Raw genomic sequence first — 112,698 nt, forward strand, 5'->3', positions numbered from 1 at the left:
CACCGCCGGCAGCTTCAGTTCGACCGTCTGCAGGCCGCCGTCGACCTCGCGGGTGACGTTGACCTTGCCGTCGCCGATCTCGACCTTGGAGGCGAAGGTGCCCTGAGCCCAGCCCAAGAGCGCCGACAGCATCTGGCCGGTCTGGTTGGAATCGTCGTCGATCGCCTGCTTGCCGACGATGATCAGCCCCGGCTGTTCGGCTTCGGCGACACCCTTGACGATCTTGGCGACGGCGAGCGGCTCGACCTGGTCCTCGGTTTCGACGAGGATCGCCCGGTCGGCGCCCATGGCGAGCGCGGTCCTCAGCGTCTCTTCGGCCTTGGCCGGGCCGATCGATACGACCACCACTTCCGACGCCTTGCCGGCTTCCTTGAGCCGCAGCGCCTCTTCGACCGAGATCTCGTCGAACGGGTTCATCGACATCTTGACGTTGGCAAGCTCGACGCCCGAACCGTCCGCCTTCACCCGGATCTTGACGTTGAAGTCGACGACCCGCTTAACTGTGACCAAGATCTTCATGCTGGTTTTCCTAGTTCCTTGAGATGTTCTAGCTGAGGACACGCTAAGCCGGCCCGTTCGCCAGCAGCACCCAGAAGGCAAAGAGCGGTGTGCCGACCGAGCGCATGGCGTGCCTGGTTCCCGGCTGGTTGTAGAAGGAGCCGCCGACGCCAGGCGAGAACCAGGCGCCCTGCCCCTGTCGGAATTCTCCCTCCGACAGGACGAGATAGACCTCTTCCGGCGGGTGATCGTGGTCGGGATAGCGGACGTCGGGCGCCATGAGAGTGACGCCGAACCATAGGTCCCGCCGCTCCTCGAGACCGCCGGGGCCGATGATCATCGCATTGGCGTGGCCCTCGAAGAAATTCTCGCTCTCCGAGCCGTCATAATTTGTCCGGCGCCGCCATTCGAGCAGCGGTTCGATCGTCTTGAACCGATCGACCAAGCGGCGGAGCGCGTCGTGTTGTGTCTCGACGGCAAGCGCCGTGTCCAGATGGACGCAGACCGGCAGCCGGCTTCCGGGGCCGGGTCTTTGCACGCCCGGCACTTCAAGCGCGGAGAATATCTGCGCGATCGACCCGCGCGATTCCGTCGCCTGCGCGAACTGGTCGAAAGCCGCGGAGGCGGCGTCGACGAAAGACTGAAGGGCTTCGCTTCGAGCTGTCATTGCGTATCCCTCGTGCGGCCGGCAGGCCGCTCCCGGCGACCCAGCCCCGGCGTCAGATGTCCTTGAGAAGGCGAAGCGCGTCATAGATCGCCGCGTGGGTGTTGCGCGCCGAGACCGCGTCGCCGATTCGGAAGAGCTGGAACTTGCCGTCGGCGTTGCGCCAAACGGTTTGCGGCCTGCCGGCGATCAGCTGGTCGTGGGAAATCTCACCGAGATTGCTCGAGGCGGGCTTCAGCTCGAAATAGAGCTCGTCGAGCGGAATGGTGCCGTGGTTGATGACGACCTGATCGAAGGTCCGTTGTTTATTGACGCCGCCATAGTCGCTGCCGACATGGGCGACGAGTTCATTGCCGCTCTTCTCGACCGCTTCCAGCCGGTAGGTGACGGTGAAGGTCACGTCGAGCTTCTGCAGAGAGCGCATGTAGGGGACGAGGTTCATCGCCATGACTTCCGGCGCAAAGGAGCGATCGGGAGTCATGATCTCGACCTTGCCCCCTGCCTTGGCAATGAACTCGGCGGCCTGCAGGCCGGCATGGTCGCCGGCGTCGTCGAAGATCAGAGCGTTGGTGCCGGGCTTGACGTCGCCCGAGATGATGTCCCAGGCGGAAACGACCAGCTCGTTGCCCTTCGACAGAATGTCCGTGTGGGGCATGCCGCCGGTCGCAATGATGACGACGTCCGGGTTTTCCGCCTGAACCGTGTCCGCTTCCGCCCAGGTGTTGAAGTGGAAGGTCACGCCGTGCTTCTCGCACTGGCTCATGCGCCAGTCGATAATGCTTATCATTTCCCGTCGGCGTTCGCTCTGCGCCGTCAGCCGGATCTGGCCGCCCGGATCGTTGGCCGCCTCGAAGACGACGACCTCATGGCCGCGCTCGCCTGCCACGCGGGCCGCCTCCAGACCGGCCGGCCCGGCGCCGACGATCACAACCTTCTTGCGACGGTCCGCCTTGGCGATCGTGTGCGGCATCGTCAGCTCGCGTCCGGTCGCGGCGTTGTGGATGCAATAGGCGGCGCCGCCCTGATAGATGCGGTCGAGACAGTAGTTCGCCCCGACGCAGGGGCGAATGTCTTCCTCGCGTTTCCCGATGATCTTCCGGACGATATGCGGATCGGTCATGTGAGCGCGGGTCATCCCGACCAGGTCGACCTTGCCGGAGGCGATCGCATGGCGGGCGGTCGCGACGTCCGGGATTTTGGCGGCATGGAAGGTCGGGAAGTTGGTCGCGGCGCGAATCTCGCCGGCGAAATCAAGATGCGGCGAATTGGCCATGCCCTGGATCGGGATCACGTCGGTGAGGCCGGCGTCGGTATCGATATGGCCGCGGATGACGTTCAGGTAATCGATAAGCCCGCTTTCCTTGAGGCGCTTCGATATTTCCAGGCCATCCTCCCTTCCCGTTCCGCCGGGAAGACATTCGTCTGCCGTGTAGCGCACGCCAAGGATGAAATCCTCTCCGACGCGCGTTCGGATCGCCCTCAGGACGTCGAAACAGAAGCGCATGCGGTTGTCGAGCGAGCCGCCGTAAGGGCCGTCGAGTTCGTTCGTCAACGGCGAGGCGAACTGGTCGATGAGGTGCCCGTAGGCTTCGAGCTCGACCCCGTCCATGCCGCCCGCCTTCATCCGCTCGGCCGCATCGGCGAAATCCTTGATGATCCTTTCGATGTCCCAGTCTTCGATCTTCTTCGGAAAGGCACGGTGCGACGCCTCGCGGTGATGGGACGGCGCCACGACGGGCAGCCACTCACCCTTGTCCCAACGCGTGCGTCGGCCGAGATGGGTGAGCTGGATCATGATCGCCGCACCCTCCTCGTGCACGGCGTCGGTCATCTCCTTTATCCAAGGGACAATCTCGTCCTTGTAGGCGAGCAGATTGTTGAACACCGGCGGGCTGTCTTTCGAGACGGCCGCTGATCCGGCGGTCATCGTCATCGCCACGCCCCCCTTTGCCCGTTCCACGGTGTAGGCGCGATAGCGCTCCTTCGGCATGCCGTCTTCCGGATAGGCCGGCTCGTGCGCGGTCACGATGATGCGGTTGCGCAGCGTCAGGTGCTTGAGCTGATAGGGCTGAAGGAGGGGGTCGTTCGACATCTGCCGGGCTCCGGTCTAGAAAATTCACCCCGAACGCTACGCGGGAATGTACATTGGTGTCAATATAGAAAACAATAAAGTCATTAACGTTGACACGCATGTACATTTTTCTTGTACATCCTCTCACAATTTGCTAGGAGATAACCATGGAGCAGGTCTCAAACGACAGCGGCTGGCGCGGATCGCAGGAGGGTTGGCTGGAAGCGGCCTACGAATCCCTGCTGGAAGCAGGCGTGGATTCGGTAAAGATCCTGCCGCTGGCAAAGAGGCTCAATCTCTCGAGAACAAGCTTCTACTGGTTCTTCAAGGATCGGGAAGAACTGCTCGCTGCACTCATCGGTCGGTGGCGGGACAAGAACACCGGCAATATCGTCAAACAGTCGGAGGCTTATGCGGAATCTCTCGCCGAAGCGATGCTCAACGTCTTCGATTGCTGGCTGAACAAGGAGCTGTTCGACTCCAAGTTCGAGTTTGCCGTGCGCAGCTGGGCACTCCAGTCGGACGACATCCTGGCCGAGGTCCAGAAGGCCGACCAGGTCCGGCTGGAAGCCCTCAAACGGATGTTTATGCGTTTCGGTCATTCGGAGATAACCGCCGACGTCCGCGCCCGCACGACCTACCTGGTTCAGATCGGTTACATCTCGATGCAGACCCAGGAAGATGTCGCACTCCGTATGAAGCGCATCCCCGAATATATCGCGATCTACACGGGTCAGGTGCCGGAACAACGGGAGCTCGACCGCTTCTATTCCCGGCACGGCTACAAGCCCGACTAAGAGGTTAATGGAGACATGAGTGGCTCACTAAGAATTGGCATCATCGGAGGCGGCGGTTGGCTCGGCGGCGCCATTGCCACTTCGATCCTCGATGCTGGTCTGGTGCAGCCGCGCGATCTTTCCCTTTCCTATCGGCGCGAGCAACCGCACCGCTTTGCCGGTTCCTTCTGGACCACCGACAATCAGCGGCTGGCCGATCGCTCGGACGTTATCATTGTTTCGGTCCGACCCGCTGACTGGCCGCCGCTCAAGGTCGATGCCTATGGCAAGCTCGTGATCTCCGTCATGGCCGGTATTCGCTTGAGCCAATTGGCCGAACACCACAATACGGACCGGGTCGTCCGCAGCTTGCCCAACGCGGCGGCTGAGGTCGGCAAGTCCTATACCCCGTGGATCGGCTCCGGAGGCGTGAACGATCGAGATCGCGCCATCGTGTGCGCAATCTTCGATGCTTGCGGCACGCAGGACGAGGTCGCGAGCGAAAACGGCATCGACTACCTGACCGGCCTTTCCGGGTCCGGGCCAGCCTTCCCGGCTCTTCTGGCCGACGCCATGATGCGCGATGCCGTGGCACGCGGCATCAAACCGGATGTTGCGCGACGGGCCGTTACCGCCGTTCTGGTCGGATCCGGGCGACTCTTCGAGAAGAGCGGCGAATGTCCCGCCGATACGATGGAAGCCTTTGTCGGCTACCGCGGGACGACTGCTGCTGCAATCGAGGCGATGCGCGCCGCCGGCTTCGACGCTGCCGTCCGAAACGGGCTCGATGCCGCTTTTCAGAAATCGGTGACTATGGGAGAGCACTCCTGAGCCGATCGGATCTGGCGACCGCGGCAGGCCAGCTCCGTTAACAAACGCCGCCAAACAAAGGGAACGACAGTGAAAAAGCTCCTTGCATCAACCTGCCTTGCGCTTGGCGTCCTGGGAGGCGCGTCCGTCGCGAGCGCCGCGGAATGCGGATCTCTGACCATCGCGAGCATGAACTGGCAGAGCGCGGAAGTGCTCTCCAATCTCGACAGGTTCATCCTGAACGAGGGTTATGGATGCGACGCTGAAATCACCATCGGCGACACCGTCCCGACGATCACTTCGATGGCGGAAAAGGGCGAGCCCGATATCGCGCCGGAGGCGTGGATCGACCTGTTGCCCGATGTCGTGAAGAAGGGAACGGAAGAGGGCCGGATCGTGCAGGTCGGTTCGCCGCTGCCCGACGGCGGCGTACAGGGCTGGTGGATTCCGAAGTATCTGGCGGATGCCCATCCGGACATCAAAACAATTCCCGACATGTTGAAGCACCCGGAACTCTTCCCCGATCCGGAAGACCCGAGCAAGGGCGCGATCTTCAATGGCCCTCAGGGCTGGGGCGGCACGGTCGTCACCTCGCAGCTCTATAGGGCGTTCGAGGCCGAGAAGGCCGGCTTCAAGCTCGTCGACACCGGCTCCGCCGCCGGTTTGGACGGCTCCATCGCGAAGGCATACGAGTCCAAGCAAGCCTGGGTTGGTTACTATTGGGCGCCGACAGCGCTGCTTGGCAAATATCCGATGGTCAAGCTGGAGCCGGGCGTTGCGGAAGACGCAGCCGAGTGGAAGCGGTGCATCACCGTGGCCGATTGCCCTGACCCGAAGCCGAGCGCCTGGCCGGTCGACACCATCGTCACGCTGGTGGCCAAGCCCTTCTCCGAGAGGGCCGGCCCCGAGATCATGGAATACCTGAACAAACGCTCCTGGAGCAACGACACCGTCAGCAAGCTGATGGCCTGGATGACGGACAATCAGGCGAGCGGCGAAGAAGGTGCCAAGCACTTCCTCGAAGAAAACGAGGACGTCTGGACGAAGTGGGTGACGCCCGAAGCCGCCGAGAAGATCAAGGCGGCGCTCTAAGCCACTGACGCGTGGGCGCGCCTTGGCGCGCCCCATTCCACAGCCGAAAAAATAAAAAAGCATGCGCGGCTTCTTTGAACCGGGGAACCGAATGGACTGGTTTTTTAAATTTCCGAGCATGAACGACGACTCGCTCCGAGAGCTGAAAAAGCTCATCGACGAGGGATTCCGGGCGTTCACGCGCGCCTATGGTGATGGGATCGAGGTCTTCTTCTCGCCCTTGCAGCATTTCCTGATCGCCGCCGAGCGCTTCATGACCAAGACGCCCTGGCCGATCATCATGCTAATCATCCTTGTGATTGCCTGGGGTGCGAGCCGGAGCTGGAAGGTGGTGCTCGGCTGTCTCGTTACGCTGCTCGCCATCGGCTATTTCGACATGTGGGACGACACGATGCGGACGGTCTCGATGATCTTCGTCTGCACCGTTCTGTCGATCGCCGTCGGCATCCCGATGGGCATTCTGATGTCCCGTTCCGACCGCATGCAGCGGGTCGTGAACCCGGTGCTCGACGTGATGCAGACGATGCCGAGTTTCGTTTATCTGATCCCGGTCGTCATGCTGCTCGGCATCGGCAAGGTTCCCGGCCTGATCGCCGTCGTCATCTACGCCATTCCGCCGATGATCCGGTTGACCAATCTCGGCATCCGGCTGGTCGACAAGGACGTCCTGGAAGCGGCCGACGCCTTCGGCTCGTCGAGCTGGCAGAAGCTCAAGAACGTGCAGATGCCTCTGGCGCTGCCGACCATCATGGCCGGCATCAACCAGACGATCATGATGGCGCTCGCCATGGTCGTCATCGCCTCGATGATCGGCGTACAGGGCCTCGGCCAGCCGGTGCTGAAGGCGATCGCCAACCAGTACTTCACCCTCGGCATTTTCAACGGCCTCGCCATCGTCGGCATCGCCATCATCTTCGACCGCGTCAGCCAGGCCTATGGCAAGCGGCTGCAGAAGCACAGGGAGGTCGTCCATGGCTGATCATCGCTTCGACGGCATCAAGATCCGCAACCTCTACAAGATCTTCGGCCCGAACGCCGCAAGGCATGTCGAGGCCGTGCGCAACGGTCTCTCGAAAACCGAGTTGAATGCGAAATTCGGCCATGTGCTCGGCCTCAAGGACATCAACATCGAGATGCCCTCCGGCTGCATCCAGGTCATCATGGGGCTGTCCGGTTCGGGGAAATCCACCCTGATCCGCCACATCAACCGTCTGATCGATCCGACCGCCGGCGAAGTGCTGGTGAACGGCGTCGATGTGGTCAAGATGAACGAGATGGAACTGCGCGAGTTTCGCCGGCACCAGACGGCGATGGTGTTTCAGAAGTTCGCGCTTCTTCCGCATCGCAATGTTCTCGACAACACCCTCTACGGGCTCGAGGTCCAGGGTGTCGAACGCGCTAAGGCGGTCGAGATCGCCATGCGCTGGATCGAGCGGGTCGGGCTGAAGGGCTTCGAGAGCAAGTACCCAAACCAGCTCTCCGGCGGCATGCAGCAGCGCGTCGGCCTCGCCCGGGCGCTTTCCAACGACGCGCCGGTGCTGTTGATGGACGAGGCCTATTCGGCGCTCGATCCGCTGATCCGCATGGACATGCAGACGGTGCTTCTCGACCTGCAGAAGGAGATCAGGAAGACCATCGTGTTCATCACCCACGACCTCGACGAGGCGCTGAGGCTGGGCGACCAGATCGCCATCTTGCGCGACGGCGAAGTGATCCAGCAGGGCACCAGCCAGGACATCGTCCTCAGGCCGGCCGACGACTACGTGGCGAGCTTCGTCAAGGAGGTGAACCGCGGCCGCGTCATCCATGTGGACGCCGTCATGGCTCCGGTTGCGCCGGGCCATCCGGTCAACGGTGCGACTCTCTTGGCAGGAAGTTCGATCGAAGACGCGATCAAGGTCCTCGCCCATGGTGACGCCAAGGATCTGACCATTGTGAACGCCGCTGGCATGCCTCTGGGGAGCGTTGACCTCAAGACATTGGCTTCGGCCGCCGTCACGAGCAACTGACCGGCTCCGGGAGACCATCATCACGGCGCACGACCCTCCACGCATCGGATCTGAACATCCGATGCGGAAGAAGGCGCACGCGCGGCGCTCGACGACGAATTCCCCGGCTGACCGGTTGATGCCGGGGCCGTTTGACCGGGAATTCCAACGCGCCGGATCGGCGACTGCGCGGCACCGCGGCCGGCCCCATATGCCTTCTACGAAGGACGAAAACAGAACTGGAGATTGAGAATGTCAGATGAGGTTTCACTCGGCTTGGCGGAAGCAGAGGAACTGGCGAAACGCGCTTGCCTGGCGGCAGGCGCCACGGAAGCCACCGCCCGCTCGCTCGTCGACGCAACCTTGTCGGCCGCACTCTACGGCCCTCCCGTGCTTGGATTTCCCCACCTGGTGGATTATCTGAACAGCTTCCGCGAGGGGCGTATCAACTGCGATCCGGCACCGACCCTGCAACGCCCGTTTCCGGCGTGTTTCGTTTCCGATGCCGACCGGGGTATCGCACAGCTCGGCTTCGATCGCGCCTTCGAGGTTTTGGTTGGGACGGTGCGCCAATTCGGGGTGGCTGTCTTCACCCAGACGAACAGCTACACCGCCGGTGAACTGGGCTACTTCGTGCGAAGGCTCGCGGCGGAGGGAATTGTCGGGATCGCGGCGACGAACGCCAATGCAATGGTGGTCGCAAAGCCGGGCGGACCCGCCGTCTACAGCACGAATCCCATGGCATTCGGCTTTCCGCTCGGAGAAGGTTCGTTGCCGTTGATTATCGATCAGGCGTCGAGCGCCACGGCCTATGTCAACATCGTCGCAGCCGCTGCCGAAGGCCGCTCCATCCCCGAGGGCTGGGCCGTCGACGAAAATGGTGCGGACACCCAGGATGCCACGAAAGCACTCGCCGGTGCGCTCCTTCCCTTCGGCGGGCGCAAGGGAGCGAACGTGGCATTGATGGTCGAAATGCTATCGGCGGGGCTCTCCGGCGGGCCGTGGTCGCTGGACACGGCCGATTTCATGTCGGGCACGACGTCTCCAGCGGCGGGCTTGACGGTGGTCGCAATGATGCCGGGGCCCGCCGGCGCTGATCGTGTCGGACGAGTGCGCCAACAAGCAGCCCGGCTCCAGTGCCACGGCGTGTTCGTGCCCGGGGTCAGCGGCATCGAATATCCGCGGCCGCCGTCAGAGGGCCTTCGAATGCCGCGAAGTGTGTATGAAAACATCGTTAAAATCGCGGGCGCATGATCCCCCGGTTTAGCGGTCGGGCTGAAGAGACCTTCGAAAAGGCCCTCGCCTACTGCGACGCCTTCGCTAAGGAGACCGACGTCGCTCGATGGTCGGAACTAAATTGGCGGTTCCACAGCTGTCTCTACGAGGACGCTCAGCGGCCGTTCCTCGTCAACACGATCCGCTCCGTGAACGATCGGCTGGAACGATACCTGAGAGTTCAACTGACGCTGTCGAAAGGCCAGCAGACAGCTGACCGGGAACATCGGCAAATTCTCAATGCCTGCAGGGACATGGACGAGGAAAAAGCAGCGGACCTGCTGTATGCCCATATTATGAACGCCTGCAAATCCCTCCTGAAGCATCTTCCTGCAAAGAAGACCGCTGACAGGTAGCCGCCCCTTTCTTGTTGTTCTCTTTCGGCGCCGGCGGACGCCTGGCTACGCTTCCACGGTCACGTGGCCCAGGGGTTTGGAGCAACAGGCGAGGATATAGCCCTCCTCGATATCCTCCTCCGTGATGCCGCCATTGTGCACCATGTGGACCCGGCCTTCCGTCTTGCGCACCTTGCAGGTGCCGCAGATTCCCATCGAACAGCCCGAGGGGATCACCAGTCCCGCCGCCTTTGCGGCCACCAGGATCGTGTCCGTCTCGTTGCACCGGGCGCTGATGCCGGAGAGGGAGAAGGCGATCTCGGCCTGGTTCTGCTGATCGGGGACCACATCCTCGGGAACATCTTCGGCGTGCTCGGGCTCTGCCGTGAAGCTCTCCTGATGGTAGCGGCTCATCTCGTAGCCGAGACCGGCAAGCGCCTCGCGCACGGCCCGCATGAAAGGTTCGGGGCCGCAGCAGAACACCTCGCGGTCGAGATAGTCCTGGGCCATCAGGCCCAGCATGATCTGGTTGAACATTCCCCGATAGCCGGTCCAGGGCCGGAAGGGATCGGGTTCCTCGACCACCCATTTCAGGTCGATGCCGACGATGCGCGAGGCCATGAGTTCCATCCTGTCGCGCAGGATGATCTCGGAGGGACGGCGCGCGCAGTTGATGAAGACGATATCCGGCTCGCGCCCGGAATCGTAAAGCCAGGTGGTCATCGCCACCATCGGCGTGATGCCGGAACCGGCGGAGATGAAGAGGTATTTCTCGGCCGGGTGATGCACGATCGAGAATTTTCCCGCCGGGCCGATGGCCCTGATGCGCATGCCCTTGTGCAGCTTGTCGAGCATCCAACGCGTGCCGATGGACCGATCCTGCGCCTTGACGGTGATCGTCAGCGCCGTCGGCCGCGATGGTGAGGAAGAGATCGTATAGGTGCGGTAGAGCGGCCCGCCGGGAGCGGGCAGTTCCAGCGTGACGAACTGCCCCGGATCATGGTTGAACAGCGCCCCGGAGGGACTTTGAAAGCTGAAGGTCACCACGTTTGGCGCTTCCGGCGTGCGGGTGACGCATTCGAGCGGTTCGGCATCGCCCCAGAAGCTGAGTGTCTTGAACTGGCTCATCCGCTCACTCCGCCGCCACCCGAAGCGGCGCAACGGCGCGCTCGAGCCAGGCCGCATACCAGTCGACGAACTGCGTCACCCCGCTTTCCTGGCCCGGCGAATAGGGACCGGGAACATAGGCCGGAGAGAAGATCCCCTGCTGGTTGGTCTCGACGATCTCGCGATCTTCGTCATTGGTGGCGATCCAGACTTCCGTCAGGCGCTTGAGGTCGTAGTCGACACCTTCGACGGCATCCTTGTGCACGAGCCAGGTGGTCGTGACCTCGGTTTCCGTCGGGCTGATCGGCACGACCCTGAAGGTCAGCGAATGATCCGGCAGGAAGTGATTCCATGTCGACGGATAATGGAACATCAGGAGCGTGCCGGCGTCGGGCGGGGCAACCCGGCCAAGGTTTCTGGCGACGGCGGCCTTGCCGTCCATCGTATAGCTCAATGCCTTTTCCTGGAGCGGCATGCGTGCCAAACGGTATTGACCGTCACCAGCAAGGACGAATTGCGCCGGCGCGCCGGCGGCCGCGCAACGGTCGAAATGCACCTGCAGCCTCGGTGACACCCCGCCATCGGCCTGGACGCCGGCAACTTCCGGGTCGAGCGGGAAAGAGCGGCAGAGCGCCGGATGGTTGCTGCTGCAGTGATAGCACTCGCGGTTGTTCTCCCAAACCAGCTTCCAGTTGCCCTTCTCGACGATGGTCGAGGTGAAGGCGACCTTGGCATCCTTGAGTTCGTGGACCTCCAGATACGGGCGCGCCAGTTTGGCGAAGGGTTCGAAGTCCGGTGGCGTGTCGGACAGGCAGATATAGATCAGGCCTTCGAGATTGCGCAGGTTGACCGGCTTCAGCCCGAATTGCGACGCGTCGAACCCAGGTCCCATGTCGTTTGCCCAGATCAGTTTGCCGTCAAGGTCGTAGGTCCACTGATGATAGGGACAGACGAGCTTCGCCACCTGGCCTTCGCGCGCCTTGCAAACCAGCGACCCGCGATGACGACAGGAATTGTGGAAGGCGCGGATCTCGCCGTCACGGCCACGCACGATGATCACTTCATAGGCGCCGACGCGCAATGTGACGTAGCTGCCCGCCTTGGCGAGTTGGCAGGCCGGAACGGCATAAAGCCACTCCTTGTAGAAGATGTGCTTGAGGTCGAGTTCATAGATCTCGCGCGAGGTATAGAAGGGCTGCTCCAGGCTGAAGCCCGCGACGCGGCGGGCAAGCAGTTCATGGACGGATGGCGAATTGGCTGTCATGGGCTGATTCCAGGTGCGGTAGCTTCAAACTGAGCTGAATTATTCTTGCCCATGAACCCGTTTGACAACGGCATAAAATTTCATCTTGAATTAGGTGAGCTAACCTCAAGCGTCTGCACACCGACAGGAACGATTCATCAGAGGTCCGGATGCCAAGCCCCTATGACTTCTCCTCCATGACCGCGCTTATCTGCTTCGAGGCGGCGGCGCGAAATGCGAGTTTCAAGAAGGCCGCGCAGGAAATGAATGTGACGCCGGCTGCCGTCAGCCACCAGATCAAGGCGCTGGAGATGGACCTCGGATGCAGCCTGTTCCTCCGCCACCACCGCGGCGTCGAACTCACGGAGAAAGGAGCGCTTCTGTTCATCGCGATCCAGCGGGGGTTCGAGACGATTTCCGAAGCCGTCACCCAGATGCGCGAGCGCCCGGAAACGGTCGACGTCACGGTCGGGACCACCACGGCTATCAGTTCGCTGTGGCTCACACCGAAGATCTCGGCCTTCTGGAAGATCCATCCCACCGTTACCGTCTCGCAACTCGTCAGCGACGTGCCGGGAATGACCGGCCGCTGCGATCTGAGCATCCATTACGGCAATCCGCAGGGGACCGGAGTTGAATACCGCGCTCTCTTTCAGGACCACATCGTGGCTATGGGAACATCCCGTTTCGCCGCCGAGCATGGCATTACCAGGCTTGAGGATCTGGTTAAGGCACCGTTGATTCACTCGAGCAGCAAGGAAACAGGCTGGACAAGCTGGGACGACTGGTTTGCCGCGCTTGGATACCCGGAGCCCAAGGGCCGCAGTTTCTATGTCAACAACTACATGATCGCGCTTCAGGCTGCGCAGGACGACGTCGGGGCGGTGCTGGGCTGGGACGGGCTGGTCGGAAGCCTGATCGAGGAAGGACGGCTGGTGAAACTTGTTCCGGAGAGCATCCCCTCACCCGTGGGCTTTTACCTGAAGATCCACCCGCGCGCTTCGTCGAAGGCGCGGCTTTTCGCGGACTGGCTTGTTGCAAGCGCTTGAGGTCCCGCCGAGGTGCCGAATGAACGGCCCGCTTGCTGGGAATTCGCGTCGCTGATTTCGAAGGGGAAATGGTACGGTTGGGTGGTCTCGAACCACCGACCTCAGGTGCCACAAACCTGCGCTCTAACCAACTGAGCTACAACCGCACTCGGGGCGCGCGATCCAAATCGCTTGGGCCGTCGCGTTGGCGGCTCACATACGGTCACTTCAGCCGATTTGCAAGCCTTAACTTCAGATTATCAAGCAAAAAGACCGGATGGCAAGCACCCGGTCCTTTAAGAAAATTTGAACGGGCGTACAGCGCCGCGCATCTCACCAGACGCGCAAAAGGTCGCTGTAGCACTTTGAATTGCTGCATGTCTTTGTCCTTAAATCGAGGTCGATTTAAGGAGACATGCAGTAGGGACCGATCAGGCCTTCTTGAAGGTGGAAACGACCTTTTCGGCGGCTTCCTTGCCGGGCTTGGCAACGTTCTCGGCGACCTTGCGGGTGGCTTCCTGCATCGTCTTGGCCTGCTCGACGGCGACTTCGGCCTGCTTGCGGATGAAGGCGGTCTGCAGTTCGACCAGTTCGGAAAGCGACTTCACGCCAAGCAGCGCTTCCATGTGCGAGAGCGAGTTCTCGGCATTGGTGCGCAGCGCGTTGATCGCCTTTAGGCCGAGCTCGACGGAGCCGGACTGGGCGCTTTCGAGCGTCGCTTCGACGGTCTTCGTTGCCTCTTCGGCGGCGGTCTTCATCTTGGCATAGGCGTCCTTCGACTGCGCGGCGCCCTTTTCGGCAAACTCGCGGAAGCTGTCGGCGAACTTGGTCGGGTCAAAGGAAAGGGAAAATGCGTCTTCGGTCTTCTTGGTAGCCATTGGTATGCGCTCCTTCGTGTGGCCCTCTTAAGAGGCGCCTTGGTGAGTGATGCCGCTCTTATAATCGATCTCGTTGTGCATTGCAACAAAATTGTGCATTGCACAAAAGCCGCCGCTATTAACCTTGCGGGGCGAAAGGCGGGCGGAGAGCAGGACCGTCGCTGGACCCTCGCAGATGCGGCAGGTATTAATAGAGTGTTAACACGCAAGAGCCCCGTCAATAGGCCTGCCCATGCCCGCGAGACAGTATCCATTCATCGACATTGCCGTGCATGCACGGGTGCGGGAGCATTTTGCCCGCGGCGATGCGTCGGTTCTCTTCTCGAAGGATCTGGCGCGCGTCCTGTGGGCAAACGACCAAGGCGCCAAGCTGTTCGGCATCGCGTCGGTCTACGACTTCATCGATAGTCCGCTCAACCCGAACGACCTGTCGCTGCGCCAGTTGCGCGCCGCCGCGGCGCAGCTTGCCGCCGTCGACGACCGGCGCCAGTTGTTGATCCGGATCGCGGCCGGCTTCCGCCGGCTGCCGCTCAACGCGACCGTCGAGATGATCCGCATCCGGCCCGGCGAGGACGCCGTTCTCTTCACCGCGCCGCACAACGGCAAGGCGCTTTCCCCGGAAGACCGCGCCGCCGCGATGATCGCCGGGCTGGACGGACCCGACACGCACATGGCCGTGCTAGACGACGACGGCAGCGTCATCGCCCAATCGCCCGGATTCGAGCATCTGGGCCTGTCGGACGACATCCGGCGGACGCTCGTCTCGGCGGTGGCGCGTGAGAAAGACCGGCTGATCAAGCGCCTCGTCGCGACCGAGAAGGGGCAATTGCCTGCTGCAATCGGCAGGATTTCCGATCACCCGGCCCTCCATCTTCTCTTCGCCGTCGAGGCCACGCTGGAGGCGCCGGATAGCGGAGAAACCACCGCCACGGACGGGCCAGACGCAATCGCCGTGGCTGCGGCAGAGGTCGAGACCGGCCAAGACGCCGCTTCGCCGGCCGCGCCGGACGAGCCTGCCGAATCTCCGGTGCAGGAAGATGCTTCGGAGACCGTATCGATAACCGAGCTCGGCGCAACCGAAGAGCAGCCGGCCGATACGACGCCGGTCGAGGAAGAACAGAGCGAACCGGCGCTTCAGTCCGGCGACGAGACTTCAGAGCCGATAGCGAGCGCAGGGACTCCCGAGTCCGGGCCGCAAGTGGCGACGTCGCACGCCGCCAGCGGCACGACTGCGGAGTCGGACTTCACCTTCACGCCGGGCAGCCGCGCCGTCCGCTTCGTCTGGAAAATCGATGCGGAGGGGCGCTTTAGCGAGATCTCTGAGGAATTCGCAGCCGCCGTCGGCCCGAGATCGGCCGGAGTGGTGGGCCTGACCTTCGCCGAGCTTGCGGACCGCTACGATCTCGATCCCGACCACAAGATCAACGCGCTTCTGCATCGCCGCGACACCTGGTCCGGCAAGACTATCCTGTGGCCGGTCGAGGGGACGAGCCTCAAGGTGCCGGTCGACCTCGCCGCCCTGCCGACCTATTCCCGTTCGCGCGAGTTCGACGGTTTCCGCGGCTTCGGCATCGTGCGGCTCGCTGACGCGGTCGAGGACGAAAGGGCGAGCGGCTTGGCGCTCGCCCTTGCCCCCCGCCAAGAGGAAATGACGGGCGAAGCTCCGGCCGAGGGCGTTTCCGACGCCGCTGGAGATCCGACGGAAGCGGAGTTGCAGGCGTCCGATGCGGCCGATGCCCCGCCGGGCGAACCTGAGGAGGGCGCGGCGGGAGACACGCCGGCGGCGGAAGACCCGTTTGCCGGCGAACGGCCCGCCCTTCGCATCGTCGATGCTCCGGTGCGCGCACCCTCCGACAAGGTCATCGATCTCGATGAGCATCGGCCGGCGGGCTCCGGGGCGCTGACACGCGGCGAGCAGGCGGCCTTCCGTGAAATCGCGCGGCAGCTCGGCGCGCATTTCGTTGAGCCGACGCCGCCGCCGAGTGCGGTGCGCAGCGATGATGCGCGCTCGGCGAGCAACCTGACTTCGGCAGAAGACACCACCACCGAAAGCACGTCGGCGGATGACGCGACCGCCGCCCGGCTGGAGGAGACGGCTCCGACGACCGGCGGCGAGGCACCCCCTGCCCCGCGCGGCGGCGTCGGCATGAGCAGCGAAATCCTTGACCGCCTGCCGGTCGCGCTCCTCATTCATCACGGCGACGCGCTGCTCCACGCCAATCCAGAATTTCTGCGGCTGACCGGCTACCCGACGCTCGGCGCCTTCGAGCAGGAGGGAGGCCTGGAAGCCCTCTTCGCCTATGGCAGCGAATCCGGAGAGCGCGAGCCGGACGGGACGATGACCCTGGTGCGCACCAATGGTCAGCTCGCTCCGGTCAGCGCCCATCTCCACTCGATCCAGTGGGAGGGGAGAAGCGCGCTGATGCTGGCGCTAAGCCCCGCCGTCACCCGGGCCGTCGAGACGGCCAGACCCGTGGCAGAGGCCCCGCCTGGGGCCGAGGCGCGGCTCAGGATGGAAATCGACGAACTCCGCTCGATCCTCGAGACGGCCACCGACGGCGTCGTGGTCCTCGGCCAGGAGGGCGATATTCGGACGATGAACCGCTCGGCAAGCGCGCTCTTCAACTATGACGAAGAGGAGATGCGCGGAAAGCCGTTTGCCGCTCTCTTCGCGCATGAGAGCCAGAAGGCGGTAATCGACTATCTGCACGGCCTTTCCGGCCATGGTGTCGCAAGCGTGCTCAACGATGGCCGGGAAGTGATCGGCCGGGAGGCGGGCGGCGGCTTCATTCCGCTGTTCATGACGATCGGGCGGCTCTCCTCCTCCAACGGCTATTGCGCCGTCATCCGCGACATAACCCAATGGAAGCGGACCGAGGAGGAACTGCGCAACGCCAAGCGTGCCGCCGAGACCGCGAACGCCCACAAGACCGAATTCCTCGCACGGGTCAGCCACGAGATCCGCACGCCGCTCAACGCCATCATCGGCTTTTCCGACATGATGGCGAGCGAGCATTTCGGACCGGTCGGCCACCCACGCTATATCGAATATGCCGGCGACATCGGTCGGTCGGGCCGGCACGTGCTCGATATCGTCAACGACCTGCTCGACATCTCGAAGATCGAAGCCGGGGAGATGGAGCTCGATTTCAGCGCCGTCGACCTCAACGAGGCGGTCTCCGAAGCGGTCTCGCTGGTGCAGCCGCAGGCCAACAGCCAGCGGGTGATCATCCGCACCTCGCTGTCCGGCTCGGTGCCGGAGGTCGTGGCCGACGACCGCTCGATCAAGCAGATCGCGCTCAACATCCTGGCGAACGCCATCCGCTTCACGCCGTCCGGCGGGCAGATCGTCGTGTCGACGTCCTATGAGACGAATGGCAGCGTCATCCTCCGGATCCGCGACACGGGCATCGGCATGACGCGCAACGAGCTCGACCAGGCGATGAAGCCGTTCCGGCAGGTGACGACCGGCGGGCGCAAGCGCGGCGAAGGCACCGGCCTCGGCCTGCCGCTGACGAAGGCGATGGCCGAGGCAAACCGCGCCCAGTTCGCCATCAGCTCCGCGCCCAACGAGGGCACGCTGGTCGAAGTGTCCTTCCCGTCGCAACGCGTCTTGGCGAACTGAGGGCCGATGCTGTAAGGAAATGTTGACCCGCGACAGCCAGTTTGGCTGCCGCCAGCAGCACCTTGCCCCGGAACGGATCGTTTGCACTTCACCGCCAAAAGCCTCAAGCGACGCCATGCCAGGTCGGGCACCGGACTGACGCATCGGCTGCTCGCAAGCTGGTCCGGCCTCGCATCGGCGATCGTGCTCATGCCGATCGCCGCCATCGCATGGCTTGCGGTGACCGGCGGCGGCGCGGACTGGCCGCATCTCATCGAGAACGTCATTCCCCGCGCCACCGTCAGAACGCTGATGCTCGTCGGGCTGACCGGCGCGGTGACCGCCGCCGTCGGCATCGTGACGGCATGGCTGGTGGCGACCTGCGAATTTCCGCTGCGCCGGCTCCTCTCCGCCATGCTGGTGCTGCCGCTTGCTATCCCGGCCTATCTCGCGGCCTATGCCTTCGGCGAGCTCTTGACCTTCACCGGACCGGTCCAGGGCCTCATCCGGGCGCTCTTCGGTTTTCAGACGAGCCGAGACTATTGGTTTCCGGATGTGCGTTCGCTCGGCGGCGCGGTGCTGGTGATCAGCTCGGTCCTCTATCCCTATATCTATCTTGCCTGCCGCTCGATGTTTCTGATGCAGGGCCGTGCGGCCGCCGACGTGGCCCGCACGCTCGGCGCCGGGCCGCTCAAGGTCTTCCTGAAAATCCAGATCCCGATGGCCAGGCCGGCGGTCGTGATCGGCCTGACGCTCGTCGCCATGGAAACGATGAACGACATCGGCGCGGTCGAATTTCTCGGCGTTCAGACCCTGACCTTTTCTATCTTCGACACCTGGCTCAACCGCGGCAGCCTTGCGGGTGCCGCGCAGATCGCCTGCATCATGCTTGTTTTCATCGTCGCGTTGATGATGGTCGAACGTGCCGCCCGCCGCAGCCAGCGCTTCGCCAGCCAGAAGACGACGGCGGCCGTCCACGACGCGGTGCGCCTCGAGCTGTCGGGCTGGAAGAAATGGACTGCAACGCTCGTCTGTCTCCTGCCTGTTCTTTCCGGTTTTGCCGTCCCCTTCCTAGTGCTCGGCAACTACGCATTGAAGCGGCTCGACCAATTTTTGGCGCCGCGCCTCCTCGACGCATTGCTGCACAGCGTCCTGGTCTCCGGCCTGACGGCACTCGTCGCGGTTTTCCTGGGTTTCGTCATGGCCTATGCGGCCCGCACCGGCCGCTCGCCGCTCACCGAAGCCGCCGGGCGGCTCGCCTCGTTCGGCTACGGCGTGCCGGGAACGGTGCTCGCCATCGGCGTGCTCTTTCCGCTCGCCGCCTTCGACAATGGCCTGGATGCATGGATGCGCAGCCTTTTCGGCATTTCCACCGGTCTCGTCCTCAGCGGCACCGGCTTTGCGATCGTCTATGCCTGCGCGGTGCGGTTTCTAACCATGGCCGAGGGAACGCTGGAAGCCGGCTTCCACAAGCTCTCGCCGCATCTCGACATGGCCGCCCGCGCGCTCGGCCGGACGGGCGGCCAGACCCTACGCTCGGTGCTTCTGCCGATGATGCGCCCGGCGGTGCTGACATCGGCGCTGCTCGTCTTCATCGAAACGATGAAGGAGCTTTCCGCGACCATCATGCTGCGGCCGTTCAATTTCAACACGCTCGCCACCCTCGTCTACGAGGACGCGTCGCGCGCCAAGGTAGAGGATGCTTCGGTCGCCGCGATGATCATCGTCATCTGCGGCATGATCCCGGTCATTCTGGTGTCGCGGTCGCTCGAACGCCACTCATAGGACAGGCGCAAAAAAGAGGCGGCTCGCGGCCGCCTTTGAAGTCATGCTAACCAACAAATGCTCGAGAACTCGGGACGTCATGTCTGTGACAGCATCGCTGCTGCGGCACCGGCGCCTTGATGGACCGGCCTCCAGTTGGCTCGACCATGCCCCGGCAAACCTTAACAAGACCTTACCGCCAGACCCGACAACTTTAGGAAACGAACCGCAAGTCGGCTTGCTTGGTTAATTCCGCGGGCGCGTCCAGGCTAACCGGCGCCGCCCCCTCAGGTCTTCAGCGCCTCCAGTCCGGCAAAGAGATCGAGCGCCTCGGGATTGGCGAGCGCCTCCTTGTTCTTGACCGGCCGGCCATGCACCACGTCGCGCACGGCGAGCTCGACGATCTTGCCGGATTTGGTGCGGGGAATGTCGGCGACGGGGATGATCTTCGCCGGCACGTGCCGGGGCGAGGCGCCGACGCGGATTCGCGCCTTGATCGCCTGCGTCAGCTCCTCGGTCAACGCAACCTCCGGCGCCAGGCGCACGAACAGGATCACCCGAACGTCGTCCTCCCAGTCCTGGCCGATGCAGAGCGCTTCCGCGACCTCCGGCATCTGCTCGACCTGATTGTAGATTTCCGCCGTACCGATGCGCACGCCGCCCGGATTGAGCGTCGCGTCGGAGCGGCCGTGGATAACGATGCCGCCATGTGGCGTCCATTCGGCAAAGTCGCCATGGCACCAGACATTGTCAAAGCGTTCGAAATAGGCGGCGCGATACTTGGCACCTTCGGGATCGTTCCAGAACATCACCGGCATCGACGGAAACGCCCTGGTGCACACCAGTTCGCCCTTCTCGCCGCGCACCGGCTTGCCCTCGTCGTTCCAAACATCGACGGCAAGGCCTAATCCCGGGCCCTGGATTTCGCCGCGCCAGACCGGCTTCAGCGGGTTGCCGAGCACGAAGCAGGAGACGATGTCGGTGCCGCCGGAAATCGAGGCGAGCTGGACGTCGGATTTGATCCCCTCATAGACGAAAGAGAAGCCCTCCGGCGAAAGCGGCGAGCCGGTCGAGGTCATCAGCCTGAGCGCCGAGAGATGGTGCGTCGTCGCCGGCGTCAGCCCGCCTTTGCGTACCGCATCAATGTATTTTGCCGAAGTCCCGAACACGGCGAAGCGCTCCTCGGCCGCGAAGTCGAAGAGGACGTTGCCATCTGGATAGAAGGGCGAGCCGTCATAGAGGCACAAGGTTGCGCCGACTGCCAGGCCGGAGGCCAGCCAGTTCCACATCATCCAGCCGCAGGTGGTGAAGTAGAAGAGCCTCTCGCCCTCTTTCAGGCCGCAGTGGAAGCGGTGCTCCTTGAGGTGCTGGAGAAGCGTTCCGCCGGCGGAATGCACGATGCATTTCGGCACGCCCGTCGTGCCGGAGGAGAACAGGATGTAGAGCGGATGGCTGAAGGGCAGGCGCTCGAAGGCAAGCGGCTCGGCTTCGAAAGCGGCGATGAAATCGGCAAGCGTCACGCCGCCGTCAATTGCCGCTGCAAGTGCGGCGCTGTCGCCGGCATAGGGGACGACGAGGGTCGGCACACGAAGCGTCTCCGCCACGGCGCGCACCTTCGCGTCGACGTCTTGGCGCTTGCCGTTGTACCAGTAGCCATCGCAGGCGACGAAGAGCTTTGGACCGATCTGGCCGAAGCGGTCGAGAACGCCCTGTTTGCCGAAATCCGGAGAACAGGAGGACCAGATGGCGCCGAGCGAGGCGGTGGCGAGCATCAGCGCGATCGTCTCCGGCAAGTTCGGCATCATCGCCGCGACACGGTCGCCGACGCCGATCCCCTGCGCCTTCAGCGCCTGCTGCAGGCGTGAGACGAGACTGCGCAACTCGTCCCATGAAAGCCGATAGCGGACCTTGTCTTCGCCACGGAAGATCAAGGCGTCATCGCCACCGCTGCCACGCAACAGATTTTCGGCAAAGTTGAGTTTCGCGTCGGGGAAGAAGCGGGCTTCGAGCATCCGCTCGCCGTTGATCAGCGCTCGACCGCCGCGCTCACCGACGACGCCGCAATGCTCCCAAACGGCAGTCCAGAAATCGCCGCGCTCCGCCACGGACCAGCCGTGAAAGGCATCGTAGTCGGAGAACCTGCGGCCGAAGCGCGCTTCGCACCAGGTGATGAATTGCGCCATCGGGCTCCGCGCGAGCGTCTCGGCATCCGGAACCCACAAAGGTCGATCTGTTTGCATGCGTTCCTCCACTCCCTCTGCCCTGTTCTATACCATGCTGCAACGCAAAATAAACAGCGTGCACGGCAGCGCCACCTCCTTGAAGACGACATTTCCATGTCAGTTGCATTTGCCCTCTTCAAGGCCTATCCAGACGGTTTCACCAAGGGCGATGCCGACCGACCGAAATGTCCAGACCCATCCGGAAAATATCGCGCGTCTTGAGGCTGCGCCTGCAGCGTCGCCATTTCGTCTGGTCTGCCGCAGGCGGGGTCATTCTCGCCCTCGGTTACAACGCCGCCCTGCCCCTGCTCGTCTCGACCACCGGCGTGCGCGCAGCGATGGAGCGGACGCTCGACAGCTGGTCTGGCGGCAAGAGCAGGATCAACGGTGAACCGACCGTCCGGCTCTGGCCCGAACCGCTATTGACCTTGCCGTCGGCGACGATCGAAACCAGAGGGCCCGAACCCCGTCCGCTTGCCGAAATTGGCCGCATCACCGCATCGTTCAGTCCGCTTTCGACGCTTCTCGGCGATCCGACGCTGGAGGACATAAGCCTTGTCGATCCCGTCGTCACGATCGAGCGCCGGGCCGACGGCACGATCAACTGGCAAAAGCCGCATTGGCTCGCCCCGTCCGAAGCCGCCGCATTGGCTCAGGAAAGCCCCTTCGGCGACATCGCGATCGAGAATGGCCGGCTGATCGTGCTCGACCGAATGGCTGACGGCAGCGACATCGACATTCCGGGAATCTCCGGCACGATCAAGTGGCCCTCCTTTGCGGGACGATTGAGCACGCAACTGTCGGCACGGCTGAGCGGCGAAGAGGTCGCCTGGGCGTTCGTCTGCGACGATCCGCTCTCGCTCTTGGCGAAACAAAACGCGCCGCTGAAGACCTCGATCACATCGGCGCCGCTGACATTCTCCTTCGAGGGCGTCGGCAAGCTTTCGTCCGTTCCCTTCGCGTCCGGCCATCTGCAGATGTCCGCAGCTTCCCTTCAAACGCTCACTGAGTGGTATCACGGCGGCTCGACAGCGACGCTCCCGCCGGGAGGGCTCAGCATCGACACCAGAGTGACCACCGGCGAGAAGACGCTGAAGCTCGACGAACTGGCATTCACCATGGGCGGCGCCAGCGCGACGGGCGTACTCGATATCTCCCTTACGGACGGCAAGGCGCCGAGCATAGAAGGGACGCTCGCCTTCGATCGCATCGACCTCAACGGCGTTCCCGTCGCCGCGCTTTCACCGCTTGGTCGGGACGACCGCCTTTGGCGTCTGGTGGAAAGCTTTGTCGCTGCCTGGCAAACGGACGTTCGCCTTTCCTCGCAGGAGGTCCTCGCCGGTCCCCTGCACCTGACCGACGTCGCCGCCGGAGTGTTGATCGATGGCAAGCGCGCCTCGCTCGACATCGGCGACAGCAACTACGCCAACGGCAGCCTGAGCGGCCGCGTCGTGCTCTCTGATGAAGGGCTGGACCATGGCGGCCGATTGCAGGCGCGCCTCAAGGACGCCGACTTCGACGCAGTGCTCGGCAGCTTCGGCCTCAACGGTCCTGCGCCGGCCGGCCGGGGCATTCTCAGCATCGACATCGGTACCGATCATCCCGTCTGGGCCACGGGACTTGGCGACATATGGGGCAATCTCACGCTGTCGCTGGCGAATGGCAGCATCGCCGGCTTCGATGCCCACGCCTTCGCCGATCTCGTCCGCAAGGGCGAGTTCTTTTCGCTCTCTCAAGCGAATGAGGCGAGCTTCGACTTCCAGGTGGCGAACGTAAAGGCCAGCTTTGCCGACGGCACGGCGAGGCTCGACCGGGCCGATTTCACCGGAACGTCGGGCAACCTGTCCCTCGCCGGCGTTGTCCCCTATCGCAACGGCAGCTTGGCGCTTGCCGGAACGCTTCAAGCCGAGGCGCCCAGCGGCAACCAACCGGTTCGCTTCTTCGTCGGCGGCTCCTGGCCGAATGCGGTGATCTCGCCGCTTTCCGTTCTCGTCGCTCCAAAATGAGGCTCAGCCGATGGCCGCAATAGCAGCGCGCTCATCCTTTTCGCGCTGAACCTCCCGCCGCTTGGTGACGATCGATGCGACGACCACGCCAAAGGCGACGATACCGATCAGGATGGTGCAGATCGCATTGATCTCCGGCGTCACGCCGAGTCTCACCTGGCTGTAGATCTTCATTGGCAGCGTCGTGGCGCCCGGTCCGGTGGTGAAGCTTGAGATGACGAGATCGTCGAGCGACAGGGTGAAGGCCAGGACCCAGCCCGAAAATACGGCCGGCGCGATCACCGGCAGGGTGATCGCGAAGAAGGTCCTGACCGGGCTCGCGCCGAGGTCAAGCGCCGCCTCCTCGATCGATTGGTCGAAGCTCAATAGGCGTGACTGCACCACGACCGCGACGAAGCACATGGTGAAGGTGATGTGGGCGAGCGTGATCGTCCAGAAGCCGCGATCAAGCCCGATCGCCACGAATAGCAGCAGCAGCGACAGGCCGGTGATCACCTCGGGCATGACCAGCGGCGCATAGACCATGCCGGAGAAAAGCACGCGTCCGCGGAAGCGCGAATAGCGCACCAGCGCCAGCGCCGCCAACGTGCCCAGAACCGTCGCACACGTCGCCGACAGCAGCCCGACGCGAACGGTCACCCAGGCGGCATCGAGGAGCCCCTGATTGTGCCAGAGCTGGCTGTACCATTTGGTCGAAAAACCGGCCCACACCGTCACCAGTTTTGACTCGTTGAAGGAGAAGATCACCAGAAGCACGATCGGCAGGTAGAGAAAGCCGAAGCCGAGCACGACGGAGGCGATATTGAAGCGGGACCACTTTTCCATGTCCTATCTGCCCTCGCTATCGACCTTGGCCTGGACGTTCTGGAAATAGACGATCGGGATCACGAGGATCATCAGCAGGATGATCGCCACCGCCGAGGAGACCGGCCAATCGCGATTGGCATTGAACTCGTTCCAGAGCGTCTTGCCGATCATCAGCGTTTCCGACCCGCCGAGCAGGTCGGGGATGACGAACTCGCCGACGGCCGGAATGAAGACGAGCAGGCAGCCGGCGACCACGCCCGGCAGCGACAACAGGAAGGTGACGCGCCAGAAGGCGCTGATCGGGGTGCAGCCGAGGTCCTGCGCCGCCTCGATCAGCGAGTGATCCATCTTCTCCAGCGCCGAATAGATCGGCAGCACCATGAAGGGAAGATAGGAATAGACGATGCCGATATAGATCGCGGCATTGGTGTTGAGGATGATGAGCGGCTGGTCGATGACGCCGATCGCCATCAGGAACTGGTTCAGCAGCCCTTCGGGCTTCAGGATGGCAATCCAGGCATAGACGCGGATCAGGAAGCTCGTCCAGAAGGGCAGGATCACCAGCATCAACAGCATCGGTCGGATCGCGCGCGGCGCCCGGGCCATGCCGTAAGCGATCGGATAGCCGATCAGCAGCGTCAGGAAGGTCGAGATGGCGGCGATGACGACGCTCGACACATAGGCATTGAAATAGAGCGCGTCCTCGGTCAGCCAGACATAGTTGTCGACGGAGAATTCGCGGGCCTTCTCCAGCATGCCCGCCAGCCCGCCGGCCAGATCGAAGACCGGCGTATAGGGCGGCATGGCGACCGTGGTCTGCGACAGCGAGATGCGGAAGACGATGAAGAAGGGAATGAGGAAGAAGAACAGCAGCCAGGCATAGGGGACGATGATCACCAGGCGGCTCATGAGGGCTGAGGCAAGTTTCGCCATGGCCTCAATCCTTCAGGACGACGCCGGCATCCTCGCCGAACGAGATCCAGACCTGCTGGTCGTAACCGAGCGGGTCCTCGACCGCGCGCACCGCGTTCAGCGACGACGCCTTGACGACCTTGCCGTCCCTAAGGCGGACGTGGAACACGGTCATGTCGCCGAGATAGCCGATGTCCCAGATCTCGCCCTCGGCCGCATTGACCGGAGCATGGGCGGGCGGCTGGCGGCTGATCCTGATCTTTTCCGGACGAACGGCGAAGGCGGCCTTTGCTCCATTTGCCGGTTTTTCGGCCGAGGCGATGCGAAGCGGAATGCCGCCGGTCGTTTCGATCCGAACGGAACCGCCTTCAGCCGCGGTCACCGTGCCGTCGAACAGGTTCACGTCGCCGATGAAGTCGGCGACGAAGCGCGAATTCGGCGCCTCGTAAATCTCGGCCGGCGTCGCCACCTGGACGACCTTGCCGTGGCTCATGACGGCGATGCGGTCGGCCATGGTCATCGCTTCTTCCTGGTCATGGGTGACGATGACGAAGGTCAGGCCGAGTTCCTGCTGCAGATCCATCAGTTCGAACTGGGTTTCCTCGCGCAGCTTCTTGTCGAGCGCGCCGAGGGGCTCGTCGAGCAGCAGCACCTTGGGCCGCTTGGCCAGCGAACGGGCAAGCGCTACGCGCTGCCGCTGGCCGCCGGACAGCTGATGCGGCTTGCGCTGGGCGAATTTCTCGAGCTTGACGAGCTTCAGCATCTGCCCCACCCGCTCGGCGATATCGGCCTTCGGCATGCCGTCCTGCTTCAAACCGAAGGCGATGTTGTTCTCGACCGTCATGTGCGGGAACAGCGCGTAGGACTGGAACATCATGTTGACCGGCCGCCGATAGGGCGGAATGCCGGCGAGGTTCTGACCGTCGAGAACGATCTCGCCGGACGTCGGCTGCTCGAAGCCGGCGAGCATGCGCAACAGGGTCGACTTGCCGCAACCGGATGCGCCGAGCAGTGCAAAGAATTCGCGCGTGTAGATGTTCAGCGACAGGTCGTCGACGGCGGTGAACTCGCCGAACTTCTTGGTAACGTTCTTGACGGAAATGAATGGCTTGGAGGCGGGGTCCGCCCATGGTGCGAAGGAACGCCGGATACTACCGAGAGACTTCATCATATAACCCCGAAGTGCCGCAATCGATGGAGGCGGCGCCGCCCCGTTGCCGGCTGAACCGCTCCCGAAATCCCCCTGAAGAAATTGCCCGGATTGAGGTCCGGGCAATTCTTTTCCGCTCCTACTGACCGGTTACGATCTTCGTCCAGAGCCTTGTCAGTACCCGCTGCTCCTTGGCCTCGAACGGAGTCGTGGTGAAGAGCTTCTGCATCACGGCGTCCGAGGGATAGATGGCCGTGTCCTCGAGCACTTCCTTGTCGAGGAACTGTTGCGAGGCCTTGTTGCCGTTGGCGTAGAAGACGTAGTTCGATGCCTTGGCGATGACTTCCGGCTTCATCATGTAGTTGATGAACTCGTGCGCTTCGGCGACATGCGGCGCATCGGCGGGGATTGCCAGCATGTCGAACCACATCTGCGCCCCTTGCGCCGGGATCGAATAATCGACCGTCACGCCGGCCTTCGCCTCGGCCGCCCGGTCGCGCGCCTGGAAGATATCGCCGGAAAATCCGACCGCCAGGCAGATGTCGCCATTTGCCAGCGCATTGATATATTCCGACGAGTGGAACTTGCGGATATAGGGCCGGACCTTCAGGAGCAGATCGGCGGCCTTTTCGAGATCGGCGGCCTCGTGGCTGTCCGGATCGAGGCCGAGATAGGTCAGCGCCGACGGCATGATATCGGTCGGCGAATCGAGCAGGTGAATGCCGCAATCCTTGAACTTCGCCGCGATCTCGGGATTGAAGATGACGTCCCAGTTCGGCTTCTCGTCGGCGCCGAGAATTTCCTTCATCTTCTCGACATTGTAGCCGATGCCGGTGGTTCCCCACATGTAGTCGACGGCATATTCGTTGCCCGGATCGTACTTTGCCGTACGCTCCATGATCACGTCCCACATGTTCGAAAGATTCGGCAACTTCGATTTGTCGAGCTTCTGGAACACGCCCGCGGCGATCTGGCGCTGCAGGAAGCTCGCAGTCGGAACGACGACATCATAGCCGGAGCCGCCGGCAAGCAGCTTGGTTTCGAGAATTTCATTGGAGTCGAAGACGTCATAGACGACCTTGATGCCGGTCTCCTTGGTGAAATCCTCAAGGATGCTGTCGTCGATATAGTCCGACCAGTTATAGACGTTGACGACCCGCTCCTGGGCGAAAGCGAGCGTGGCCGCTCCGCCTAGCATTGCGGCCGCCAAAGAGGCGACAAAGAGTTTGCGCATACAACTCCCCCTTTTATTGGCTCGAGACACGCCGCATCTTTCCGCCGCGGTTGCGTCCTGTGTTGATCGATGCGATGCCGAAGTTAGGCATGTTTCTCAGTAAGCTCAAGCGCTTTCGCACCAGCCAAATCGACCATCTCCCAAGTCGATTGCTTTTTCACAAGCACAAGCAAAATCCGAGGCTTATACGCCGGTCCGCACGTGCCCGGCCACGGGCCACGCCAGCTCCGTCCGCGGTCTGCCGTCGCGTTCCGCGAGACCAGAACGACCTGCTGTCGCAGGCGCCAGCAAAGCGCGAGCTCCTCATTGAAAATCGAACACGCTCAAGCCCGTCGCCATCTCGTCGAGACCGAGTGGCCGGGTGACGGGCGGCTCGGCGCGGGCCAGACAGCCCTGGCGCTCGCACAGGCGACAGACCGGGCCGACGGCGATCGCCGGCAGACGGACGGCCCCATAGACCGTCTCCTGCGCGAAGCCGGCATCGCAGCCGATCAAGAGCGCGGTGCGCCTGACCCGCTCCTGAAAGGCCGCCTGGGGTCCCTCGACCGTCCGGGCGATGGTCAGGAACTCGCCGCCATCCGTCATCTCCACCCGGTCGACGAGGATCTGCCCCGGCACCGCGAAGGCGGCATGGATGTTGAGCTTCGGGCAGGCACCGCCGAAGCGGGCATGCGGAAAGCCCTGTGCGCCTGCGCGGCGCAGCCGATGGCCGGCATTGTCGATTTCCATCAGGAAGAAGGAAATGCCGACGGCGCCGGTCCGCTGCAACGTCGTCAGGCGGCCGGCCGCCTGCTCGAACGACACCTGGAAGCGTGCCCTCAGGAGGTCGATGTCGTATTTCGCCCGCTGGGCTGCGGCATGGAAGGCCGCGTAGGGCATCATCAGCGCATGGGCGGCATAGCGTGCAAGCTCGAAACGGCCGATGCGGCGCGCCTCCGCCGTCGAGAATTGAATCTGGTCGAGCTCCGCCACGATCGCGTCGTGACAGGCGATCGATGCGACCTCCATGGCGGTTTCGAGCGTTTGGTCGAAGGGCGACAGCCGCTCGGAAATGAAGAGGCGCATCGAGTGGCGATCGAATCGGCGGCGCAGGTTTGGCATGACGTGCACCGGCAAGGTCCGCACGACGAGACCGTGCTCTCTCTTCAGCCAGGCCCTCAGCACCCCCGCAAGGTCTTCGCCCGGCGACAGGCTCGCATGGAAGGCCTCCATGGCCTCTTCGATCCGGACAAAATGGTTCGGCCGCGCCTCAAGGGTCTCGCGGACCTCGTCGATCGGCAGCCGCGTGTCGGCAAGCGTCGCCATATGCCCCTGGCCGGCGAGGAGCTCCGCCAGGTCCTTCAGGCGCAACGCCTGTTCGCGATAGGCCCGATAGAGCTTGACGACGCCGCCCGACACGTTGGGAGCGGCTTCGGTGACCTCGATCAGCTCCTGATCTCCCGGCAGTTCGCCGGCGAGCAGCGGATCGGCAAATACCTCGCGCAATTGCGTGAGGCTGCCGCCGGCTTCGCCCTGCAATTCGTCGAGATCCACCTTATAGACCGAGGCCAGCTTGAGCAGCAGCTGCACGGTCAATGGCCGCTGGTTGCGCTCGATGAGATTCAGGTAGGACGGCGAGATGCCGAGCGCCTCCGCCATTGCCGTCTGGGTCAGTTGAAGGCCGTTGCGGATTCGTCTGACGCGCGGCCCGGCGAAGATCTTGTTCTCGGCCATTTGTCACTCCCTTTACAGAAGCTCCACAGACGCTTCTTTGACAAGTTTTACAGCTTTACCGCTTCACCCTGTCAAACACAAGACAAGGTAACCCCTTTTGCGACGACAGAACGGCGATAGATGTGGCTTGTTTCTGCAGCGCAATGTAAAAATTGTCGTATCAGTTCACAAGTATTCAGCGAGCTAAGACGATAGTTGTAGAGCTCATGATGTTGACGAGGAGAAAAGCATGACTGATTTTTACAAACTCGTTCCGAGCGCGCCGCAGCGCCGCTTCGACGGCATCGAGCGGCCCTACTCCGCCGCGGACGTGCAGCGGCTCCGGGGCTCGGTCGAGATCCGTTATTCGCTCGCGGAGATGGGCGCGAACCGCCTCTGGAAGCTCATTCACGAGGAGGACTTCGTCAATGCGCTGGGCGCGCTCTCCGGCAACCAGGCCATGCAGATGGTCCGCGCGGGCCTGAAGGCGATCTATCTATCGGGCTGGCAGGTTGCGGCCGACGCCAACACCGCCTCGGCAATGTATCCGGACCAGTCGCTTTATCCGGCCAACGCTGCGCCGGAGCTCGCCAAGCGCATCAACCGCACCCTGCAGCGGGCCGACCAAATCGAAACCGCGGAAGGAAAAGGCCTTTCGGTCGACACCTGGTTCGCGCCGATCGTCGCCGACGCGGAAGCCGGTTTCGGCGGGCCGCTCAACGCCTTCGAGATTATGAAGGCCTTCATCGAAGCGGGTGCCGCGGGCGTCCACTACGAGGACCAGCTCGCCTCGGAAAAGAAGTGCGGCCATCTCGGCGGCAAGGTGCTGATACCGACCGCGGCGCATATCCGCAACCTGAACGCCGCCCGGCTCGCCGCCGACGTCATGGGCACGCCGACGCTGGTCATCGCCCGCACCGACGCGGAAGCGGCCAAGCTGCTCACCTCGGACATCGACGAGCGCGACGGGCCCTTCGTCGACTACGATGCCGGCCGTACCGTGGAAGGCTTCTACCAGGTGAAGAACGGGATAGAGCCCTGCATTGCCCGCGCCATCGCCTATGCGCCGCATTGCGACCTCATCTGGTGCGAGACCTCGAAGCCGGATCTCGAACAAGCGCGCAAATTCGCCGAAGGCGTGCACAAGGCGCATCCGGGCAAGCTGCTCGCCTATAATTGCTCGCCGTCGTTCAACTGGAAGAAGAACCTCGACGACGCGACGATCGCCAAGTTCCAGCGCGAGCTCGGCGCCATGGGCTACAAGTTCCAGTTTATCACGCTCGCCGGCTTCCATCAGCTGAACTACGGCATGTTCGAACTGGCGCGCGGCTACAAGGACCGGCAGATGGCCGCCTATTCGGAGCTGCAGGAAGCGGAGTTCGCGGCCGAGGTGAACGGCTACACGGCGACCAAGCACCAGCGCGAAGTCGGCACCGGCTATTTCGACGCCGTGTCGCTGGCGATCACCGGCGGCCAGTCGTCGACGACGGCGATGAAGGAATCGACCGAGCACGACCAGTTCCGCCCGGCGGCGGAATGAGGGAAGGGCGTGAAACGAAGACCGGGGCGCGCGACATCCCTGCCCGTTGCGCGCCCCGGAACACCGAAAATTCTCGAACCGCAAGCGGACAGGAAAATGGTTTCCGCCGCATCCGGCTCTAAGCTTTGAAGGAGCACTCCCATGACAGTTCAGACACGCGTCAAGGAACGGGCCGAGGAACAGTCGTCGGCCATGACCGCGGACCAGCAGGCGGCGATCCGCATGGTCGCCAACGACCTGCACCGCCTCAACCAGTCGGTCATGAAGGCCGTAGAGGCCGGCGTCTCGGTCGAACTGGTGCGCTCGGCACGCCATCACGGCGGCGACGGCAACTGGGGCGACCTGCTGATCCCGGTCATCGTCACCCAGGGCCGGCCGTGACGGTGGCACTGGCCTTGGCGGCGGCCGCGCTCATGCTCGGCGCCGCACTCTGGCAGGAGATCGAGTGCCGCAGCAGGCAAGCGCTACAGGTTCGAGTTCTCCTTAGGAGATCTGGTAGACTGATCGACTGAACGGATAGCGTGGCGGCCGGTGAAATGCTGGCCACCACGCATTCTGCGGTCAGGCGGCACTCCGCCTCGGCCGCTTGCCGGCGAAGAGATCCGCATGGCTGCGGAGCAACCGCGTCAGCCGGTCCACGACGGTGCGGATGTCCCGCCGGTGGCGGTCCTCATTGTTCATGACGATCCATTGGCGATGCCGCAGCGGGCCGACCTCCTCGCCCGCTCGCTCCAGTTGCGGGTCGAGATCGCCGACGAAACAGGGGAGCACCGCCTTGCCGGCCCCGGCGCGGGCGAGGTCCAGGAGGGAGCGGGGGCGACTGACGGTAGCCACGATCCGGCCGGATGCATTTTCGTGCGGCCAGCGCAGATAGGCCGAGAGGGCGTCCTCTTCGGCGACGGCGACCCAACGATCCGATGCGCCGGGGGCGTTCTTCCGGCAATAGGCGGCATAGGCGACCTCGCCCACCGGCCGCGAGGCGAGATAGGTCTCCTCCGGTTCGAAGGCGCGAATGCCGATGTCGCTCTCCCGGTAGGCGAGGCTCGCCCGCGCCTCGCCTATCGACAGCGAGATGGCAAAGGTGTCCCGTTCCGTGCAGATCGCCGGGAAGTTTTCGGCGATCAGCCACGATCCCCAAGTACCCGCCGCAATGCGCACGACCGTGGCGCCCTCGCCCTCCTTCTGCCAGCTTTCGACCTTGCGGGCCGCCGCTTCCATCTCCTGCAACTGCTCGAACAGGAAACGGCCGTCGGCCGTCAACCCGTAGCCGGTCTGGCTGCGGACGAATAGGGCGCGGCCTGTGCGCTCCTCAAGTTCCAGCATCCGCCGCCCGATCGTGGCGGGGCTCAGCCCCGTCGCCTGCGCGGCACCGGTCAACCCGCCGCCGCGCGCCACGGTCATGAAACAGCGATAGACGTCCCAATCCATGTTTTTCATGTTTGAAAAACGTATGAGGAAATCGGCTGTATGTAAAACAGTTTCAGCTGCATAAAAGAGGAGATGCCCACGAAATGAGGAGCATCACGATGGACATGATGGCAATGGCCCTGCTGTTCGACATGGCGTCGAAGAACCGCCGCTCTGACGAACAGGCCGAGCGGCGGTCGCGAGACCGGACGGGAAACCTCGCGGAACATCTGATCGGCGCGCTTTTCCGCAGGCCGCGGCCTCCAGCGAGGCACGGCGATTGCGAAGGTTTTCCGCGCTTTGTGCCTTGAAGAACTGACGCAAGACAAACAGGAACGCCGCGCAGCTTCGATGCGCGGCGTTCATCTGAAGCATTGTGGCGGGAACGCTCCGTCTGCGCTATGCGGCGTGATAAATCTGCCCGGCTGCGCTTTCCGGCTCCAGGCGGAACTGCTCGACCAGCATCATCAGCGTATCGGCCTGGGTCGCCAGTGCGCGGCTGGTGGCCGTCGCCTCCTCGACCATGGTGGCATTCTGCTGGGTCATCTGATCCATCTGGTTGACGGAACCGTTGACCTCGTGCAGCGCCGTCGCCTGGTCGCGGCTTGCGGTGGCGATCATCTCGACATGCTGGCTGACGGTGACGATCTGCGCGCTGATCGAGGCGAGCACCGCCCCCGTCTCCTTGACGAGCAGCGAGCCGGAGCTGACCTCGTCCGTCGACTTGTTGATCAGTCCCTTGATTTCCCTTGCCGCCTCGGCCGAGCGCTGCGCCAGTTCGCGAACCTCCTGCGCGACGACCGCGAAGCCCTTGCCCGCCTCGCCAGCCCGCGCCGCCTCGATACCGGCATTCAGGGCAAGCAGGTTGGTCTGGAAGGCGATGTCGTCGATCACTTCGATAATCTGCTCGATCTGACGTGACGCATCCTCGATGCGACCCATGGCGGCAATGGCATTCGCGACCACGGTCGCCGAATTGTCGGCGCTCCGCTTGGTTTCGGAAACCGCTCGGTTCGCCTCATGGGCGCGTTCCGCAGAGGAGCGCACCGTCGCGGTGATCTGGTCGACGGCGGCAGCCGTCTGCTCGAGCGAAGCGGCCTGTGCCTCGGTTCGCCGTGACAGCGCATCGGCGGAATGGTGCATGTTGGCACCGCTCTGCTGTATCCCCTGGGCATTGCCGCGGATCTGCGCCAGCGTGTCCTGCAGGCGGATGAGCGATCCGTTGAAGTCCTGTCGCAGTTGCTCCAGGCGGCCGTGGAAGGGCACCTCTATCTGCTGGGAGAGGTCGCCCTGGGCGAGCCGGCCGAGGCCGGCAGCAAGCTCGCTGACGGCGAGATCGATCTGCCGGTCGAGCTCGCGCTTATCCGCATCGTTGCGGCTGCGTTCGGCTTCAGCCCGAGCGCGCTCTTCCGCGCTTTCCGCCTCGATGCGCACCTTCGAGAGGGCGTTCTCCTTGAAGACGCCGAGCGCGCGCGCCATGTCGCCGATCTCGTCGCGCCGTGCACCGCCGTCGATCGCGGTATCCAGCCTGCCGTCAGCGAGCCGGCGCATGGCGGCAGTGATCTGTCCGATCGGCCGTTTCAGTGTGAGCGTCAGCGCGACCCCCGCAAGCAGGGCGATCACGACGCCAGCCACCGTGGCGGCCACAGAGATCTGATTGGCTTCCTCGCGCTCGGTGCCGGCGGCGACCTTCTGCTGCTCGGCAAATCCGGTGAGATCATTCCAGATCTCGTTGATCGAGGCGCCGGCCGCGTTGAATTCCGCCGTCCGCTTGTCGGTGATCTCGACCAGCGAAACGCCGTCCTTCTTCATCGCATTGATGATCGGCAAGACCGTTTCGGCCATCGCATCGAAGAAGCTCAGGTCCTTCGCGATGCCGCGCAAGGTCGTGAGGTTCGACTGAACGGCCAGAAACTTGTCCAGAAGCTTCTGGCGGTTCTCCTCGTTGGTGTTGCCGAGGAAAGCGGCCGTCGCGATTTGAATGTCGGTGATCGACACGGACAACCGGCGGGTGGCAGTCAGGACCGACTCCGTCGCAGCAATCTTGCCGTCGAGCTCCGCAAAGATCTGCGTCGCCTCTCGCATCTTGCCGACGGAGGCGGCCTCCAGGCGGAAGCTGGCATTACGGAAGCGATCGACGAATTTCGAAAGGTTGGCAAGCGTTTCGGGGCCGGCGGGCGCCCGGATCAGCGCGCCGATTGCGCCGGCGGCCGAATTGACCGTTTCGGCGAGTGACTTCTCGCCCTTGGGCAGCAGGGTGAAAATGTCGCGCTGGGTGCGGCCGAGCACCGGGAAGCGATCCTTTGCAACCTTCAGCTTTTCCTCGACCGTGATCGCCTTGCTGACCTCGGTGGCGAACTCGGTATAGAACCGGCTGGCACGCATGAGCTTCTCGGCGTTGCGCAGCATCGTCTTTGCCGCGTTTTCGTCCTTGCGCACCGCATATTGCAGCCGGTTTGTTTCGTCGTTTATCTTCACCTGCTCGGTCGCCAACTTCTGGAGATTGGCCTTCGTCGCCGCGCGCAGTTTCTGTTCCCCCTCGTGGAGCGTCCAGAGTCCGTCTATGCGGGCCTCGATATCGGTCGTGGCGCCGATCGCGGCGGTCAGTTCCGTCTCGCCGCTTGCGCCTGCGACCTGCGCCGCCGTGTCGGCCAGGACCTCCTTCTGCGCGGTGATCGTGTCCTTGACTGCCTTGCGGCTCTCCTCGGTGGTCTCGTGCAGGAACTGGCTCATTCCGGCATAAACATCCTTGAAGCCGCTCAGCGTCTGCAGGACGCTGTTCGAGATCTCCATGCGGCCCTGCAGCAGGCCCGAGGCATAGAGGCCGGTGATACCGACCGCCGTGATGCTGACGACGAACGGCAGGATGAAGAACAGAACCTTCGTCTGGATCTTGAAGCGGGCAAGAATCCTGTCAATGAACATGGAAAACACCTTGGCTCCCAGCGCGCGTTTGGCCTCCCCCATGGCAGCTGGCGTCCAAACAGGACACCGAAGCGCCACCCGATGCGCAAACAGGCTGATGTTTTTCGGAAATCATGCGGCGCACGCCGCCAGTCCGTCGGCAATCATTGCGGGACCCGCACCGCTTCTGCGGCGAGGACCTGACGGACTCACGTCATCCGCATAGTCGTTTTGAACGATTAAGATTCCTATAAGCGCGGCGTACGCCCGAGGCCCGGTCGAAACCGGCGGCGGTTACTTGCGCTCGCGTCCGCGGCAAACCGCCCGCGGAATGCGTTCGATCGAGGCGAATGAGAAATCAGAGGGAGGAAAAGATTGCCAAAGCGACGATCGCGAAAAGTGCAAGAGTGGCGGCGAAAGCGATCAGTTCGCCTTGCGCGCGGCTTTCATCGGCGCGGGCGATGGCAATAGCACGGGGACGGCGACGTTGCTGGCTCATGGCATCCTGTCCTTCCTGTTTGGCAGGACCGTTCGGGTCTTGCCATGCGCTTCATGGTGCAACCATCCCGCGGCTGAGGAAAGGCCATGAATTGGAAACAGTCTGGTCTGCGTTCTGAGACCGTACCACCAGTCCTCGGCCGGCTGTGGAAGCCATTTGCAAAGCAGGTTCGACTATTTCCCTTAACAATGGCTGAAGAGGCAAATCACCATTTTTGCCTCCCGGTTACACGTCTTGACCGGCAGCAAAGCCGGATGCCCAGGCCCATTGGAAATTGTAGCCGCCTAGCCACCCGGTGACGTCGACGCATTCGCCGATGAAATAGAGGCCGGGGATGTTCGTCGCTTGCATGGTCCGCGAGTCGAGCGCGCGCGTGTCGACGCCGCCGAGTGTCACTTCGGCGGTCCGGTAGCCCTCGGTTCCGGCCGGCTTCAATGTCCAGGCCTGGATGGAAGCCGCGAGCGCGTCGATCGCCTTGTCCGAGAGATCGGCAAGCAGGCGCCCGGCGAGCTTTGCCTCCTCGGCAAAGAACTGCGCGAGCCTCCGCGGCAGTATGTCGGCCAGTGCCGTCTGCGCCGCCTGGCGTCCGCTGGTGCGGCGCATACCCTTCAGGATCGAGGCGATATCGATGTCCGGCATCAGGCGCAGGACGATCTCCGCGCCCTCGCGCCAATAGGAGGAGATCTGCAGGATCGCCGGTCCGCTCAAGCCGCGATGGGTGATGAGCACCGCCTCGCGGAAGGCCACCTTGCCGAAGCGCACCTCGGCATCGGCCGCGACACCGGCAAGCGCGCCGAGCTTCTCAAGCTGGGCCGGATCGAGCGTGAAGGGGACGAGTGCCGGCCGCGTCTCGACGACCGGCAGGCCGAACTGCTCGGCAGCTTTATAGGCAAAGCCTGTCGCTCCCATCTTCGGGATCGATTTGCCGCCGCTCGCAATCACCAGCGAGGCGGCATCGATCGTCCCGGCGCTGGTGGTGACGCGAAAACCCGAAGCGGTCCGTTCCACGGCCGAAAGCGCGGTCTCGAGCCGCAGCATCGCGCCTGCTTCCTTCATCTCGGCAAGGAGCATGCGGATGATGTCCTTGGCCGAGTGGTCGCAGAAGAGTTGCCCGAGCGTCTTCTCATGCCAGGCGATGCCGTGCCGCTCGACGAGCGATACGAAATCCTGCGGGCGGTAGCGGGCAAGCGCCGACTTGCAGAAATGCGGATTGTCGGAAAGGAAATTCTTGGGGCCGGTGTGACTATTGGTGAAGTTGCAGCGGCCGCCGCCCGAAATGCGGATCTTCTCGCCCGGCGCCTTGGCATGATCGACGACGACGACACGGCGGCCGCGCTTCCCCGCCTCGATCGCGCACATCATGCCGGCGGCGCCCGCGCCGATGATCACCACATCCTGCTTTTCGATCACGGAGAGCCCTCTTCGCGTTTCTCGCCTTCCTTTCCGGCGAGAGGCGAAAAGTCAATCGCGAAGCACTGCAGCGCCGGGCGTCTTTCAAAAGCGCAAAGGATCCTGCGGCAATTTGGGAGCTGTGGGCTTTGTCCGCAAATCGCATCCGATTTGCGGAACATGCAGTAGCCAATTGGCAAAGGGCGGCTATGATGCGGGCTATCCTAAGCAGAATCCGGTGAATTATGTCTTCCAAGAGAAGCGTTGCCCAACAGACAGCAAAGGTCAGCAAGAGTACAGGAGTTCCCCTCGCCCTGCATTCCCCCCGAGGTGTCAAGACGTGGAAGGAGGCGGTCGACTGGCTGAAGATCCGCGGCATCGAGGACATCGAGTGCATCACCCCCGACCTTGCCGGGGTGCCGCGCGGCAAGATGATGCCGACGTCGAAGTTCACGTCCAACACATCGCTGGCACTGCCTTCGGCGATCTACCGCCACACGATTTCCGGCGAGTATCCGGAAGAGACCGGCCAGTTTCGCTATGACTCGCGCGACAGCGACATCAAGCTGGTGCCGGACCTTTCGACAATCTCCATCGTTCCCTGGGAAAGCGATCCGACGGCCCAGGTGATCTGCGATATCGTCGGCTCGCAGGGCGAACAGATCAGCTATACGCCGCGCAATGTCCTGAAGCGAGTCGTCGACCTCTACCGGCAGAAGGGCTGGAAACCGGTTGTCGCGCCCGAGATCGAATTCTACCTCGTCGCCCAGAACGATGACCCGGACTATCCGCTGCGTCCGCCGAAGGGCCGTTCCGGCCGCTCCATTCTCGGCGGCCAGGGCTATTCGATCGCTGGCATCAACGAATTCGACGAACTGATCGACGACATCTACCACTTCTCGGAAAAGCAGGGCCTGGAGATCGACACGCTGATCCACGAAGAGGGGCCGGCGCAACTCGAGATCAACCTCAGGCACGGCGATCCGATCGAGCTTGCCGACCAGGTGTTCCTGTTCAAGCGCACCATTCGCGAAGCGGCGCTGAAGCATGGCATCTACGCCACCTTCATGGCGAAGCCGATGCAGGGTCAGCCGGGCTCGGCAATGCACATCCATCAATCGGTCCTCGACATCGAGACCGGCCGGAACATCTTCTCCAACCCGGATGGCGCGCCCTCCAAGGAGTTCTTCTCCTTTATCGGCGGCATGCAGCACTATGTGCCGAAGACGTTGTCGATGATGGCGCCCTACGTGAACTCCTACCGGCGCCTGACGCCGGACATGTCGGCGCCGGTCAACACGGCCTGGGGCTACGACAACCGCACGACGGCCTTCCGCATCCCCGTTTCGGACCCGGTCGCGCGGCGCATCGAAAACCGCCTGCCGAGCTCCGATGCGAACCCTTATCTGGCGCTCGCCGCCTCCCTCGGCTGCGGCTATCTCGGCATCATGGAGGGTCTGCAGCCGACGCCGCCTTCGGAAGACACTGCGAATGACGGTGAGATCGATCTGCCGCGCGGCCTGCTCGAAGCCATTTCGCTGCTCGAATCGGCGCCATCGCTGGCCGAGGTCTTCAGTGCCGAGTTCATCGCCATCTATGCCGGGGTGAAGCGCGGCGAGTTCGAGACCTTCATGCAGGTCATCAGCCCGTGGGAACGTGAATTCCTGCTCCTCAACGTCTGACCTGAGGAGCATGCGGATGGAATGGCAAAGCCCGATCTCGCCCGGACTCTCCTGGTACGAGGCGACGGTCCCGGACCGGCCCAGCTATCCGGCAATGCCGGGATCGCAGAGGGCTGATGTCGCCATCATCGGCGGCGGCTATACCGGGCTGCAGGCGGCCTTCAACCTTGCGAAGGGCGGGGCCGACGTCACGCTGATCGACGCCTGCCGCCTCGGCGACGGCGCCTCGGGGCGCAACGGCGGCCAGTTCGGCACCGGCCAGCGCGCCTGGGCCGACGAGACGGAAGAGGTGCTCGGACACGAACGGGCGCAACTGCTCTTCGACATGGCGGAGAACGCCAAGCGCTACGTGCTGGATTTCGCAAGCGCGCACGGGATCGATATCGAGTTCGTGCCCGGCCAGCTCTCAGTCGGCCATAAGAGGAGCTTCGAGACTGACTATCGCCGCCATGTCGAGGCTATGGCGGAACGGTTCGGCTACCCGCACCTCTCCTTCATGGACCGGGAGGAAACCGCGCACCGGCTCGGCTCGCGCCACTACCACTTCGGCATCCGCGACACCGGCACCGGCCATATTCATCCGATGAAGCTGCTCGTCGGGCTCGCAAGGCAGGCGGCCCTTGCCGGTGCCAAGCTCTACGAACAGACGAAGGCGCTGAGGGTCGAGAAAAAGGGCGGTGCGGTCGTTATCGAGACGAACCAAGGCACGATCACCGCGGACCGGGCGCTGATCGCCTGCAACGCCTATATCGGCGATCTCGAGCCGGTGACCGCCAGCCACGTGATGCCGATCCGCTCCTTCATCGGCGCGACCCCGGTGCTGACGAACCACCCGGAGATTCTTCCGGGCGGCGAGTCGGTCGACGATTCGCGGTTCGTCGTGCGCTATTTCCGCAAAACGAAGGATGGCCGGCTGCTGTTCGGCGGGCGCGAGGCCTATACCGCCGACAATCCGCGCGACATTTCCACCCACATCCGCCGCCAGATCCGCGAAATTTATCCTTCACTTGCCGATATCGACATCACCCATGCCTGGGGCGGTTCGGTCGGCATCACCATGCCGCGCCAGCCCTTCTGCCGCGAGGTCATGCCGGGGGTGACGAGCATCGGCGGTTATTCGGGCCACGGCGTCATGCTCTCCAACTATTGCGGCAAGCTGTACGCTGACCTCGCACTCGGCAGAGCAACGGAACTTGACCTTCTCAAGGACTTGAAAATACCGGCGTTTCCAGGCGGGATTCGTTTTCGCTCCGCCCTCCTCTTCCTTGCCCTGAGCTGGTATGCCTTGCGCGATCGGCTTTAGAGCCGCATGGTTCCGGAGCGGGTATTGCCCAGGCCGACTCCCTAGGTTCATGCACAGAGCGTCATGCTTTGGAAAAATTGGGCAGATACGATTTTGTTGCGTTGCACCCTAGCGCTTTTAAATCGATTAGATTATATCTGCCCCTGACCTGAAACAGATCGAGACATGCCATGAGTAGCCAGATCATTCCTGTCGAACCGTTTGACTATGTCGTGTTCGGCGGCACCGGCGATCTTGCGGAGCGCAAGCTGTTGCCGGCCCTCTACCACCGGCAGATCGAAGGCCAGTTCACCGAGCCGACACGAATCATCGGCGCTTCGCGTGCTGCCCTTAGCCATGAGGAATATCGCAGCTTCGCGTCCGACGCGCTGAAGGAACACCTGAAGCCCGGCGAGTTCGACGAGGCCGAGGTGGCTAAATTCACCGCACGTCTCTATTACATATCTGTCGACGCCAAGTCCGAGCAGGGCTGGGACGATCTCAAGAAATTGCTCGAGGAAGGCAAGGATCGCACCCGGGCCTTCTATCTCGCCGTCGGGCCGGCAATCTTCGGCGATATTTCGGAAAAGATCCGAGACCACAAGCTCATCACCAAGAACACCCGCATCGTCGTCGAAAAGCCGATCGGTCGCGATCTCGCTTCGGCGACGGAGCTGAACGACACGATCGGCAAGGTGTTCCGCGAAGAGCAAATCTTCCGCATCGACCACTATCTCGGCAAGGAGACGGTGCAGAACCTGATGGCGCTGCGCTTCGCCAACGCACTCTACGAGCCGCTGTGGAATTCGGCCCATATCGATCACGTGCAGATCACCGTCGCCGAATCGGTCGGCCTGGAAAATCGCGCCGGCTATTACGACAAGGCCGGCGCTCTGCGCGATATGGTGCAGAACCATATTCTCCAACTCGTCTGCTTCGTCGCGATGGAAGCGCCGACCTCGATGGATGCGGAAGCGGTGCGCGACGAGAAGCTCAAGGTGCTCCGGGCCCTGAAGCCGATCACCGCCGCCAATGTCGAGCAGGTCACGGTTCGCGGCCAGTATCGCGCCGGCGCATCGGCAGGCGGCCCGGTCAAGGGCTACCTCGAAGAGCTCGAAGGCGGCGTCTCCAACACCGAGACCTTCGTCGCGATCAAGGCCGAGATCAGCAATTGGCGCTGGGCCGGCGTGCCGTTCTACATCCGCACCGGCAAGCGCATGGCCGGCCGCATGTCGGAAATCGTCATCACCTTTAAGCAGATCCCGCATTCGATCTTCGACCACAGCGCCGGGCGCATCTCCGCCAACCAACTGATGATCCGGCTGCAGCCGAACGAGGGCGTCAAGCAATCGCTGATGATCAAGGACCCCGGACCGGGTGGAATGCGGCTCAGAAACGTACCGCTCGACATGAGCTTCGCCGAAGCCTTCGGCGTCCGCAATGCCGATGCCTATGAGCGGCTGCTGCTCGACGTCATCCGTAACAACCAGACACTGTTTGTGCGCCGCGACGAGGTGGAGGCCGCCTGGCAATGGATCGACCCGATCCTCAAGGCCTGGGAAACGGCCGGCCAGCAGGTGCAGGGCTACACTGCCGGCACCTGGGGGCCGAGCCAGGCGATCGCGCTCATCGAACGCGACGGCCGCACCTGGAACGACACAATCTAGGACCGGCCCATGAGCGAGACCCTGCACACATACGAGAATGGAGCGGCCCTGGCGGAGGCGCTTGCCGATGCCGTCAGCGCCAGGCTCGCCGCAGCGATTGCGGCCCACGGCAAGGCGAGCATTGCGGTGTCCGGCGGCTCGACGCCGAAGGCCTTTTTCCGCGCGCTGGCCGGGCGCGACCTCGATTGGACGAAAGTGACGATCACCCTCGTCGACGAGCGGTTCGTACCGCCGGAAAGCGATCGCTCCAATCACGCGCTCGTCGCTTCGAACCTGCTTCAGGACAAAGCGGCCGCGGCGAAGTTCGTGCCGCTCTATCATGCCGCGGCGACGGCCGAGGCCGCCGCTGCGATCGCAAGCGAGGTGACCGCCGCGATCGCTGCGCCCTTCGACGTGGTGGTGCTCGGCATGGGAACGGACGGGCATACGGCCTCGTTCTTCCCCGGCGGGACACGCCTTGAAGAGGCCCTTGACCCGGCAACTCCCCGTGGCGTGGTCACGATGGAGGCTGACGGCGCCGGTGAACCCCGCCTCACCTTTACTTTCTCGAGCCTTCGGGATGCCGGATATCTCGTCCTACATATCGAAGGCGAGGGAAAAAAGGAGGTCCTCGCCCGGGCGCAAGCCGCGGGAGAAGAGGCCGAGATGCCGATCCGCGCCATGCTGAGGCGGGCGGCATCGCCGCTGCAGATCTACTGGGCGCCGTAAGGCGTCCGGACAGGAGACAGCAATTCAGAAGCGTTACAGCGACGCGCCGCCTTGGAAACATTGCCGCTGTAAGCCGATGACAGGATGAAGACCAAGGGGTCCGAAGACTCCGGAACAGGATGTGCCATGTCCGCCGATTCCCGCATTGCCGCCATTACCGCCCGTATCGTCGAGCGCTCAAAGCCCTATCGCGAACCTTATCTGGAACGCATCCGCAGCGCCGCGGCGACGGGACCGCACCGGAGTGTCCTCGGCTGCGGCAACCTGGCGCACGGATTTGCCGTCTGTTCCCCCGCCGAGAAGGACGCGCTCGCCGGCGACCGCGTCCCGAACCTCGGCATCATCACCTCCTATAACGACATGCTCTCGGCGCATCAGCCTTTCGAAACCTATCCGGCGCTGATACGCGAGGCGGCCCGCGAGGCTGGCGGTGTGGCGCAGGTTGCGGGCGGCGTGCCGGCGATGTGCGACGGCGTCACGCAAGGGCAGCCGGGCATGGAGCTGTCGCTCTTCTCGCGCGACCTGATCGCCATGGCAGCCGGCATCGGCCTGTCGCACAACATGTTCGATGCGGCCGTCTATCTCGGCGTCTGCGACAAGATCGTGCCGGGCCTGGTAATCGCGGCGCTGACCTTCGGTCACCTGCCCGCCATCTTCGTTCCCGCCGGACCGATGACCTCGGGCCTGCCGAACGACGAGAAGGCCAAGGTCCGGCAGCTTTTCGCCGAGGGCAAGGTCGGCCGCGACGAATTGCTCGAGGCGGAATCGAAGTCCTATCATGGCCCCGGCACCTGCACCTTCTACGGCACCGCCAACTCCAACCAGATGCTGATGGAGATCATGGGCTTCCACCTGCCGGGCGCCTCCTTCATCAATCCCGGCACGCCGCTGCGCGACGCGCTGACCAAGGAGGCAGCGAAGCGGGCGCTGGCGATCACGGCCATGGGCAACGAATTCACGCCGGCCGGCGAGATGATCGACGAGCGGTCGATCGTCAACGGCGTCGTCGGCCTGCATGCGACCGGCGGCTCGACCAACCACACCATGCACCTCGTTGCCATGGCGCGCGCCGCCGGGATCGCGCTCACTTGGCAGGACATTTCGGAACTCTCCGACGTCGTGCCGCTGCTCGCCCGCGTCTATCCAAACGGCCTTGCCGACGTGAACCATTTCCACGCGGCCGGCGGCATGGGCTTCCTGATCAGCCAATTGCTCAAGAAGGGGCTGCTGCATGACGACGTCCGAACCGTCTTTGGCCAGGGCCTCGATGCCTATGCGATCGACGTGAAGCTCGGCGTCAACGGCACCGTCCAGCGCGAGCCGGCGCCGGAGGAAAGCGCCGATCCGAAAGTGCTCTCGACCATCGACCAGCCCTTCCAGCATACCGGCGGGTTGAAGATGCTGACCGGCAATATCGGCAAGGCGGTGATCAAGATCTCCGCCGTCAAGCCGGAACGCCATATCATCGAGGCCCCCGCCAAGATCTTCAACGATCAGGCCGAGCTCAACGCCGCCTTCAAGGCGGGCAAGCTCGAAGGCGATTTCGTCGCCGTTGTTCGCTTCCAGGGCCCGAAGGCGAACGGCATGCCGGAGTTGCACAAGCTGACGACCGTGCTCGGCATCCTGCAGGACCGGGGCCAGAAGGTGGCGATCGTCACCGACGGGCGCATGTCCGGCGCATCCGGCAAAGTCCCGGCTGCTATCCATGTTACGCCGGAAGCAAAGGAGGGCGGGCCGATCGCCCGCATCCAAGAGGGCGACATCATCCGCATCGATGCGGTCAAGGGGACAATCGAGGTCAAGGTCGACGACATTGCCCTGAAAACGCGGGTGCCGGCTCGTATCGACCTCTCCGACAACGAGTTCGGGATGGGCCGCGAACTGTTCGCGCCGTTCCGCCAGATCGCCGGGGCGGCCGATCGCGGCGGCAGCGTTCTGTTTCACTGAGGCACCTGCGCCGTCGGAATGTGCCGACGGCTCTCGCCGTCAGCGATAGATGTCCAGCGTGCGGTTGCGATGGTTCGGATGGGTGCTGTAGACGAAGATCCGATTTAGGTCGCGATCGCTCAACAGCCGCAGGAACCGGGCCTCAATGAGGTTGTTGGCATGCACCCGCTTCAACAGGCAGCCGATCAGCGGAAGGCGGGCGCTCGGTATGTCGAGATAGAAATTCTGCGGCAGCTGGAACTTCGTCACGATGCCGATCACGGCGCTGCTTTTCGACAGCTTGATGATCTCGCAGCGGCGCGACGAGAGGTTCTGCATCCCCTTCTCGGTAAATTCAATTCGCGCGTCGTTCCGCGTGTCCTCCATCGGGAAATTAGCCTCTCGATCATACATGAACGACTCTTCCTTGTTGAGGAAGTGCCGTTGCATCTGAGGGGCCGGGCTGCGCATCAATTCACCTTTCGCATTCGAATTGCGGTCACGCTACCCAATGAAATTTAACAGAGGGTTTGGCGCCGCGGTGGAATGCGCATATTCCGTCCGAAAGCATCTATCAGCGGTACTGATGTTGGTGTGTCACATGCCCCTCATCCGGCCTGCCGGCCACCTTCTCCCCGCAGGCGGGGCGAAGGGAGTTCGCCGCACTGCCTCAGTCCCCTCGCCCCGCTTGCGGGGAGAGGGCTAGGGTGAGTGGCATTCTCAGACATTACACTAAACGCGATAGCTGCGCCCGTCGGCGTCGAAAAGGTGAAGCTTCGACTTGTCGGCGGTAAAGCGCACTCGGTCGCCACGTCCGACCTTGAGGATGCCGGGGATCTTGGCGATGATCGGCTCGTTCTCGACGAGACCTTCGATATAGAGCAGCGTCACCTCGCCAAGCGCTTCGACGATGGCAATTGTTCCCTCGAACAGGAAATCCTGGCCGTCGGTCACCTCAAGGTCTTCCGGCCGCACGCCGAAGCTCGCCTTCTTGCCGTTTTCGGACGCGTTCGTCGGGATGTCGAGCGTCACGGATTTTCCGCCCGTAAGGTTCACCGTCGTCTGCGCGCCGGTGGCCGTGATCGTCGAGGGGATGACGTTCATGGCCGGCGAGCCGATGAAGCGGGCGACGAACAGGTTCGCCGGCCGCTCGTAAAGCTCGAGCGGCGCCCCGACCTGTTCGATGTGACCGAGAGAGAGCACGACGATGCGGTCGGCGAGGGTCATCGCCTCCACCTGGTCGTGGGTGACATAGATCATCGTCGTGTCGGCCATCCGCTCGCTGAGCTTGGCAATCTCGATGCGGGTCGCCACGCGCAAGGCAGCATCCAGGTTGGACAGCGGCTCGTCGAACAGGAAGACCTTGGGATTGCGGCAGATCGCCCGGCCGATCGCGACGCGCTGGCGCTGGCCGCCGGAAAGCGCCTTCGGAAGACGATCAAGGAATTTCGTGAGCTGGAGGATGTCGGCTGCCGACCGAACCCGGCGGTCGATCTCCTCCTTCGATTCCTTGGCGATCCGCATGCCGAAGGCCATGTTGTCGTAGACGGTCATATGCGGGTAGAGCGCATAGGACTGGAACACCATGGCGATGCCGCGTTTCGATGGCGGCACGTCGTTAACCCGCTCGCCGTCGATAAACATGTCGCCGCCGGTGATCTCCTCGAGCCCGGCGATCATCCGGAGCAGCGTCGACTTGCCGCAGCCGGACGGCCCGACGAAGACGACGAACTCGCCCTGTTTGATGTCGAGATTGATGCCGTGAATGACATCGACCGCCCCATAGGACTTGCGGATGTCTTTAAGCAGCAGGCCCGTCATTGCACCCTCCCCTCGGTTTCTAGGCCAGGCGCGCGAAGAACGCGCCCCAGGCCGGAAGACTGATCTTGTTGTCCCTTATATCAGAGATGAAGCCGTGACCGTCGAGCGGCTCGATCCCGTCGCTTGGCGATTCCGCGGCCGCAGGCTCGTCGCCCATATTGAACAGGCAGAAGAGCTTTTCATTGCCGTGGGTCCGGATGAAGCCGAGAAGCGGTGCCCGCGTCTCGACGAATTCGATATCTCCCTTGGCGAAGGCCGGATGGGCCTTCCTGAAATGGAGAAAACGGCGATAGTGCTCGAGCACCGAAGCCGGGTCGCCCTCCTGGATGGCGACCGCCTGCGGCAGGTGGGCCTCGGGAATCGGCAGCCAGGGCTTCGCGCTGCTGAAGCCGCCGTCCGGCAGGCTCTCCCACACCATCGGCGTCCGGCAGCCGTCGCGGCCCTTGAAATCGGGCCAGAACTGGATGCCGTAAGGGTCTTGGAGGTCCTCATAGGCGAGCTCCGCTTCCGGCAGCGCCAGTTCCTCGCCCTGATAGATGCAGACCGAACCACGCAGCGACATCAGCAGGCTGGCGAGCAGCTTGGCATGACCGGCGTGGTCGGCAACGCCGGAACCCCAGCGGCTGACGTGGCGGACGACATCGTGGTTGGCGAAGGCCCAGCAGGCCCAGCCCTCCGGCGCGACCTTCTCGAAATCGCGCAACACCTCGGCAACGCGTTCCGGGGTCAGCGGATCCGGCGCCAGGAACTCGAAGGCATAGCACATCTGCACCTTGTCGCCGCCCGAGGTGTATTCACCGGCGATTTCAAGACCGCGCTGGCTGTCGCCGACCTCGCCGACGGCGGCGATCGCCGGGAATTCCTCCATCACCGCACGGAAGCGCTTCAGAAAGTCCAGATTCTCCGGTCTGTTCTTGTCGTAGATATGTTCCTGATAGTTGTAGGGATTGACGGCAGGCGCGGTCGAGGCGTTGCGGCGCTCCGGCGCCAGCGCCGGGTTGTCCCGCAGCTCTCGGTCGTGGAAATAAAAATTGATGGTGTCGAGGCGGAAGCCGTCGACGCCGCGCTCCAGCCAGAAGCGCTCGACGGCGAGAAGCGCATCCTGCACATGCGGATTGTGCAGGTTGAGGTCCGGCTGCGAGGTCAGGAAATTGTGCAGGTAATATTGCAGCCGGGTCGGGTCCCAGGCCCAGGCGGAGCCGCCGAAGATCGACAGCCAATTGTTCGGCGGCGTGCCATCCGGCTTGGAGTCAGCCCAGACATACCAGTCAGCCTTGGCATTGCTGCGGCTGGAGCGGCTCTCGACGAACCAGGGGTGCTGGTCGGACGTGTGCGACAGGACGAGATCGATCATCACGCGGAGGTCGAGCCTATGGGCTTCCGCAATCAGTGCATCGAAATCCTTGAGCGTGCCGAAGATCGGATCGACATCCGTGTAGTTCGAGACATCGTAACCGAAATCGCGCATCGGCGAGGTGAAGAACGGCGAGATCCAGATGGCATCGGCGCCGAGCGCCGCGACATGCGGTAGGCGGGCGGTGATGCCCTTCAGGTCGCCGATGCCGTCGCCGTTGGTGTCCTGGAAGGAGCGCGGGTAGATCTGGTAGATCACCGCGCCGCGCCACCAGTCCTTGTCGGCCGTCAGGATTGCGCCGGTCGTTTCGGTCTTGTCCATGCGAATTTGAAGTCCCTGTCTTGAAATGTCAGCCGCCCTTGACCGATCCCGCCAGCAGGCCACGCACGAGGTAGCGTTGCAGGGCGAAGAAGACGATCAGCGGTACGACGATGGTGATGAAGGCGGAAGCGGTGAGGATTTCCCAATTGCCGCCGCGGGAACCGAGGAGATTGACCAGGCGCCCGGTCAGCACCAGCGAATCCTCGCCGGCGCCGAGAAAGACGATGGCGACGAGGAGGTCGTTCCAGGTCCAGAGGAACTGGAAGATGGCGAAAGAGGCGAGCGCCGGGAACGACAAGGGCAGGATGATCTTGACGAAGATGTCGAAATCGCTGGCGCCGTCGACGCGCGCCGATTCCATGATCTCGCGCGGCAGGCCGGCCATGTAGTTGCGCAGAAGATAGATCGCCAGCGGCAGGCCGAAGCCGGTATGGGCGAGCCAGATGCCCATATAGGTCTTGGCCGGCACGCCGAAGAAGGCGCCGACGCCGTTATAGAGCTGCAAAAGCGGAATGAGCGACATCTGCAGCGGCACGACGAGCAGACCGACGACGACGGCGAGCAGGATGGCGCGGCCCGGGAAAGGCATCCAGGCCAGCGCATAGGCCGCAAAGGCGGCGATCAGGATCGGGATCACCGTCGACGGTATCGCGACGGTCAGCGAGTTGAGGAACGACGTGCCGATGCCGGCCGCACTCAGCACCTCGATATAGTTGTCGATCGTGAAGCGAGGCGGTGTCGAGGCGGTATAGAAGATGCGCTGGCCGCGCGATCCTTCCATCTTCGTATCCGAGACGATTTCGAAGCCGCCGTCCGTCTGCACGGTCAGCCGCTCGCCGTCATTGAGCTCTGCCGTCTCGCCGGGTTTGAACTTCGCCGGCTCGCGGCTGGAAAAACCGAAGGCGGAAATCTGGCCGCCACCCTGACCTTCAAGCAGATTTCCGGAGATCACGAACTTGCCGTCCCGCTCGACCTGGTTGTCGGCCGAAGGGGCACGCGCCACGGCGTTGCGCGACGAGGTGGCGAGCGCCGTCCACCAGCCGGAGACGGCGAGTTGGTCCTTGTCGCGTAGAGAGGAGATCAGCAGGCCGGCAGTCGGCATGGTCCAGAGGAGGACGAGGAGCAGGACCGAAAGATGAACGGCCCAGGTGAGCGGAGAACGCGTCGACGGGTTCATCTCAGTGACCTCCCGATTCCTTGGTCGCGTTGCGGATGTTCCAGATCATGATCGGAATGACGAGGATCATGATGACCACCGCGATCGACGCGCCGCGGCCGAAGTCGCCGCCGCCGCGGAACATCCAGTCGAACATTAGGTTGGCAAGCACCTGGCTCTGCCATTGGCCATTGGTCATTGCGAGCACGATGTCGAAGACCTTCAGGACAAGGATGGTGATGGTGGTCCAGACGACCGCGATCGTCCCCCAGATCTGCGGCACCATGATCTTGAAGAAGATCTGCCAGCCGTTGGCGCCGTCGATAACCGCCGCCTCGATCGTCTCCTCCGGAATGCCGCGCAGCGCCGCCGAGAGGATGACCATGGCGAAACCGGTCTGTATCCAGATGAGGATGACCATCAGGAAGAAATTGTTCCAGAATGGAAGCGTGATCCAGGCCTGCGGCTCACCGCCGAAAGCAACGACGATGGCGTTCAGGAGCCCGATCTGCTCGGAGCCGGCAGCCCGGTAGTCGTAGATGAATTTCCAGATGACGGCGGCGCCGACGAAGGAGATCGCCATCGGCATGAAGATCAGCGTCTTGGCGATGTTGCCCCACCAGATGCGGTCGGTCAGCGCGGCGATGATCAGGCCGAAGAAGGTCGAGAGCGCCGGCACGACTAGCAGCCAGAGGAAATTGTTGAAGATCGACTGGCGGAATTCACCGTCATTGATCATCCAGCTGTAGTTGCGCGCGCCGACGAAATTCTGGCCGCCCCTGTCGTGGAAGCTCAACCAAACGGATTGGACCACCGGATAGATGAGATAGATCGTCAGCGCGAACAGGGCCGGCGCCAGGAACAGCCACGGCCGGATCGCGTTAGTGATCCGCAAATTGCGGGAGGCGGCAGCGCCTGACAGCCCCTTCGAAGGGAAAATCCAATCGAGAATGAAATTGGTGGCCCAGAAATAGACCGCACAGGCCAGGACACCGGCTATCATCGTCACAATCGCAGCGACAAGCTGCATGACACATCCCTCCCCTCAAACGCTTCCGGAACCGGTCGCTCCAGGCGCATTGCACGATGGCGGCTTCCGCTTTTTATTGGGATACCCGCCTACAGCGGCGCGCGTCTCATCAGACGCGCAAAGGCCGCCGTAACCTTTGAGTTACTGCATGCTTAAATCGGCTGCGATTTAAAAATGCAGCAGGCAGGCTGATCCGAAGAGGAAAGGCGGCGGACGAGGCATTCGTCCGCCGCCCTGGAGACTACTTGATAGCGTCCCAGGCCTTCTGGACACCAGCCGCGACGTCGGCCGAGGGCTTGCCGCCGACATAGTCGACCATGCCGGTCCAGAGCGCGCCGGCGCCGATCTTGCCGGGCATCAGGTCCGAACCGTCGAAGCGGAAGGTCGTGGCGTTGAGCAGGATCTCGCCCTGCTTCTTCAGCGGCGGGTTGCCGTAGACGTCGACATTGACGCTCTTATAGGGCGTCAGGAAGCTCGTCTGGGCCATCCAGACCTCATGCGCGATCGGCGTCTTCAGGAACTCGATGAACGCGCGCGCGGCCGGCGTATCCTTGGTGATCATCGCAAGCGTGCCGGCGCCGAGCACCGGATTGCCAAGCTCCTTCTTGCTTTCATAGGGCGGCATGTAGAAGAAGTCGGCATCCTCGCCAACCACCGTACCTTCCGGGAAGAAGGAGGGAATGAAAGAGGCCTGGTGGTGCAGATAGCACTTCGGCGGCGAGGCAAAGAGACCCTTCGGGCTATCGCGGAAGTCAGTGGAGGCGACCGCCGCCGCGCCGCCGTCGACGAACTTGTCGTTTCGCGCAAACCAGCCGAATTCATCGATCGCGTTGATCACTGCCGGGTCGGTGAAGGGAATTTCGTTTTTGACCCACTTGTCATAGACTTCGGGCGACTGCGTGCGCAGCATCAGGTCCTCGACCCAGTCCGTCGCCGGCCAGCCGGTGGCGCCGCCCGATCCGAGACCGATGCACCAGGGCTTCTCGCCGTCGGCCGCGATCTTCTCGGTCAGAGCCTTCAGATCTTCCATGGTCTTCGGCACTTCGTAGCCGGCGTCCTCGAAGTTTTCCGGGACGTACCAGACGAGCGACTTGACGTCGATCTTGTAGGGGAAGGCATAGAGCGCCACGGTGCCGTCCTTGCCGTTATAGGTGGAGAGATCCACCCAGGACTGACCGGCGGCGTAGTTGTCGAGCAGCCATTGCTTGGTTTCGTCGCCGAGCGGCGTCAGAAGGCCCTTGGCGGCAAGGTCGGCAATCAGGCCTGGCTGGGGTAGGATCGCCACATCGGGTGGGCTGCCGGCCTGGGTGTCGATGACGATCTGCTGTTCGTAGTTTTCGGAAGAGGAATACTTGACCTCGACGCCCGTCGCTTCGACGAAATAGGCAAAGACGCTCTTGAACAGAGCCTCGTCCTCGCCGCGCCAGGGACCGAAGATCGTCAGCGTCTGGCCTTTCAGGTCGTGCCCCTTCTTGAACTCCTCGAAGCTTCCCCAATTGAACTTCGAATCCTCGCCCGGCTTGAACTTCAGGTCGGCAGCGCTGGCAGCCCCTGCAAGCAAAGCGAGCGCAGCGACGCCAATCAGCAATGATCTCTTCACGTTCGGTCCTCCCCAAAAAGAAACCCGGGCGCTGCGCCACGGGTGGATCGTCAAAGACACGTTATTCAAAGCGCTTTGAGTTTGCCAACACTCCATTGCCGCCAGGAAAGAGTCAAGAGCTTTCATCCGGCTGCGCGCTGCATTGCAACATTTTGCCCTGCGGCACGGTTTTGCGGCGCAAAATGAAGGTTTCGAGCTTTTTCATAGGCGGGCCGGATGGTATCAGGACAAGTTAGCGCTTGCCGAAAGGGCAAAAAATAAAGCGAATATCCAAAGCGCTTTGAGAGGAAACCGGCCATGGCAGTGAATCTGAAGCAGCTGGCGGAGATCCTCGGCCTCTCACAGACGACCGTGAGTCGCGCACTCAACGGCTATCCGGAAGTTAATGCGGAAACGCGGCAAAGGGTGCTGCAGGCGGTGCGGGAGACCGGCTACCGGCCGAATCGTGCCGCCCAGCGGCTGGCAACCGGCAAGGCCTATTCGATCGGGCTCGTCATGCCGATCGCGGCGGGCATCGATTCGGACATCCATTTCGGCGAGTTCCTCGCCGGCCTCGCAGAGGAGTCGGTGAAGCACGATTTTCATTTCGTCCTCAATCCGAGCGCACCGGACGACGAGGAGGCAACGTTCCGGCGGCTGGCGGCAAGCGGCAATGTCGACGCGGTCTTCCTCGCCTATATGCGCCCCAACGATCCGCGCATTCCCATGCTGAAGGCGCTCTCCATTCCCTTCGTCGTTCACGGCCGGTCGATCGGGGGGCCGCGCGATTACCCGTTTCTCGACATCGACAATACCCAGGCCTTCTACGACGCCACCAAGCTTCTTCTGCAACTCGGCCACCACCGGATCGCGCTGATCAACGGGCCGGACTATCTCGCCTTTTCCATCCGCCGGAAAAAGGGGGTGACGCGGGCGCTTACCGAATGGGGCCTCGGCCTCGACGAAGAACTCGTCCATCATTCGGTGATGGCCGACGAATACGGCTATCGAAGCATGCAGCACTTTCTTGAACGGCCCAACCCGCCGACGGCGGTCCTTTGCTCCAGTACGGTGCTGGCGCTCGGCGCAGTGCGGGCGATCAACCGGGCGGGGCTCGCCATCGGCAGCGACATCTCGGTCATCGCCCATGACGACGTCCTGCCGATGCTGAAGCCGGAGAACTTCAGCGTGCCGCTGACGACCACCCGCTCATCACTGAGGGCTGCCGGCGCGCGCATCGCGACTCGGCTGATCGGCGGGATCATCGCCCGCGGCGACTATCCGGAACAGGAACTCTGGCGCGCCGAGCTGATCGTGCGCGCTTCGACCGGACCCGCCCCGGGCCGGTAGAGACGGACTTCGTCGTCAGAACTTCGGCGGCTTGCGACCGGCCCTGCGGTAGGCGGCGATGATCGTGTTCGCCATCAGCATGGCGATCGTCATCGGCCCGACGCCACCCGGAACCGGCGTGATGACGCTTGCGACCTTGGCGCATTCCTCGAAGGCGACGTCGCCGACGAGCTTCGTCTTGCCCTCGCCGCGCTCCGGCGCCGGGACACGGTTGATGCCGACATCGATGACCAGCGCCCCGGGCTTCACCCAATCGGCCTTGACCATTTCCGGCCGGCCGACCGCCGCCACGAGAATATCGGCGTTGCGGCACACGGCCGGAAGATCCTTGGTGCGCGAATGTGCGGTCGTCACCGTCGCATGGGCGGCGAGCAGCAGCGCCGACATGGGCTTGCCGAAGAGATTGGAGCGGCCGATGACGACGGCGTTCAGCCCGGAGAGGTCTTCACCATGGGTGCGGCGCACGAAGACCATGGCGCCGGCCGGAGTGCATGAAACCAGCCCGCCCTCGAGATCGCCCGTCGCGACCTTGCCGGCATTGACGACATGCAGACCGTCGACATCCTTCTCGGGGAGGATCGACTGGATGATCGGCTCCGATTGAAGATGTTTCGGCAGAGGCAGTTGGACGAGGATGCCGTGGATCGACGGATCGGCATTGAGCTCGGTGACGAGCGCCGCCAGCTCCTCCTGCGAGGTCTCCTCGGGCAGCGTGTGCTGGACGGAGAGGAAACCGCATTCCTTCGCCATCCGGCTTTTCGCCGACACATAGGCATGGCTCGCCGGATCGTCGCCGACGATGACCACCGCGAGGCCGGCCCGGACGCCTGCCTCCGTCTCCAGCGTCTTGGTAGCGGATTTCACGGTTTCGATGACCGAAGCGGCAACGGCCTTGCCATCAATCACAGTCGTCACGGCGTATCTCCCGGTTTGTCCTCGACGCGCCACACTCTAGCTGGCGTCGCTTTGCGCAATTGCCTGCAAGCGCCCTATGCTGTCCCAAACGCATAAATGCAAGGGCTTGGAGGAACCGCAACGCCATTCGGCGCATTTCCTTGCACGGTTGCAAGGCCGGGCGTTCAGGCGACGGGCGCTTGAGAGTTCGCTCGCATGGCAGCAGCCCATTGGACCCAACCGCGAGCGATCGTCAGGCTCCGTCAGGATCATGCCCGCCAGTCACGCTCCGGCCGTTAACGTGATACACTCCCATTCCGATTCGCGTTCGAAGATTTGTTTTATTGCTTGCCTTTAGCTGCGCGGGTTTTGTCGATGTCGCCGACCGGTGAGGATATTTCGATCCACTTCCAGAGCGAAAGGGAGAATACGGCGGATATCGAACTCGTCGTCGTGGTCCCGACATTTCGCCGCCCGGACCATCTCGTCAAGACGTTGAAGACCATCGTCTCCCAAAGGCCCGACGTTCCTTACGCGACCGTGGTGGTTGAAAACGACCCGGACGATCTCGCCGGCGCCGAAGCGGCAAAGCGCTTTTTTCTCGAACACCGGTCGGATTCGACCGTGATCGTCGCCCATCGGCAGGGCCACAGCCATGCATGCAATGCCGGTTGGGCGGCAGCCCTCGACCACTATCAGAACCTGCGCGCGATAGCGGTGATCTACGACGATGCGGTTGCTGCTCCCGAATGGCTCGATGGCCTTGTCGCCGTTCAGGAGGGCCACGCGGCGGACATCGTCGGCGGCCCGCAGCTACCGGTCTTCGAGGATCCGGATGGGCAGAAATGGAAGCATCATCCCATCTTTTCGCCCCACTACGATGCCACCGGGCCGGTGCCGAGGCTTTATTCCGCCGGCAATGTCCTCATCACGCGAGCGGTGCTCGATGCCATGCCGCGGCCGTTTCTGAACCCGGCCCTCAATTTCGCCGGCGTCGGCGACGGGGATTTCTTCAATCGATGCAGGGCGAAGGGGTTCTTTTTTGCCTGGGCGGCAGAGGCCTGGGTGGCGGAAGCAGTTCCGCGAGACCACACCACCGCGTCCTGGATCCGCGCCCGCAGTCTCGAACAGGGGGCGATTTCGACGCTGCTCGAGCATCAGCGCGATGCGACCCTTGCCGGGCGGTTGCGAGCGCTCGGCAAAACCATCGGACTGCTCGCCGTGTCGCTGCCGCGCGGCCTCAAGCTATGGTCGGAAACGGGCCTTGCAATAGCAAGCCTTTATCCCTTCCATTTGGCGGTCGGCCGACTGAGGGCCAGGATCGGCCCTGCGGACGAACAATACCGCGAAGCGAAATGAGTGGGCCTCAATGGCCGCTCGTCGCCTTCACGGCTCCTTCGGGGATCTTGTCGGCAGCGACCTTGCCGTTCCTGTCGACCACGGCAACGGGCTCTTTGTAGGGCCTGTCCTCGCCATTCGCGGCGCGGTTCATGTCGTCCTTGCCGAGATATTCGAGCTGTTCCACCAGGACTTCGGTGATGACCTCGCCACCCAGCTTCTTGTTGAGGCCGTCCTTGACGGCGACCTTGAAGCTCGGCAGGTCGAAGCTGCCGGTGTCGGCGACATCGACGAACCGCGAGCCGACGAGCATGTCATAGAGTTCGTCGGTCACGATCTGTCGGAGCGGTGCGTGGAGCTTCTTTATCCCCTCCCGCGTTGCCGAAAAAGACAATTTCGCCAGGAAGTAGCCCTGGACCGCGCCGTCCTCGATCACCGGGACGGTGATGATCTCTCCCGGAACATATTCCTCCGATGCCCGCCTGTCGGCCTCGGCGTCCGAGAGAACAGGCGCCGAGGCGTACTGCATCGAGAAATAGACGGATCCGAGCGTCACGGCGCAGACCCAAACCCCGGTGAGGACAAGCTTCAGCATCAGAAATCGCTATAGCGGAATTGCGCTTCGGTGTAGATGCCATCGGCATCGGCGTCCTGAGCGGCGGTCTTCAGAAGATCGACGACCGAGCGCACGGCTTCGAGATGCGCCTCGACCTTCTGGGCGTTAAGCTTCAGCTTCTGCCTGAGGTGGCGCGTCTGCGAAGCGAAGGAGGGCGAGATTTCGCCGGGCCCGGCGGCTCGATGCAACATTGTCAGCTCGTAAAGGCAGCGGCTCTTGTGCGCGTTCGACGTCTTGATGTCGAATTTCGGGTCCACGCCGATGCGGCTGTTCTCGTTGTCGATGATCATCTCCAACCGGCCGAGAACGTTCTGTATCCGCAGATCGTGGGATGCCACAGCTTCCATAAATCAACTCCCGAATTAATGCGTTTCAGGGAAGGCAGCCTACAAAGGCGCAAGCCGTCCCGACCAAATCATGCCTGGTTCTTCTTCTCGTCGGCGGTCAGCAGCCCGGCATTGCGCTCGAATTCGTGAATCATGCCGGCGGCGAGGTTGCTCGTATCGTCGTCAAGCCGCGCATTGGCGCGTTCGGCCGGATCGCTGCCGACCATCCGGTCGGCTATGCCGATGACGCCGCCGTCAGCCAGCACGTTGGCAATCTGCTCCGCCATCATGCCTTTCCAGACCTCGCCTGACGTGCCCTTGCCGAAGACGTTCTCGCTTTCGCTCGGCAGCATCGACTTGACGAAATTCTGCAGCACCATCGCCTCGAACTTGCGGTAGGTCTCCGGCACCTTCTTCGGTTCGACGCGGTTGCTGATGTCGCCGAGGCCGGTCGATCCTTCCGAGGAATTCAGCACCGAAACCGCAGCGGCGAAGCCCTTGCCGTTTTCCGCAAGACTAGTGGCCTGAAAGGCGGCGCGATTGGACTTGAGCCGTGCCTGCGCCTCCTGCACTTCCGCCGGATCGGCCGCGCGGACGACGTCCAGCACCAGATCGCTGGGCGGGGAAATAGCCATGTCAGATCCTTTCGAGACGGCGGCCCTGCGTCTTGTCACACGGGGCAGCGCAATCAGTGCGAACCGGAGGACCTTTTCGACGGCCCGCCCGGATAACCCACTATCGCCCCTCAACCTTACCGGAAGCTGGCGCGTAACCGGCGACATGCTGATCGATGAGGTCGAGTACCTGATTGTCGTCCGCCTGGCGGTCTTCCGCCATGCGCGCCTCCTTCATGCTCTCTTCCAGCCGATCGCCCTTCGCACGCTCCTTCAGCATGCGCGCCTCGTGCACCTGCTGCATGCCGAGCAGCATCTGGTCCTTCTGCATCAGCCGGCCGAGCTGCGAGGCATAATGACCCGAGAAGACGCGGTGCATGGGATGGGCCGAGCCCATGGCATCGACGACGACATCGATCGTTTCGGCCAGCACGCCGCGCTGGCGGGCCGTCTCGGCAAGTTCGCTTTCGGCCATTCGCTCAAGGTGCCGCTGCACGGCGACCAGGCGCTTCAGTTTATCCGACCGCGATTTCATCGTTTTCTAGCCACCTTGCATCACCGGCGCGAAGCCGTCGGCAAACAGGCGCAGCATCGCCGCCACGCCGAGATAGAGCAGGAACAGGCCGCCCATGATCAGATAGGGCTGGGAAATGAAATAGACCGGAACCTGCGGGGCAAGCTTGTTGACCATGCCGATCGCCACGTTGAACAGCAGGCCGTAAATCACGAAGGGGCTCGCCAGGCGCAGCATGATCATGAAAGTCTGCCCGAGCGAATTCGAAAGCGTGATCAGCATGCCCTGCGGATCGAAGCCGATGCCGATCGGCATCGCACGATAGGACTGCGCGATGGCCTCGAAGATCACGTGGTGAAAGTCGAGCATGAAGAGAAGCATCAGGCCGGCGAAGCTGATCATGCTGGTGAGCTGGTTTTCCGCCGTTTCTTCGAGCACGTCGGTCGCCGGCGGCGGGTTGAAGCCGATCAGCATGGTGATGGCCGTCCCGGCAAATTGCAGGCCGAGCACGTAGTAGCGTGCCACGAGGCCTATGACGGCGCCGATGACGCTCTCGGTCGCAATGAGATAGATGTAGCTGTGGCCCTTGTCGGCGACCGCAGGATAGATGTCGGTCCACATGATCGGCAGGATGGCCATGGAGAGCGCGACGGCGATGAACAGCCGCACCTGCATGGGAACGCGCGCCGTCGAGAACCCCGGCATGATCATGATGCAGCCGCCGATCCGACAGAATGCCGCAAACAGCGCAAGCACCGTGCCCTCGGGATCGGTGATCATGAAAGCGCGCCGATGATCTTGATTTCCAGCCCCTTGGCGAGCTCGACATGGGAGAGCACGGGCAGCGTTGCGAAGAGGCGTTCGATGATCATGCGCACATATGAGCGGGATTCGGGCGAACTTACCAGCACGAAGGGCACGCCCCGGTCGAGATGTTCACGGATAACCTTCGTCGCCTGCTCGCTGAACTCCTCCAGGTGGCGCGGGTCGATGTCGAACTCGACGATCTCGCCCTTGGCGTCGCGCTTCAGCGCCTGGTGGAAGACCATGTCCCACTTGTTGCCGAGCCGGAGCACGCGCAGCACGCCGTTTTCGGCAAGATCGCCGCAGAGCTGCTGCGACATGCGCACCCGGACATGTTCGACGATCTGCTCGGTCTTGCGGACATGCGGCGCCAACTCCGCCACGGCTTCGAGAATGAGATGCAGGTTGCGGATCGAAACGCGTTCGGCGAGCAGCAATTTGAGGACCGCCTGCAGGCCGGAATAGGACATGTGCGAGGTGCAGATCTCGTCGGCGAGCTTGCGGTATTCCGGATCGAGCCGCTCGATCAGCACCTTCACGTCCTTGTAGGAAAGAAGCTGCGGCAGGTTGTTGCGGATCACTTCGCTCAAATGCGTCAGCACGACCGAGACGTTGTCGATCGGGTGGAAGCCCTCGCGCTTCAGGTCTTCCGTGAAGGTCTCCAGTATGGAAAGCGCCGGCATGCCGAAGGCCGGCTCGCGGATCTCGTCGCCGGGGACGCTGGGGCGGCGGCCGCCGCCGGTAACGACGAGCACTTCGCCGACGCGCACGGTGTTGGAGGCGACGGTCGTGCCGTGGATGCGGATGTGATAGGCCTTGTCCGGAATGGAGATATCGTCGGAAACCTTGATCTCCGGAACGACGAGCCCGTATTGCAGGGCGAACTTGCGGCGCATCTTGCCGACGCGGAAGGCGAGCTCCTGATGCGCGCCGAGCAGTCGGGTGGAGACCTGCTTGCCGAGCAGGAGCTCGATCTCCGCCGTTTTCAGCACCGATTTGACGGAATCCCTGTCGCTGTCCTTCGTCTGCTGCGCCTTCTCTGCCTCCTGGGCGCGCTTCTCGGCATTGGCCGCTTCGATCTGCCTCGGGATAGCCCATCCCAGGAAGGCCATGCCGCCGCCGAGTACCGCGAAGGGCACGAAGGGCAGGCCTGGCATCACGGAGAGGAGGACGATGAGGCCGGCCGCAACCATCAGCGCCCGCGGGTAGCCGCTCAACTGACCGACGACGGCCTGGTCGGTCGAGCCGGCGGTGCCGCCGCGCGACACGAGAAGGCCGGCGGCGAGCGAGACGATCAACGCCGGGATCTGCGAAACGAGGCCGTCGCCGACCGAAAGCTTGACGAAGACATCCGCCGCCTCGCCGATCGGCATGTCGTGGCGCAGATAGCCGATGATGATGCCGCCGAAGACATTGATCGCCGTGATGATCAGGCCGGCAATCGCATCGCCGCGGACGAATTTCGAGGCACCGTCCATCGCACCGTAGAAGGAACTCTCCTCCTCCAGCTCGCGGCGGCGGCGCTGCGCCTCCTTCTCGTCGATCAGCCCGGCCGACAGATCGGCGTCGATCGACATCTGCTTGCCGGGGATCGCATCGAGGGTGAAGCGGGCGCCAACTTCGGCGATACGCGTCGCACCCTTGGTGATGACGATGAAGTTCACCGTGATCAGGATGAGGAAGACGATCAGACCGATGACGAAGTCGCCGGACATGACGAGGCTGGCAAAGCCCGAGATGACGCCGCCGGCGGCGCCATGCCCCTCGTGGCCATGGGAGAGGATGACGCGTGTCGTGGCGATGTTCAGCGCCAGGCGGGTCATCGTCGAGATCAGCAGGATCGTCGGAAAGGACGAGAATTCGAGCGGCCGCTGAATCCACAGCGCCACCATCAGGATCAGCACCGAGAAGGCGATGGAGAAGGCCAGCCCGAAGTCGATGAGAACCGGCGGAATGGGCAGAAACAGGATCGACAGGATCATCACGATCCCGAGCGCGAAGCCAATGTCCCGGCTCTTCGGTGCGAGTTTCGGGATGGTCAGGGTCGCCTGTTGTGCCATGTCTCTTCCGTCTCGTCATGAGAGGCGGGCAGCGCGCCGCGCGTAGCTGCCCCAAACTATGACGGAAGATCTAGAGACCCAAGCTTGCGCGAGGGTGGTATTGGGATGGGATGAGGAAGGTACGCGCAGTTTTCCGCCCGCCGAATAAAGCGGCGAAAGTCTCAGAACCCCGACTGGATTCGTGAGAAGATGATGTCGGTGAAGATGGAGATCTGTGCACCGACGAACGGCGCCGAGATCGCCCCCGTGACCATCACCGCCAGGATCTTCGGCACGAAGGTCAGCGTCATTTCCTGAACCTGGGTCAGCGCCTGGATAAAAGCGATGATAACGCCGACCACCATGGCGGCCAGAACGGCGGGACCCGAGGCGACGATCACGGTCCAGATCGCTGCCTGCACGATATCGAGAGCGTCCGCCTCATTCATTCGCGTTTCGTCCTATCCTGCCGGCGCGCACGAGCAGCGGCGAAGCTTTCAGGTTCGAGGGTGATTCTTCAGAGGATTCTCAACAATCACCGGCGCCGGTCAAGCCAGGGCCAACTATGTGTGCGTGGTCCGCCGCCGCCGCTCTAAAGAGCAGGAATTACGTCGCCGAGCCGGACGAGGTCGTCGATACGGTGATGCCGGTCTCGATGGCGATCTCTTTGCCGTCGGTGGTGATCGCGATCACGCCGTCGGAGGTCACCTCGACCTCGGCGACGACCCCGCTCGTCTTGCCGTCACTGCTGGTGATCGTCTTGCCGATGTAGGTCGAAGCCTGGGTAAGACTTTCGCTCGCCAGCAGGCTTTCGAGATTGCTGTTCGTCTTGATCGATTGCTCGACCTGCGAGAAGGTCGCCAGCTGCGATATCTGCTCGGTCGCATCCATCGGATCGGTCGGATCCTGGTTCTGCATCTGCGCGATGAGCAGCTTCAGGAAGCTCTGATAGTTCAGGGTCGCGTCAGTCGCGTCGGTGCTGCTCGTCGAAGTTGAACTCGTCGTCGAGGTCGTCGAGGTGCTCGAGGATACTCCGCTTACCGCCATGGCGCGATCTCCTTGCGAATCTGGTCGATCGTGGCCGGCGTGATTTCCTGATTGTTCAGGATGCGCTCTTCAATCGGGTAAAGACCGCGGATCGCCTTCAGCGCTTCGAAGGCACGGCCCTGGGTGACCAGGCCGTCGATGCGCTTCAGCTCCGCCAGAACTTCCTCGTTCTTGAAGCAGGCGAGCAGCATGACGATCGACTTGCGGAACATGGCGGTCGACTGCTCGGCGCCTTCCGGATTGATCAGGATCATCTGGGCGATGAAGTAGAGCTGCCGCAACGGTGTCGTGGCGTCTTCCGGCTGCAGGACGTGGTTTTCCAGGAGGAAGGTAACGTCGTTGAGGAATTCCACGGCGACCTTGCGGTCAACGCGAAGCACCGCGCCGTTTACAAAGATTCGTTCGCCCGATTTCAGCGAGATACGCAGTGTGCTCTTCATTTCAGTCCATCCCTGATGATGGTGGTAATGTCAATTATGCCCTGGAAGTTGGAGGAGTCGCGTTTGCGGATCTTCTCCGTCTCGTTCAGTATCCAGATCCCGATCGAGATCAGATTGGCACGCAGTTCGTCGTTGAGCTGGTTATCCGGAGCGCGCAGGTCCTCGATGAAGCGTATCCAGACGCGTCGGGTGTAGTAGATCGCCTCGATCGCTTCCTTTGAGTATCCCTTCTGCTGCTTTGCCGCTTCCAGGAGCGCGATCGAGCGATTGAGGACTTGCCACTCGCGATCCTTGGAAACGGCTACGCCTTCCTCCATGATCTCGGCGTATGCAAACTGATACATTCAGACATCCTTCATGCTTGTCCTTATCCTCTTGTCATCAGAGGAAATCTATCAAACTCAACTGCTGGATCCTTCCGGTGAGGGTGTAGGACGTCTCCATCTGCGTCAGCAGCGTGTTCATCCGGGTCGACGCATCATAGGTGTCGACCCCCTCGAGATCGGTGATGTGGGTGTTGATGAGCTTGATCTGAACTTCGAGCGAGGTGTTCGCCTTTTCCACGCGCGCTTCGGAAATGCCTAGCGTGCTGCGTTCGGCGGTGATCCCGGTGATCGCCTGCTCGACATAGCCGAGTGCCGCCTCGCCGACATAGGCCCGGACGTCCGATCCGATATCCTCGTCCATCAGTTCCGAGGATATCACACTCGCAAGAGCGAACTTGCGGAAGCCGGTCGTCGTCGCATTGGTCGAGCTCTGCACGACTTCGGACGTGCTGATGCGGCTCGTCATGTTCTGGCTCGAGGCCGCGGACCAATCGGTGGCCCACTGCGTGTCGTCCGTATAGAGTGGCTCGAGGGTGTTGGTGATGAAGTCTTCCATCTGCGCCTCAGTGAAGTCGCTCATGGAAGAGATGCCGTTGCCGGACATGTAGGTCGCGAGCGCATCGTCGAAGGTCGTCTTCGCGGCCGAACCGGTTGCGGCATAGTCTTCGAAAGGCTTCACATCGGTGTTGATGCCGGCAAACAGGAACTCGCCGTTGAAGGACGTGTTCGCCGAGGCGGTGAAAAGCGACATGGCGCTTTCGATCTCGGTCTTCTGGACCGACAATTGGTCGACGGAATCGTTGCCCTTGAAGGTGACGAGCGTATTGCGCACCTGCTCGGCAGCCTCCGCCATCGTTCCAAGGGCTTCCTGAGAGGACGCCAGCCGCTGCGTGACGACGGCGTTGGTATCGACCAGGGTTTCCAACCGAGCAAGCTCGCGCTGCAGGTTGACGGAGCGCGCCGTGGAGGAGCCGAGCTCGAGGCCGACATCCGCATGCCGGCCGGTCGAAACCTCCTCCTGAAGCTTCAGCAGTTCCTCCTGGCCCTGCTGAATGGTCAGGCGCATGGCATTCTGCACCGCCAGATTAGAAACGAAGGACGTCTTCATGATTACCTCACGGCTTCCAGAAGGGACGCCATCATGGCGTCCACGGTACTGATCAACTTGGCAGATGCCTTGTAGGACTGTTCGAGATCGAGCAGCAGCGAGAGCTCTTCATCGATGCTGACGCCGGTGACGTTGCCCAGCGCTTCCTCCGTCCGTGCCAGGAGAGCCGTCTTGTTGTCGTCGGCCGTCGAGGCAGCGCTGCGGATCTGCTCGAACCAGCCGATCGACGAGGCGGCGAATTCCATGATCGAACTGGTGCTGTCGAGCCCCGCCGCCGCGTCGAAATCAATGTCGCCGTCCATGGCGGTGATGAAGCCGTCGAGGAGATCGGTGTAGCCGGAATTCGGATCCGTGGCGCCGCCGGGGTTGGAGACGAGGCCGTTGAATCCGCCGTCGCGAAGCAGGAACGGATCGGTTTGCGCGGCGGCGTTGACAGTCAGCGACGCGGCGATGCCGGGCTCGATCGTCCCGTCGGCGGGAACCGTTCCGTCCGCCCAGGTGAAAAGGCCGGGGGCGCCGTCCTCCTGGAAGAGGCTGACCAGGCCGCGGGCCATCTCGTCGAGTTGCGACTGGAAGGTCGGCGCGATGTCGTCGCGGAGCTGCAAGAGGCTCGCGAGCTTTCCCTCTGCGGTCGTGTCGGCGCCGGCGCCGGCTGAAAGCGACGCCCCGTCGACGAAGATGGCGTTTCCGGTCGTCGATGCATCGAAGGCCGAGGTTGCCGTGAACGTCACCTGCCGGGCTTGCGTCTCGAAGAGGACCGTTCCGTCCGAGGTATAGATGACCGTATCGTTGTCCGCCCTGGTGACGGTCGAAATGCCGACGAGCTCGGAGATCTGCTTCAGGAGCTTGTCGCGGTCGTCGAGCGCGGCCGAGGCGTCGGTGCCCGCCGCCGTCGCTTCCTTGACGGCGTTGTTCGCCGTTTCAAAACTGGCGAGCAGTGCATTCAGGTTGTCGACCTCTTCGGCGATCTGCTTGTCGGTATCGAGACGCAGGTCCTGGACCGCGGTCGCCGTCTTAGTGATCGAATTGGCAAGGTCCGAGGCGTCCGCGACGACGGTTGCGGCGATCGTCGAGTTGCCCGGTGTCGAGGCGAAGGTCTGCAGGCTGTTGCGGAAGGTGGAAAGGTAGGTCGATGGCGCCGTCTCGTAGTCGTTGCCGCCGAGCGCCGATTTCAACAGCTCGAGCCCGGAAAGCAGGCTGCTCTGCGCCGAGGATTGCGAGATGCTGGTGAGATTCTGCTTGAGCAGAGCCTCGTTCTGCGCCCGGTAGACGGAGACGATCTGGGCGCCGTCGGCCGTGGTTCCCAGCATGGCCATGCGGCGCGAGTAATCCGCGTTGCTCGCATTGGCGACGTTCTTCGACACCGTGGCCGTTTGCGAGGCCGTGGTGCTGAATGCTGATTGCGCAATTGCGATTGCCGAGGACAACGACATGCTGGGACCGTTTTCTGGGAATTACCGCTTCAGGTTGACAAGAACTTCGAGCAACTCCGAACCGGTCTGGAAGACCTTGGAGTTGGCCGTGTAGTTGCGCTGCGATTCGATCATCGACGTCAGCTCGTCGGCGATGTCGACATTCGAGCTTTCAAGCGCGCCGGAAAGGATCTCGCCAAAGCTGCCGGACCCGGCGAAGCCGGTGACGATGACGCCGGAATCGACGCCCTGCGAATAGACGTTACCGGATTCCGGCACCAGCTTGTCGGGGCTTTGGACATTGGCGAGAGCAATGCGATAGCGCGGCTCGAGCTCGCCGTTAGCATATTTGATGTAGACGACGCCGTCGGTGTCGATCTGATAGCCGGAAACCTTGCTCGGGGCGTTGCCGTCGATCTCGCCGCCGTCCGGCGTGAACGACGTGCCAAGCTGAGTCGTCTCGGAAAAGTCGATGACGATGTCGTTGAGCACAGCGCCCGTACCGGAAATGGGGTTGAGACCGGCCCCGGTCGGGTCCAGCGTCAGGCTTCCCGGCGAGGTAGTCAGGACGCCGTCGGTGTCGAAATCCAGCGTCGCAGTGCCGAGAGAGAGGGCCGAGGTCCTGTCGATGATCTCCAGTTCCCACTGGTTATCGGCAAGCTTCGTGTAGTTGAAATCCAGGATGCGGGTGTTGCCCTGGCTGTCGTAGACGATGAGGGAGGTCGTCGACACATCGCCGTTCGCGGCACCGGAAGGCAGGTTGGCGCCCATCGCGCCGGCGGTCGAGCCCGCCGCCGACAGGCCTTCCGAAGCGAGGTTGACCTCGGTCAGGCCATCGAAACCGTTGACGACGACCGTCGGATCCACGCCCGCTTCGTACTCGTAGCCCATCAGGGTGAAGCCGGCGGCGTTGACGAGATTGCCAGCGTCGTCCTGGACGAAGGCCCCGGCGCGCGTCAGGTACTCCTGGCCGTTGGCGCCTTGAACGATGAAGAAGCCATCGCCGTCGATCGCAAGGTCGCTTCCCGATGTCGTGTAGGTCGTCGAGCCCTGGTCGGAAATCGAGTAGCGCACCGATGTCTGGACCCCGCCGGAATTGTAGGAGCCGTTGCTGGAAGGCAGGATCATCGAGGAGAATTCGGTCGACGCCCTCTTGTAGCCGGTAGTGCTAGAATTCGCGATGTTTTCAGCCACCGTGCTGAGGCGGTTGGCCTGGGCGTTCATGCCAGAGACGCCCGTTCTCATGGTACCGTAGAGACTCATAGAGGATCCTCGTTTCCTGCTTCAGTGGGAGACTAGAAGTCGGGCCTTGCGTGAACCTGTCTTGGGGACCAGGTTGTGGTCCGGCTCAGTTCCAGTCGATGCAGTAGCCAAGGAAACGCTTGGAATCGATCGGGTCGAAGCCGAGCTTCTTGCGTAACTTCTTGCGCAACTTGCTGATGTGGCTTTCGACGACGTTCTCTTCGACGTCTTCGTCAAAGATGCCGTAGATCGCATTGAAGATCTGCGACTTGGATACCCGCCGGCCGCGATTGGCGACGAGATATTCGAGAATGCGCCGCTCGCGGCGCGGCAGCGCGAAGACTTCGCCGTTAATCTCCGGGTCGCGGCCGTCGGCAAAGACGCGGATCGGGCCGATGTCGGTGTAGTTGGCAATGGCCTTCAGGCGCCGACGGATCGCCGCGACCCGTGCGAGGATTTCCCGCGGATGGACGGGCTTGCGAACGACATCGTCGACGCCGCAGTCGAACAGCGCCAGGGTGTTTTCGAGCGACGGCGTGTCGCTCATGGCGATCACCGGCGCCTGGGAGCGATCGCGGATCGCCCGCGGCAGGCTGAAAGCGCTATCGCCCTGCCCGATCAGGAACGCCTCTACCGCATCGATGTCCGAATCGGCGGCGGTGTTCACCCATTCGCCGAATTCCTTGGGATCAAACCCGGTCGAAGGAATGCCCTCGCGTCCGAAAAGCGACGCGTAGCCATCCTTCACAAGCTCTCTTTCATCAACCACCACGATCATTCGTCCGCCTCCGAATCAGTATGGGTGTCTTGCTGATTGAGAGGTACGAATCCGGGGATTCACGAACAACTAGAGGAAGTTAATGGGAGATTTTAATAGTTGATTAAGGAATGCGTGCCGATTTGATCTATATCTAGTATGTCCCTGTTAACGCTGACACTAAATTCGTGTGGAAAAGTTAACGCATGGCAACAAATAGCGCTTGCGATCACAATCTGTTCGCATTGTCGCCACAATGCGGCAGCGGCCCGATTATCACAACCTTCGATTGATTATTGACAAAACTGCGCCGCGTTCGGCGTCCACTTTCCATAGCCCGTGGCGACGAGGTTCGCGATGACCCTGCAGACATATTTCTTCTGCGCCGGATCGTTGTTCGGCCCGGCGTGATAGCGGGCGACCGCCATCGTCCAGCTCTCGTGTCTGGCGCGCAGATTGGAGAGGAAGCGCGCGGCATAGTCGACATTCCGCCTGGGATCAAGCATTTCCTCCGGAGAGCTGAAATGCTCGCCGTGGAAATGATAATTGATCTGCATGCAGCCGAGATCGATGAGCTTCGCCCCCTGCGCCCGCGCCGCGCCGAATCGGCTGAGGACATCCTGAACGCTCGTGCCGAAATAAGCCTTGCCCTCGATGTTCATGGCATAGGGCTGGAGCGACCCCTTGCGGCCGGTCTCCGTCAGCCCGACCGAGTAGAGGATTCCCGTCGGAATACCGTATTTCGCCGCAGCCGACGCAATCTCGCGCTCGCAGATGCCGGTGCTCGCAAGGGCGCTACATGTAGACGTCACCAGTGCGAGAATGCTCAACGCCGCCAGACGCATCGTCCGTTCCATCATTGCCCCACCATGTCTCGGCCTGTGCCGCCGCGCCTCCGTCTTGCTGCTGACGTCCCTGCCCGCTGTCTCCGCCGGTGCGCTCGCCGCCCGACTGGCCAAGCTGGGCCTGCGTCTGCGGATGCGAACCGCTGCCGCTCGAAGCATCGCCGCCGGCATTGAACACGACGTTCACCTGATCGACAGCGAAGCCTTGGGCGCGCAAGGCCTTCACTATCTCGCTCTGGTCGTCGCGCAACTGACGGAAGGCCTCGCCTGTTTCCACCTTGAGATCGACCTGCAGTTCGTCGTCCTTCAGGCGCAGCGTGGCCGTGACCGTGCCGAGTTCGATCGGATGCATCTGGATCTTGAGCGTGTTCAGCGTCTTGCCGGCTTGGTTCGACGCCTCCGGCTGCGCCAGGAGGGGGCTCGACTGGAGCGCCTGTGCCCATTCGCCGTCACCGGCAATCGCGCCGGCCACGGCGGCGGAGTTTGTATTCATCGCCACCCCGAGATAGCGGCGCGCCTCGAGGACGGTCACCGTCTCGGCCCTGGCACTGGCTGATGAATTGCCGTTCTCGACGGCGGTCGCTTCGCCGCCCGCCGAAATGGTCATCGAGACCGCCTGCCCCTTGCCGTCGGCGCGAGCCAGGCGGAAGAGGCGGTCCGATCCTGCGTCACCTTGCTGTTCGGTCCGTGAACCGTCTTCCGCTGTGGCGTCCGACAGGATATTCGACATCTCGGCCGCCGGGCCGGCGGTGCGGTCGACTGCAGAACGCATCGTCTTGTCCGTGATCTCACCACCGGCGCTGTCGATCTGCATTGCCGCCGGCGCATTGCCGCCAAGCAAGGTCAGGAGGTCGCTGACAGGGCCGTTGGCCGGCGCGCCGGAGGCGGCATTGCTATTCGACATCTGATCGGACGCCCCGGAACTCTCCGCCGCGCCAGTCTCCACGAGCCTGTGATCTTTCGGGCTATCCGTGGCCGTCTTGTCTTGGGGTTTGCCGGCCTCTTCTCCCGCGATGGAAGCCGCCGAAAACTGCCGGTTTCCTTTGTCCCGAACAACCTTGAGCTCGGAGGATTGCTGGCCTTCCAGCAGCGCGCCGTTCGGATCGCCCTGAGCATGGCCTGGCGCCGAAGGCGTCGATAGCCGCCCGGTTCCAGTGACGGCGGCGCTTGCGATCAAGATGCTTGGCTTGCGATTGCCGATGGTGAACTCGGTACCCGCCGTTTGGGCGCCGTCCGGAAGCGCGTCAACTGCATCCGATCCGGCGTCCTGAATTGCACCCTGGGCAGACGCCTTCTGGCGGCCGGCATCGGCGACCACGCTCTCGAAGGCCCCGGGCTCCCCGGCAACCTGCTCGTTGCCGCCCTGCCGGGACCCGGATCGGGTTCCCAGCGCCGCGGCGGGAGCACGGAATGTCTCTTCAAGTGGCCTCATAGTCCTTCCTCCGCAAGGAGCGCATCGATCTCCTTGATCTTCGAGCGCCCATTGGCCACGAAATCGTCGACAGCCGGATCGGATGCCGCAGCGTGTTCGGCGCCAGTCGGCGGCTCGCCACCCGGCGCGGGCGCCTTCTCGGGCGGCGAGGTATGGGTCGCGTCGGCAAAGGGGCTCATGCCGCTTCCCGTTTCCCCCGCTTCGCCGCCTTCGGTCTCAGGGGCAGGGGGTGTCTCCGGTATAGGCAAGGACGCTTGCGCGGGGCTTTCATCCTGCGGTCGTCGCACAACCTCTTCCGCAATCGCCCTGGCGGCCTCCCTGAGGGCCCGGTCGCGCGGCGAGAGCTTGTCGTCCGGAATTGCCGCCAGCGTCTGTGCCGCCGTGAACACATCCTCGGAGGGTACGGCCGCGAGCCCCTCGTAGAAGCTCGCCAGCAGCAGCGATTGGCCGCCGCCGGCCCGTGCGAGCTCTTCGGCCCGGCCGGATGCCAGCCGCGCCAGCGTCTCGTTGCCGGCGATCGCTGCGCGCCTGGCGACGCGCAGATAGACCTCGCGTTGCCGCGCCTGATCCATGCAGCCGAGTATCTCGGCGACTCTCTTTTCGACCGCCTCGTCGAAATGCGCGACCGCCAGGTCGACGAAGACGTCGGCGAACTGGCTCGCATAGGGCGATGTCAAATAGCGGCGGGCATAGTTCAGCGCATAGCGGAAGCCCTTTTCCTGATCGCCTGCCTGGACCGCAAGCGAAACGGACCGGCGAAGCGCCGCCTCCTCTATGATCGTCCCGGGCGCCGTCAGACGCGCCCAGTCGTAATATCTCATCGCGGCGACCGGGTCCTGCTGCGACGAGGCGTTGCCGAGGATCAGAAACAGGTAGGGACCGACCCGGGAGTTCTTGTATTCGGGTGCCGCCTTGGAGAGGCTTTCGACGATCAACGGCCCCTTGCCGCGCAGATATTGCCTGAGGGAGTCGGTGACGCGGGCGTCGAAATTGCCCTCGATATCCCTGTCGGTGAGATATTCCAGCGTTTCCGGATTGCCGCCGCTCATCACGTAGACGAGCGCCGCATCGACGTTGCGGGGGTCGCGAAAAATCGCTTCGTCGGCCGCCCTCAGGCGCTTGTCGATCTCGCCTAGCATGAAACGCTGCATCTCGATCGCCGAGTGATCGCCGAGCACGACGGAATCCTGGACGTATTGAAGCGACCGGATCATCTTGAACGGCGCGAGCTCTTCCGTTTCGCTTGCGCGGGCCACGCCAAACGCGAGCGGAGCCGCAAGAACTGTTGTCGCCAGGATGGCGCAGAGCCGCTTCAGCATCTCTCTCAGCCCTGCCCCGCCTGCAGCAGGATCTCGATCCGCCGGTTGCCGGCGGCATAAGGATCGTTCGGCACCTGCAGGCGCCGGTCCGCAAAGCCGCTGATCTGATTAACGCGCTCTTCCTTGAGACCGCCGCGCACCAGCATGTAATAGGCGCTCTGGGCACGCGCCGCCGACAGCCGCCAGTTGTCATAGGTGCCGTCTTTGAACGGACGGCCATCCGTGTGGCCGCGGATCGCCACGGCGCCCTGGCGCTCGGCGAGCAGCTTGCCGATCTTTTCCATGGCAAGGACGAGCTCCTTGCCGGGAACGGCGGAACCCACCGCAAACATCGGCGCGTCCGTCTGCTCGCTGATCGTCACCAGCAGGCCGCCCTCGGAGGGCGTCACCACCAGTCCCTCGAGAAGCCGCCCGGCCTCGCCGCCGACCGCCTTTTCGATTTCGGCCTTCAGGGCCTCGGCCCGCTTCTTCTGCTCCTCTGCGTCCGCTTCCTTCTTGAGTGGCACTTCGCCCTTTGCAGTCTCGTCCGCGGTCTTCAGCGCCTCGCCGGCCTCCGGCTTCTCACCGGCATCGGTCTCGGGGCCGCGCCTCTCAGCCGCCGCGACGTCGCTTTCGGCCGCATCGCCGGCGTCCTTGACCTCGACCTGCTTGGTCCAGAAATCCGGATCAAACGGATCGCGATAGGCCTCGCCGCCGTCGGCACCGGTCGCCGGGCCCGACTGGGCGGCACCGCCCTCGCCCTTGGCACTGATATTGGCCTGCTGGCCGACCTCCTTGGCGATTTCGGAGAGAACCGAATAGGGGTTCTCGAAGAAGTCGGCGTCGGAATATTTGGTCTCCTCGCCCGAGGTTGCCGTCAGCTGGTCGCCGGTCTTGGCCGAGCCGCCGGACTTCGCCTGCTCGCCATCCGCCTTCGACCGCTGCTGCGTCTCGTCACCCTGCGCATCCTTGGCCGGATTCTTCAGGCCCTTTTCCGCGGGCTTCTGGTCGGTGAGCTGCACCGGATTGAAATAGGAAGCGATTGCCGCCTTCGTTTCCTCGTTGGCGGCGTTGATCAACCACATGACTAGGAAGAAGGCCATCATCGCCGTCATGAAGTCGGCATAGGCGATCTTCCAGCCGCCGCCGTGATGGCCGTCGTGTCCATCGCCGGAGCGCTTGACGATGATGATTTCGTTCTTGCCGTTGTGATGGCTTTCTTCGCTCATGCCAGAACCTTCCGCACGGTTTCGGACCAGGCCGCCATTCTGGTCACCAGAACCGCTTCGCCCAGCTCAACCGTCAGATCGATGTCGTCGGCAACGACGTGCCGGAAAACCAGAGTGTCGTCGTCGAGATGCTGTTTCAGCGCTTCGAAGAGCACCGGCGATCCCTTGACGGTGATGGTGAGCCCCTCTCCCGCGCCGATGCCCTGCCTGACCATCGCCGCCAGGTCTTCGACGGCGCGCTTGATGAGTGCCTCCTCCATGACCGGCGCGAGCACCCGCGCCGCCTGGTCGCCAAGCGCCAGGGCCAGCCGCTCGGTGATCTGGGAGAACCCGGCGGCGAGTTTCGAAGCTGTGTCTTCCGCCAGGCGATGCTTCACGGCATCGAGGTCCTCGGCGTGGCGCGCCTTGAGCTCGGCGATTTCCCGCTGATGCTCGAAGGCGAGCTCGGCGGCGGCCTCCGCGCGACCCTGCGCGAAAGCCTCGCGCCGCTCGGCATCGACGTCGAGTTCAGGCATGGCGGGCCTCTGGGCGGTCCGATCTTCGGCGGGGAAGTCCGCCTCGAGGTCCGGAAAATATTTCGGCGGCATGCGCGTGATTTCGATCTTCGGCGCGCTGAAATCCTTGAGATAACGGGAGAGCGACGCACTCATCGATGATCCCCCCGGCGGCTCGCAGCCAATGCCGGCGCACGTCCCCCGCCCGGCAGGGGGTGGCACATGGTCCAGAAATCCAAAGCGCCTGACACGTCTATGATGTCTCCTTCGGCCCTTCCGCCCGAGACAGCGACAGGACCAGCATTCTCGATGCGCAACGGTTCGCGGTGGAGGACCCGAAGCGGGACCGGTGCAACGGCGACCAGGATCATCTTGGCCGGCAGCCGGCCGAGCAGACTGCGAGGAAAGGCTAGCCGGTCAAACTTGTGCGAAAATGAAGGTTGTTGGACCGCGCCAGGGCAACAGCGCGGTCCAACCAGTCCCGCCTGATGCCGATGACCGGCGGCACGGCGGAAGCGAAGATCTCGCTTACTCCTGGAACAATCTGAGGATGTTTTCGGAGTTGGTATTGGCGATCGACAGCGACTGGATGCCGAGCTGCTGCTGGGTCTGCAGCGCCTTCAGGCGCGTCGACTCCTCGTTCATGTCGGCGTCCACGAGTCGGCCGACACCCTTGTCGATCACATCCATGAGGTTGGCGACGAAGTTTTCCTGCATCTCGATGCGGCTGGTGATCGCGCCGAGCGTCGCGGCGGAATCGGTCAGCTGGCTGATGAGCTCGTCGACGACGCTGATCATGTCGTCCAACTCGTTATCGGTAGTCGTTTCGGAAAGCGCGATTTCCGTTCCGGTCGGCGGGCTGCCGGCGTCGATCAGGTAATATTCGCGCGCCGTTCCCGTCGGGCTAGAGGCAAGCGCATCCGCATCCACCGCCATCGTCAGCAAGCCGGCGCTTGCATCCTGGACGTCGACGAGAATTGAGCCCGAGGTGTCGTAATCAAGCGTCGTAACCGAGACACTGCCATCCGCGCTGCGATTGAAGGAGGCGACGATGGATTTCGTGCCAACCGCCGTAGCCGCGTCGTTGTAGAGCCAGTTCTCACCCGAGAAGGATGCCGACTGGGCGGCCGAGACCAGCTGGTCCTTGAGTTGCGAGATCTCCTTGTCGATCTTGCTTTTGTCGACGCCGGGTTCGCGTGCCGCGACCAGCTTCGCCTTGACCTCGCTCATCAGCTCGATGACGGTGTCCAAGGCCGCATAGGCAGTATCGACCTTGGCCGCGCCCAGGCCAAGCGCGTCCTGGACCGTCGAAAGCGCCGCATTGTCCGACCGCATCGTGGTCGCGATCGACCAATAGGCAGCGTTGTCGGCGGCGGTCTCGACGCGATAGCCGGAGGACACGCGGCTTTGGGTCTCGTCCAGGTTTCTGTTGATCGAACGCAAGGTCTGCAATGCCGCCATGGCGGCAGCGTTGGTCATGATGCTGGTCATTGGCTATCGCCCCTGTCGATGGGAGATCGAAGACATTCCGGGTGTGACCGGCAGGGATGGTGCGGCATCATGCGCGCTGCCACCGTTTTGCCCTGGGTGACAGACCATCGTGTTTAACAAAGCGTTAATGGGAAATGGTTAACAAATGGTTAACGCGGTTAACCGCTTGTTAAGGCGGGTGAAGAAAGGGTTACTTCACCGTTCGAGTACCGGGGACATCGACAACGACAAAAGGCCGCGCAATAGTGGCGCGGCCTTGCGAAGATAGTGTGCTTGGAGCCTCAGAAGGCTGTGGACAGATCCTACTGGCGGAAGAGCTGGAGGATGTTTTCCGAGTTGGTATTGGCGATCGACAGCGACTGGACGGCGAGCTGCTGCTGCGTCTGCAGGGCCTTCAGGCGAGTCGATTCCTCGTTCATGTCGGCATCGACGAGGCGTCCGATGCCCGAGTCGATCGAGTCGGTCAGGGCCGCGACGAACTCCTCCTGAAGGCCGATGCGCATGGAGATCGAGCCGAGTTCCGAGGCCGCGCTGGTCATCGCCTGGAGGCCATCTTCGACGAGCGTCAGAGCTTCGGCCATTTCGGCGGTGTCGAAGCCGGTGATATCGAGAGCATAAATAGAGACGCCGATCGTCGCACCACCGGTGGTGCCGAGAATGCCGTTGGTGTCCACGATGGCGCCGGCGCCATCACCGCCGAAGAGCAGATTGCCCGTCGCCGTATCGTCGAGTGTATAGGCTGTGGTCTTCACCGAAACGGTACCATCGGAGGCGCGCACGAAGCCCGAGACCACGCTCTTGACGGCCGCGTCGCCGGCAACCCAGTTTTCGCCGCTGAAGGAGGCAGACTCAGCGATCGACATCAGTTGCTCCTGCAACTGGTCGATTTCTTCCTGGATCTTCGTCTTGTCGACACCTTCTTCGGTGGCGGCGACGATTTTCGACTTGATTTCCTTGACGACTTCGATGGCGCTTTCCATCGCGGCATAGGAGGTATCGACCTTGGCAGCCCCAAGTCCGAGCGCGTCCTGGACGGCGGAAAGCGCCATGTTATCGGAACGCATGGTGGTGGCAATTGACCAGTATGCGGCATTGTCGGCTGCCTCGCCGACGCGCAACCCTGATGAAACCCGGCCCTGCGTCGTCTCCATATTGTCGTCGATCGCGCGGAGGGTCTGAAGTGCGGCCATCGCCGCCGTGTTCGTCAGGATGCTGGTCATTGTCTGCTCGCCCCTCGAATGGCATTAGAATGAATTGAGCATTCCGGATTGCCGCCGGGACGAATGATCGGCTTCATGCCTGTTAACCCGCTGGTCACCTTGGTTAACTCATTGTTTCGGTGCGGCCAGCTAACGGGAACATGGTTAACAAACTCTAAAGGCGAGTTAACAAAATTAACAAAACCTAACAATTTCCTTGCGCTGGAGCCCAAATGCGCGAAAGCCGCGCCTTTCGCAAGGCGCGGCTTTCTGAAGTGGCTCGACCTATGAGGGAACGAGTGATCCCTGGTCCGGTTCCGTCGATTAACGGAAGAGCTGGAGAACGTTCTCCGAGTTGCTGTTGGCGATCGACAGCGACTGAACGGCGAGCTGCTGCTGCGTCTGCAGGGCCTTGAGGCGGGTCGATTCCTCGTTCATGTCGGCATCGACGAGGCGGCCAACGCCGGAGTCGATCGAGTCGGACAGCTTCGCGACAAAATCTTCCTGCAAGCCGATGCGCATGGAGATCGAGCCGAGCTCAGCAGCAGCGCTGGTCATGGCCGAGAGTGCATCGTCCACATCCGACAGCACGTCATTCATGTCCGCCGTCGCCAGAGCGCTGATATCCAGCGAGTAGACAGCGTAGCCGCCGGCGGAAGCGCCGGCGGTACCCAGGATGCCGGTTGCCGTATCGAGAGCACCCGTGCCGTCGTCGCTGAACAGCAGGTTGCCGCCGGTGACGCCATCGACAAGCGCATAGCTCGTCGTCTTGACGGAGACGGTGCTGTCGGAGGCACGGACGAAGCCGGACACGACGGTCACAGTGTTGCCGGCGACGCCGCCGATCCAGTTCTCACCGCTGAATGAAGCGGATTCGGCGATCGACAGCAGCTGTTCCTGAAGCTGATCGATCTCTTCCTGGACCTTGGCCTTGTCGACGCCTTCTTCAGTTGCGGTCACGACCTTGGCCTTGATTTCCTTCACGACTTCGATGGCGGATTCCATACCGGCATAGGCGGTGTCGACCTTGGCGGCGCCGAGGCCGAGGGCGTCCTGGACGGCGGAGAGCGCCATGTTGTCGGAGCGCATCGTGGTCGCGATCGACCAGTAGGCAGCGTTGTCCGAAGCCTCGCCGACGCGCAGGCCGGAAGAGACGCGGCCCTGGGTCGTTTCCATGTTGTTGCCGATGCTCCGCAGCGTTTCAAGTGCGGACATGGCTGCGATGTTGGTAAGAATGCTTGTCATTTCTGAGTGCCCCTTAGTGGCTGATTAAGAAGGGACATTCCGGAGTACGCCGGCAAGCGACGGTCAGCATCATGCCTGCTAACCAATTAATTTTGTTGGTTAACCCGCCGTTTCGATGGTGCTAGGAAACAGCAAGATGGTTAAGGAATGCTGAAGTGGAATAAAAAATACGAAAAAGCCGCGACCGGCTTCGGTCGCGGCTCTTTTCCAGCGTTGCGGCACGGTCAGCCCCGTGCCGGTTCGCCGATTAGCGGAAGAGCGACAGGATGTTCTGCGAGTCGGAGTTGGCGATCGACAGGGCCTGGATCGCAAGCTGCTGCTGCGTCTGCAGGGCCTTCAGGCGGGTCGACTCCTCGTTCATGTCGGCGTCGACAAGGCGGCCGATACCGTTTTCGATCGAGTCGCTGAGTTCGGAAACGAAGTCAGCCTGCAGATCGATGCGGGTCGACATCGAACCGAGCGAAGAGGCAGCGCTGGTCATCGCGGTGAGCGCGTCTTCGACGTCGGAGAGCGCTTCTCCGAGCGCGGTCGCGTCCATTGCAGAGATATCGAGGCCGTAGACATTGTTGCCGTTGGTGCCGTCGGTGCCGAGGATGCCGGTCGCGGTGTCGAGACCACCGGCGCCATCGTCGGCGAAGAGGAGCGTACCGTCAGCCGCATCAGTAAGGGCATAGCTGGACGTCTTGATCGAGACGGTGCCGTCCGAAGCGCGGACAAAGCCGGTGACGACGGTCTTGGTCGCTGCCTCGCCGGCAATCCAGTTTTCGCCGTTGAACGAGGCCGATTCCGCAATGCTCAGGAGCTGGTCCTGAAGCTGGTCGATTTCTTCCTGGACCTTTGCGCCGTCGACACCTTCTTCCGTTGCGGCGACGATCTTCGCCTTGATTTCCTTGACGACATCGATGGCCGCTTCCATACCGGCGTAAGCGGTATCGACCTTGGCGGCGCCCATGCCGAGCGCGTCGGTGACCGACGAAAGAGCTGCGTTGTCAGAACGCATGGTGGTCGCGATCGACCAGTAAGCGGCGTTGTCAGAAGCAGAGCCGACGCGCATGCCCGTGGAAATGCGGTTCTGCGTGTCTTCCATGCTGGAAGAAATGGAACGCAGGGTCTGGAGAGCGGCGGTTGCCGAGCTGTTGGTGAGAATGCTTGCCATAATCGTTGTCCCTTTTACGAAATACTTTTGGGGGGACATACCGGGCTGAAGAGGTTACCGGTCACGACGATCCGGCATCATGCCACTCGGTTCCGCTCAGCTCGTGAAGGACACCAAACCCGTCGTGTGAGGACGAAATTCGCAGCCATTTCTTGCCAACACCTTAATCGGCGAGGCACCCCGAAGGCGACGCTAGAACGTAGTGAATCGCGCGTGAAATCCTATACTTAACGGACTGTTGCGGGGTCCCGGAAATGTCTTAACGAGGGACGCCGAGGCGGGCTCAGGTGAAGGAGCGCACCAGGCTGCCGACGAGCAGGTTCCAGCCGTCGATCAGCACGAAGAACAGGATCTTGAAGGGCAGCGAGATCGAGGTCGGCGGCAGCATCATCATGCCCATCGCCATGGTGATGGTGGAGACGATGAGATCGATGACCAGGAAAGGCAGCATGATCAGAAAGCCGATCTCGAAGCCGCGGCGGATCTCCGAGATCATGAAGGCTGGCACGACGGCGCGCAGATCCACCTTGTCGTCGACGACGACCGTCTGGCCCTTTTCTCGGGCGATGTCGATGAAGAGCTGCAGGTCCTTGTCGCGGGTGTTGGCGAGCATGAACTCGCGGAACGGTTCCGACACCCGCGTCAGCGCCTCGGTCTCGGAGATCTCGTTCTTCAGGAGCGGATCGATGCCGTCGCGCCAGGCGCGGTCGAAGGTCGGCGCCATGACGTAGAAGGTCATGAACAGCGCCAGCGACACCATGATCATGTTCGACGGCGTGGTCGCAAGCCCCATGCCGGAGCGCAGGATCGCAAAGGCGATGACGAAGCGTGGAAAGCTCGTCACCATGATCAGGATACCCGGTGCGACCGAAAGGACGGTCAGGAGCCCGAAGGTGCGGATGATCCAGGAGGCGACCGAACCGTCGACCGGCGTGTTCAGAATATCGGCGGGAAAGCTCTGGGCCCCGGCAATTCCCGACATCGCCATCATGGCGATTATAAAGGCAGTAGTCCGGAGCATCAGCGAATCATTGGATGACGAAGGTTCGGAACATCACATTGGTTACGCGCCCGTCGGAGCGCAGGTCAACCCGTTCCCGGATGTCATCCCGGAGATATTGAAAGCCGCGCGGCCCCTGAATTTGCTGCAGCGACAGGGTCTTCAGATAGGCCGCGATGTCCTGGTGGATTTCTTCGGCGAGCGCGACGTCGGGCGCGCCCTTGAACTGCAGCGCGACCTCGATGCGGACCCAGTTTTCGGCCGGGTAGGCAAGGTTGGTGGTGATCGGCTCGAGTTGGACGATGCCGTTGGCTTCGGTGGCGATCTTCGGAAGACCCTCCTCGCCGGTGGCGTGCTCAGGCAGTTCGGCGGCAGCCTCCGGCTTCTTCGCCGGTGGCGGGGCCAGAAGGGCGCCGACGAACCAGCCGCCGCCGCCGGCAACGAGCGTCAGCACGGCGATCGCGGCAATGGTCATGACCAGCGACGGGGATTTCGGTTCTTTAGTGTCGGTTTCTTCCATCGTGCCGCTCCGTTCCGGTACTGGATGTCACCCGATCAGATCGGCGAGACGAGATCCACGACCTGTTGGCCCCATGGCGGCTGCTGCACTTCCATCAGCCGGCCGCGGCCGCCATAGGAGATGCGGGCCTCGGCAATGCGGTCATAGGAGATGATATTGTCCGCATCGACATCCCGCGGCCGGACGATGCCGGCGACGTTGAGGATGCGCAATTCGTGGTTGACGCGCACTTCCTGCGAACCGCTGATCAGCAGGTTGCCGTTTTCAAGCACCCCGGTGACCACGGCCGCGACGAGCAGCCGGAGCTTTTCGGAGCGCTCGGTCTTGCCGTCCCCTTCGGTCTTGGTGTTCGATCCGTATTTGAGATTGCCGGACCATTCGAAGTCGCTGGTCTGCGATTCGCCAGCGGCGCCGAGATTGAAGCCGCTGGAATTGGTGCGGCTGCGGTCTGTCTCGTTGTTGAAGGACGCCCTGTCGTCGATCTGGATGTCGACGGTCAAAATATCGCCGACATTGATGGCGCGGGCGTCCTTGAAGAGAGCGGCCTGCTGGTCGTTCCACAGCGAATAGCCGGCGGTCATCTGATGCGGCTGCTTCGGATAACTGGCGAGCTGCGGCGTCTGGGTGTATTGCAGGCCGCTGCCGATCGGGCTCATCGACGGCGCCTGGCCGATCTCCTTGAACGCCTGATTCTGACATCCTGCAAGGAGGCTTGCGGCCAGAAGGGCCGTCAGTTGCAGTCTCATGATGGCTCCTTCGAGGTGTTCGGGTCGCTGGCGCTGGAAATGATGTTGGTGAGCACCGCGGCCTTTTCGTCGCTCATCTCGCTGAGGATCAGCGAGGACTGGCGCGCCGGCAGCTTCATGACGATCGCAGCGGCGATCTCTGGGCGCACCATCTCGAGCTTGCCGGCGGCCGCATCGGGCTTCATCGTCTTGTAGATATCGACGAGCCCGAGTTCCGCCTGCTTCAGAAAATCGTTGCGGCGTTTCAGCCAGTCCTCGTATTCGGCCCGGCGCTTTTCCAGCGCCGCGATGCGTTCGTCGACACTCGCCTGCAAGGTTTCAAGGTCCTTGCGCTGCAGCAGATAGCGCTGGTCCCGCGCCGCGTCGGCGATATTGGTGCAGAACTGCTGGATTTCGTTCGTTGCACCGTTTTCGACCGGCGGCGCGGTGACGTCCTGTGCGAAGGCGCCCGGCATTGTCAGCATCAGCGTAGCCGCGGCCGCGGCCACGAGCGTACGGCGAGATGTGCCGAGAAGATGGGAGAGAGTTCCGGTCATTGCAGCACAAGCTCCGCCTGTAGGGCTCCCGCCGTCTTTATGCTCTGCAGGATCGCGATGATTCCGTCCGGCTTGACGCCGATGCTGTTGAGGCCCGCGACGAGCAAGCGAAGGCTCGACCCGTTGAGGATCGCGACGGTGCCGCCGTCCGCCTGCGCCTCGATCGTGGTATTCGGCTCGACCGCCGTCTCGCCGCGCGAGAAGGGCGCCGGCTGCACCACCGTCGGCGTTTCGGTCACCTGCACCGTCAGCGTGCCGTAGCTGACCGCGACTTCGTTGACGCGTACATCCTGGCCGATGACGATCGTGCCGGTCCGTTCGTTGATGACGACGCGCGCGGGCACGTCCGTTTCGACGACGAGATTCTCGATATCGGCCATCAACCGGGCGAGATCGGCCATTTTCGGCTTCTGGACGAGGACTGACTGGGAATCCATGGCTTCGGCGATGCGGCCGCCGAACTGCGCGGCGGCAAACTTGTTGATCGCCGCTGCCATGCCGACGGCGGTGGAAAAGTCCGGGTTGCGCAATTGCAGCACCAGGTTGAAGCCGTCCTTGAATTTCGACGGCAGCTCGCGCTCGATGATCGCGCCGTTCGGAACGCGGCCGGCCGTGGTCACGCCCTGCGACAGAGCGGCCGCGTCGCCCTGGGCACTGAAGCCGGTGACCACGATCGAGCCCTGGGCCACCGCATAGATCTGTCCGTCGGCGCCGGAGAGCGACGTCATGACCAGCGTGCCGCCGCGCAGCGACGTCGCGTCGCCAAGCGAACCGACGGTGACGTCGACGCGGCTGCCGGGACTAGCGAAGGGCGGCAGCGTCGCGGTAACGAGGACCGCTGCGACGTTGCGCGTCCGAGACTCGCCGCCCTGGGTCGAGATGCCGAGATTTTGCAGCATGGCGCGGATCGACTGGTCGGTGAACGGCGAGGAGCGCAGGCTGTCGCCGGATCCCTGCAGCCCGACCACCAAGCCATAACCGATCAGCTGGTTGTCCCGACCGGCCTGCAGCGAGGCCACGTCCTTGATGCGCGACGCGGCATAGGCGGGCGTCAATGTCGCCGCGAACAGCAAGGACACGGTCAGCAACCACTTACAAATGCGCACCATCATTTCGCCACCACATGGATCGTGCCGTCGGCCATCACCGTCCCGGACACGATGACACCGCTATCGATGTTGCGCGCGCGGATCAGTTCGCCGATCGCTGCGTCTTCAAGCGGCGAGCCGGCGGCGGTGATCGTCAGCCCGCCCTTGTTGAAGATCAGCCGAACCGTCGAGCCGCGCTCGACCGCGTATCGGTCGCGTAGCGCCGAGGTGAGGATCACCCGTCCCGGCAGAAGCGTGCGCTTCGTCACCTTTCCCTCGACCTCTTCAAGCGACCCGACATAGCCGTCGGTGATATCCGGATTGGTCACGTCGACCACTTCCAGCATGCTCGCCTCGATGGTTTCGCCGGGATAGATGGTCTGCTTCGGGATGACGGCGGTCGGCTGCTGTGCGGCAGCGAGCCCCGGCGACAGCAGCGCGGCGGCGATCGCCGCAGATGCGAGCGATCGCATGAAGCGCGCTTTGCGGCTCTCGACTGCTACCCTTGCGGCGGATCGGCGAAACATCATGTTTGCCCCTTTTTCCGTTACCTGAGGTTCTTGCTCACCGTGGCGGCCATTTCGTCCGCGGCCTGGATGACCTTGGAGTTCATTTCGTAGGCGCGCTGGGCCGAGATCAGGTCGGTGATTTCCTTGACCGGATCGACGTTGGACGATTCCAGATAGCCCTGCTTGACCTGCGCGAAGCCGGGATCGGCCGGCGTGCCGACGATCGGCTCGCCGGATGCCGCGGTCTGCTTGAAGAGGTTTTCGCCCTGCGGCTCCAGTCCGGCTTCGTTGACGAAATTGGCGATCGTCAGCTGGCCGATTTCCTGGGTCTCGGTCGCGTCGCCAATTCTGACGAGGACCTGGCCGGACGCGGAAACGGTGATCTCGGTCGCGTCCTGCGGCACGGTGATACCGGGAACCACCGTATAGCCGTCGATGGTGACGAGCTGGCCGGTCGCGTTGGTGTTGAAGGCGCCCGAGCGGGTATAGACCGTTTCGCCGTTGGGCGTTTCGACCTGGAACCAGCCGCGGCCGACAAGCGCAAGGTCGAGGTCGTTGCTGGTGTTGACGAGGCTGCCCTGGACATGGAGGTTGCGGACGGCGGCCGTCTGCACGCCGAGGCCGACGATCGCGCCTTCCGGCACGATTGCTTGGTTCGAGCGGTTCGGCACGCCTTGGGCGCGCTCCGTCTGGTAGAGCAGGTCCGAAAATTCCGCGCGCGCCCGCTTATAACCGGTCGTGTTGATATTGGCGATGTTGTTGGCGATGACTTCGAGATTCAGCTGCTGGGCATTCATGCCCGTGGCGGCGATGGAAAGGGCCTTCATGTCACGTTCCCTCAGATCTGCATGCGGGCGATTTCGAGATAGGCGGTGACGACCTTGTCGCGGACGGCGATGGCGGTCTGCAGCGACTGTTCCGCACTCATCACCGCATCGACGACCTCACGCGTGTTCGCCTCGCCGCGGATCGCCTGAAGCGACGCTCCTTCGGCCGATTTCATCGAGCGGATGGCATCCGTGGTCATGGTGCCGAGGACTTCGGCGAAGCTCTGCGATTGCGGGGCGGAAGCTGCGGCGCCCGGCAGGGAAAGCGCGGTCGAGCCGGTCAGGCTGGTGCCCTCGGTCTCCTTCAGGTTCGAAAACGCGCCGACGGACTGAATTGCATCGATCATTATTGCGAAGCCCTCAACAGGTCGATTGTCTGGGAGATGAGATCGCGGGACTGCTTGATGGTCTGCAGGTTGGCCTCGTAGGCGCGATTGGCTTCGCGCATGTCCGCCATCTCGATCAGGACGTTGACATTCGGCATTTTCACCATGCCCTTCTCATCGGCCGCCGGATTGCCGGGATCGAACTCGATGCTGAAATCCGAATCGTCGGTGCCGAGGCGCTGGATCTCGACGAGCGACGCGCCGCTCGCCCGGTCGACTTCCGCCGCAAAGGAAATCGTCTTGCGGCGATAGGGATCGGCGCCGGGCACGTCGCCGGTGGAGCGGGCATTGGCGATGTTTTCGGAAACGACACGCAGGCGCGTCGATTCCGCCTGCAGGCCCGAAGCCGAAACCTTGAGTGCCGAGGTCAAAGGATCCATGGATGTTACTTCCGTACGGTCATGAGCATCATCCGGTGAAAGGATTTCACCAGCCCGGAATTGAGTTCGTAGTCGCGCTTGATTTCGCCCGTTTTCATCATTTCCTGCTCGATCGCGACGGTATTGCCGGACTGCTGCACGGCGACATCGTCGATCATGCTGACCTCGGTCACCTGCGCGGCATCGGGGCTCTCGGTGAAATGGGCGCGATGGGTCGCCGCCATCTGGATGCCGGTATTCTGGAGCACGGTTTCGAAAGGCTGGACGTCCTTGGCCTGGTAATGCGGCGTATTGGCATTGGCGATGTTGCCGGCAACGACATTCTGGCGGACCGTCAACCATTGGGCCTGGCGCGACGCGAGTTCGAAAAGTTGAATCGGATCCATCGAATACTCCTCATGAGATGAGGAGGACCCTAGGCGGGTAATCTTGCGTGGGACTTGTCGGGAACCTGGGACGAGGAACCAAATGCGACGAATTCACGGCGGGGCCTTTTTGGCGGCGAAGCGCTGTCTCGCCGAATTCTGCCGTATGCGGCAGCTCCGAGCCGAGGTGCAACGCAGCGCTCTACCTCGACTCGAAGACCTCGCCCTTGGAGGTGATCATCACCCAGCGGCCGTTCCGCTCTTCGAAGGTGGCAAGCCGGCTGTTGTCCGGCAGGACCGAACCGACCCGGACGATATACATGCCGGTGGCGTCCTCGATGAGCGCTCTTCCATTGGCGACGTGCATCAGCTTGAAGCCAGACGGCTCGGGAAAGGGCTGTTCCAGGCCGGCTTCCGGCTCATGTGCGGCCGCCGCCGGTTGATGCTCCAGCCCGGGTACAGTCGCCGTCGTCAGCCGGTCGATCGCCGCGGCGGTCTCCTTGTCCATGTCGGTCATCGCCAGCGGCGAAACCGATACAACGCCGCGGCCGGGGCGCTCCGGCAGATCCCGCGTCGTTCCCTGCCAGAGCGGCGGGATCGAGAACTGATCCTGGTGCAGGAAGGCGTACCAGGGGAAGAAGGTCGCAAAGGCGGCCATGGCCAACCCGATCGCGCCGAGAACCTTGTCGGTCAACGGCATCTTGGCGTCGCGCCGGCGCTGATGGACGATTTCGTCCGCTTCGTTGTCGGTCATTGCTATCCCTTCGCCCGGATGCCTGAGGCGGGCTGGCTGCCCATGGCGGCTGCCTTCAGCGCATTGGCAAGGTCGGTGAAGGCGTCGGCGGCGGACCGCTCGCCGGGCGTCTGCTTGAGGACGTCATAGATGACGGGAACCTGTTTGATCGCCATGTCGAGGTCGGGGTCGCCGCCGGCGCGGTAGCCGCCGATCAGGCGCAGGTCGCGGGTCTCCTCGAAGCGATGAATGAGGGACTTCAGCCGCGCGACGAGCTTTTCCTGATCCGGCGTCCAGGCTTTTCTTGCCAGGCGCGAGATCGAGGCCAGCGGATCGATCGGCGGATAGCGCCCTTCCTCGGCGAGGCTGCGGTCGAGGACGATGTGACCGTCGAGAATGCCGCGGGCCGAATCGGCAACCGGATCATTGTGATTGTCGCCGTCGACCAGGATCGAGATGATCGCGGTAATCGTGCCGGCGCCTTCTGCACCGGGGCCGGCACGCTCGAGCAGGCGCGGCAATTCGGTGAAGACCGAAGCCGGATAGCCGCGGGCGATCGGCGGCTCGCCGGCGGCCGTCGCCACCTCGCGGATCGCATGCGCGAAGCGCGTCACGCTGTCGACGATCAGGAGAACGTTGTCGCCCTTGTCGCGGTAGTGCTCGGCGATCGTCACCGCCGTCAGCGGCGCCATTTTCCTCAGCATCGGGCTCTCGTCGCTGGTGGCGACGACGGCAACCGACTTGGCGAGATTGTCGCCGAGCGTATCCTCGATGAATTCGCGCACTTCACGGCCGCGTTCGCCGACCAGCGCAATCACCACCTTGTCGAAGGCGTCGGCGCGCGCCAGCATCGAAAGCAGCGTCGACTTGCCGACGCCGGAGCCGGCGAAGATGCCGAGGCGCTGGCCGAGGCAGAGCGGCGAGAAGATGTCGACGGCGCGCACACCGGTCTTGAACCCCTGTTCGACCCGCCTGCGGGTCATCGACGGCGGCGCGGTATTGGAGATCGAACGGCGAATATCGCCCTGCATCAGCGGGCCCAGACAATCGATCGGCTCGGCCAGCGCATTGATCGTACGGCCGCACCAATTGTCGGTCGGCGCGATGCGGAAAGCGCCTTTGCGGATGACGGTATCGTGGATGCCGATCGGATCGCCGGGCTCGATCGGGCAGACGACGACCCGCTCCGGTTCGACGCGCACGACTTCGCCGAGATGGGTGCCGGTCGCGCTCTTATGCGCCACGAAATCCCCGAGCCGCACATGCCGGGAAAGACCGCTGACGGTATAATGCCCCGGCGAGATCGTCTGGACATGGCCGCCGGGAGCGATCGAAAAATCGGGCTTGGCATAGCGCTCGACGAGGCCGGCAAGCGCCGCCAACGAGGTCGAAGCCGGAATGATGTCAGAGCCTTGTCTTTCCATGCAGATTCCCGTTGCGATCGGCCCGGCCCGGCTGTCTCGCCGGGAGCCGCTTCACACTTTCCTTCGTTCGCCTAGCGCTCGCCGCCCAGCGTCTTGATCGCCTCTTCAAGCGACCCTTCGCTGTCGCGCATCAGGGCCGTGACATTGTCGAAGGCGCGGGTCACCATGATGAGCTGCGTCATTTCCTGGACGGCATTGACGTTCGATTCTTCGAGGAAGCCCTGCATCACGCCGACATCGAAGCGGTCGACGACGGGCTGCGCTTGAGCGGCCGGCATCACAGCGCTGTTGTCATAGCGGACGAAGCCGCTGGAGAAATCCGCCTCGTAGAGGCCAAGCAGCGCGACCTGGGCGCCGTTCTGGTGGATAGCCCCGTCGGCACCGACGGTGATCTCGCCCGCTCCGCCGTTCAATTGGATCGGCGCACCGCCCGCATCAAGCACCGGATATCCCTTGAGGGTCACCAGTTCGCCCGTTTCCGTCAGCGTGAAGCGGCCGTCGCGGGTCAGCGCCGGGCCGCCGGGCGTGTCGATGTTGAACCAGGCGTTCCCCTTTATGGCGAAGTCGAGCGCAGAACCGGTCCGCGCCAGGGCGCCGTTGCTGGTGCTCAGATATTCCTCGCCTTCGGACACGTAGGAAACGCGGGTCGGCTTCGTATCGCCGAGCACCTGGTCGAACTTCACTTCCGTGGAACGGAAGCCGACCGTGTTGGCATTTGCGATATTGTCTGCAAGCGTGTTCAAGCGCTTCTCAAGCGCCATCTGCGATGAAAGCGCCACATAGAGGCCGGTCTGCACGTCAGTGTCCCCCGAGTTTCAGATTGTTGATGGAGAGGAGCAGGTCGGGGGAAATTCCGTAGCCGCTCGAAGAACCGAAAACCGCAAGGGGATCGTAGCCGTCGGAAGAATTGCTGATCTCCCAAAGGGCGGTGAAGCGATCGATGAAGGCCGCGAGCTTCACCGGATCCTGGAAATCCTTGAGGTCGATTGCTTCCTCATAAGCTTCTGCCTGCCGATCGACGTCGGCCGCGGCAAATTCTTCGGGAAGCTGCAGCGCCGTCCGCACCACCTTTGCCAGCGCCTCGTCGGCAATGATCTCGTAACCGCTGGTGAGCAATGGCGCCGTGCGCTCGAAATAGAGCGCCAGCCTGACACCGGTATTCTCCTCGCCGGCATTCTGCTCCAGCGTCTGGCGCGTGTATTTGTCGACGACGCCCTTCTGCGCGCGTTCGAAGGAGGTGGCCGTCTCGCTATGCCGGGCGAAATTGAGCGATTCGACCAAGGCCTTGTAGCGACTGTCCGCCAGCTTGTTGGCAAAGGCGTCCTCGCTGTCGACACCCTCCGTCAGCACCTTGCGCATGAAGGCCTTGGCGTAGGCCATGTCCTCCAGCCCGTGCGCTTTCATCGCATAGTCATAGAGCCGGCTGTCGGCAAAGAACTCGTCGAGCGTTTTGATGCTGCCGATCCTGGAAAGGTAGTATTCCGTCTCGCGGGCCACCTGCGGCTCCTCGGAGACGCGCTCCAGCGAGCTCGTAAGGTCGGCGGTTATCAGCTTGTAGCTCGTATAGGTCGTGGTCACGATCGCTCGCCTGTCCGGAATGGCGGCCCGGCGCGATGGCCCGACCTTGCCGAATCCTGCCTCTATTGGCTTGCGCGAACCTGTTCGGCGCGGCGGTCGCGAGCGGGCCTCACGGCCAGCCTCACGCAAGGAAGAAATCCTATTCCGTCGTAGGTAAATCACGATCGCGACAGGTATCGACAATGAACATCATCATCGGGCTCCTTGTGACTTTCGGCTGTATCCTCGGCGGCTACCTCGCCATGGGCGGTCACCTGGAAGTCCTCAACCAGCCTTTCGAGCTGATGATCATCGGCGGGGCCGGCATCGGCGGCTTCATCATGGCCAACTCGATGAAGGTGGTGAAGGATACCGGCAAGGCGCTCGGCGAGGCGTTCAGGCACAAGGTGCCGAAGGAGCGCCACTACCTCGACACGCTCGGCGTGCTCTACAGCCTGATGCGCGACCTGAGAACCAAGTCGCGCAACGAGATCGAGGCCCACATCGACAACCCGGAGGAATCGCCGATCTTCCAATCCGCGCCGACCGTCCTGCAGAACAAGGAGCTGACGGCGTTCATCTGCGACTATGTGCGGCTCATCATCATCGGCAATGCCCGCTCGCACGAGATCGAGGCGCTGATGGACGAGGAGATCCATACGATCACTCATGACAAGATGAAGTGCTATCACGCCTTGACGAGCATGGGCGATGCGCTGCCGGCGATCGGCATCGTCGCGGCGGTTCTCGGGGTGATCAAGGCGATGGGCGCCATAAGCGAGGCACCGGAAGTGCTGGGCGCGAAGATCGCCGCCGCACTCGTCGGAACGCTGCTCGGCGTCTTCCTCTCTTACTCGATCGTCGGTCCGCTCGTCGCCAACATCAAGGCCGTGCGCGAAAAGCAGAACCGGCTCTACGTCATCGTCAAGCAGACATTGCTTGCCTACATGAATGGCTCCGTTCCCCAGGTCGCCCTCGAATATGGCCGCAAGACGATCTCCGCCTATGAGCGACCGTCGATCGATGCGGTCGAGCAGGAGATGATGAACCCGGGCGGCGGCGGCGAAAGCAAGGCGGCTTGAACATCATGAATCCGAGCACCGCATCGAACGTCTACGCTTTCGACAAGAGACTGCTGGCGCGCATGACCGGCGCGCTCGGCGACGACAAGACCATCGGCCGCATCGCTCTCGATCTCGGCCACGTCTTCAGCGACCGGCTCCCCGATTTGCTCAAGCAGGAGACGCGACACGACATTGCCATCGGCTATGCCGGCTTCAAGATGGGGCTCAGGAACGAACTCATCGCCGAACTCGGAGAAGCGGTTCTGCTCAGCGACGTTTCGCTGCGCAACTGGTGCGCCGATTTCCAGATCGGCTGCGACAGCCCGGTTCTCATCACTCTCGTCGAAGCCCTGCTCGGCGCCGAGCCCACCGACATCGAGGAGCCGCTGCCGCGGGCACTCTCAAAGATCGAGATCGACGTGGCGGTGCCGGTGTTCGAGGCCATCGCCGAGGTCGTACGCATGGCGGTCAATGCGCCGGGCGGCTTCGAGCCGGTGGTCGACCGGCCACATAACGGTGCCGAACGGCTGCCGCCCGACCCGGCCATCGAGGACGTCTACGCCGCCTCGATCGACATGACCTGCGGGCTGGGGCCGGTGCTTTCCACCTTTTCGGTGATCGTTCCGCAAAGCGTGCTGCTCAAGACCCAGATCGTCCCGTCCCGGAGCGCCGGACAAAACGACAGTATGAAGACGGATTGGAGCGAGCAGCTCGAGGAGCAGATTCGCCGCTCGGCCGTGACGCTCGAGGCGCGCATCCAACTGGAAAACCTGACGCTCGATACGATCAGCCGGCTGCAGCCCGGAGACGTGATCCCCTTCCATGACGGCCAGGACGTGCGGGTCGAGGTCAACGCCAACGGTCGCGATCTCTATGTCTGTGAGTTCGGCCGGTCGGGGGCGCGATACACGGTCCGCATCAAGGACACGCACGGGTCCGAAGAGGACATCCTTCGCCACATCATGAGTTAACCGGCCTCGCATCGCAGAATGCCTGAGGCAAGCTTCAACTGGAATGATCCGCACATGGTACGCAAGAAAGCAGCATCCATCGAAGAACAGGCCGCCTTTGCGGGAGACGCCGAGCTCGACCAGGCAATCGACGACCTGCGCGGCGTTCTCAAGCAGGACGGTGCGGCAACGGATTTCGGCGGCGATTTCGCTGCCGCCGAACCTTTTGGCCAGGCCGGGGATTTCGGCGGCGATCTCGGTGCCGGCGGCTTCGGCGGCGATTTCGCTGACACGTCCCTCGGCGGCGGTCTCGATATGGGTGCCGGTTTTGCCGGCAGCGATTTCGGCGGCGACGATTTCGGTGCTGCGTCAGGCGCTGCGCCGGGCAGCGGCATGGCGTCCAATATGGACCTGATCATGGACATTCCGATCGATGTCCAGATCGTCCTCGGCACCAGTCGAATGCAGGTCTCCGGCCTAATGGGCCTGACCGAGGGCGCAACGATCGCGCTCGACCGCAGGATCGGCGAGCCGGTCGAGATCATGGTCAACGGCCGGGTGATCGGCCGTGGCGAGATTACCGTACTCGAGGGCGACGTGACCCGGTTCGGCGTCAAGCTCATCGAGATAAAGGGCAGCAAGAAATAGCCCGATGATCGGGCGAGGGATGAATCCATGATGGATTTCGAAAGTTTCGAAGGGCAGGCACTGGCAACACCGCTCAGTCAGACGGAAAAGGCCGCCGCCGTGCTGCTCGCCATGGGGAAATCCGTGGCCGGTAAACTATTGAAATTCTTCACGCAGAGCGAATTGCAGGCAATCATCGCCGCGGCCCAGTCGCTGCGCGCCATCCCTCCCCACGAGCTCGAGGCGCTGGTCAACGAGTTCGAGGATCTGTTCACCGAAGGCGCCGGCCTGATGGACAACGCCAAGGCGATGGAGAGCATTCTCGAAGAGGGCCTGACGCCGGACGAGGTCGACGGCCTGCTGGGGCGGCGCGCCACCTTCCAGTCCTACGAGGCAAGCATCTGGGACCGGCTGCAGGAATGCGATCCGGTCGCCGTTGCCGACTCGCTCGCCAAGGAACATCCGCAGACGATCGCCTATGTGCTTTCGATGATGCCTTCTAGCTTCGGCGCCAAGGTGCTGCTGCAGCTGTCGGACAAACAGCGCCCGGACATTCTCAACCGCGCCGTCAACATGAAGAATGTCAGCCCGAAGGCTGCCTCCATCATCGAGACGCGCGTCATCGAGATGATCGACGCGATGGAGGCCGAGCGCAATTCGCCCGGCCCGGCGAAGATCGCCGAGGTGATGAACGAACTCGAGAAGAAGCAGGTGGACACGCTGCTCGCCTCGCTGGAAACGATCAACACCGATTCCGCCAAGAAAGTTCGGCCGAAGATCTTCCTGTTCGACGACATTCTCTACATGCCGCAGAGAAGCCGAGTGCAGCTCTTCAACGACGTCTCGACCGACATCATCACCATGGCGCTCAGGGGCTCGGCGCCGGAACTGCGCGAATCGGTCCTCGCATCCGTCGGCGCACGCCAGCGGCGCATGATCGAATCGGACCTTGCGGTCGGCGATGCCGGCATTAACCCGCGTGACATCGCCATCGCCCGGCGCTCGATCACCCAGGAAGCGATTCGGCTTGCAGCCAGCGGGCAGCTCGAGCTCAAGGAAAAGGAATCGGAAGCTGCCTGATCGCGGATTCTTCCCAGGCGGGTCTCACCCCTTCCACTTGTCTGATTTCTGTTGAGCCGGCCGCCTTCTTGGCTTTCGGCTCTTGCGCATGAGGCACGCGCGGTCCACGACAAGGGTTGTGGAGCACGTCGGCCTCGGCCGATTGAGGGCGGCCGCGGCTCCTGGCCAGGATGGGAACTTCCTGTTTCATGTCGGAAGATCAGGACAAGGACAGTAAAACGGAAGCGCCGTCGGAGAAAAAACTCTCCGATGCGGCCGAGAAGGGCAATATCCCCTTTTCCCGCGAAGTGACCGCCTTCGCCTCGACCCTCGCGGTCTACATCTTCATCGTCTTCTTTCTTTCCGATGGTGCGGCGAGCACGGCCGAGGCTCTCAAGGACATATTCGAGCAGCCGGAAGCCTGGCGGCTCGAAACGGCAACGGATGCCGTCGGATTGATCTCGCACGTCATCCTGAAGTCGGCGGGCCTGGTCATTCCGATCTTCCTGCTGCTCATCATCTTCGGCGTCGGCTCGTCGATCTTCCAGAACCTGCCCCGGCCGGTGCTCGACCGGATCATGCCCAACATGAACCGCGTGTCGCCGATCGCCGGCTTCAAGCGCATTTTCGGCGTTCCAGGGCTGGTGGAGTTCGCCAAGTCGCTGTTCAAGATCATCGTCGTGTCGCTCATCGTCGTCCTGGTGCTGTGGAACGACTATTTCGCCACGCTCGATCTGATGTTCTCGGATCCGGTGACGATCTTCGCCACCATGACCTCCGACCTGAAGCAGATCGTCACCGTCGTGCTGCTTGCCACCGCGGTGCTGGCGATTGTCGATCTCTTTTGGACCCGGCATCACTGGTACAGCGAGCTGAGGATGACGAAGCAGGAGGTGAAGGAGGAACTTAAGCAGTCGCAGGGCGATCCGATCGTCAAGTCGCGACTGCGGTCGATGCAGCGGGATCGTGCCCGCAAGCGCATGATCGGCTCCGTGCCGCGTGCCACGCTGGTGATCGCCAACCCGACCCACTATGCGGTCGCGCTGCGCTACGTGCGCGAAGAAAACGATGCGCCCGTCGTCGTCGCCATGGGGCAGGATCTTGTCGCCCTGAAGATCCGCGAGATCGCCGAGAAAAACGGCATTCCGGTCTTCGAGGATCCGCCGCTCGCACGCTCCATGTTTGCACAAGTCTCGGTAGATAGTGTCATTCCACCGGTGTTTTACAAGGCAGTCGCCGAACTCATTCACCGGGTTTACGCAGTTCAGCCGCAACAAAAACGGGTGACATGATCTTGAAGAAGTGCGAATTCTCCGAAAAACGCGAAAGACTAGTGGCAGAGGCGATTCGTCCGGTAGCGACAGAACTGCGCCTGATCGACGCTGCGGACTTCATCGCGCTCCTGCGGTTCGAGTCCTATGCGAGCCTCGCCGATCTCGTGGAATCGGCGGCGGAACTCTACTTCCTGCCGGGGACGGTGAATTTCGGCCTTGGCGGCAACTACAATCTCGACTGGAACACCTGCCCCGAAATCATTTTGGACCTCGAGTTGAAGCCCCGCGGCGTGACGGTCTATGCGCGCCTCGTGCTTGCCGGCGAAGCGGCCGGCATCGAGATCAGCCACATCAATTTCCAGCATCCCTCGACCGATCCGGACGAGAATACCGCCTTCCTCGCCAGGAGCCTGGAAGAGGCGAAATTCGTCAAATCCTATCCTCTGCCGCTAGCGAGTTAGTCGGGCAGCCGTCTCCTCAGAATCGCCCCTCACGCTAGCCCCATCTCCCCGCAGGCGGGGAGAGGGGACGCGCCGGCATATTTGCTGCTGTTCCCGCAAGACCGGACGGCGCAGCGAGTCCCCCTTCGCCCCGCTTGCGGGGAGAAGGGGGCGGCAGGCCGGGTGAGGGGGCAATTTACTGAAATGCCTCGCGAATTTTAGCTGATATAGCCGAGCCGTATGGCCTTGGCGATCGCCTGGATGCGATTGACCGAATCGAGCTTCGTCGTGGCGGCGCCGAGATAGGCGTTCACGGTGTGAACGGACAAGCCCATCTTCTCGGCGATTTCCTCGCTGATATAGCCGTCGCCGGCCATCTGTAGGCAAGCGATCTCGCGGTCGCTGAGGCTCTCGCCCTTGAACAGGCGTCGTTCGTCGGCCGCCAGCATGTCGGTCATCACCTGTGCGCAGCGGCCGTGCAAGTCGAGGATCTGTTCCGCCGGCGCGTCGATATAGCTGCCGGCGAAGACCACATAGCCGTTGCCCTGGGCGCCGAGCCGTATCGGGAAGGCGATGCCCGAATAGGAGAGCTGCCGCCCCTTCAGCCGCTGCGAGAAAAGCGCCGTGTCGGAAACGTCGGCTGCCTGATGCTCTCCCTGGCCGTCCCACAGCAGCGCCAGCGGCGATCGATCGAGGTGCTGGAGCAGTTCCTCGCCGTAGACCTTGAGAAGTTCATGCGCATTCGCTTCGGAAGCGGCACCCCAATTGTGCAGGACGCAGGTGAGCTTGCGCGTCGCCGGCATCCCTCTTCCATTGACGCGCAGGACGGCGAAATTCTTCGCATTGATCTGCCGCTGCATCGCCTGCAGCCGCGTGACCAGAGTCGCCGCACGTGCCGCGCGCGCGCTGCGGCCGAGCCGGGCATCGTCCGAGCGGTTCTCCGAATCCAGGTGCATCATCGTCGCGCTCCTATACCAGATTGTGCCGGACGGCGTGGGCGATGGCTTCCGACCTGGTGCGCGTCGCGGTCTTGCGCATGACGCTGGTGATGTAGTTGTTGATCGTGTTGCGGGAGATGCCGAGGATGACGGCGATCTCCTCGCTCGTCTTGCCTTCGGCAATCCAGTACAGGCATTCGAGCTCGCGCTCGGTCAGCTCGAAGTCCCGGTCCTGCCGTACTCCGCCATCGGCCTTGAAACTTGCGAGATAGCTTGCGAGCACGGCGATATCGCGCAGCCCTTCCTGGGAGAGGATGACGTCCTCGGGGAACAGCAGCATCAACGAGTAACGGGAGCGGCCGACATTGAACGAGACGGAGCAGTAGGAACGATTGACCCCGCGCGGCAGATCGATGTCGTCCGGCAGGACCTGGAAGCAGGGCTGCAGCGCCGCCAGACATTTTTCCAACTCGGTCGTCCTGGCGTTTAGGCCGATGACGATGCCCGATAGACGCCGAACGACGTCGAAGGGCCAATCGGAACACAGGACGAAATCAAGTCCGCCGTCCTGCGACAGACCGTGGCGAGCGAGCAGGTAGTGGGTCGCTCCGACATATTCCGTCAGGATCGCCAGCCCGTTGGCGAGGCTGCTGCGCGCGGCAGCTTCCCCGAGCCTGCGGATCAATTGTTCACGCGATATGCCGCGACTGCTCATGCGCGGCGCGGCGGTCTGCAAAGACCAGGCCGCGCTAGTCTGTGTAATTTCCATGACTTTCAGCCCCCGTGCCGAATTCGACGCCCCTTGCGAGCTACGCTTGCCCTGCCGACAGCCACCGGAGCCGGCATTCCCACACGCAAACCGGAACGCGAATCAATATCTAAACTGTACATCGCCGCCCCTAAAAAAACACTGTGATTGAGACACAACTTGCTTACGCACCCCTAAGTAGAGCAGCTAGTCACCTACCGGCTTACCTCTGGTGGAGAGCGCAGGCGCACCCACCGGATTGCTTTAGTATCCACTTGATTTTTATTGGTATCTCACGGAACGCCAGCACCCATCTCAGCTCTCTTGCCTAACGCCAGAGACACGCCAAAGAGGTGGATACGGTCACTTCCCAGTGGTTTGTGGCGCCTTCAACGCCTCACGCGCACCGAATATAGAGGAACGGACTTTACTTTCGAACAGCGGCTGTTGCTAAAATGCACCAAGTCCGAACCGCCAGAGATGGCCACAGCACCTGTATAGATTCAAAGAAGAACCAACCTCTATTTCGATTCTTGATAGTTATATCTGAGCTAAGCTGAGTCATGGGAAAACAAGCGGCAGTCTACAGGTACAGATAGAGGGGCGGTGTCGACCCGTCCGAATCTAATATGGTTAAAATTTTCTTTAAATTTTTCGATCCGCACCTCACCTAGACTCGCACCGCCGACACGCATTCTTGCGACAGGTTAGGCGCTCCAGCCGATGCCAGGGAATTGACTCGAACACTATTTCCGCCGCCTCGTCACATCGCGGCAATGCGACCCGACGTCACTCCTGCCTCAGGGAAACGCGAAATCCCGCCGGTACGGCGGGATTGTCCGCGGCCTCCTCGAAGGATTTTAGGCGGCGCGGTCGAGGGACCATTTGCGGAGGATTTTTGCGGCCCGCTCCTCGCTGATCTCCACCATGCGCGCGAGCCGGCGCTCCGGGCCCTCCTTGACGCGGCGATTGAAGCCGTTGCTGTCGTCGCCGAGATTGAGCAGGTCGTCCGTGCTGTCGAAGCCGAAGTCCGAACCGAAGCCCTCCATGAGGGCGCCGCTTGCGGCACCGGCGCCAGCCGGAGAGAAATCCGGCAATTCGAGACCGGCGCCCTCGCCTTCGAGCTGACCGGATTGACCGCCAAAGCCCATCTGGCGGGCGAGTGGCCGCATGCCCAGCCAGACGACCAGGAAGGCGACGACGATGAAGGCCAGCGAGTTGATGATGCCGCCGAGATTGCGCGTCAGCATTTCCATGACGCCCGGCCCGGCCACCGGTTGGTCGAGCAATTGCGTCTCGACAAAATCCATCGCGTTCAGCGTGACGACGTCTCCGCGGTTCGGATCGGCACCGGCAGCGGACGCGACAATCTTCTGCATGTCCTGGAGATAGGCATCGATCTTCGCCTGATCGGCCCCCTCGCCGACCATCGCTGCCAGGCGGCCGCGGTTGACCACGACGGCGATCGACAGCCGCTCGATCGCATAGCTGTTTTTGACGGTCGCGATCGTCTTGCTGTTGATCTCGTAGTTGGTCTGCTCTTCCTTCTTCTCCGCCTCGTCGCTCGACTGCTGGCCGGCGCCGCCGCGCGGCGCCGCCTGGGGCACGTTCTGCTGGACGGTCGCGGCGTTGTCCGGCTGCTGCTGGCTGGATTTCTGCTCTTCCTTGATGACCCGCGTCGAGCGCTCGACCCGCGATTCGGGGTCGAACACGGTCTCCTGGATCTGCTGGGCATCGGTGTTGAGCGAAGCGGTGACGCTGGTGCGGAAGTTGTCCATGCCAAGGAAGGGCGCAAGCGCGTTGTCGATCTTCTTCTCGAGATCGGACTGGACGTTCTGCACGACGCCGAGCGACTGGTTGAGGGCGCTGTTTGCCGGGTCGTCGCCCGAGGCAAGGAGCTGGCCGGTCGAATCGAGAATGGTGACGTCGTCGACATCGAGACCCGGGACGGACGAAGCGACAAGATGGCGGATCGACGAGGCGGCGCTCCGGCCGACGGTCGCACTCGCACGAATCATCACCGATGCGGTCGGCGTCTGCTCGGCCTTGCGGAAGCTGCCCCGCTCCGGCATGACGATATGGACGCGGGCCGCCGCGATGCCGGAAATCTGCTGGATGGTGCGGGCAATCTCGCCCTCCAATGCACGAACGCGGGTCACCTCCTGCATGAAGGAGGTGAGTCCGAGCGAGCCCACATTGTCGAAGAGTTCGTAGCCGGCATTGGCGCTGCTCGGCAGGCCGCGCTCGGCCAGAAGCAGCCGAGCCTTGCCGGTCATGCCGACCGGCACCTGAATGCTGCCGCCATCCGCGCCGACCTCGAAGTCGAGATTCGCCTCGGCAAGCGCAATGCTGATCTGGGTGACATCGCTGCGCTCGAGGCCGACATAGAGCGTTTCATAGGCTGGCTTGTTGACGTAGATCGCAGCGCCGAGGACGAAGCCGATCGCGACGATGCCGGCCACCGCGAGCGCGATTAGCTTGCTCTGCCCGAGATTGCTCAGGTTTTTCGTGAACGTCGAGAATTGATCGAACAGATTCATTCTGTTTCCGCACCCAGTATCGCATGGCACCCTTGCCGGCACTCGACGGCATCATGCGAGGATCAAACATTCTGGTAAGCAGGTATCGATATGCGCGAATCTACCAGCCCCGGAAGCGAAGCTAGGCGGCGAAACTTGCGCGAACTTGACGGAGCAGAAGGATGATGGTCGAGGGGCGACTCAGGCGCCCCTATCATCTAACGTCAAAACGCCTCGAAATCGCCCGCGGCCTTGGTGAGCGGCTGCGAGTGGCCGTGGCGTAAAAGGCCGCTGCCGAGCGCCTTTTTCATGTCGGCTAGCTTGACCAGGTTGACGGCCGTCGAGATGTCCACGAGGCACGTGTCGGGGATCGATGCGGTGATCGTGTCGATGAATTCGGCGAGGCCCCGGGTCTTCTGGACCGCAAGGTCGATACCCTGAAGGACCATCATCCTGTCGGCCGGATCGGCCGCGGATCCATCGTGACCGCCTGCGAGCTGCGGCTCGATCCGCTCGATGAGATAGGCGACGTCGTGCAGTTCGGTGACGATGCGCATCAACACGTCCGGCAGCGATTCTTCCGCGTGAGGCATATAGCTCTGGTGGTCGGTGTGCATCGTTTTTCTCACGTTGAAAGAAATCTTGGCGTCCGAGCCGCCAGCTCGCCCGACGGCGCGATTAGAAGAACTCGATCGAGCTTTCCACCGGCTTCGGCGCAGGCGCGGGCCGCTGGTCCTGATGGATGGCGCGCTGGGCTTCGACACCGGTCAGCGCGTATTGGCGGGCACGACCGGTGACCGGCCAATATTCCAGCTTGCGGCCATGCTCTCCGCCGGTGCTCTCGCCGACGACGCGGATGCCCTCGTCGAGCAGGAACTGCCGTGCAAAGGCGGCGTTCTGCTCGCCGACATTCGAGAAGCGCGCAATCGTCCTGGCTCCGCCGAAGATCTTCGCCTCGAGCCGATCGCGGCGCGCGCCCTGTTTCAGGAGGCCGTTGATCAGCAATTCCATGAGATGCACGCCGTAGCGCGTCGCGTCACCGGCCGAGGCCGGCGACGTCGAAGAGCCGGGCAGCAGGAAATGGTTCATGCCGCCGACGCCCGCCACCGGGTCGCGCATGCAGGCGGCCACGCAGGAGCCGAGAATCGTCGAGAGAACGACATCCGGATCGTTGACGACCTTGAACTCGCCCTGAATGACATGCACACGCCTGCCGGCAGCTTCCAACATTATTTCAGTGCCCCGAAGACCGCCTCGATCGCTGCCTTCATCTTTTCGATGGTGAACGGCTTGGCGAGAACGTTGTTGGCGCCGAGCGCGGCGGCCTTCTGGACGAGCGCCCTGTCGCCCTGAGCGGTCAGGATGATGAAGGCCGCCTTCTTGGTGTTCGGGTTCGAGCGAACCGCCTGCAGCAAGCCGAGACCGTCCATCTTCGGCATGTTGAAGTCCGAGATGACCAGGTGGTGCGGGTTTTGCGCCATGATCTTCATGCCCTGCTCGCCGTCGCCGGCGGCAGTAATCTGCTTGAAGCCCAGTTGCTGCAGGGCGTCGCCCAGGAGCAGTCGGCTCGTGACCTGATCGTCGACGATCAGAACCTTAATCTTTTCGGCGATGGACATTATTCGCTTCCTTCCTTCCGGGCTGCTGCCGTCTTCAATATCTCCTCCCCGATCGATCCGAGGGGGAGCTGCGTTTCGACAGCGCCCAATTCGTGGGCCACTCTGGGCATTCCATAGACGACACAAGTCTTTTCGTTTTGTCCGAAGGTGCGCGCCCCAGCATGCCGCATCTTGAGGAGGCCGGCCGCGCCGTCGCGCCCCATGCCGGTCAGGATCACACCGATCGAATTGCGCCCCGCCAATTCGGCAACCGAATCGAACAGCACGTCGACCGACGGGCGATGCCCGTTGACGGGTTCCCGGTCAACCAGCCGGCAGCAGGGCGCGGAGGCATTGGCGACCTGAAGGTGCCGGTCGCCGCCGGGCGCCAGATAGACCTTGCCGACCTCGAGACGGGCGCCGTCGGTCGCCTCCTGGACGGTCGGCGCGCAGAGCCGGTTCAGCCGTTCGGAAAAGCTCTTGGTGAAGGTGTGCGGCATGTGCTGCGTGATCACCGTCGGCGGGCAATTTGCCGGGAACTTTTGCAGGACGGCAATCAGGGCCTCCACGCCGCCGGTCGAGGCGCCGATCGCGATGATCTTGCGGCCCGCCTTGTAGTCGGACGCGCTGCTTACGGCCGGCGTCGATGCTGCCCGGTTGCTGGTGATCATCGATTTGCGCTGCGAGCGCGCCGCCGCCTTGACCTTGTCGACCAGACCGCCGAACGGATTCGGATCGCCGGGATGCGGCTTGCCAACGCAATCAAAGGCGCCGATTTCGAGCGCGGCGATCGTCGCCTCGGCACCCTTGTGGGTCAGCGTCGAGACCATGATGACCGGCATGGGCCTCAGCCGCATGATCTTGTCGAGGAACTCGAGGCCGTTCATGTTCGGCATCTCGATGTCGAGGGTGACGACATCGGGATCCAGCTGCTTGATTGCCTGGCGAGCCTCGAGCGCGTCGGCCGCCTGACCGACGACCTTCACCTCCGGATCGGCATTGAGCACGGCCGAGATCAGCCCGCGCATGGTGGGCGAGTCATCGACGACGAGAACACGGGCGGGAGCGTTCATGCCCGACCTCCATGGAATTTGCCGGTGTGGCGATAGGTGGTGACGCCGATATTGTCGAAGATCGTCTTGGCATCCCCCGAGACGCGCTCCGAGTGACCGATATAGAGATGGCCGCCCGTGTCGAGCACGCCCGCAAATCGCGACCAGATCTTCATCTGCGTCGGCTCGTCGAAGTAGATCACCACGTTGCGGCAGAAGATCACGTCGAAGGGCCCCTTGAGCGGCCATTGCGCCATCAGATTGAGCTCGTTGAAGGTGATCAGCCGCTTGACGCGGTCATCGATCTGCCACTTGCCGCGGCCGTTGACCTCGACCTCCCTGAACCATTGCTTGCGCATGGCGGGGCTTACCGTTTCGAGCGCCGTCGCGTCATAGGCGCCGGCGCGGGCGAGCGCCAGGATCTTCGGATCGATGTCGGTCGCGAGGATTCGGAAGTCATATTCGGCGGCATTCGGCAGCAGCGACAGCACCGTCAGCGCGATCGAATAGGGCTCCTGGCCGTCCGAGCAGGCGGCCGACCAGATGCGGACCCGGCCGCCGTTCTTCGCCCGGGCGATGAGGCCCGGCAGCACGTCGGTCTTCAGATGCTCGAAATGATGGTTCTCGCGAAAGAAGCGGGTGAAGTTGGTGGTCAGATGCGAGAGCATGTCGCGGCGCGCCGCAGCACCGGCCGGCGAGGCGACGAGCTGGCAATAGTCGCGGAAGCCCTTGAGGCCTAGGTTGCGGATGTGTTTCGACAGCCGCGAATAGACCAGCGACGCCTTGGATTCGTTCAGGTAGATGCCGGCATCCGCATAGATCATCGCGGCAATTTCGCTGAGGTCGCGGCGGGTCAGCGGATATTCGCCGGCCGCAAGGCATTCGTCCGGCGACAGCTTCTGTTCGAAAGTGGCCTTGGCCCTCATGCCGCTTCCCTTTCTTCTTGCGGGCAGACCTGGTCGAGTTCGACCAGGCAGATCATCCGCCCCTCGATTGCCAGGACGCCACGCGCGAAGCTCCTTTCGAAGTCCGACGCGATATCCGGGGTCGGCTGGATGTCGCCATCCGAGACGGTCAGGATGTCGGAGACGGCATCGACCAGAAGCCCCACCACCTGGCTCTTCACCTGGGCGACGATGATCACATGACGGACCGTCGGCTCGGCCGGCTTCATGCCGAGGCGGGCGGAAAAGTCGATGATCGGCAGCACCGCGCCGCGCAGGTTGATGACGCCGAGCATGTAGCTCGGCGCGTGCGGCATCGCGGTCGCAGGCGTCCAGCCGCGAATTTCGCGGACCGACATTACGTTGACGCAGAATTCCTGGCCGCCGGCGCGGAAAGCGATCAGCTCCCGTCCGCTAGTCGTCAGATTTTTTGCGACATAGGTCATAGTATTATCCGGCTGCAGCAAGAGACATTTCAGGTTTCAGGGAGTGTCCGCGCGAGGCGGCGACGATCGCGTCGACATCGAGGATAAGCGCCACGCGCCCATCGCCGAGAATGGTGGCCGCCGCAATGCCCGGCACATGGGTGTAGTTCGCCTCGAGGCTCTTGATGACCACCTGCCGCTGGCCCTGGATCGCATCGACCATCAGGGCGCGCTGGCCGCCGCCTTCGGACTCGACGAGCAGCGCCACCCCTTCGACCGGATTGGCCTGGATAGCGCGGAAGTTCAGGATGCGTCCGACGTCGACCAGCGGGCAGAAGGAGTTGCGGATCGAGATCAGCCGCTGGGAGGCACCGAAGCTGTGGATCGCCGAGGCCTCCGGCTGAAGTGTTTCGACGATTGCCGTCAGCGGCACGACGAGCGTCTGGTTGGCGACCGTCACCACCATGCCGTCGAGGACGGCGAGCGTCAGCGGCAGGCTCATCGTGAAGACAGAACCCTGCCCCGGCTTCGACGAGATGTTGATGCGGCCGCCGAGTGCCTGGATCGACCGCTTGACGACATCCATGCCGACGCCGCGGCCGGAAATGTCGGAGATCTTGTCTGCGGTCGAAAAGCCCGCGTGGAAGATCAGGTTGTCGATTTCCTCGTCGGATAGATTGGCATCGGCGGCGATCAGGTCGTTGTCGATGGCCTTCTGCCGGACCTTCTCGCGGTTGATGCCGGCGCCGTCATCGGCAAGCTCGATAACGATGCGGCCGGACCGGTGCTTCGCCGTCAGCCGGACCGTGCCTTCCGGGTTCTTGCCGGCGGCGACACGCTTTTCCGGCGTTTCGAGACCGTGGTCGACCGCATTGCGGATCATGTGCGTCAGCGGCTCGGCCAGCTTGTCGATGACCGTCTTGTCGACCTCGGTGTTCTCGCCTTCGGTGACGAGACGTACCGACTTGCCGGTCATGTCGGCGATTTCGCGGACGATTCGCGACATGCGCTGGAACACCGGCTTTACCGGCTGCGCGCGGATCGCCATGACGCTGTCCTGGATCTCGCGGGTGAGCTGCTGCAGCTCCTCGAGCCCCATATTGATCGACGACGTACCGTTGGTGTCGTTCTCGATGACGCTCTGCGACAGCATCGCCTGGTTGATGACGAGCTCGCCGACCAGGTTGATCAGGCGGTCGACGCGGTCGAGATCGACGCGGATCGTCGGGGTGGCAGCCGACGTGGCCTGCTGTGCTGCCGCCTGTGCCGCGGAGACCGGCGTTGCGCTCTTCGCGCTTTCGGCCGAAGCGCGTGCGGTCTGGGCCATCTGCAGGACGTTGCTCGCGGTCGCCGCGGCAGACAGGGCCTCGTCGCGAGCCTCGCGCTGGGCAACGGCTTGCTCCTCGTCCTCGGAAGCCCCTGCCGTGGCCGGCGCCTCTTCATCGAGCAGCGACAGGTCGAACGGAACGGGCTGCATCGGCAATTCCTCGCCCGCATTGGCAGGGTCGCCGGCGAGCGTCACCTCGAGTTCGCAATCCCACTCGGCGAATTCGAAAACCGAACGGATCGCGTCTTCGCCCTTGTCGGTCTTCAGCGAGATCTTCCAGGCGAAATAGGCGGCCTCCGGATTCATGCTGCCGAGCGCCGGCAGTTCGTCCATGTCGCAAAGGATGCTCATCTCGCCGAGGCGCGAGAGATCGCGCAAAAGCAGCGTCGCGTCATTGCCCTTGGCATAGAGCTCGGACTTCGGCCTGAAGAGGATTTCGAAGGTCGAGGGCTCGACCGCCGGAGGCTCGTTCGCCTCGAACTCGTCGAAGGAGAAGGCGACGGGCTGGAAGCCTTCCTCGTTGACCACCGGAGCGGGTGCGGGCGCCGGGGCCGGTGCGGCAACAGGCGCCGGCTTTGCCACCGGCTCGGCAGCGGCCGCCTGCGGCAATTCACCATTGGCGAGCGCCTCGAGCTCCTTGATCAGCTGACGGCTGCGCGCCTCGTCGACGCTGCCGCCGTCCCGGGCGGCATTGGTGAGATCGGCAAGCACGTCCGCCGATTTCAGCATGACCTTCAGGACGTCCTGGTTGGGCTCAAGCCTGTTGGATCGAACGCAATCGAGCGTCGTCTCGAAGACGTGCGCAAACGAGACGAGGTCATCGAGCCCGAACGCACCGGCGCCACCCTTGATTGAGTGGACAGCGCGGAAGACGGCGTTGACCGTCTCGGGATCGCGGTCGCCGTCATTGAGCTTCAGGAGACCCGACTCCAGTTCCGCGAGCTGCTCCTCGCATTCCTGGAAGAAGATCTCTTTGATTTCGTTCATATCCATTGGAGGCTACCCTCGGATCTCAGGCCGTTACGCGCTCGATGGCATCGATCAGCTTGGTCGGGTCGAACGGCTTGACAATCCAGCCGGTGGCGCCCGCCTGCCGCGCGCGGTTCTTCTTCTCGGCGTCGCTTTCGGTGGTGAGCACCAGGATGGGAACGGCACGGTAGCGGTCGTTCCTGCGCACGCCTTCGATGAAGCCGAAGCCGTCGAGGCGGGGCATGTTGATGTCCGTGACGATCACGTCGGGATTGGCCGTCTCCAGCACTTCGAGCCCTTCGACGCCATCTTCGGCCTGGATCGTTTCGAAGCCGGCATTGTTGAGGGTAACAAGAAGCATGTTCCGGATCGTCCGGGAGTCGTCCACAGTCAGAACTCTCTTCTTCATTTTCTCAAATCTCCTTTGCCATCAGGGGCGCGATGTCCACGCCGATGAGCTGTGTCGTTTTAACGAAAGCGTCCGACACCTTAGCAAAGGTGAAGGACATCCGGTCTTCTTCCCAACTTCTGGCTCCGGCCATCAGCACCTGTGCGCAGAGCGTTCCGATCCGCTCGACGGCGGACGCGTCGATGACGACCGGAGCGCCCTTGAGCGATAGCAGCCTTTCATGCAGCGCGGTCGCCTCGTTCAGGTCCAGCACCGGAGCGAGCTTCAGCGATTTCTTTGCGGTATTCTTGCTGGCCATTCTGTCCCTCGACTGACCTGTTCCCTGACCTTAGCGCCGCCATCCGGCGACCTGGCGCCCCGAGGCGGCGTCATCGCTGAACGGCATCGCTCGTTCGTCCTCGTCGACTTGCGGCAAAAGCGCGGACGGCTGGACAAAGGTCGGAGCCCTTAATCCCGCCTGGCGCTCGAAACGGAAGCGGCGGATCGTCTTACCGAGCTCCACAATGGTGCCGTGGAGATCCTCGGTCGAAGCCGCCGCCTCACCAGCGACCGTCGCGCTTCGACCGATCGCCGTCGAAATACCGCCGATCTCGGTCGCCGCGGCGGCCAGATCGCTGACCTGCGCTTCCGCCTCGCGGGCGATGCCGGAGACGGCGGCATTGATCGAGATGACCTGTTCGACGATGCTGCTGATCGCATTCTGCGTCTGACCGACGATCTCGACGCCGGCTTCGACCTGCGTCTTCGTGCCGTTGACGAGCTGCTTGATCTCGCGCGCCGCCTCGCCGGAGCGTTGCGCCAGCGCCCGGACTTCCTGCGCGACGACCGCGAAGCCGCGGCCACTCTCGCCGGCGCGTGCCGCTTCGATGCCGGCATTGAGGGCGAGCAGATTCGTCTGGAAGGCAATCTCGTCGATCACGCCGATGATCTGGCCAATCTTCTCCGCGGACGCCTCGATATCCGCCATGGCGGAGATCGCCTGACCGGCAATCTCGCCGCTGCGCTCCGCAGCACGGCGCGTTTCGCTCGCCTTGGCCTCGGCCTCGCTGATCCTGAACGAGCCGGAGCGCATGCGTTCGGTCATCGCCCCAAGCGCTGCGACCTGGCCGGTCAGGGCCTCGGCCTCGCTGCCTGCGGTGCCGGAAAACGCGTTGGTGCGGCTGCGAAGGCTTTCCACCATCCCTTCGGCCGCCGCTGCACGCTTGTCTCCGGACTGCAGAGCCTGCTGGATCTGGTCCAAGGCGGCATTCAGCCCGGCGGCGATCGGCCGGTAGACATCAGGTGTCTCCGTCGGCAGCCGGGCGCCGAGGTCGCCGTCGGCGAGAGCCTGCAGGAAATCCGAAAACAGCGCCGCTACTTCGGACTCGTCGCCCTTGCGCTGCTCGGAAAGCTGGCGCTGATGCTGCTGGCGGAGCGCGTTGAAGCGCAGCGACACGGCGATCTCGCTGTCGACGAAGGCAGCACGCACGAGAGCGGCGACGAGACGGCAAAGTTCGTTCCTGCGTGCCTTGCCGAAAGGAAGCTTGGGCCAGGCATCCTCGATTGCGCCGACGATGAGATGTTCCAGCACCACCGAATGGCTCGCGAGTTGCCAGCGCGGGTCGAGCCCCATGCGCGCTTCCGTGTCGGCGAGCACCTTGACGCGCTCGGCGTAGAGCCCGTCGAAACGGGCATCGGTCAGCACGTTCCAGTGGGAGGAGTGAAGATCGTGCAGTCGGTCGAGCTGGCGATCGTTGTCGAAATGGCGAGCGGCGTCCGGTTTGGTCTGCAACCGGTGAAAAAGGTCGCGCAGCGCAAGCTCGATGCGCGGCGACAGGGCCTGGCGACGGTCCCGCAGAAGCGCGCAGGCTCCCTCGTCGAGCCCGGCAAAGCGCAGGCGCTCGAGCAGACTGCCCGCCTGGCCCTTCCTTGCCTGATCTGACGCTTCCTGCTGCACGCTGTTCCCCGGCCTGATGCGTAGTCGAAACTTGCCTGAGGGAAGATGTGGCCCGTTGAGGGGCTATGGCCGGTCACGCCCAGTCGGTAAGATCGGCGCGCCTGAGCGTTCTCTATCGTCCATCCCGCAAGTAACGTCTGTGAGATTGCATACCGGACCGGAACCGGTACGGCGGTGCGGCATCATGCCTTGAGAGAAGCTGAGACTTCCTATTCCGACGTGTTGGACCATGTTTATGGTTAATTCCTTGCTTGAAGGTTAACGGTTTCCGGCCCGTAGTCGGAATCGCTAAAATGCAACCAACACGCTAATCGCCGCTGCTCCGCACTGTTTTACTGTGCTGGAGACAACAGGTTTTTAATCACAAGAGTTTAGAATTGCGGCTCTACTTGTCGTCCAGTATCGAAGCGAAGGTCAAATAGGCGCGAACCGCGCAAGCTGCACCGTCACAGGTACAGGCGACATCATGAAGATGCGTCCACGGGAATGAGCAATGATTGTTCTTGGAATTAGTGCCGCCACCATCGCAATCCTCGCAATGACCGCGATCTCGATCGTCATCAATCTCGAACATAGACGGGCGGCAAACCGCAACATTTTCTGACGCGCGGTCTTTCTACCAAGCCCAAGAATATCCGCCGGATTCTACTTCATCTATCGAGCGAAGATGCGCTTGCAGCCACATGCTCAGCGGTCAAGCGCTGCCATTTCCGTGCGTAACCGGCATAGCCTTCCGGAACCGCTTCCGAGAAGACTTCGGCACCCGTCCTGATCCGGGCGCCTGCGACGAGGCAGGCTGCACCAAGGCTCGTTCCGGTGCTGCTCAGGCTGTTGGCGAGCGCCGGCCGGCCGGTCGCAGCGGCCAGCATCCGCAGATAGGCGCCATTCGCGGCGAAAGGCCCTTCCACGACGATTTCTCCCCTGGCGCCGATGAGATCGAGGCAGGTCGCCGTCATCAGGGCGAGATGGAAGGAGACGGCGGCAAGTCGTTCGGGCGGGGCAAGGTCTGCCTCGTTCACCGTCCAACGCGGCCGTGCCGAGGGAAAAGGGCCGGAGCCGCCCAGAACCGACGGCAGCAGCATGTAGCCTCCCGCAAGCACGCGCGCTTCGGCTTCGGTCGAGGCCGGCGGCGGATTGTCGCCGACGAGCATCGAGAAGGCGCGGCCGCCCATGAAGCGGGCAGACGGCACCGGGTCGCCAAGCGCGTTGACATTGATCAGCGTGTCGCGGGTTTCATCGAGCTCCGCCTGCTCGCCGCCGATCGCCAGCATCACCACCCAGGTTCCGGTCGAGACGACGGAAAACGGTGCCCGGCGTGTCAAGAGGTGCGGCAGCAGCGAGGCGTTCGAATCGTGAATGCCGCAATAGACCGGCAAGCCGGATGGCAGCCCCGCGGCCGCGGCCAGAGGAGGCAGCAATCCGCCGATCACGTCGCCCGCCTTGCGCACAGGCGCGAACAGCCGCGCCCAACCCTGTGCCTCGACCAATGTCGAAAACGCCGCGGTTAGAGGGTTCCAGAGATCGGTATGACAGCCGAGCGAGGTCAGCTCGTTGGTGGCAACGCCAGTCAGGCGGTAGGACCAGTATTGCGCATAGGTGAGGATGGTCGCAACCTTGGCGAACTGCTCGGGAAACGCACGCTGCTGCCAGAAAAGCTGAGCACCGACATTGAGCCCCATCGGCAGGCGGGCCGACCCGGTTTCTGAAAAGGCTGGACGCGCCCGGCCATATTCCTCGGCGAGCGCGTCCGGGCCGGCAAATTCGTAGTCGAGGACCGGCAGGGCGAGTTCGCCCGCTTGATCCAGCAGGACCGCTGTCGCCCCATGTGTTGTGACTGAGATCGCATCCACCGGATGTACACGGTGCAGCTCTGCAAGGCCCCCAAGAATGAACCGCCAGAGATGCTCGACGTCGAAGTGGGGATAGAGGCCCGCCTCCACGACGATGTTGGGCGTCTTGCGGACGGCGATCTCCTCGAAGCGCGCGAGGTCGACCAACGCGACCTTGGCGTTGGTCTTGCCGATATCGATGACGGCGACGGTCTTCATGTCAGCTGAGATGGAAGACGGTCTTGAGCGGCGCGGCGACCGGCTCGTTGTCGGCACGGGTTTCCATGATGTCGGCCATATGGGCCCACCATTTCTGCATCACCTGGTGCGACGGCAGATCGGCCATCTGGTGATTGTCCGTCCGCCAGAGAACGCCGAAGAGCAGGTTCGTCTCCTCGTCAAGATGGATCGAGTAGTCCGATATCCCGGCGTCTTTCAGCAGAGCCACCAGCTCGGGCCAGATCGCGTCGTGGCGCGCCTTGTATTCCTCGGCCATGCCTGGATTGAGCCGCATGCGGAACGCGTATTTTTCCATGGGAGAAACCTCAATGCGCGAGACGGCGGCGGGCGCGCCGCCACAGGATCGGCAGGGCGATCACCGAAATCAGCAGCAGGCCGATGAAGATCGACATGACGATGCCCGGTACGTTCAACAGGCCGAAACCGAAGGTGACCATGCCCATGATCAGCGCCGCCAGCACGACGCCGGGTATGGTTCCCGAGCCGCCGAGAATGTTGACGCCGCCGAGCACGACCATGGTGACGACCTCAAGCTCCCAGCCGAGCGCGATCGAGGGGCGCGTCGAGCCGAGGCGAGAGGTGAGGCAGACCGAGGCGAGGCCAGCCATCAGGCCTGTCAGCAGGAACAGCGTGAACTTCACCCGCGCCACCCGCACGCCGGAAAAGAGCGCCGCTGTCTGGTTGTTGCCGATGGCATAGACGGCGCGGCCGAAATTCGTCTTGTGGAGCAGCACGCCATAGGCGACGGCGAGCAGCACGAAGAGCGTGAACTCGAAGGAGAAGACCCACCAGACATAGCCCTGGCCGAACCAGGCGAAGCTTTCCGGATAGCCGGTGAAGGCCTGGTCGCCGAGAATGATGAAGGACAGGCCTCGAAACAGGCTCATCGTGCCGATCGTCACGACGATCGACGGCAGACCGAGGCCGGTGATCAGCAATCCGTTGATGGCGCCGCAGGCAAGCCCGACGGAAAGACCGATCGCGACAAGCGCCGGGGTATCGACGCCGAGTTGCACCGCATAGCCCATGGCCGTCGAGGCGAGCGCGATGATCGAGGCGACCGAGAGGTCGATCTCGCCCGAGATGATCACCAGCGCCATGGCAAAGGCGATCATCGCCTTTTCGGTAAAGTTGAAGGTGGCGTCGGAGAGATTCCACGGGTCCAAGAAATAGGGCGAGGCAAAGGAATTGCCGAGGAAGATGAGGGTAGCGACCACGATGAGCAGCGCCTCCCAGCTCTTCATCAGGCGGGCGCCGCCTGCCTCGAGGCGATCCGGGATATTGCGGGGAGAGAGTTGAGCGTCAGCCATCAGACCGCCTCCGCTTTCTTGAGAATGACCCGGCCCTTGCGCCGCTCGGCGCGGGCGTTGACGGCAACGGCAATGATGATGACCGTTCCGGAGATCGCCATCTGCGCGAAGGGCGAGATATTGATGACGGGAAGCGCGTTCTTGATGACGCCGAGGAAGAGCGACCCGAGCACGGCGCCGGCCACGGAGCCGATGCCGCCGGCGATCGAAATGCCACCGATGACGCAGGCCGCGATGATGTCGAGCTCGAAGCCGGCGGCGATGTCGACATAGGCGACCGCATAGCGCGACACCCAGAGATAGCCCGAAAGGCCGGCGAGCGCGCCCGACAGGCAATAAGCGAAGAAGCGGGTGCGGCCGACATCGATGCCCGTATAGACGGCGGCGTGCGGATTGCCGCCGACCGCATAGAAGGCCCGGCCGAGCGGCGTCCGGCTCATCACCAGGAACATGACCGCGATCATCAGCAGCGACAGCCAGGACAGTACAGGCACGCCGGCGAGATCGAGCCGCGGCAGCGCCTTGAAGGCGTCGCTCATCTCGTGGGCATTGATCCACTTGCCGTCGGTCAAGAGGAAGATCAGGCCTCGATAGATCGTCAGCGTTCCGAGCGTGACGACGATCGGCGGGATGTCGAGCTTCCAGACGAGCGTGCCATTGATCATGCCGAGCAGACCGCCGAGTGCCATGGCGGCAAGAATGATGAGCGGGATCGGCAGGCCGGGAAAGGCGGCGTTCAGCATGGCGGCAACCATGCCGCAAAGCGCCAGATTGGCCGCCATCGACAGATCGATGCATCGGGTGAGGATGACGGCCATCTGGCCGAGCGCCAGGATGATCAGGATCGACGTGTCGTTGTAGACCCGAGCGAGGTTGGAGGGTCCGACGAATGCCGGAAAGCGCAAGGCGATCAAGGCGAGCAGCACGGCAATCGCGCCGACGAGCAGGATCTCGCGGTTCTTGAGGAGCTTGGCGATCATCCGGCCCTCCCGTTGCGTTGCGCTTCAATGCCCGCTGCCGCGCGCACCAGCTTTTCGGCCGTCAGTTCGGAGCGTTCGAAGCGGCCGGCAATCCGGCCCTCGCGCATGACGATGACGCGATCGGACATGCCCATGATCTCGGGGATTTCCGAAGACACCATGATGACGCTCAAGCCTTGCGCCGCGAGCTCGCTCATGAAGGCGTGGACGGCGGCCTTCGAGCCGATGTCGATGCCCTTCGTCGGCTCGTCGAGAATGATGACCTTGGGCTTCGTCGCCAGCCACTTGGCGATCACCACCTTCTGCTGATTGCCGCCGGAGAGCGTGCCGACGTCCTGATCGAGCGAAGCGGCGCGGAGATCGAGGCGGGATGTATACTCGCGCGCCAGCGCGAACTCGTTGGCGAGCTTCAGGAAGCCCGAGCGCGAGGTGTGGGAAAGCGACGGCAGGGTTACGTTCTGGAAGATCGGCATGCCGATGATCGCGCCCTGGCGGCCGCGTTCCTCCGGCACATAGACGATGCCGGCGCGGATCGCCTCGGCCGGACTGCGGATGACCAGCACCTCGCTGTTGAGCCTGACGGCACCCGCCGATGGCCGGGTGATGCCGATCAGCGACTGCATGAACTCCGAGCGGCCAGCGCCGACCAGGCCGTAGAAGCCGAGGATTTCGCCGCGCCGCAGCTCGAAATTGATGTCCTCGAATTCGGTCGGGTGGCGGTAGCCGGAGACGGTCAGCACCGGATCGCCGATCCTGACGTCCTTCTTGGGATAGACGGAATCGACCGCACGGCCGACCATCATGCGGACGAGATCGTCCTGGTGAACGTCGGCAATCAGCCCCTCGCCGACCATCGTGCCGTCGCGGAAGACCGTGTAGCGGTCGGCTATGCGGAAGATCTCGTCGAACTTGTGGCTGATGAAGAGGATCGCCTTGCCTTCGGCCTTGAGCCGCTCGATGAGCGCGTAGAGCTCATGGATTTCCTTGTGCGACAGCGCCGCCGTCGGCTCATCCATGATCACGACCTGCGCATCGACGGACAGCGCGCGGGCGATCGCCACAAGGTGCTTCTTGGCGATGCCGAGATCGCGCAGCCGGATCGTCGGATCGAAATCCGCGCCGGCCCTCTGCAGCAGGGCCTTGGCATCGGCATTGAGCTTCTGCCAGTCGATGAAGCCGAAGCGGTTGCGCGGGGCGTGGCCGAGGAAGATGTTTTCCGCAACGGAGAGCTCGTCGAAGAGAACCGTCTCCTGATGGATCGCCGTGACCCCGGCCCTGGCCGCGGCAAGGGCGGTGGGGAATGTGGTTTCCGTATCGGCGACCCGGATCACGCCGGCATCGGGTTGATAGATGCCGGTCAGGATCTTGACGAGCGTCGATTTGCCGGCGCCGTTCTCGCCGATCAGCGCCGTCACCGAACCCGGATAAAGCGCGAGGGAGACGTCGGAGAGCGCACGCACGCCCGGGAAGGACTTAGATATGCCCTCGAGCGTGATGGCGGGCTTCATCCGCGATGTGGTTGGTTCCTGCAACAAGAGAGAGTCCACCAAGTCAGTCGGCCAGCCCATCGGGGCGCCTTCGATTGTCAGTTGCCCCTCGCCCTGGCCCTCTCCCCGTTTTGACGGGGAGAGGGGACCCCTCCGCAGTGCGCGGTTTGCGCCGGCGTTGGTGAGGGCGAGACGCGGCCGCTTGGTCCCTCCTCCCCGACAAACGGGGAGAAGGTGGCCGGCAGGCCGGATGAGGGGCATATACCGGTCGCGCCGATCAGAAGATCTTCGCGAATTCCTCGACGTTCTTGGCATCATAGACGAACGGGTCGGCCATGGCGCCTTCATTGTTGTCGTCGAGCTTGACGGTACCCATGCGGCCCATCTTCAGTTCCGCGCCGGGCTTGGCTTCGGCCCCGCCGATGAGATCATAGGCGATCATCGTTGCCGAATAGCCGAGGTCGATCGGGTTCCAGATGGCGAAGGACTTCGAGGCGCCGGACTTGACGTGACCGGCCATTTCGGACGGCAATCCAAGACCCGTGACGTTGATCTGGCCGATCTTGCCCGCGTCGGTGACGGCCTGAGCGGCGGCGACGATGCCGACCGAGGTCGGCGCAATGATCGCCTTCAGGTTCGGATAGGACTGGATGAGGCCTTGCGTCTCGCGATAGGACTTGTCGGCTAGGTCGTCGCCATAGACGGTGGCCACGACATTGATGCCCTTGTAGTTGCCCTGGACCTTCTTCATCTCGGCAATCCAGGTGTTCTGGTTAGTGGCCGTTGCCGAAGCCGAGAGCACGGCGACGTCGCCGCCCTCCGGCAGGTTATCGGCGGCGAGCTTGATAATCATGTTGCCGATCAGCGGGCTCGACGACGGGTTGAGATGCATCAGCCGGCCTTCCTTGGCGACACCCGAATCCCAGGAAATGACCTTGATACCGCGGTCCATCGCCTTCTTGAGCGCCGGCACGAGCGCGTCGGTGTCATTGGCCGAAACCGCGATCGCATCGACCTTCTGGGCGATCAGCGAGTTGATCACCTCGATCTGCCCCTCGGCGGTCGTCGAGGTCGGACCGGTATAGATGATCTCGACGTCGCCGAGTTCCTTGGCCGCTTCCTGGGCGCCCTTGTTGGCGGCCTCGAAGAAGCCGATGCCGAGCGCCTTGACGACGAGGGCGATCTTCTTGTTCTCCGCATGGGCGGCGTTTGCCATGAGCGCCGCGGCGACGGCGGCCGTCACCATCAATGATTTCAGAACTTTCATCACTTTCTCCTCCCTTGGGCCTGCATCCGGACTGGATGCATCAATCCGACCCGACAACTTCATCTGGCGGTCTTGCTACCGGCTTGCCCGGTCAGGCCGCCTCCCTTTCCCCCTCACCACCCGCTCAGGCGGATGTCGAAGCAGTTTCCGCGTCGACCTTCGGCCTCGCATTGGCGATGACAAGGTTGACGCCAGCGCTTTCGAGCATCGAGGCATGCCTGTCCTCGATGCCCGAATCGGTGATCACAGTGGCGATGCGCTTGAGGCCGCAGAGAATGAGGCTCGAGCGCTTGTGAAATTTCGAGGAATCGGCGAGTACGACGAGCTCGTCGGCCTGGTCGATCAGCTTCTGCTCGGCCTGGATCAGCAGCGGGTCGGCCTCCATCAGGCCGAGCGGCCCGAGCCCCTGCGCCCCCATGAACATGCGGCGCGCATAGAAATTGCGCGTCACGTCGTTGTCGAAGGGGCTCAGGATGATGTTCTGCTCGCGGTAGATCGTGCCCCCGGAAAGCATCACCGTGTTTTTCGAGTGCTTGAGCAGGTGCTCAGCGATGGGGAACGAATTGGTAAAGACCTGCATCCGGCGGTTGGCGAGGAA

At 62.9% G+C, this 112,698-nt stretch carries 108 protein-coding genes and 1 tRNA gene (1 of these 109 only partly in view); 27 read left to right on the forward strand and 82 right to left on the reverse strand.

All coding sequences use genetic code 11. The features are described 5' to 3' along the window. The 3 genes from CO656_RS22760 to CO656_RS22770 all read right to left on the reverse strand — a co-directional run. The coding region (locus tag CO656_RS22760) for an electron transfer flavoprotein subunit beta/FixA family protein (RefSeq protein ID WP_097527238.1) at positions 1–519 on the reverse strand (519 nt) is incomplete at its 3' end. 43 nt (positions 520–562) lie between these two features. Then, positions 563–1,165: a dimethylsulfoniopropionate lyase gene (locus CO656_RS22765; protein WP_097527239.1), complete on the reverse strand. Its 603-nt coding sequence runs from the start codon at positions 1,163–1,165 to the stop codon at positions 563–565. 52 nt (positions 1,166–1,217) lie between these two features. After that, positions 1,218–3,254: an NADH:flavin oxidoreductase gene (locus tag CO656_RS22770; RefSeq protein WP_097527240.1), complete on the reverse strand. Its 2,037-nt coding sequence runs from the start codon at positions 3,252–3,254 to the stop codon at positions 1,218–1,220. A 146-nt stretch (positions 3,255–3,400) separates the two neighbouring features. Between CO656_RS22770 and CO656_RS22775 the strand changes: the two genes are divergently transcribed. The 7 genes from CO656_RS22775 (at position 3,401) to CO656_RS22810 (ending at position 9,530) form a co-directional block, all read left to right on the forward strand. Continuing rightward, positions 3,401–4,030, forward strand: a complete 630-nt coding sequence (locus CO656_RS22775; protein WP_097527241.1) for a TetR/AcrR family transcriptional regulator — start codon at positions 3,401–3,403, stop codon at positions 4,028–4,030. Between the two features lie 15 nt (positions 4,031–4,045). Further along, the gene (locus tag CO656_RS22780; protein WP_097527242.1) at positions 4,046–4,840 is read left to right on the forward strand and encodes a pyrroline-5-carboxylate reductase dimerization domain-containing protein; all 795 of its coding nucleotides are present in this window, start codon (positions 4,046–4,048) and stop codon (positions 4,838–4,840) included. A 69-nt stretch (positions 4,841–4,909) separates the two neighbouring features. Next, positions 4,910–5,911 (forward strand): ABC transporter substrate-binding protein, encoded by a 1,002-nt coding sequence (locus CO656_RS22785; RefSeq protein WP_097527243.1) that lies wholly within the window; start codon positions 4,910–4,912, stop codon positions 5,909–5,911. 91 nt (positions 5,912–6,002) lie between these two features. Next, positions 6,003–6,890, forward strand: coding sequence for a proline/glycine betaine ABC transporter permease (locus CO656_RS22790; RefSeq protein WP_097527294.1), 888 nt, complete (start codon positions 6,003–6,005; stop codon positions 6,888–6,890). Next, positions 6,883–7,920: a glycine betaine/L-proline ABC transporter ATP-binding protein gene (locus tag CO656_RS22795; RefSeq protein WP_179864825.1), complete on the forward strand. Its 1,038-nt coding sequence runs from the start codon at positions 6,883–6,885 to the stop codon at positions 7,918–7,920. Before CO656_RS22790 ends, CO656_RS22795 begins: the two co-directional genes overlap by 8 nt. Before the next feature lie 231 nt (positions 7,921–8,151). Further along, positions 8,152–9,153: an Ldh family oxidoreductase gene (locus tag CO656_RS22805; protein ID WP_097527245.1), complete on the forward strand. Its 1,002-nt coding sequence runs from the start codon at positions 8,152–8,154 to the stop codon at positions 9,151–9,153. Further along, positions 9,150–9,530 carry an FCD domain-containing protein gene (locus CO656_RS22810; protein ID WP_272938876.1) on the forward strand — a complete coding sequence of 127 codons (381 nt, stop codon included), beginning with the start codon at positions 9,150–9,152 and terminating at the stop codon, positions 9,528–9,530. Before CO656_RS22805 ends, CO656_RS22810 begins: the two co-directional genes overlap by 4 nt. Positions 9,531–9,575: 45 nt before the next feature. Here CO656_RS22810 and CO656_RS22815 read toward each other — a convergent pair whose 3' ends face one another. Continuing rightward, positions 9,576–10,637, reverse strand: a complete 1,062-nt coding sequence (locus CO656_RS22815) for a hybrid-cluster NAD(P)-dependent oxidoreductase (RefSeq protein WP_097527246.1) — start codon at positions 10,635–10,637, stop codon at positions 9,576–9,578. A gap of 4 nt (positions 10,638–10,641) precedes the next feature. After that, on the reverse strand, positions 10,642–11,880 hold the full coding sequence (locus CO656_RS22820) for an aromatic ring-hydroxylating dioxygenase subunit alpha (RefSeq protein ID WP_097527247.1): 1,239 nt from the start codon (positions 11,878–11,880) through the stop codon (positions 10,642–10,644). 149 nt (positions 11,881–12,029) lie between these two features. Between CO656_RS22820 and CO656_RS22825 the strand changes: the two genes are divergently transcribed. Beyond that, the gene (locus tag CO656_RS22825; protein WP_037424044.1) at positions 12,030–12,908 is read left to right on the forward strand and encodes a LysR substrate-binding domain-containing protein; all 879 of its coding nucleotides are present in this window, start codon (positions 12,030–12,032) and stop codon (positions 12,906–12,908) included. 69 nt (positions 12,909–12,977) lie between these two features. Here the strand turns inward: CO656_RS22825 and CO656_RS22830 are convergent. The 3 genes from CO656_RS22830 to CO656_RS22835 form a co-directional block, all read right to left on the reverse strand. Continuing rightward, positions 12,978–13,054: transfer RNA gene (locus CO656_RS22830), tRNA-His, on the reverse strand. A gap of 56 nt (positions 13,055–13,110) precedes the next feature. After that, positions 13,111–13,266, reverse strand: a complete 156-nt coding sequence (locus CO656_RS30325; protein ID WP_179864826.1) for a hypothetical protein — start codon at positions 13,264–13,266, stop codon at positions 13,111–13,113. Between the two features lie 52 nt (positions 13,267–13,318). Further along, on the reverse strand, positions 13,319–13,765 hold the full coding sequence (locus tag CO656_RS22835) for a phasin (RefSeq protein WP_037424041.1): 447 nt from the start codon (positions 13,763–13,765) through the stop codon (positions 13,319–13,321). A gap of 232 nt (positions 13,766–13,997) precedes the next feature. On the opposite strand from CO656_RS22835, the gene CO656_RS22840 reads away from it, so the two are divergent. Together CO656_RS22840 and CO656_RS22845 are read left to right on the forward strand one after the other, a co-directional pair. Further along, entirely contained in the window at positions 13,998–17,390 is a 3,393-nt protein-coding gene (locus CO656_RS22840) for an ATP-binding protein (RefSeq protein WP_097527248.1), read from the forward strand. An 81-nt stretch (positions 17,391–17,471) separates the two neighbouring features. Then, complete coding sequence (locus tag CO656_RS22845) at positions 17,472–19,154, forward strand: iron ABC transporter permease (protein ID WP_097527249.1); 1,683 nt, start codon at positions 17,472–17,474, stop codon at positions 19,152–19,154. 266 nt (positions 19,155–19,420) lie between these two features. Here the strand turns inward: CO656_RS22845 and CO656_RS22850 are convergent, their stop codons facing one another. Next, positions 19,421–21,373 carry an acetoacetate--CoA ligase gene (locus tag CO656_RS22850; RefSeq protein ID WP_097527250.1) on the reverse strand — a complete coding sequence of 651 codons (1,953 nt, stop codon included), beginning with the start codon at positions 21,371–21,373 and terminating at the stop codon, positions 19,421–19,423. A 167-nt stretch (positions 21,374–21,540) separates the two neighbouring features. Between CO656_RS22850 and CO656_RS22855 the strand changes: the two genes are divergently transcribed. Continuing rightward, positions 21,541–23,361: an AsmA family protein gene (locus tag CO656_RS22855; RefSeq protein WP_179864827.1), complete on the forward strand. Its 1,821-nt coding sequence runs from the start codon at positions 21,541–21,543 to the stop codon at positions 23,359–23,361. A 3-nt stretch (positions 23,362–23,364) separates the two neighbouring features. Here CO656_RS22855 and CO656_RS22860 read toward each other — a convergent pair whose 3' ends face one another. The 5 genes from CO656_RS22860 to CO656_RS22880 all read right to left on the reverse strand — a co-directional run bounded on the left by CO656_RS22860 (position 23,365) and on the right by CO656_RS22880 (position 29,177). Beyond that, positions 23,365–24,186 (reverse strand): ABC transporter permease subunit, encoded by an 822-nt coding sequence (locus CO656_RS22860; protein ID WP_097527252.1) that lies wholly within the window; start codon positions 24,184–24,186, stop codon positions 23,365–23,367. A gap of 3 nt (positions 24,187–24,189) precedes the next feature. After that, positions 24,190–25,101 (reverse strand): ABC transporter permease subunit, encoded by a 912-nt coding sequence (locus CO656_RS22865; RefSeq protein ID WP_097527253.1) that lies wholly within the window; start codon positions 25,099–25,101, stop codon positions 24,190–24,192. A 4-nt stretch (positions 25,102–25,105) separates the two neighbouring features. After that, positions 25,106–26,248: an ABC transporter ATP-binding protein gene (locus CO656_RS22870; protein ID WP_037424111.1), complete on the reverse strand. Its 1,143-nt coding sequence runs from the start codon at positions 26,246–26,248 to the stop codon at positions 25,106–25,108. A 121-nt stretch (positions 26,249–26,369) separates the two neighbouring features. Beyond that, entirely contained in the window at positions 26,370–27,464 is a 1,095-nt protein-coding gene (locus CO656_RS22875; RefSeq protein ID WP_097527254.1) for a polyamine ABC transporter substrate-binding protein, read from the reverse strand. A gap of 303 nt (positions 27,465–27,767) precedes the next feature. Further along, a complete protein-coding gene (locus CO656_RS22880) occupies positions 27,768–29,177 on the reverse strand; it encodes an XRE family transcriptional regulator (RefSeq protein WP_097527255.1) in 1,410 nt (469 codons plus the stop codon). 229 nt (positions 29,178–29,406) lie between these two features. On the opposite strand from CO656_RS22880, the gene aceA reads away from it, so the two are divergent. After that, the gene (gene aceA / locus CO656_RS22885; RefSeq protein WP_097527256.1) at positions 29,407–30,696 is read left to right on the forward strand and encodes an isocitrate lyase; all 1,290 of its coding nucleotides are present in this window, start codon (positions 29,407–29,409) and stop codon (positions 30,694–30,696) included. Positions 30,697–30,837: 141 nt separating this feature from the next. After that, positions 30,838–31,077 carry a hypothetical protein gene (locus CO656_RS22890; RefSeq protein WP_037378705.1) on the forward strand — a complete coding sequence of 80 codons (240 nt, stop codon included), beginning with the start codon at positions 30,838–30,840 and terminating at the stop codon, positions 31,075–31,077. Positions 31,078–31,257: 180 nt separating this feature from the next. On the opposite strand, the gene CO656_RS22895 is transcribed toward CO656_RS22890, so the two are convergent. Next, positions 31,258–32,133 carry a LysR family transcriptional regulator gene (locus tag CO656_RS22895; protein WP_037424009.1) on the reverse strand — a complete coding sequence of 292 codons (876 nt, stop codon included), beginning with the start codon at positions 32,131–32,133 and terminating at the stop codon, positions 31,258–31,260. Positions 32,134–32,237: 104 nt separating this feature from the next. Between CO656_RS22895 and CO656_RS22900 the strand changes: the two genes are divergently transcribed. Then, on the forward strand, positions 32,238–32,414 hold the full coding sequence (locus CO656_RS22900; protein ID WP_234819563.1) for a hypothetical protein: 177 nt from the start codon (positions 32,238–32,240) through the stop codon (positions 32,412–32,414). An 88-nt stretch (positions 32,415–32,502) separates the two neighbouring features. On the opposite strand, the gene CO656_RS22905 is transcribed toward CO656_RS22900, so the two are convergent. From CO656_RS22905 to CO656_RS22915, 3 genes are all read right to left on the reverse strand, one after another. Continuing rightward, on the reverse strand, positions 32,503–35,028 hold the full coding sequence (locus CO656_RS22905; RefSeq protein ID WP_097527295.1) for a HAMP domain-containing methyl-accepting chemotaxis protein: 2,526 nt from the start codon (positions 35,026–35,028) through the stop codon (positions 32,503–32,505). A 337-nt stretch (positions 35,029–35,365) separates the two neighbouring features. Beyond that, positions 35,366–35,506 carry a hypothetical protein gene (locus CO656_RS30330; protein WP_086022794.1) on the reverse strand — a complete coding sequence of 47 codons (141 nt, stop codon included), beginning with the start codon at positions 35,504–35,506 and terminating at the stop codon, positions 35,366–35,368. 225 nt (positions 35,507–35,731) lie between these two features. Next, positions 35,732–36,916 carry an NAD(P)/FAD-dependent oxidoreductase gene (locus tag CO656_RS22915; RefSeq protein ID WP_037424007.1) on the reverse strand — a complete coding sequence of 395 codons (1,185 nt, stop codon included), beginning with the start codon at positions 36,914–36,916 and terminating at the stop codon, positions 35,732–35,734. 224 nt (positions 36,917–37,140) lie between these two features. Here CO656_RS22915 and CO656_RS22920 point away from each other — a divergent pair, with 224 nt between their 5' ends. From CO656_RS22920 to edd, 5 genes are all read left to right on the forward strand, one after another. Beyond that, the gene (locus CO656_RS22920) at positions 37,141–38,577 is read left to right on the forward strand and encodes a glutamine synthetase family protein (protein WP_037424005.1); all 1,437 of its coding nucleotides are present in this window, start codon (positions 37,141–37,143) and stop codon (positions 38,575–38,577) included. Between the two features lie 16 nt (positions 38,578–38,593). Continuing rightward, positions 38,594–39,880 carry an FAD-binding oxidoreductase gene (locus CO656_RS22925; protein WP_097527257.1) on the forward strand — a complete coding sequence of 429 codons (1,287 nt, stop codon included), beginning with the start codon at positions 38,594–38,596 and terminating at the stop codon, positions 39,878–39,880. A gap of 170 nt (positions 39,881–40,050) precedes the next feature. Then, positions 40,051–41,526: a glucose-6-phosphate dehydrogenase gene (zwf, locus tag CO656_RS22930; RefSeq protein ID WP_037423999.1), complete on the forward strand. Its 1,476-nt coding sequence runs from the start codon at positions 40,051–40,053 to the stop codon at positions 41,524–41,526. A gap of 9 nt (positions 41,527–41,535) precedes the next feature. Next, complete coding sequence (pgl, locus tag CO656_RS22935) at positions 41,536–42,234, forward strand: 6-phosphogluconolactonase (protein ID WP_037423996.1); 699 nt, start codon at positions 41,536–41,538, stop codon at positions 42,232–42,234. A 126-nt stretch (positions 42,235–42,360) separates the two neighbouring features. Further along, positions 42,361–44,181 carry a phosphogluconate dehydratase gene (edd, locus tag CO656_RS22940; protein ID WP_037423993.1) on the forward strand — a complete coding sequence of 607 codons (1,821 nt, stop codon included), beginning with the start codon at positions 42,361–42,363 and terminating at the stop codon, positions 44,179–44,181. A 39-nt stretch (positions 44,182–44,220) separates the two neighbouring features. On the opposite strand, the gene CO656_RS22945 is transcribed toward edd, so the two are convergent. From CO656_RS22945 to CO656_RS22970, 6 genes are all read right to left on the reverse strand, one after another. Then, positions 44,221–44,631 (reverse strand): hypothetical protein, encoded by a 411-nt coding sequence (locus CO656_RS22945; protein WP_083854240.1) that lies wholly within the window; start codon positions 44,629–44,631, stop codon positions 44,221–44,223. Between the two features lie 261 nt (positions 44,632–44,892). Beyond that, positions 44,893–45,981 (reverse strand): sn-glycerol-3-phosphate ABC transporter ATP-binding protein UgpC, encoded by a 1,089-nt coding sequence (gene ugpC / locus CO656_RS22950; RefSeq protein ID WP_037423990.1) that lies wholly within the window; start codon positions 45,979–45,981, stop codon positions 44,893–44,895. A gap of 19 nt (positions 45,982–46,000) precedes the next feature. Beyond that, complete coding sequence (locus tag CO656_RS22955) at positions 46,001–47,656, reverse strand: alpha-amylase family glycosyl hydrolase (protein ID WP_037423987.1); 1,656 nt, start codon at positions 47,654–47,656, stop codon at positions 46,001–46,003. A 28-nt stretch (positions 47,657–47,684) separates the two neighbouring features. Continuing rightward, positions 47,685–48,833, reverse strand: coding sequence for a carbohydrate ABC transporter permease (locus CO656_RS22960; protein WP_097527258.1), 1,149 nt, complete (start codon positions 48,831–48,833; stop codon positions 47,685–47,687). Between the two features lies 1 nt (position 48,834). Next, positions 48,835–49,842 carry a sugar ABC transporter permease gene (locus CO656_RS22965; protein WP_097527259.1) on the reverse strand — a complete coding sequence of 336 codons (1,008 nt, stop codon included), beginning with the start codon at positions 49,840–49,842 and terminating at the stop codon, positions 48,835–48,837. Between the two features lie 241 nt (positions 49,843–50,083). After that, the gene (locus tag CO656_RS22970) at positions 50,084–51,442 is read right to left on the reverse strand and encodes an ABC transporter substrate-binding protein (RefSeq protein WP_097527260.1); all 1,359 of its coding nucleotides are present in this window, start codon (positions 51,440–51,442) and stop codon (positions 50,084–50,086) included. A 297-nt stretch (positions 51,443–51,739) separates the two neighbouring features. On the opposite strand from CO656_RS22970, the gene CO656_RS22975 reads away from it, so the two are divergent. Continuing rightward, positions 51,740–52,771 (forward strand): substrate-binding domain-containing protein, encoded by a 1,032-nt coding sequence (locus tag CO656_RS22975; protein ID WP_097527261.1) that lies wholly within the window; start codon positions 51,740–51,742, stop codon positions 52,769–52,771. Positions 52,772–52,786: 15 nt separating this feature from the next. On the opposite strand, the gene folD is transcribed toward CO656_RS22975, so the two are convergent. Continuing rightward, positions 52,787–53,686, reverse strand: a complete 900-nt coding sequence (gene folD, locus CO656_RS22980; protein ID WP_097527262.1) for a bifunctional methylenetetrahydrofolate dehydrogenase/methenyltetrahydrofolate cyclohydrolase FolD — start codon at positions 53,684–53,686, stop codon at positions 52,787–52,789. A gap of 354 nt (positions 53,687–54,040) precedes the next feature. On the opposite strand from folD, the gene CO656_RS22985 reads away from it, so the two are divergent. Continuing rightward, positions 54,041–55,024, forward strand: coding sequence for a glycosyltransferase (locus CO656_RS22985; RefSeq protein ID WP_097527296.1), 984 nt, complete (start codon positions 54,041–54,043; stop codon positions 55,022–55,024). 7 nt (positions 55,025–55,031) lie between these two features. Here the strand turns inward: CO656_RS22985 and CO656_RS22990 are convergent, their stop codons facing one another. From CO656_RS22990 to CO656_RS23170, 37 genes are all read right to left on the reverse strand, one after another. Next, a complete protein-coding gene (locus tag CO656_RS22990) occupies positions 55,032–55,598 on the reverse strand; it encodes a hypothetical protein (protein ID WP_097527263.1) in 567 nt (188 codons plus the stop codon). Beyond that, positions 55,598–55,966, reverse strand: coding sequence for a hypothetical protein (locus CO656_RS22995; RefSeq protein ID WP_037423967.1), 369 nt, complete (start codon positions 55,964–55,966; stop codon positions 55,598–55,600). Before CO656_RS22995 ends, CO656_RS22990 begins: the two co-directional genes overlap by 1 nt. 68 nt (positions 55,967–56,034) lie before the next feature. Next, positions 56,035–56,580 (reverse strand): rod-binding protein, encoded by a 546-nt coding sequence (locus CO656_RS23000; RefSeq protein ID WP_097527264.1) that lies wholly within the window; start codon positions 56,578–56,580, stop codon positions 56,035–56,037. A 100-nt stretch (positions 56,581–56,680) separates the two neighbouring features. Further along, positions 56,681–57,094: a hypothetical protein gene (locus CO656_RS23005; protein WP_037423963.1), complete on the reverse strand. Its 414-nt coding sequence runs from the start codon at positions 57,092–57,094 to the stop codon at positions 56,681–56,683. Between the two features lie 6 nt (positions 57,095–57,100). Beyond that, entirely contained in the window at positions 57,101–57,853 is a 753-nt protein-coding gene (gene fliR / locus CO656_RS23010; protein ID WP_037423960.1) for a flagellar biosynthetic protein FliR, read from the reverse strand. Further along, positions 57,850–59,937 carry a flagellar biosynthesis protein FlhA gene (flhA, locus tag CO656_RS23015; RefSeq protein ID WP_037423958.1) on the reverse strand — a complete coding sequence of 696 codons (2,088 nt, stop codon included), beginning with the start codon at positions 59,935–59,937 and terminating at the stop codon, positions 57,850–57,852. The genes fliR and flhA overlap by 4 nt, the downstream gene beginning before the upstream one ends. Positions 59,938–60,098: 161 nt before the next feature. Next, entirely contained in the window at positions 60,099–60,365 is a 267-nt protein-coding gene (locus CO656_RS23020) for a flagellar biosynthetic protein FliQ (protein ID WP_097527265.1), read from the reverse strand. Positions 60,366–60,522: 157 nt separating this feature from the next. Next, a complete protein-coding gene (gene flgD / locus CO656_RS23025) occupies positions 60,523–60,963 on the reverse strand; it encodes a flagellar hook assembly protein FlgD (RefSeq protein WP_097527266.1) in 441 nt (146 codons plus the stop codon). After that, positions 60,954–61,403: a flagellar biosynthesis repressor FlbT gene (gene flbT / locus CO656_RS23030; protein WP_012706881.1), complete on the reverse strand. Its 450-nt coding sequence runs from the start codon at positions 61,401–61,403 to the stop codon at positions 60,954–60,956. Before flbT ends, flgD begins: the two co-directional genes overlap by 10 nt. Next, positions 61,400–61,747 carry a flagellar biosynthesis regulator FlaF gene (gene flaF / locus CO656_RS23035; protein ID WP_014327358.1) on the reverse strand — a complete coding sequence of 116 codons (348 nt, stop codon included), beginning with the start codon at positions 61,745–61,747 and terminating at the stop codon, positions 61,400–61,402. Before flaF ends, flbT begins: the two co-directional genes overlap by 4 nt. Before the next feature lie 37 nt (positions 61,748–61,784). Further along, a complete protein-coding gene (locus CO656_RS23040; RefSeq protein WP_097527267.1) occupies positions 61,785–62,837 on the reverse strand; it encodes a flagellar hook-associated family protein in 1,053 nt (350 codons plus the stop codon). Between the two features lie 2 nt (positions 62,838–62,839). Next, entirely contained in the window at positions 62,840–64,270 is a 1,431-nt protein-coding gene (gene flgK / locus CO656_RS23045; RefSeq protein WP_097527268.1) for a flagellar hook-associated protein FlgK, read from the reverse strand. Between the two features lie 21 nt (positions 64,271–64,291). Beyond that, complete coding sequence (locus CO656_RS23050) at positions 64,292–65,512, reverse strand: flagellar hook protein FlgE (RefSeq protein ID WP_097527269.1); 1,221 nt, start codon at positions 65,510–65,512, stop codon at positions 64,292–64,294. An 85-nt stretch (positions 65,513–65,597) separates the two neighbouring features. Further along, positions 65,598–66,269, reverse strand: coding sequence for a response regulator transcription factor (locus CO656_RS23055; RefSeq protein WP_037423941.1), 672 nt, complete (start codon positions 66,267–66,269; stop codon positions 65,598–65,600). Positions 66,270–66,541: 272 nt separating this feature from the next. Continuing rightward, positions 66,542–67,093 carry a lytic transglycosylase domain-containing protein gene (locus CO656_RS23060; RefSeq protein WP_037423938.1) on the reverse strand — a complete coding sequence of 184 codons (552 nt, stop codon included), beginning with the start codon at positions 67,091–67,093 and terminating at the stop codon, positions 66,542–66,544. Continuing rightward, positions 67,044–68,525 (reverse strand): flagellar hook-length control protein FliK, encoded by a 1,482-nt coding sequence (locus CO656_RS23065; RefSeq protein ID WP_097527270.1) that lies wholly within the window; start codon positions 68,523–68,525, stop codon positions 67,044–67,046. Before CO656_RS23065 ends, CO656_RS23060 begins: the two co-directional genes overlap by 50 nt. Then, positions 68,522–69,844: a chemotaxis protein MotC gene (gene motC / locus CO656_RS23070; RefSeq protein ID WP_097527271.1), complete on the reverse strand. Its 1,323-nt coding sequence runs from the start codon at positions 69,842–69,844 to the stop codon at positions 68,522–68,524. The genes CO656_RS23065 and motC overlap by 4 nt, the downstream gene beginning before the upstream one ends. A 5-nt stretch (positions 69,845–69,849) precedes the next feature. Then, positions 69,850–71,052 (reverse strand): MotB family protein, encoded by a 1,203-nt coding sequence (locus CO656_RS23075; protein WP_097527272.1) that lies wholly within the window; start codon positions 71,050–71,052, stop codon positions 69,850–69,852. Next, positions 71,049–71,702 (reverse strand): hypothetical protein, encoded by a 654-nt coding sequence (locus CO656_RS23080; RefSeq protein ID WP_097527273.1) that lies wholly within the window; start codon positions 71,700–71,702, stop codon positions 71,049–71,051. The genes CO656_RS23075 and CO656_RS23080 overlap by 4 nt, the downstream gene beginning before the upstream one ends. Before the next feature lie 372 nt (positions 71,703–72,074). Then, positions 72,075–73,037, reverse strand: coding sequence for a flagellin (locus tag CO656_RS23085; RefSeq protein ID WP_037423923.1), 963 nt, complete (start codon positions 73,035–73,037; stop codon positions 72,075–72,077). Positions 73,038–73,339: 302 nt separating this feature from the next. Beyond that, positions 73,340–74,257: a flagellin gene (locus CO656_RS23090; protein ID WP_037423920.1), complete on the reverse strand. Its 918-nt coding sequence runs from the start codon at positions 74,255–74,257 to the stop codon at positions 73,340–73,342. 303 nt (positions 74,258–74,560) lie between these two features. Continuing rightward, positions 74,561–75,481 (reverse strand): flagellin, encoded by a 921-nt coding sequence (locus CO656_RS23095; protein WP_037423917.1) that lies wholly within the window; start codon positions 75,479–75,481, stop codon positions 74,561–74,563. 247 nt (positions 75,482–75,728) lie between these two features. Then, positions 75,729–76,637: a flagellin gene (locus CO656_RS23100; RefSeq protein ID WP_014761109.1), complete on the reverse strand. Its 909-nt coding sequence runs from the start codon at positions 76,635–76,637 to the stop codon at positions 75,729–75,731. 283 nt (positions 76,638–76,920) lie between these two features. Beyond that, positions 76,921–77,658 carry a flagellar type III secretion system pore protein FliP gene (gene fliP, locus CO656_RS23105; protein WP_097527274.1) on the reverse strand — a complete coding sequence of 246 codons (738 nt, stop codon included), beginning with the start codon at positions 77,656–77,658 and terminating at the stop codon, positions 76,921–76,923. 7 nt (positions 77,659–77,665) lie between these two features. Further along, a complete protein-coding gene (locus tag CO656_RS23110; RefSeq protein ID WP_037423911.1) occupies positions 77,666–78,157 on the reverse strand; it encodes a flagellar basal body-associated FliL family protein in 492 nt (163 codons plus the stop codon). A 35-nt stretch (positions 78,158–78,192) separates the two neighbouring features. Next, on the reverse strand, positions 78,193–78,903 hold the full coding sequence (gene flgH, locus CO656_RS23115) for a flagellar basal body L-ring protein FlgH (protein ID WP_097527275.1): 711 nt from the start codon (positions 78,901–78,903) through the stop codon (positions 78,193–78,195). Continuing rightward, positions 78,900–79,439 carry a MotE family protein gene (locus CO656_RS23120; RefSeq protein WP_037423907.1) on the reverse strand — a complete coding sequence of 180 codons (540 nt, stop codon included), beginning with the start codon at positions 79,437–79,439 and terminating at the stop codon, positions 78,900–78,902. Before CO656_RS23120 ends, flgH begins: the two co-directional genes overlap by 4 nt. Beyond that, positions 79,436–80,551, reverse strand: a complete 1,116-nt coding sequence (locus CO656_RS23125; protein ID WP_097527276.1) for a flagellar basal body P-ring protein FlgI — start codon at positions 80,549–80,551, stop codon at positions 79,436–79,438. Before CO656_RS23125 ends, CO656_RS23120 begins: the two co-directional genes overlap by 4 nt. Beyond that, the gene (gene flgA, locus CO656_RS23130) at positions 80,548–81,057 is read right to left on the reverse strand and encodes a flagellar basal body P-ring formation chaperone FlgA (RefSeq protein WP_083854238.1); all 510 of its coding nucleotides are present in this window, start codon (positions 81,055–81,057) and stop codon (positions 80,548–80,550) included. The genes CO656_RS23125 and flgA overlap by 4 nt, the downstream gene beginning before the upstream one ends. A 17-nt stretch (positions 81,058–81,074) precedes the next feature. Continuing rightward, positions 81,075–81,863 carry a flagellar basal-body rod protein FlgG gene (flgG, locus tag CO656_RS23135; protein ID WP_014761102.1) on the reverse strand — a complete coding sequence of 263 codons (789 nt, stop codon included), beginning with the start codon at positions 81,861–81,863 and terminating at the stop codon, positions 81,075–81,077. A gap of 11 nt (positions 81,864–81,874) precedes the next feature. Beyond that, positions 81,875–82,210 carry a flagellar hook-basal body complex protein FliE gene (locus CO656_RS23140; RefSeq protein WP_037423901.1) on the reverse strand — a complete coding sequence of 112 codons (336 nt, stop codon included), beginning with the start codon at positions 82,208–82,210 and terminating at the stop codon, positions 81,875–81,877. Next, positions 82,210–82,629: a flagellar basal body rod protein FlgC gene (gene flgC, locus CO656_RS23145; protein ID WP_037423898.1), complete on the reverse strand. Its 420-nt coding sequence runs from the start codon at positions 82,627–82,629 to the stop codon at positions 82,210–82,212. Before flgC ends, CO656_RS23140 begins: the two co-directional genes overlap by 1 nt. Before the next feature lie 5 nt (positions 82,630–82,634). After that, positions 82,635–83,015 carry a flagellar basal body rod protein FlgB gene (gene flgB, locus CO656_RS23150; protein ID WP_037378607.1) on the reverse strand — a complete coding sequence of 127 codons (381 nt, stop codon included), beginning with the start codon at positions 83,013–83,015 and terminating at the stop codon, positions 82,635–82,637. 181 nt (positions 83,016–83,196) lie between these two features. Beyond that, positions 83,197–83,748, reverse strand: coding sequence for a flagellar protein (locus CO656_RS23155; protein ID WP_097527277.1), 552 nt, complete (start codon positions 83,746–83,748; stop codon positions 83,197–83,199). A 2-nt stretch (positions 83,749–83,750) separates the two neighbouring features. Then, positions 83,751–85,151 (reverse strand): flagellar protein export ATPase FliI, encoded by a 1,401-nt coding sequence (gene fliI / locus CO656_RS23160; protein ID WP_097527278.1) that lies wholly within the window; start codon positions 85,149–85,151, stop codon positions 83,751–83,753. A 71-nt stretch (positions 85,152–85,222) separates the two neighbouring features. Then, positions 85,223–85,948, reverse strand: coding sequence for a flagellar basal-body rod protein FlgF (gene flgF, locus CO656_RS23165; protein WP_037423892.1), 726 nt, complete (start codon positions 85,946–85,948; stop codon positions 85,223–85,225). A 1-nt stretch (position 85,949) separates the two neighbouring features. After that, positions 85,950–86,729, reverse strand: a complete 780-nt coding sequence (locus CO656_RS23170) for a DUF1217 domain-containing protein (protein WP_097527297.1) — start codon at positions 86,727–86,729, stop codon at positions 85,950–85,952. 182 nt (positions 86,730–86,911) lie between these two features. On the opposite strand from CO656_RS23170, the gene motA reads away from it, so the two are divergent. The 6 genes from motA (at position 86,912) to CO656_RS23200 (ending at position 92,143) form a co-directional block, all read left to right on the forward strand. Then, positions 86,912–87,790, forward strand: coding sequence for a flagellar motor stator protein MotA (gene motA, locus CO656_RS23175; RefSeq protein ID WP_037378598.1), 879 nt, complete (start codon positions 86,912–86,914; stop codon positions 87,788–87,790). Positions 87,791–87,795: 5 nt separating this feature from the next. Continuing rightward, a complete protein-coding gene (locus CO656_RS23180) occupies positions 87,796–88,743 on the forward strand; it encodes a FliM/FliN family flagellar motor switch protein (RefSeq protein ID WP_097527298.1) in 948 nt (315 codons plus the stop codon). Between the two features lie 54 nt (positions 88,744–88,797). Next, a complete protein-coding gene (gene fliN / locus CO656_RS23185; protein WP_179864828.1) occupies positions 88,798–89,370 on the forward strand; it encodes a flagellar motor switch protein FliN in 573 nt (190 codons plus the stop codon). Between the two features lie 27 nt (positions 89,371–89,397). Further along, the gene (gene fliG / locus CO656_RS23190) at positions 89,398–90,429 is read left to right on the forward strand and encodes a flagellar motor switch protein FliG (protein WP_097527280.1); all 1,032 of its coding nucleotides are present in this window, start codon (positions 89,398–89,400) and stop codon (positions 90,427–90,429) included. 188 nt (positions 90,430–90,617) lie between these two features. Beyond that, complete coding sequence (gene flhB / locus CO656_RS23195; RefSeq protein WP_037423880.1) at positions 90,618–91,700, forward strand: flagellar biosynthesis protein FlhB; 1,083 nt, start codon at positions 90,618–90,620, stop codon at positions 91,698–91,700. Beyond that, a complete protein-coding gene (locus CO656_RS23200; RefSeq protein ID WP_179864829.1) occupies positions 91,697–92,143 on the forward strand; it encodes a hypothetical protein in 447 nt (148 codons plus the stop codon). The genes flhB and CO656_RS23200 overlap by 4 nt, the downstream gene beginning before the upstream one ends. Before the next feature lie 197 nt (positions 92,144–92,340). On the opposite strand, the gene CO656_RS23205 is transcribed toward CO656_RS23200, so the two are convergent. From CO656_RS23205 to CO656_RS23300, 20 genes are all read right to left on the reverse strand, one after another. Continuing rightward, positions 92,341–93,081, reverse strand: coding sequence for a helix-turn-helix transcriptional regulator (locus CO656_RS23205; protein WP_037423875.1), 741 nt, complete (start codon positions 93,079–93,081; stop codon positions 92,341–92,343). Positions 93,082–93,091: 10 nt separating this feature from the next. Beyond that, entirely contained in the window at positions 93,092–93,829 is a 738-nt protein-coding gene (locus tag CO656_RS23210) for a helix-turn-helix transcriptional regulator (RefSeq protein WP_037423873.1), read from the reverse strand. Positions 93,830–94,668: 839 nt separating this feature from the next. Beyond that, complete coding sequence (fliF, locus tag CO656_RS23215) at positions 94,669–96,348, reverse strand: flagellar basal-body MS-ring/collar protein FliF (protein ID WP_097527281.1); 1,680 nt, start codon at positions 96,346–96,348, stop codon at positions 94,669–94,671. A 203-nt stretch (positions 96,349–96,551) separates the two neighbouring features. Beyond that, complete coding sequence (locus tag CO656_RS23220) at positions 96,552–96,944, reverse strand: hypothetical protein (protein WP_037423870.1); 393 nt, start codon at positions 96,942–96,944, stop codon at positions 96,552–96,554. Between the two features lie 61 nt (positions 96,945–97,005). Next, positions 97,006–97,560, reverse strand: coding sequence for a chemoreceptor glutamine deamidase CheD (cheD, locus tag CO656_RS23225; RefSeq protein WP_037423868.1), 555 nt, complete (start codon positions 97,558–97,560; stop codon positions 97,006–97,008). Next, positions 97,557–97,946, reverse strand: coding sequence for a response regulator (locus CO656_RS23230; protein ID WP_012706841.1), 390 nt, complete (start codon positions 97,944–97,946; stop codon positions 97,557–97,559). The genes cheD and CO656_RS23230 overlap by 4 nt, the downstream gene beginning before the upstream one ends. After that, the gene (cheB, locus tag CO656_RS23235; RefSeq protein ID WP_097527282.1) at positions 97,946–98,998 is read right to left on the reverse strand and encodes a protein-glutamate O-methylesterase CheB; all 1,053 of its coding nucleotides are present in this window, start codon (positions 98,996–98,998) and stop codon (positions 97,946–97,948) included. Before cheB ends, CO656_RS23230 begins: the two co-directional genes overlap by 1 nt. Next, positions 98,995–99,903, reverse strand: coding sequence for a protein-glutamate O-methyltransferase (locus CO656_RS23240; protein ID WP_097527283.1), 909 nt, complete (start codon positions 99,901–99,903; stop codon positions 98,995–98,997). The genes cheB and CO656_RS23240 overlap by 4 nt, the downstream gene beginning before the upstream one ends. Further along, positions 99,900–100,367, reverse strand: coding sequence for a chemotaxis protein CheW (locus CO656_RS23245; RefSeq protein ID WP_037423861.1), 468 nt, complete (start codon positions 100,365–100,367; stop codon positions 99,900–99,902). The genes CO656_RS23240 and CO656_RS23245 overlap by 4 nt, the downstream gene beginning before the upstream one ends. A gap of 4 nt (positions 100,368–100,371) precedes the next feature. Beyond that, on the reverse strand, positions 100,372–102,666 hold the full coding sequence (locus CO656_RS23250) for a chemotaxis protein CheA (protein WP_097527284.1): 2,295 nt from the start codon (positions 102,664–102,666) through the stop codon (positions 100,372–100,374). Positions 102,667–102,685: 19 nt separating this feature from the next. Next, positions 102,686–103,051, reverse strand: coding sequence for a response regulator (locus CO656_RS23255; RefSeq protein WP_012706836.1), 366 nt, complete (start codon positions 103,049–103,051; stop codon positions 102,686–102,688). 4 nt (positions 103,052–103,055) lie between these two features. Next, entirely contained in the window at positions 103,056–103,349 is a 294-nt protein-coding gene (locus CO656_RS23260) for an STAS domain-containing protein (protein ID WP_037423855.1), read from the reverse strand. Positions 103,350–103,379: 30 nt separating this feature from the next. Further along, entirely contained in the window at positions 103,380–104,987 is a 1,608-nt protein-coding gene (locus CO656_RS23265; protein WP_097527285.1) for a globin-coupled sensor protein, read from the reverse strand. Positions 104,988–105,637: 650 nt separating this feature from the next. Then, positions 105,638–107,035 (reverse strand): FGGY-family carbohydrate kinase, encoded by a 1,398-nt coding sequence (locus CO656_RS23270; RefSeq protein WP_097527286.1) that lies wholly within the window; start codon positions 107,033–107,035, stop codon positions 105,638–105,640. A 1-nt stretch (position 107,036) separates the two neighbouring features. Continuing rightward, entirely contained in the window at positions 107,037–107,351 is a 315-nt protein-coding gene (gene rhaM, locus CO656_RS23275) for an L-rhamnose mutarotase (protein ID WP_097527287.1), read from the reverse strand. Positions 107,352–107,361: 10 nt separating this feature from the next. Continuing rightward, positions 107,362–108,366: an ABC transporter permease gene (locus tag CO656_RS23280; protein WP_037423842.1), complete on the reverse strand. Its 1,005-nt coding sequence runs from the start codon at positions 108,364–108,366 to the stop codon at positions 107,362–107,364. Continuing rightward, positions 108,366–109,346, reverse strand: coding sequence for an ABC transporter permease (locus CO656_RS23285; protein ID WP_097527288.1), 981 nt, complete (start codon positions 109,344–109,346; stop codon positions 108,366–108,368). The genes CO656_RS23280 and CO656_RS23285 overlap by 1 nt, the downstream gene beginning before the upstream one ends. Next, positions 109,343–110,854, reverse strand: a complete 1,512-nt coding sequence (locus tag CO656_RS23290) for a sugar ABC transporter ATP-binding protein (protein ID WP_097527289.1) — start codon at positions 110,852–110,854, stop codon at positions 109,343–109,345. Before CO656_RS23290 ends, CO656_RS23285 begins: the two co-directional genes overlap by 4 nt. 256 nt (positions 110,855–111,110) lie before the next feature. Further along, positions 111,111–112,100: a rhamnose ABC transporter substrate-binding protein gene (gene rhaS / locus CO656_RS23295; RefSeq protein WP_037423833.1), complete on the reverse strand. Its 990-nt coding sequence runs from the start codon at positions 112,098–112,100 to the stop codon at positions 111,111–111,113. A 124-nt stretch (positions 112,101–112,224) separates the two neighbouring features. Then, positions 112,225–112,698, reverse strand: partial view of a DeoR/GlpR family DNA-binding transcription regulator gene (locus CO656_RS23300; protein WP_037378547.1) — the 3' portion only. 339 nt of this gene lie beyond the right edge of the window; only the last 474 of its 813 coding nucleotides appear in the window; the start codon falls outside the window, past its right edge; it ends in the stop codon at positions 112,225–112,227.

The sequence above is a fragment of the Sinorhizobium sp. FG01 genome, from assembly GCF_002531875.1.
Lineage (GTDB): Bacteria > Pseudomonadota > Alphaproteobacteria > Rhizobiales > Rhizobiaceae > Sinorhizobium > Sinorhizobium fredii_C.

What these genes read in the sequence shown, in the direction of transcription:
- CO656_RS22765 (WP_097527239.1), bottom strand. Translation starts at nt 1,165, where the DNA reads ATGACAGCTCGAAGCGAAGCCCTTCAGTCTTTCGTCGACGCCGCCTCC.
- CO656_RS22770 (WP_097527240.1), bottom strand. Translation starts at nt 3,254, where the DNA reads ATGTCGAACGACCCCCTCCTTCAGCCCTATCAGCTCAAGCACCTGACG.
- CO656_RS22775 (WP_097527241.1), top strand. Translation starts at nt 3,401, where the DNA reads ATGGAGCAGGTCTCAAACGACAGCGGCTGGCGCGGATCGCAGGAGGGT.
- CO656_RS22780 (WP_097527242.1), top strand. Translation starts at nt 4,046, where the DNA reads ATGAGTGGCTCACTAAGAATTGGCATCATCGGAGGCGGCGGTTGGCTC.
- CO656_RS22790 (WP_097527294.1), top strand. Translation starts at nt 6,003, where the DNA reads ATGGACTGGTTTTTTAAATTTCCGAGCATGAACGACGACTCGCTCCGA.
- CO656_RS22795 (WP_179864825.1), top strand. Translation starts at nt 6,883, where the DNA reads ATGGCTGATCATCGCTTCGACGGCATCAAGATCCGCAACCTCTACAAG.
- CO656_RS22805 (WP_097527245.1), top strand. Translation starts at nt 8,152, where the DNA reads ATGTCAGATGAGGTTTCACTCGGCTTGGCGGAAGCAGAGGAACTGGCG.
- CO656_RS22810 (WP_272938876.1), top strand. Translation starts at nt 9,150, where the DNA reads ATGATCCCCCGGTTTAGCGGTCGGGCTGAAGAGACCTTCGAAAAGGCC.
- CO656_RS22815 (WP_097527246.1), bottom strand. Translation starts at nt 10,637, where the DNA reads ATGAGCCAGTTCAAGACACTCAGCTTCTGGGGCGATGCCGAACCGCTC.
- CO656_RS22820 (WP_097527247.1), bottom strand. Translation starts at nt 11,880, where the DNA reads ATGACAGCCAATTCGCCATCCGTCCATGAACTGCTTGCCCGCCGCGTC.
- CO656_RS22825 (WP_037424044.1), top strand. Translation starts at nt 12,030, where the DNA reads ATGCCAAGCCCCTATGACTTCTCCTCCATGACCGCGCTTATCTGCTTC.
- CO656_RS30325 (WP_179864826.1), bottom strand. Translation starts at nt 13,266, where the DNA reads ATGCAGCAATTCAAAGTGCTACAGCGACCTTTTGCGCGTCTGGTGAGA.
- CO656_RS22835 (WP_037424041.1), bottom strand. Translation starts at nt 13,765, where the DNA reads ATGGCTACCAAGAAGACCGAAGACGCATTTTCCCTTTCCTTTGACCCG.
- CO656_RS22840 (WP_097527248.1), top strand. Translation starts at nt 13,998, where the DNA reads ATGCCCGCGAGACAGTATCCATTCATCGACATTGCCGTGCATGCACGG.
- CO656_RS22850 (WP_097527250.1), bottom strand. Translation starts at nt 21,373, where the DNA reads ATGCAAACAGATCGACCTTTGTGGGTTCCGGATGCCGAGACGCTCGCG.
- CO656_RS22855 (WP_179864827.1), top strand. Translation starts at nt 21,541, where the DNA reads ATGTCCAGACCCATCCGGAAAATATCGCGCGTCTTGAGGCTGCGCCTG.
- CO656_RS22860 (WP_097527252.1), bottom strand. Translation starts at nt 24,186, where the DNA reads ATGGAAAAGTGGTCCCGCTTCAATATCGCCTCCGTCGTGCTCGGCTTC.
- CO656_RS22865 (WP_097527253.1), bottom strand. Translation starts at nt 25,101, where the DNA reads ATGGCGAAACTTGCCTCAGCCCTCATGAGCCGCCTGGTGATCATCGTC.
- CO656_RS22870 (WP_037424111.1), bottom strand. Translation starts at nt 26,248, where the DNA reads ATGAAGTCTCTCGGTAGTATCCGGCGTTCCTTCGCACCATGGGCGGAC.
- CO656_RS22875 (WP_097527254.1), bottom strand. Translation starts at nt 27,464, where the DNA reads ATGCGCAAACTCTTTGTCGCCTCTTTGGCGGCCGCAATGCTAGGCGGA.
- CO656_RS22880 (WP_097527255.1), bottom strand. Translation starts at nt 29,177, where the DNA reads ATGGCCGAGAACAAGATCTTCGCCGGGCCGCGCGTCAGACGAATCCGC.
- aceA (WP_097527256.1), top strand. Translation starts at nt 29,407, where the DNA reads ATGACTGATTTTTACAAACTCGTTCCGAGCGCGCCGCAGCGCCGCTTC.
- CO656_RS22890 (WP_037378705.1), top strand. Translation starts at nt 30,838, where the DNA reads ATGACAGTTCAGACACGCGTCAAGGAACGGGCCGAGGAACAGTCGTCG.
- CO656_RS22895 (WP_037424009.1), bottom strand. Translation starts at nt 32,133, where the DNA reads ATGAAAAACATGGATTGGGACGTCTATCGCTGTTTCATGACCGTGGCG.
- CO656_RS22900 (WP_234819563.1), top strand. Translation starts at nt 32,238, where the DNA reads ATGGCCCTGCTGTTCGACATGGCGTCGAAGAACCGCCGCTCTGACGAA.
- CO656_RS22905 (WP_097527295.1), bottom strand. Translation starts at nt 35,028, where the DNA reads ATGTTCATTGACAGGATTCTTGCCCGCTTCAAGATCCAGACGAAGGTT.
- CO656_RS30330 (WP_086022794.1), bottom strand. Translation starts at nt 35,506, where the DNA reads ATGAGCCAGCAACGTCGCCGTCCCCGTGCTATTGCCATCGCCCGCGCC.
- CO656_RS22920 (WP_037424005.1), top strand. Translation starts at nt 37,141, where the DNA reads ATGTCTTCCAAGAGAAGCGTTGCCCAACAGACAGCAAAGGTCAGCAAG.
- CO656_RS22925 (WP_097527257.1), top strand. Translation starts at nt 38,594, where the DNA reads ATGGAATGGCAAAGCCCGATCTCGCCCGGACTCTCCTGGTACGAGGCG.
- zwf (WP_037423999.1), top strand. Translation starts at nt 40,051, where the DNA reads ATGAGTAGCCAGATCATTCCTGTCGAACCGTTTGACTATGTCGTGTTC.
- pgl (WP_037423996.1), top strand. Translation starts at nt 41,536, where the DNA reads ATGAGCGAGACCCTGCACACATACGAGAATGGAGCGGCCCTGGCGGAG.
- edd (WP_037423993.1), top strand. Translation starts at nt 42,361, where the DNA reads ATGTCCGCCGATTCCCGCATTGCCGCCATTACCGCCCGTATCGTCGAG.
- CO656_RS22945 (WP_083854240.1), bottom strand. Translation starts at nt 44,631, where the DNA reads ATGCGCAGCCCGGCCCCTCAGATGCAACGGCACTTCCTCAACAAGGAA.
- ugpC (WP_037423990.1), bottom strand. Translation starts at nt 45,981, where the DNA reads ATGACGGGCCTGCTGCTTAAAGACATCCGCAAGTCCTATGGGGCGGTC.
- CO656_RS22955 (WP_037423987.1), bottom strand. Translation starts at nt 47,656, where the DNA reads ATGGACAAGACCGAAACGACCGGCGCAATCCTGACGGCCGACAAGGAC.
- CO656_RS22960 (WP_097527258.1), bottom strand. Translation starts at nt 48,833, where the DNA reads ATGAACCCGTCGACGCGTTCTCCGCTCACCTGGGCCGTTCATCTTTCG.
- CO656_RS22965 (WP_097527259.1), bottom strand. Translation starts at nt 49,842, where the DNA reads ATGCAGCTTGTCGCTGCGATTGTGACGATGATAGCCGGTGTCCTGGCC.
- CO656_RS22975 (WP_097527261.1), top strand. Translation starts at nt 51,740, where the DNA reads ATGGCAGTGAATCTGAAGCAGCTGGCGGAGATCCTCGGCCTCTCACAG.
- CO656_RS22985 (WP_097527296.1), top strand. Translation starts at nt 54,041, where the DNA reads ATGTCGCCGACCGGTGAGGATATTTCGATCCACTTCCAGAGCGAAAGG.
- CO656_RS22990 (WP_097527263.1), bottom strand. Translation starts at nt 55,598, where the DNA reads ATGCTGAAGCTTGTCCTCACCGGGGTTTGGGTCTGCGCCGTGACGCTC.
- CO656_RS22995 (WP_037423967.1), bottom strand. Translation starts at nt 55,966, where the DNA reads ATGGAAGCTGTGGCATCCCACGATCTGCGGATACAGAACGTTCTCGGC.
- CO656_RS23000 (WP_097527264.1), bottom strand. Translation starts at nt 56,580, where the DNA reads ATGGCTATTTCCCCGCCCAGCGATCTGGTGCTGGACGTCGTCCGCGCG.
- CO656_RS23005 (WP_037423963.1), bottom strand. Translation starts at nt 57,094, where the DNA reads ATGAAATCGCGGTCGGATAAACTGAAGCGCCTGGTCGCCGTGCAGCGG.
- fliR (WP_037423960.1), bottom strand. Translation starts at nt 57,853, where the DNA reads ATGATCACCGATCCCGAGGGCACGGTGCTTGCGCTGTTTGCGGCATTC.
- flhA (WP_037423958.1), bottom strand. Translation starts at nt 59,937, where the DNA reads ATGGCACAACAGGCGACCCTGACCATCCCGAAACTCGCACCGAAGAGC.
- CO656_RS23020 (WP_097527265.1), bottom strand. Translation starts at nt 60,365, where the DNA reads ATGAATGAGGCGGACGCTCTCGATATCGTGCAGGCAGCGATCTGGACC.
- flgD (WP_097527266.1), bottom strand. Translation starts at nt 60,963, where the DNA reads ATGGCGGTAAGCGGAGTATCCTCGAGCACCTCGACGACCTCGACGACG.
- flbT (WP_012706881.1), bottom strand. Translation starts at nt 61,403, where the DNA reads ATGAAGAGCACACTGCGTATCTCGCTGAAATCGGGCGAACGAATCTTT.
- flaF (WP_014327358.1), bottom strand. Translation starts at nt 61,747, where the DNA reads ATGTATCAGTTTGCATACGCCGAGATCATGGAGGAAGGCGTAGCCGTT.
- CO656_RS23040 (WP_097527267.1), bottom strand. Translation starts at nt 62,837, where the DNA reads ATGAAGACGTCCTTCGTTTCTAATCTGGCGGTGCAGAATGCCATGCGC.
- flgK (WP_097527268.1), bottom strand. Translation starts at nt 64,270, where the DNA reads ATGTCGTTGTCCTCGGCAATCGCAATTGCGCAATCAGCATTCAGCACC.
- CO656_RS23050 (WP_097527269.1), bottom strand. Translation starts at nt 65,512, where the DNA reads ATGAGTCTCTACGGTACCATGAGAACGGGCGTCTCTGGCATGAACGCC.
- CO656_RS23055 (WP_037423941.1), bottom strand. Translation starts at nt 66,269, where the DNA reads ATGATCGTGGTGGTTGATGAAAGAGAGCTTGTGAAGGATGGCTACGCG.
- CO656_RS23060 (WP_037423938.1), bottom strand. Translation starts at nt 67,093, where the DNA reads ATGCGTCTGGCGGCGTTGAGCATTCTCGCACTGGTGACGTCTACATGT.
- CO656_RS23065 (WP_097527270.1), bottom strand. Translation starts at nt 68,525, where the DNA reads ATGAGGCCACTTGAAGAGACATTCCGTGCTCCCGCCGCGGCGCTGGGA.
- motC (WP_097527271.1), bottom strand. Translation starts at nt 69,844, where the DNA reads ATGCTGAAGCGGCTCTGCGCCATCCTGGCGACAACAGTTCTTGCGGCT.
- CO656_RS23075 (WP_097527272.1), bottom strand. Translation starts at nt 71,052, where the DNA reads ATGAGCGAAGAAAGCCATCACAACGGCAAGAACGAAATCATCATCGTC.
- CO656_RS23080 (WP_097527273.1), bottom strand. Translation starts at nt 71,702, where the DNA reads ATGAGTGCGTCGCTCTCCCGTTATCTCAAGGATTTCAGCGCGCCGAAG.
- CO656_RS23085 (WP_037423923.1), bottom strand. Translation starts at nt 73,037, where the DNA reads ATGACCAGCATCATGACCAACGCTGCCGCCATGGCGGCATTGCAGACC.
- CO656_RS23090 (WP_037423920.1), bottom strand. Translation starts at nt 74,257, where the DNA reads ATGACCAGCATCCTGACGAACACGGCGGCGATGGCCGCACTTCAGACC.
- CO656_RS23095 (WP_037423917.1), bottom strand. Translation starts at nt 75,481, where the DNA reads ATGACAAGCATTCTTACCAACATCGCAGCCATGTCCGCACTTGAAACG.
- CO656_RS23100 (WP_014761109.1), bottom strand. Translation starts at nt 76,637, where the DNA reads ATGGCAAGCATTCTCACCAACAGCTCGGCAACCGCCGCTCTCCAGACC.
- fliP (WP_097527274.1), bottom strand. Translation starts at nt 77,658, where the DNA reads ATGCTCCGGACTACTGCCTTTATAATCGCCATGATGGCGATGTCGGGA.
- CO656_RS23110 (WP_037423911.1), bottom strand. Translation starts at nt 78,157, where the DNA reads ATGGAAGAAACCGACACTAAAGAACCGAAATCCCCGTCGCTGGTCATG.
- flgH (WP_097527275.1), bottom strand. Translation starts at nt 78,903, where the DNA reads ATGAGACTGCAACTGACGGCCCTTCTGGCCGCAAGCCTCCTTGCAGGA.
- CO656_RS23120 (WP_037423907.1), bottom strand. Translation starts at nt 79,439, where the DNA reads ATGACCGGAACTCTCTCCCATCTTCTCGGCACATCTCGCCGTACGCTC.
- CO656_RS23125 (WP_097527276.1), bottom strand. Translation starts at nt 80,551, where the DNA reads ATGATGGTGCGCATTTGTAAGTGGTTGCTGACCGTGTCCTTGCTGTTC.
- flgA (WP_083854238.1), bottom strand. Translation starts at nt 81,057, where the DNA reads ATGATGTTTCGCCGATCCGCCGCAAGGGTAGCAGTCGAGAGCCGCAAA.
- flgG (WP_014761102.1), bottom strand. Translation starts at nt 81,863, where the DNA reads ATGAAGGCCCTTTCCATCGCCGCCACGGGCATGAATGCCCAGCAGCTG.
- CO656_RS23140 (WP_037423901.1), bottom strand. Translation starts at nt 82,210, where the DNA reads ATGATCGATGCAATTCAGTCCGTCGGCGCGTTTTCGAACCTGAAGGAG.
- flgC (WP_037423898.1), bottom strand. Translation starts at nt 82,629, where the DNA reads ATGGATCCTTTGACCTCGGCACTCAAGGTTTCGGCTTCGGGCCTGCAG.
- flgB (WP_037378607.1), bottom strand. Translation starts at nt 83,015, where the DNA reads ATGGATCCGATTCAACTTTTCGAACTCGCGTCGCGCCAGGCCCAATGG.
- CO656_RS23155 (WP_097527277.1), bottom strand. Translation starts at nt 83,748, where the DNA reads ATGACCGACAACGAAGCGGACGAAATCGTCCATCAGCGCCGGCGCGAC.
- fliI (WP_097527278.1), bottom strand. Translation starts at nt 85,151, where the DNA reads ATGGAAAGACAAGGCTCTGACATCATTCCGGCTTCGACCTCGTTGGCG.
- motA (WP_037378598.1), top strand. Translation starts at nt 86,912, where the DNA reads ATGAACATCATCATCGGGCTCCTTGTGACTTTCGGCTGTATCCTCGGC.
- CO656_RS23180 (WP_097527298.1), top strand. Translation starts at nt 87,796, where the DNA reads ATGAATCCGAGCACCGCATCGAACGTCTACGCTTTCGACAAGAGACTG.
- fliN (WP_179864828.1), top strand. Translation starts at nt 88,798, where the DNA reads ATGGTACGCAAGAAAGCAGCATCCATCGAAGAACAGGCCGCCTTTGCG.
- fliG (WP_097527280.1), top strand. Translation starts at nt 89,398, where the DNA reads ATGATGGATTTCGAAAGTTTCGAAGGGCAGGCACTGGCAACACCGCTC.
- flhB (WP_037423880.1), top strand. Translation starts at nt 90,618, where the DNA reads ATGTCGGAAGATCAGGACAAGGACAGTAAAACGGAAGCGCCGTCGGAG.
- CO656_RS23200 (WP_179864829.1), top strand. Translation starts at nt 91,697, where the DNA reads ATGATCTTGAAGAAGTGCGAATTCTCCGAAAAACGCGAAAGACTAGTG.
- CO656_RS23205 (WP_037423875.1), bottom strand. Translation starts at nt 93,081, where the DNA reads ATGATGCACCTGGATTCGGAGAACCGCTCGGACGATGCCCGGCTCGGC.
- CO656_RS23210 (WP_037423873.1), bottom strand. Translation starts at nt 93,829, where the DNA reads ATGGAAATTACACAGACTAGCGCGGCCTGGTCTTTGCAGACCGCCGCG.
- fliF (WP_097527281.1), bottom strand. Translation starts at nt 96,348, where the DNA reads ATGAATCTGTTCGATCAATTCTCGACGTTCACGAAAAACCTGAGCAAT.
- CO656_RS23220 (WP_037423870.1), bottom strand. Translation starts at nt 96,944, where the DNA reads ATGCACACCGACCACCAGAGCTATATGCCTCACGCGGAAGAATCGCTG.
- CO656_RS23230 (WP_012706841.1), bottom strand. Translation starts at nt 97,946, where the DNA reads ATGTCCATCGCCGAAAAGATTAAGGTTCTGATCGTCGACGATCAGGTC.
- cheB (WP_097527282.1), bottom strand. Translation starts at nt 98,998, where the DNA reads ATGAACGCTCCCGCCCGTGTTCTCGTCGTCGATGACTCGCCCACCATG.
- CO656_RS23240 (WP_097527283.1), bottom strand. Translation starts at nt 99,903, where the DNA reads ATGAGGGCCAAGGCCACTTTCGAACAGAAGCTGTCGCCGGACGAATGC.
- CO656_RS23245 (WP_037423861.1), bottom strand. Translation starts at nt 100,367, where the DNA reads ATGACCTATGTCGCAAAAAATCTGACGACTAGCGGACGGGAGCTGATC.
- CO656_RS23250 (WP_097527284.1), bottom strand. Translation starts at nt 102,666, where the DNA reads ATGGATATGAACGAAATCAAAGAGATCTTCTTCCAGGAATGCGAGGAG.
- CO656_RS23255 (WP_012706836.1), bottom strand. Translation starts at nt 103,051, where the DNA reads ATGAAGAAGAGAGTTCTGACTGTGGACGACTCCCGGACGATCCGGAAC.
- CO656_RS23260 (WP_037423855.1), bottom strand. Translation starts at nt 103,349, where the DNA reads ATGGCCAGCAAGAATACCGCAAAGAAATCGCTGAAGCTCGCTCCGGTG.
- CO656_RS23270 (WP_097527286.1), bottom strand. Translation starts at nt 107,035, where the DNA reads ATGAAGACCGTCGCCGTCATCGATATCGGCAAGACCAACGCCAAGGTC.
- rhaM (WP_097527287.1), bottom strand. Translation starts at nt 107,351, where the DNA reads ATGGAAAAATACGCGTTCCGCATGCGGCTCAATCCAGGCATGGCCGAG.
- CO656_RS23280 (WP_037423842.1), bottom strand. Translation starts at nt 108,366, where the DNA reads ATGGCTGACGCTCAACTCTCTCCCCGCAATATCCCGGATCGCCTCGAG.
- CO656_RS23285 (WP_097527288.1), bottom strand. Translation starts at nt 109,346, where the DNA reads ATGATCGCCAAGCTCCTCAAGAACCGCGAGATCCTGCTCGTCGGCGCG.
- CO656_RS23290 (WP_097527289.1), bottom strand. Translation starts at nt 110,854, where the DNA reads ATGAAGCCCGCCATCACGCTCGAGGGCATATCTAAGTCCTTCCCGGGC.
- rhaS (WP_037423833.1), bottom strand. Translation starts at nt 112,100, where the DNA reads ATGAAAGTTCTGAAATCATTGATGGTGACGGCCGCCGTCGCCGCGGCG.